The 113,533-nt window shown below is 71.7% G+C and carries 106 protein-coding genes, 3 tRNA genes, 1 pseudogene and 2 riboswitches (1 of these 112 running past the window's edge); of the genes and pseudogenes, 80 read left to right on the forward strand and 30 right to left on the reverse strand.

Features of this window, described 5'->3' with window-relative positions; genetic code table 11:
• Positions 1–253: 253 nt before the first annotated feature.
• Positions 254–1,666 (forward strand): NAD-dependent malic enzyme, encoded by a 1,413-nt coding sequence (locus tag IE124_RS00225; RefSeq protein WP_189503512.1) that lies wholly within the window; start codon positions 254–256, stop codon positions 1,664–1,666.
• A 312-nt stretch (positions 1,667–1,978) separates the two neighbouring features.
• Positions 1,979–2,260 (forward strand): HU family DNA-binding protein, encoded by a 282-nt coding sequence (locus tag IE124_RS00230; protein WP_017237029.1) that lies wholly within the window; start codon positions 1,979–1,981, stop codon positions 2,258–2,260.
• Between the two features lie 134 nt (positions 2,261–2,394).
• On the opposite strand, the gene murA is transcribed toward IE124_RS00230, so the two are convergent.
• Entirely contained in the window at positions 2,395–3,735 is a 1,341-nt protein-coding gene (murA, locus tag IE124_RS00235) for a UDP-N-acetylglucosamine 1-carboxyvinyltransferase (RefSeq protein ID WP_189503514.1), read from the reverse strand.
• Between the two features lie 310 nt (positions 3,736–4,045).
• Between murA and IE124_RS00240 the strand changes: the two genes are divergently transcribed.
• The 15 genes from IE124_RS00240 to IE124_RS00310 all read left to right on the forward strand — a co-directional run bounded on the left by IE124_RS00240 (position 4,046) and on the right by IE124_RS00310 (position 21,867).
• Positions 4,046–4,606 carry a YqgE/AlgH family protein gene (locus IE124_RS00240; RefSeq protein WP_189503516.1) on the forward strand — a complete coding sequence of 187 codons (561 nt, stop codon included), beginning with the start codon at positions 4,046–4,048 and terminating at the stop codon, positions 4,604–4,606.
• Between the two features lie 30 nt (positions 4,607–4,636).
• Entirely contained in the window at positions 4,637–4,924 is a 288-nt protein-coding gene (locus tag IE124_RS00245; RefSeq protein ID WP_024761666.1) for a DUF3039 domain-containing protein, read from the forward strand.
• Positions 4,925–5,188: 264 nt separating this feature from the next.
• On the forward strand, positions 5,189–6,499 hold the full coding sequence (locus IE124_RS00250) for an extracellular solute-binding protein (RefSeq protein WP_189503518.1): 1,311 nt from the start codon (positions 5,189–5,191) through the stop codon (positions 6,497–6,499).
• Positions 6,500–6,508: 9 nt separating this feature from the next.
• Positions 6,509–7,498, forward strand: coding sequence for a carbohydrate ABC transporter permease (locus IE124_RS00255; RefSeq protein WP_189503520.1), 990 nt, complete (start codon positions 6,509–6,511; stop codon positions 7,496–7,498).
• A complete protein-coding gene (locus IE124_RS00260) occupies positions 7,495–8,334 on the forward strand; it encodes a carbohydrate ABC transporter permease (protein ID WP_189503522.1) in 840 nt (279 codons plus the stop codon). The genes IE124_RS00255 and IE124_RS00260 overlap by 4 nt, the downstream gene beginning before the upstream one ends.
• Before the next feature lie 4 nt (positions 8,335–8,338).
• Complete coding sequence (locus tag IE124_RS00265) at positions 8,339–9,979, forward strand: beta-N-acetylhexosaminidase (RefSeq protein ID WP_189503524.1); 1,641 nt, start codon at positions 8,339–8,341, stop codon at positions 9,977–9,979.
• 249 nt (positions 9,980–10,228) lie between these two features.
• Positions 10,229–11,104, forward strand: coding sequence for an FAD binding domain-containing protein (locus tag IE124_RS00270; protein ID WP_189503526.1), 876 nt, complete (start codon positions 10,229–10,231; stop codon positions 11,102–11,104).
• A complete protein-coding gene (locus IE124_RS00275) occupies positions 11,101–12,555 on the forward strand; it encodes a (2Fe-2S)-binding protein (RefSeq protein WP_189503528.1) in 1,455 nt (484 codons plus the stop codon). The genes IE124_RS00270 and IE124_RS00275 overlap by 4 nt, the downstream gene beginning before the upstream one ends.
• Complete coding sequence (locus IE124_RS00280) at positions 12,552–14,879, forward strand: xanthine dehydrogenase family protein molybdopterin-binding subunit (RefSeq protein WP_189503530.1); 2,328 nt, start codon at positions 12,552–12,554, stop codon at positions 14,877–14,879. The genes IE124_RS00275 and IE124_RS00280 overlap by 4 nt, the downstream gene beginning before the upstream one ends.
• Positions 14,880–15,000: 121 nt before the next feature.
• Complete coding sequence (locus tag IE124_RS00285; protein WP_189503532.1) at positions 15,001–15,474, forward strand: DUF2563 family protein; 474 nt, start codon at positions 15,001–15,003, stop codon at positions 15,472–15,474.
• Positions 15,475–15,519: 45 nt separating this feature from the next.
• Entirely contained in the window at positions 15,520–17,076 is a 1,557-nt protein-coding gene (locus tag IE124_RS00290; protein ID WP_189503534.1) for a hypothetical protein, read from the forward strand.
• A gap of 17 nt (positions 17,077–17,093) precedes the next feature.
• The gene (gene mycP / locus IE124_RS00295; RefSeq protein ID WP_189503537.1) at positions 17,094–18,341 is read left to right on the forward strand and encodes a type VII secretion-associated serine protease mycosin; all 1,248 of its coding nucleotides are present in this window, start codon (positions 17,094–17,096) and stop codon (positions 18,339–18,341) included.
• A 71-nt stretch (positions 18,342–18,412) separates the two neighbouring features.
• A complete protein-coding gene (locus IE124_RS00300) occupies positions 18,413–18,829 on the forward strand; it encodes a hypothetical protein (RefSeq protein WP_189503539.1) in 417 nt (138 codons plus the stop codon).
• Positions 18,830–18,880: 51 nt separating this feature from the next.
• The gene (locus tag IE124_RS00305) at positions 18,881–21,199 is read left to right on the forward strand and encodes a DUF6571 family protein (protein ID WP_189503541.1); all 2,319 of its coding nucleotides are present in this window, start codon (positions 18,881–18,883) and stop codon (positions 21,197–21,199) included.
• A 5-nt stretch (positions 21,200–21,204) separates the two neighbouring features.
• Positions 21,205–21,867, forward strand: coding sequence for a hypothetical protein (locus IE124_RS00310; RefSeq protein ID WP_229831993.1), 663 nt, complete (start codon positions 21,205–21,207; stop codon positions 21,865–21,867).
• Positions 21,868–21,921: 54 nt separating this feature from the next.
• Here the strand turns inward: IE124_RS00310 and IE124_RS00315 are convergent, their stop codons facing one another.
• The 3 genes from IE124_RS00315 to IE124_RS00325 all read right to left on the reverse strand — a co-directional run bounded on the left by IE124_RS00315 (position 21,922) and on the right by IE124_RS00325 (position 27,471).
• Positions 21,922–24,027, reverse strand: a complete 2,106-nt coding sequence (locus tag IE124_RS00315) for a serine/threonine-protein kinase (RefSeq protein WP_189503545.1) — start codon at positions 24,025–24,027, stop codon at positions 21,922–21,924.
• 47 nt (positions 24,028–24,074) lie between these two features.
• Positions 24,075–26,267, reverse strand: a complete 2,193-nt coding sequence (locus tag IE124_RS00320; RefSeq protein ID WP_189503547.1) for a serine/threonine-protein kinase — start codon at positions 26,265–26,267, stop codon at positions 24,075–24,077.
• An 85-nt stretch (positions 26,268–26,352) separates the two neighbouring features.
• Positions 26,353–27,471, reverse strand: coding sequence for a protein kinase family protein (locus IE124_RS00325; RefSeq protein ID WP_189503549.1), 1,119 nt, complete (start codon positions 27,469–27,471; stop codon positions 26,353–26,355).
• Positions 27,472–27,900: 429 nt separating this feature from the next.
• Here IE124_RS00325 and IE124_RS00330 point away from each other — a divergent pair, with 429 nt between their 5' ends.
• Genes IE124_RS00330 through IE124_RS00340 form a run of 3 tightly spaced genes read left to right on the forward strand, consistent with a single transcriptional unit; the run spans position 27,901 to position 31,436 of the window.
• Positions 27,901–28,326: a hypothetical protein gene (locus IE124_RS00330; protein WP_189503551.1), complete on the forward strand. Its 426-nt coding sequence runs from the start codon at positions 27,901–27,903 to the stop codon at positions 28,324–28,326.
• A gap of 15 nt (positions 28,327–28,341) precedes the next feature.
• Complete coding sequence (locus IE124_RS00335) at positions 28,342–30,663, forward strand: hypothetical protein (protein ID WP_189503553.1); 2,322 nt, start codon at positions 28,342–28,344, stop codon at positions 30,661–30,663.
• Entirely contained in the window at positions 30,660–31,436 is a 777-nt protein-coding gene (locus IE124_RS00340) for a hypothetical protein (protein WP_189503555.1), read from the forward strand. The genes IE124_RS00335 and IE124_RS00340 overlap by 4 nt, the downstream gene beginning before the upstream one ends.
• Before the next feature lie 193 nt (positions 31,437–31,629).
• Here the strand turns inward: IE124_RS00340 and IE124_RS00345 are convergent.
• A tRNA-Cys gene (locus tag IE124_RS00345) sits at positions 31,630–31,701 on the reverse strand.
• A gap of 116 nt (positions 31,702–31,817) precedes the next feature.
• Positions 31,818–32,567, reverse strand: a complete 750-nt coding sequence (locus IE124_RS00350; protein WP_189503557.1) for a helix-turn-helix domain-containing protein — start codon at positions 32,565–32,567, stop codon at positions 31,818–31,820.
• Positions 32,568–32,845: 278 nt separating this feature from the next.
• Here IE124_RS00350 and IE124_RS00355 point away from each other — a divergent pair, with 278 nt between their 5' ends.
• The 8 genes from IE124_RS00355 to IE124_RS00390 all read left to right on the forward strand — a co-directional run bounded on the left by IE124_RS00355 (position 32,846) and on the right by IE124_RS00390 (position 40,885).
• Positions 32,846–33,514 (forward strand): DUF4097 family beta strand repeat-containing protein, encoded by a 669-nt coding sequence (locus IE124_RS00355; RefSeq protein ID WP_189503559.1) that lies wholly within the window; start codon positions 32,846–32,848, stop codon positions 33,512–33,514.
• A gap of 67 nt (positions 33,515–33,581) precedes the next feature.
• Complete coding sequence (locus tag IE124_RS00360; protein ID WP_189503561.1) at positions 33,582–34,619, forward strand: ATP-binding cassette domain-containing protein; 1,038 nt, start codon at positions 33,582–33,584, stop codon at positions 34,617–34,619.
• Between the two features lie 102 nt (positions 34,620–34,721).
• Positions 34,722–35,507, forward strand: coding sequence for an ABC transporter permease (locus IE124_RS00365; protein ID WP_189503564.1), 786 nt, complete (start codon positions 34,722–34,724; stop codon positions 35,505–35,507).
• Positions 35,508–35,762: 255 nt separating this feature from the next.
• Positions 35,763–37,262 (forward strand): MFS transporter, encoded by a 1,500-nt coding sequence (locus IE124_RS00370; protein WP_189503566.1) that lies wholly within the window; start codon positions 35,763–35,765, stop codon positions 37,260–37,262.
• Between the two features lie 49 nt (positions 37,263–37,311).
• On the forward strand, positions 37,312–37,509 hold the full coding sequence (locus IE124_RS00375; RefSeq protein ID WP_189504676.1) for an Arc family DNA-binding protein: 198 nt from the start codon (positions 37,312–37,314) through the stop codon (positions 37,507–37,509).
• Positions 37,510–37,893, forward strand: a complete 384-nt coding sequence (locus IE124_RS00380) for a type II toxin-antitoxin system death-on-curing family toxin (RefSeq protein WP_189503568.1) — start codon at positions 37,510–37,512, stop codon at positions 37,891–37,893.
• 119 nt (positions 37,894–38,012) lie between these two features.
• On the forward strand, positions 38,013–39,803 hold the full coding sequence (locus IE124_RS00385) for a DEAD/DEAH box helicase (protein WP_189503570.1): 1,791 nt from the start codon (positions 38,013–38,015) through the stop codon (positions 39,801–39,803).
• Between the two features lie 440 nt (positions 39,804–40,243).
• Positions 40,244–40,885 (forward strand): IclR family transcriptional regulator, encoded by a 642-nt coding sequence (locus tag IE124_RS00390; protein WP_017237054.1) that lies wholly within the window; start codon positions 40,244–40,246, stop codon positions 40,883–40,885.
• Between the two features lie 261 nt (positions 40,886–41,146).
• Here IE124_RS00390 and IE124_RS00395 read toward each other — a convergent pair whose 3' ends face one another.
• Positions 41,147–42,127, reverse strand: a complete 981-nt coding sequence (locus tag IE124_RS00395; protein ID WP_189503572.1) for an ArsR/SmtB family transcription factor — start codon at positions 42,125–42,127, stop codon at positions 41,147–41,149.
• 627 nt (positions 42,128–42,754) lie between these two features.
• Between IE124_RS00395 and IE124_RS34580 the strand changes: the two genes are divergently transcribed.
• Entirely contained in the window at positions 42,755–43,354 is a 600-nt protein-coding gene (locus IE124_RS34580) for an alpha/beta hydrolase (RefSeq protein ID WP_229831995.1), read from the forward strand.
• Positions 43,355–43,363: 9 nt separating this feature from the next.
• A complete protein-coding gene (locus IE124_RS00405; RefSeq protein WP_189503574.1) occupies positions 43,364–44,146 on the forward strand; it encodes a YlbL family protein in 783 nt (260 codons plus the stop codon).
• Here the strand turns inward: IE124_RS00405 and IE124_RS00410 are convergent.
• From IE124_RS00410 to IE124_RS00425, 4 genes are all read right to left on the reverse strand, one after another.
• Positions 44,079–45,485 (reverse strand): MFS transporter, encoded by a 1,407-nt coding sequence (locus IE124_RS00410; RefSeq protein ID WP_189503576.1) that lies wholly within the window; start codon positions 45,483–45,485, stop codon positions 44,079–44,081. The two genes, IE124_RS00405 and IE124_RS00410, sit on opposite strands and share 68 nt — an antisense overlap.
• The gene (locus tag IE124_RS00415; RefSeq protein WP_189503578.1) at positions 45,482–45,682 is read right to left on the reverse strand and encodes a hypothetical protein; all 201 of its coding nucleotides are present in this window, start codon (positions 45,680–45,682) and stop codon (positions 45,482–45,484) included. The genes IE124_RS00410 and IE124_RS00415 overlap by 4 nt, the downstream gene beginning before the upstream one ends.
• A gap of 55 nt (positions 45,683–45,737) precedes the next feature.
• Positions 45,738–46,319 carry a winged helix-turn-helix domain-containing protein gene (locus IE124_RS00420; RefSeq protein ID WP_189503581.1) on the reverse strand — a complete coding sequence of 194 codons (582 nt, stop codon included), beginning with the start codon at positions 46,317–46,319 and terminating at the stop codon, positions 45,738–45,740.
• 201 nt (positions 46,320–46,520) lie between these two features.
• Positions 46,521–46,988, reverse strand: coding sequence for an Lrp/AsnC family transcriptional regulator (locus tag IE124_RS00425; RefSeq protein ID WP_189503584.1), 468 nt, complete (start codon positions 46,986–46,988; stop codon positions 46,521–46,523).
• A gap of 121 nt (positions 46,989–47,109) precedes the next feature.
• On the opposite strand from IE124_RS00425, the gene hppD reads away from it, so the two are divergent.
• Positions 47,110–48,255: a 4-hydroxyphenylpyruvate dioxygenase gene (hppD, locus tag IE124_RS00430; RefSeq protein WP_189503587.1), complete on the forward strand. Its 1,146-nt coding sequence runs from the start codon at positions 47,110–47,112 to the stop codon at positions 48,253–48,255.
• A gap of 128 nt (positions 48,256–48,383) precedes the next feature.
• Here hppD and IE124_RS35265 read toward each other — a convergent pair whose 3' ends face one another.
• Positions 48,384–49,967, reverse strand: a complete 1,584-nt coding sequence (locus IE124_RS35265; RefSeq protein WP_189503589.1) for a tetratricopeptide repeat protein — start codon at positions 49,965–49,967, stop codon at positions 48,384–48,386.
• A 98-nt stretch (positions 49,968–50,065) separates the two neighbouring features.
• Between IE124_RS35265 and IE124_RS00440 the strand changes: the two genes are divergently transcribed.
• A complete protein-coding gene (locus IE124_RS00440; protein WP_189503591.1) occupies positions 50,066–51,433 on the forward strand; it encodes an FAD-binding oxidoreductase in 1,368 nt (455 codons plus the stop codon).
• Between the two features lie 38 nt (positions 51,434–51,471).
• Here IE124_RS00440 and IE124_RS00445 read toward each other — a convergent pair whose 3' ends face one another.
• On the reverse strand, positions 51,472–51,963 hold the full coding sequence (locus IE124_RS00445; protein WP_189503593.1) for an SsgA family sporulation/cell division regulator: 492 nt from the start codon (positions 51,961–51,963) through the stop codon (positions 51,472–51,474).
• A 342-nt stretch (positions 51,964–52,305) separates the two neighbouring features.
• Between IE124_RS00445 and IE124_RS00450 the strand changes: the two genes are divergently transcribed.
• The gene (locus IE124_RS00450) at positions 52,306–53,868 is read left to right on the forward strand and encodes an RDD family protein (RefSeq protein WP_189503595.1); all 1,563 of its coding nucleotides are present in this window, start codon (positions 52,306–52,308) and stop codon (positions 53,866–53,868) included.
• A gap of 216 nt (positions 53,869–54,084) precedes the next feature.
• A complete protein-coding gene (locus IE124_RS00455) occupies positions 54,085–54,846 on the forward strand; it encodes an RDD family protein (protein ID WP_189503597.1) in 762 nt (253 codons plus the stop codon).
• Positions 54,847–54,874: 28 nt separating this feature from the next.
• On the opposite strand, the gene IE124_RS00460 is transcribed toward IE124_RS00455, so the two are convergent.
• Positions 54,875–55,174 (reverse strand): hypothetical protein, encoded by a 300-nt coding sequence (locus IE124_RS00460; RefSeq protein WP_189503599.1) that lies wholly within the window; start codon positions 55,172–55,174, stop codon positions 54,875–54,877.
• A gap of 382 nt (positions 55,175–55,556) precedes the next feature.
• Between IE124_RS00460 and IE124_RS00465 the strand changes: the two genes are divergently transcribed.
• Both IE124_RS00465 and IE124_RS00470 read left to right on the forward strand, forming a co-directional pair.
• Entirely contained in the window at positions 55,557–57,965 is a 2,409-nt protein-coding gene (locus IE124_RS00465; RefSeq protein ID WP_189503601.1) for an immune inhibitor A domain-containing protein, read from the forward strand.
• A 123-nt stretch (positions 57,966–58,088) separates the two neighbouring features.
• The gene (locus tag IE124_RS00470) at positions 58,089–58,400 is read left to right on the forward strand and encodes a hypothetical protein (protein ID WP_189503603.1); all 312 of its coding nucleotides are present in this window, start codon (positions 58,089–58,091) and stop codon (positions 58,398–58,400) included.
• 208 nt (positions 58,401–58,608) lie between these two features.
• On the opposite strand, the gene IE124_RS00475 is transcribed toward IE124_RS00470, so the two are convergent.
• Both IE124_RS00475 and IE124_RS00480 read right to left on the reverse strand, forming a co-directional pair.
• Entirely contained in the window at positions 58,609–59,205 is a 597-nt protein-coding gene (locus tag IE124_RS00475) for an isochorismatase family protein (protein ID WP_189503605.1), read from the reverse strand.
• A 192-nt stretch (positions 59,206–59,397) separates the two neighbouring features.
• Positions 59,398–60,726 (reverse strand): nicotinate phosphoribosyltransferase, encoded by a 1,329-nt coding sequence (locus IE124_RS00480; RefSeq protein WP_189503607.1) that lies wholly within the window; start codon positions 60,724–60,726, stop codon positions 59,398–59,400.
• A 101-nt stretch (positions 60,727–60,827) separates the two neighbouring features.
• Between IE124_RS00480 and clpS the strand changes: the two genes are divergently transcribed.
• From clpS to IE124_RS00500, 4 genes are all read left to right on the forward strand, one after another.
• Positions 60,828–61,133 (forward strand): ATP-dependent Clp protease adapter ClpS, encoded by a 306-nt coding sequence (gene clpS / locus IE124_RS00485; RefSeq protein WP_055643244.1) that lies wholly within the window; start codon positions 60,828–60,830, stop codon positions 61,131–61,133.
• On the forward strand, positions 61,133–61,714 hold the full coding sequence (locus IE124_RS00490; RefSeq protein ID WP_189503609.1) for a DUF2017 domain-containing protein: 582 nt from the start codon (positions 61,133–61,135) through the stop codon (positions 61,712–61,714). The genes clpS and IE124_RS00490 overlap by 1 nt, the downstream gene beginning before the upstream one ends.
• 330 nt (positions 61,715–62,044) lie before the next feature.
• The gene (locus IE124_RS00495; RefSeq protein WP_189503611.1) at positions 62,045–63,481 is read left to right on the forward strand and encodes an amino acid permease; all 1,437 of its coding nucleotides are present in this window, start codon (positions 62,045–62,047) and stop codon (positions 63,479–63,481) included.
• 76 nt (positions 63,482–63,557) lie between these two features.
• Entirely contained in the window at positions 63,558–63,983 is a 426-nt protein-coding gene (locus tag IE124_RS00500; protein WP_189503613.1) for a M67 family metallopeptidase, read from the forward strand.
• A 16-nt stretch (positions 63,984–63,999) separates the two neighbouring features.
• Here IE124_RS00500 and IE124_RS00505 read toward each other — a convergent pair whose 3' ends face one another.
• Positions 64,000–64,968 (reverse strand): GlxA family transcriptional regulator, encoded by a 969-nt coding sequence (locus IE124_RS00505; protein WP_189503615.1) that lies wholly within the window; start codon positions 64,966–64,968, stop codon positions 64,000–64,002.
• A 73-nt stretch (positions 64,969–65,041) separates the two neighbouring features.
• Between IE124_RS00505 and IE124_RS00510 the strand changes: the two genes are divergently transcribed.
• The 7 genes from IE124_RS00510 (at position 65,042) to IE124_RS00535 (ending at position 70,199) form a co-directional block, all read left to right on the forward strand.
• Positions 65,042–65,680: an HD domain-containing protein gene (locus IE124_RS00510; protein WP_189503623.1), complete on the forward strand. Its 639-nt coding sequence runs from the start codon at positions 65,042–65,044 to the stop codon at positions 65,678–65,680.
• 8 nt (positions 65,681–65,688) lie between these two features.
• Positions 65,689–65,822, forward strand: a riboswitch (cobalamin riboswitch).
• A gap of 40 nt (positions 65,823–65,862) precedes the next feature.
• Positions 65,863–66,843: an ABC transporter substrate-binding protein gene (locus IE124_RS00515; protein WP_189503625.1), complete on the forward strand. Its 981-nt coding sequence runs from the start codon at positions 65,863–65,865 to the stop codon at positions 66,841–66,843.
• A gap of 113 nt (positions 66,844–66,956) precedes the next feature.
• Entirely contained in the window at positions 66,957–67,931 is a 975-nt protein-coding gene (locus IE124_RS00520; RefSeq protein WP_189504678.1) for a FecCD family ABC transporter permease, read from the forward strand.
• Positions 67,928–68,713: an ABC transporter ATP-binding protein gene (locus IE124_RS00525; RefSeq protein WP_189503626.1), complete on the forward strand. Its 786-nt coding sequence runs from the start codon at positions 67,928–67,930 to the stop codon at positions 68,711–68,713. The genes IE124_RS00520 and IE124_RS00525 overlap by 4 nt, the downstream gene beginning before the upstream one ends.
• A gap of 44 nt (positions 68,714–68,757) precedes the next feature.
• Entirely contained in the window at positions 68,758–68,874 is a 117-nt protein-coding gene (locus IE124_RS35590; RefSeq protein ID WP_317852193.1) for a putative leader peptide, read from the forward strand.
• Between the two features lie 90 nt (positions 68,875–68,964).
• Complete coding sequence (locus IE124_RS00530; RefSeq protein WP_189503628.1) at positions 68,965–69,243, forward strand: MoaD/ThiS family protein; 279 nt, start codon at positions 68,965–68,967, stop codon at positions 69,241–69,243.
• Between the two features lie 5 nt (positions 69,244–69,248).
• Positions 69,249–70,199 carry a PLP-dependent cysteine synthase family protein gene (locus tag IE124_RS00535; protein ID WP_189503630.1) on the forward strand — a complete coding sequence of 317 codons (951 nt, stop codon included), beginning with the start codon at positions 69,249–69,251 and terminating at the stop codon, positions 70,197–70,199.
• 185 nt (positions 70,200–70,384) lie between these two features.
• Here the strand turns inward: IE124_RS00535 and IE124_RS00540 are convergent, their stop codons facing one another.
• A complete protein-coding gene (locus IE124_RS00540; protein WP_189503632.1) occupies positions 70,385–70,870 on the reverse strand; it encodes a type II toxin-antitoxin system PemK/MazF family toxin in 486 nt (161 codons plus the stop codon).
• A gap of 203 nt (positions 70,871–71,073) precedes the next feature.
• Between IE124_RS00540 and IE124_RS00545 the strand changes: the two genes are divergently transcribed.
• Positions 71,074–71,826: an MBL fold metallo-hydrolase gene (locus tag IE124_RS00545; protein WP_189503634.1), complete on the forward strand. Its 753-nt coding sequence runs from the start codon at positions 71,074–71,076 to the stop codon at positions 71,824–71,826.
• 86 nt (positions 71,827–71,912) lie between these two features.
• On the opposite strand, the gene IE124_RS00550 is transcribed toward IE124_RS00545, so the two are convergent.
• Both IE124_RS00550 and IE124_RS00555 read right to left on the reverse strand, forming a co-directional pair.
• Entirely contained in the window at positions 71,913–73,178 is a 1,266-nt protein-coding gene (locus IE124_RS00550) for a PTS transporter subunit EIIC (protein WP_189503636.1), read from the reverse strand.
• A 287-nt stretch (positions 73,179–73,465) separates the two neighbouring features.
• Positions 73,466–74,764, reverse strand: a complete 1,299-nt coding sequence (locus IE124_RS00555; RefSeq protein ID WP_189503638.1) for a PTS transporter subunit EIIC — start codon at positions 74,762–74,764, stop codon at positions 73,466–73,468.
• Positions 74,765–74,960: 196 nt separating this feature from the next.
• Between IE124_RS00555 and IE124_RS00560 the strand changes: the two genes are divergently transcribed.
• The 4 genes from IE124_RS00560 (at position 74,961) to rdgB (ending at position 77,417) form a co-directional block, all read left to right on the forward strand.
• On the forward strand, positions 74,961–75,233 hold the full coding sequence (locus IE124_RS00560; protein ID WP_268246699.1) for a PTS sugar transporter subunit IIB: 273 nt from the start codon (positions 74,961–74,963) through the stop codon (positions 75,231–75,233).
• 364 nt (positions 75,234–75,597) lie between these two features.
• Positions 75,598–76,329: a ribonuclease PH gene (gene rph, locus IE124_RS00565; protein WP_189503640.1), complete on the forward strand. Its 732-nt coding sequence runs from the start codon at positions 75,598–75,600 to the stop codon at positions 76,327–76,329.
• Between the two features lie 63 nt (positions 76,330–76,392).
• Positions 76,393–76,800 carry a hypothetical protein gene (locus IE124_RS00570; protein ID WP_189503642.1) on the forward strand — a complete coding sequence of 136 codons (408 nt, stop codon included), beginning with the start codon at positions 76,393–76,395 and terminating at the stop codon, positions 76,798–76,800.
• Positions 76,801–76,808: 8 nt separating this feature from the next.
• Positions 76,809–77,417 carry an RdgB/HAM1 family non-canonical purine NTP pyrophosphatase gene (gene rdgB, locus IE124_RS00575; RefSeq protein WP_189503644.1) on the forward strand — a complete coding sequence of 203 codons (609 nt, stop codon included), beginning with the start codon at positions 76,809–76,811 and terminating at the stop codon, positions 77,415–77,417.
• A 63-nt stretch (positions 77,418–77,480) separates the two neighbouring features.
• Here the strand turns inward: rdgB and IE124_RS00580 are convergent.
• The 3 genes from IE124_RS00580 to bcp all read right to left on the reverse strand — a co-directional run bounded on the left by IE124_RS00580 (position 77,481) and on the right by bcp (position 79,243).
• Positions 77,481–77,563 (reverse strand) — tRNA-Leu (locus tag IE124_RS00580).
• A gap of 51 nt (positions 77,564–77,614) precedes the next feature.
• Entirely contained in the window at positions 77,615–78,541 is a 927-nt protein-coding gene (locus tag IE124_RS00585; RefSeq protein WP_229831997.1) for an HNH endonuclease signature motif containing protein, read from the reverse strand.
• A gap of 228 nt (positions 78,542–78,769) precedes the next feature.
• Positions 78,770–79,243, reverse strand: coding sequence for a thioredoxin-dependent thiol peroxidase (bcp, locus tag IE124_RS00590; protein ID WP_189503648.1), 474 nt, complete (start codon positions 79,241–79,243; stop codon positions 78,770–78,772).
• A 142-nt stretch (positions 79,244–79,385) separates the two neighbouring features.
• Between bcp and IE124_RS00595 the strand changes: the two genes are divergently transcribed.
• The 3 genes from IE124_RS00595 to IE124_RS00605 all read left to right on the forward strand — a co-directional run bounded on the left by IE124_RS00595 (position 79,386) and on the right by IE124_RS00605 (position 80,561).
• Positions 79,386–79,706, forward strand: coding sequence for a DUF3618 domain-containing protein (locus IE124_RS00595; protein ID WP_189503651.1), 321 nt, complete (start codon positions 79,386–79,388; stop codon positions 79,704–79,706).
• Between the two features lie 46 nt (positions 79,707–79,752).
• The gene (locus IE124_RS00600; RefSeq protein WP_017237090.1) at positions 79,753–80,091 is read left to right on the forward strand and encodes a GroES family chaperonin; all 339 of its coding nucleotides are present in this window, start codon (positions 79,753–79,755) and stop codon (positions 80,089–80,091) included.
• A 45-nt stretch (positions 80,092–80,136) separates the two neighbouring features.
• Positions 80,137–80,207, forward strand: a riboswitch (guanidine-III (ykkC-III) riboswitch).
• Between the two features lie 33 nt (positions 80,208–80,240).
• The gene (locus IE124_RS00605; protein ID WP_028811654.1) at positions 80,241–80,561 is read left to right on the forward strand and encodes a DMT family transporter; all 321 of its coding nucleotides are present in this window, start codon (positions 80,241–80,243) and stop codon (positions 80,559–80,561) included.
• Positions 80,562–80,567: 6 nt separating this feature from the next.
• Here IE124_RS00605 and IE124_RS00610 read toward each other — a convergent pair whose 3' ends face one another.
• Positions 80,568–82,793, reverse strand: a complete 2,226-nt coding sequence (locus tag IE124_RS00610; protein WP_189503652.1) for a transglycosylase domain-containing protein — start codon at positions 82,791–82,793, stop codon at positions 80,568–80,570.
• A gap of 182 nt (positions 82,794–82,975) precedes the next feature.
• On the opposite strand from IE124_RS00610, the gene IE124_RS00615 reads away from it, so the two are divergent.
• The 4 genes from IE124_RS00615 to IE124_RS00630 all read left to right on the forward strand — a co-directional run bounded on the left by IE124_RS00615 (position 82,976) and on the right by IE124_RS00630 (position 87,120).
• Entirely contained in the window at positions 82,976–83,785 is an 810-nt protein-coding gene (locus tag IE124_RS00615) for an ABC transporter permease (RefSeq protein WP_189503655.1), read from the forward strand.
• 253 nt (positions 83,786–84,038) lie between these two features.
• A complete protein-coding gene (locus IE124_RS00620) occupies positions 84,039–84,815 on the forward strand; it encodes an ABC transporter permease (protein WP_189504680.1) in 777 nt (258 codons plus the stop codon).
• A gap of 4 nt (positions 84,816–84,819) precedes the next feature.
• Positions 84,820–85,839, forward strand: a complete 1,020-nt coding sequence (locus IE124_RS00625; protein WP_189503657.1) for an ABC transporter ATP-binding protein — start codon at positions 84,820–84,822, stop codon at positions 85,837–85,839.
• A 12-nt stretch (positions 85,840–85,851) separates the two neighbouring features.
• Positions 85,852–87,120, forward strand: coding sequence for a DUF445 domain-containing protein (locus IE124_RS00630; RefSeq protein ID WP_189503659.1), 1,269 nt, complete (start codon positions 85,852–85,854; stop codon positions 87,118–87,120).
• A 13-nt stretch (positions 87,121–87,133) separates the two neighbouring features.
• Here IE124_RS00630 and IE124_RS00635 read toward each other — a convergent pair whose 3' ends face one another.
• On the reverse strand, positions 87,134–87,433 hold the full coding sequence (locus tag IE124_RS00635) for a hypothetical protein (RefSeq protein WP_189503661.1): 300 nt from the start codon (positions 87,431–87,433) through the stop codon (positions 87,134–87,136).
• Between the two features lie 203 nt (positions 87,434–87,636).
• On the opposite strand from IE124_RS00635, the gene IE124_RS00640 reads away from it, so the two are divergent.
• A complete protein-coding gene (locus tag IE124_RS00640; RefSeq protein ID WP_189503663.1) occupies positions 87,637–88,776 on the forward strand; it encodes an MrcB family domain-containing protein in 1,140 nt (379 codons plus the stop codon).
• Positions 88,777–88,783: 7 nt separating this feature from the next.
• On the opposite strand, the gene IE124_RS00645 is transcribed toward IE124_RS00640, so the two are convergent.
• Positions 88,784–89,794 (reverse strand): hypothetical protein, encoded by a 1,011-nt coding sequence (locus tag IE124_RS00645; RefSeq protein ID WP_189503665.1) that lies wholly within the window; start codon positions 89,792–89,794, stop codon positions 88,784–88,786.
• Between the two features lie 98 nt (positions 89,795–89,892).
• Here IE124_RS00645 and IE124_RS00650 point away from each other — a divergent pair, with 98 nt between their 5' ends.
• Positions 89,893–90,711: a class E sortase gene (locus tag IE124_RS00650; protein ID WP_229831999.1), complete on the forward strand. Its 819-nt coding sequence runs from the start codon at positions 89,893–89,895 to the stop codon at positions 90,709–90,711.
• Here IE124_RS00650 and IE124_RS00655 read toward each other — a convergent pair.
• A complete protein-coding gene (locus IE124_RS00655; protein ID WP_189503667.1) occupies positions 90,653–92,047 on the reverse strand; it encodes an MFS transporter in 1,395 nt (464 codons plus the stop codon). The genes IE124_RS00650 and IE124_RS00655 overlap by 59 nt on opposite strands.
• Before the next feature lie 89 nt (positions 92,048–92,136).
• On the opposite strand from IE124_RS00655, the gene IE124_RS00660 reads away from it, so the two are divergent.
• The 5 genes and pseudogenes from IE124_RS00660 to IE124_RS00680 all read left to right on the forward strand — a co-directional run bounded on the left by IE124_RS00660 (position 92,137) and on the right by IE124_RS00680 (position 96,926).
• Positions 92,137–92,685, forward strand: coding sequence for a winged helix-turn-helix transcriptional regulator (locus tag IE124_RS00660; protein ID WP_189503669.1), 549 nt, complete (start codon positions 92,137–92,139; stop codon positions 92,683–92,685).
• Positions 92,686–92,756: 71 nt separating this feature from the next.
• Complete coding sequence (locus IE124_RS00665; RefSeq protein ID WP_189503671.1) at positions 92,757–93,050, forward strand: DUF6412 domain-containing protein; 294 nt, start codon at positions 92,757–92,759, stop codon at positions 93,048–93,050.
• A 69-nt stretch (positions 93,051–93,119) separates the two neighbouring features.
• Positions 93,120–93,857, forward strand: a pseudogene (locus IE124_RS00670) (YidC/Oxa1 family membrane protein insertase); the annotation flags it as partial.
• A 377-nt stretch (positions 93,858–94,234) separates the two neighbouring features.
• Positions 94,235–95,092 (forward strand): fumarylacetoacetate hydrolase family protein, encoded by an 858-nt coding sequence (locus tag IE124_RS00675; RefSeq protein ID WP_189503673.1) that lies wholly within the window; start codon positions 94,235–94,237, stop codon positions 95,090–95,092.
• A 148-nt stretch (positions 95,093–95,240) separates the two neighbouring features.
• Positions 95,241–96,926, forward strand: coding sequence for a choice-of-anchor A family protein (locus IE124_RS00680; RefSeq protein WP_189503676.1), 1,686 nt, complete (start codon positions 95,241–95,243; stop codon positions 96,924–96,926).
• On the opposite strand, the gene IE124_RS00685 is transcribed toward IE124_RS00680, so the two are convergent.
• Both IE124_RS00685 and IE124_RS00690 read right to left on the reverse strand, forming a co-directional pair.
• Complete coding sequence (locus IE124_RS00685) at positions 96,898–97,383, reverse strand: heme-degrading domain-containing protein (RefSeq protein WP_370468725.1); 486 nt, start codon at positions 97,381–97,383, stop codon at positions 96,898–96,900. The genes IE124_RS00680 and IE124_RS00685 overlap by 29 nt on opposite strands.
• Positions 97,384–97,487: 104 nt before the next feature.
• Entirely contained in the window at positions 97,488–98,591 is a 1,104-nt protein-coding gene (locus IE124_RS00690; protein ID WP_189503678.1) for a Gfo/Idh/MocA family oxidoreductase, read from the reverse strand.
• Positions 98,592–98,662: 71 nt separating this feature from the next.
• On the opposite strand from IE124_RS00690, the gene IE124_RS00695 reads away from it, so the two are divergent.
• From IE124_RS00695 to IE124_RS00755, 13 genes are all read left to right on the forward strand, one after another.
• Positions 98,663–100,078, forward strand: a complete 1,416-nt coding sequence (locus tag IE124_RS00695) for an ROK family transcriptional regulator (RefSeq protein WP_189504686.1) — start codon at positions 98,663–98,665, stop codon at positions 100,076–100,078.
• A 125-nt stretch (positions 100,079–100,203) separates the two neighbouring features.
• Positions 100,204–101,214 (forward strand): hypothetical protein, encoded by a 1,011-nt coding sequence (locus tag IE124_RS00700; protein ID WP_189503680.1) that lies wholly within the window; start codon positions 100,204–100,206, stop codon positions 101,212–101,214.
• Between the two features lie 252 nt (positions 101,215–101,466).
• On the forward strand, positions 101,467–102,234 hold the full coding sequence (locus tag IE124_RS00705) for a GntR family transcriptional regulator (protein ID WP_189503682.1): 768 nt from the start codon (positions 101,467–101,469) through the stop codon (positions 102,232–102,234).
• Positions 102,235–102,371: 137 nt separating this feature from the next.
• A complete protein-coding gene (locus IE124_RS00710) occupies positions 102,372–103,493 on the forward strand; it encodes a TIGR03364 family FAD-dependent oxidoreductase (protein WP_189503684.1) in 1,122 nt (373 codons plus the stop codon).
• 101 nt (positions 103,494–103,594) lie between these two features.
• On the forward strand, positions 103,595–104,263 hold the full coding sequence (locus IE124_RS00715; RefSeq protein WP_229832079.1) for a phosphonatase-like hydrolase: 669 nt from the start codon (positions 103,595–103,597) through the stop codon (positions 104,261–104,263).
• Positions 104,260–105,312 carry an ABC transporter ATP-binding protein gene (locus tag IE124_RS00720; protein ID WP_189503686.1) on the forward strand — a complete coding sequence of 351 codons (1,053 nt, stop codon included), beginning with the start codon at positions 104,260–104,262 and terminating at the stop codon, positions 105,310–105,312. The genes IE124_RS00715 and IE124_RS00720 overlap by 4 nt, the downstream gene beginning before the upstream one ends.
• Positions 105,305–106,159 carry a 2-aminoethylphosphonate ABC transporter permease subunit gene (locus IE124_RS00725; RefSeq protein ID WP_189503688.1) on the forward strand — a complete coding sequence of 285 codons (855 nt, stop codon included), beginning with the start codon at positions 105,305–105,307 and terminating at the stop codon, positions 106,157–106,159. The genes IE124_RS00720 and IE124_RS00725 overlap by 8 nt, the downstream gene beginning before the upstream one ends.
• Positions 106,146–106,943, forward strand: a complete 798-nt coding sequence (locus IE124_RS00730; RefSeq protein ID WP_189503690.1) for an ABC transporter permease — start codon at positions 106,146–106,148, stop codon at positions 106,941–106,943. Before IE124_RS00725 ends, IE124_RS00730 begins: the two co-directional genes overlap by 14 nt.
• Positions 106,944–106,993: 50 nt before the next feature.
• Complete coding sequence (locus IE124_RS00735; protein ID WP_189503693.1) at positions 106,994–108,052, forward strand: 2-aminoethylphosphonate ABC transporter substrate-binding protein; 1,059 nt, start codon at positions 106,994–106,996, stop codon at positions 108,050–108,052.
• 133 nt (positions 108,053–108,185) lie between these two features.
• Positions 108,186–109,739 (forward strand): alkaline phosphatase family protein, encoded by a 1,554-nt coding sequence (locus IE124_RS00740; protein WP_189503695.1) that lies wholly within the window; start codon positions 108,186–108,188, stop codon positions 109,737–109,739.
• Positions 109,740–109,920: 181 nt separating this feature from the next.
• Positions 109,921–110,700, forward strand: a complete 780-nt coding sequence (locus IE124_RS00745; RefSeq protein ID WP_189503697.1) for an HAD-IIA family hydrolase — start codon at positions 109,921–109,923, stop codon at positions 110,698–110,700.
• A gap of 96 nt (positions 110,701–110,796) precedes the next feature.
• Entirely contained in the window at positions 110,797–111,435 is a 639-nt protein-coding gene (locus IE124_RS00750; RefSeq protein ID WP_189503700.1) for a hypothetical protein, read from the forward strand.
• A gap of 2 nt (positions 111,436–111,437) precedes the next feature.
• The gene (locus tag IE124_RS00755) at positions 111,438–112,115 is read left to right on the forward strand and encodes a class F sortase (protein WP_189503703.1); all 678 of its coding nucleotides are present in this window, start codon (positions 111,438–111,440) and stop codon (positions 112,113–112,115) included.
• A 633-nt stretch (positions 112,116–112,748) separates the two neighbouring features.
• Here IE124_RS00755 and IE124_RS00765 read toward each other — a convergent pair.
• A tRNA-Lys gene (locus tag IE124_RS00765) sits at positions 112,749–112,822 on the reverse strand.
• Between the two features lie 184 nt (positions 112,823–113,006).
• On the opposite strand from IE124_RS00765, the gene IE124_RS00770 reads away from it, so the two are divergent.
• On the forward strand, positions 113,007–113,533 hold the beginning of the coding sequence (locus IE124_RS00770) for a peptidoglycan-binding protein (RefSeq protein WP_189503708.1). Its footprint extends 973 nt past the window's final position; the window shows 527 of its 1,500 coding nt (coding positions 1–527); the start codon lies at positions 113,007–113,009; the stop codon falls past the right edge of the window.

Consider the following 113,533-nt stretch of genomic DNA (forward strand, 5'->3'; position numbering starts at 1 on the left):
ACTTGCCGCGAGGCGAGCATGGCGGGTCGGTGCCATTTAGACGTACGTCCAAAGTTGAGGCCCCTGTCACCCCTGGTGACGGGGGCCTCTTCTGTTTCCCCAAGCTCTCTCGTATGGTGGAAACTACTTTCCGAAAACAAAATGACCGCATTACCTGCTACCCGCAGGTAGGTGCGACCATCGGAGGGCGCCGCCGGGCAACCAGCCGGGGCGGCGTAGCAATGAAGCTCAGGGAAAGCAGAGGAACTCGGCCATGGCAACGGCGCCCAGCGTCTCGTACTCGATGACGGTCCGGCTGGAGGTTCCCGCGAGCGGAACCGCGGTCTCCCAGCTCACCACGGCGGTGGAGTCCCACGGCGGATCCGTCACCGGCCTCGACGTGACCGCCTCCGGCCACGAGAAGCTCCGCATCGACGTCACCATCGCCGCGACCTCCACCGCGCACGCCGACGAGATCGTCGCGCAGCTGCGCACCATCGAGGGCGTCGTCCTGGGCAAGGTCTCCGACCGTACGTTCCTGATGCACCTCGGCGGCAAGATCGAGATGGCGTCCAAGCACCCCATCCGCAACCGTGACGACCTCTCCATGATCTACACCCCGGGCGTCGCCCGCGTGTGCATGGCGATCGCCGAGAACCCCGAGGACGCCCGCCGCCTCACCATCAAGCGCAACTCCGTCGCGGTCGTCACCGACGGCTCCGCCGTCCTCGGCCTCGGCAACATCGGCCCGATGGCCTCCCTGCCCGTCATGGAGGGCAAGGCCGCCCTCTTCAAGCGCTTCGCGGGCATCGACGCCTGGCCGATCTGCCTCGACACCCAGGACACCGACGAGATCGTCGCGATCGTCAAGGCGATCGCCCCCGGCTTCGCGGGCATCAACCTGGAGGACATCTCCGCGCCCCGCTGCTTCGAGATCGAGGCCCGGCTGCGCGAGGCCCTCGACATCCCCGTCTTCCACGACGACCAGCACGGCACGGCCATCGTCGTCCTCGCCGCCCTCACCAACGCGCTGCGCGTGGTGGGCAAGAGCGTCGGTGACGTACGGGTCGTCATGTCCGGGGCCGGCGCCGCCGGTACGGCGATCCTCAAGCTGCTCATCGCGGCCGGCGTCAAGCACGCCGTCGTCGCCGACATCCAGGGCGTCGTGCACGCCGACCGCGCGGACCTCGTGGACGCCCCGGTCGACTCACCGCTGCGCTGGATCGCCGACAACACCAACCCCGAGGGCGTCACCGGCACCCTCAAGGAGGCCGTCGTCGGCGCGGACGTCTTCATCGGCGTCTCGGCCCCGAACCTGCTGGGCGCCGAGGACGTCGCCGCCATGGCGGACGGCGCCATCGTCTTCGCGCTCGCGAACCCCGACCCGGAGGTCGACCCGGCCGCCGCGCGCCAGACGGCCGCCGTCGTCGCCACGGGCCGCTCGGACTTCCCGAACCAGATCAACAACGTCCTGGTCTTCCCGGGTGTCTTCCGCGGCCTGCTGGACGCCCAGTCCCGTACCGTCAACACGGAGATGATGCTGGCGGCGGCCTCCGCCCTCGCCGACGTGGTGACCGAGGACGAGCTGAACCCGAACTACATCATCCCGTCGGTCTTCAACGACAAGGTCGCGGGCGCGGTGGCCGGCGCCGTGCGCAACGCGGCCAAGGCCGCGAGCGGTCGCTGACGGCGCGTCGCGATTCGCGATGCCGCAAACCCGCCTTTAGGGTGGCTTTCCGGCTCCGTACGGAAATCACGGAGTCGACGGAACGTCACCACCACGGGGCTCCGGCGCTTTTCGTGTGACCCCAGGGGGTGCCGGATTGGCGTTCCCGCCGCTGGTGGGGGCAGGATGCGTGTTTGGGCGCGAGGGTCTGTCATTAGACCCGGGTCCGGGGACTGTCCGAAGGCCCTGGCAGCATCGGCTTCGCTGTACCCAATCACGCGGCTTCCGCCGCGTGGCACGCCTCACAGGCAAGAAGAACACGGGAGTAACAACATGAACCGCAGTGAGCTGGTGGCCGCCCTGGCCGACCGCGCCGAGGTGACCCGCAAGGACGCCGACGCCGTGCTGGCCGCTCTCGCCGAGACCGTCGGTGAGGTCGTCGCCAAGGGCGACGAGAAGGTCACCATCCCCGGCTTCCTGACCTTCGAGCGCACCCACCGTGCCGCTCGCACCGCTCGTAACCCGCAGACCGGCGACCCGATCAACATCCCGGCCGGCTACAGCGTGAAGGTCTCCGCGGGCTCGAAGCTCAAGGAAGCCGCCAAGGGCAAGTAAGGCCGCCAAGGCCGCGTAAGGCAGCCTGGAGGCGCAGAAAGGGCGGCCACCCTGTCAGGGGGTGGCCGCCCTTTCGTATGCCCTGTGCGGGCCCCACAGGGGCCCGCACAGGCTCACGGCGGTGTGTTGCCGGGTCAGACCAGCGCGCTGCCGGGGAGCTCGACCTTCGCGCCCAGCTCGACGAGCTTCTCCATGAAGTTCTCGTAGCCGCGGTTGATCAGCTCGATGCCGTGCACCCGGGACGTGCCCTGGGCGGCCAGGGCCGCGATCAGGTACGAGAAGCCGCCGCGCAGGTCGGGGATGACCAGGTCGGCGCCCTGGAGCTTCGTCGGTCCCGAGACGACCGCCGAGTGCAGGAAGTTGCGCTGGCCGAAGCGGCAGTCGGAGCCGCCGAGGCACTCGCGGTACAGCTGGATGTGCGCGCCCATCTGGTTCAGCGCGGAGGTGAAGCCGAGGCGCGACTCGTACACCGTCTCGTGGACGATGGAGAGGCCGGAGGCCTGCGTCAGGGCCACGACCAGCGGCTGCTGCCAGTCCGTCTGGAAGCCGGGGTGCACGTCCGTCTCCAGGTGGATCGCGTTGAGCGAGCCGCCCGGGTGCCAGAAGCGGATGCCCTCGTCGTCGATCTCGAAGGCGCCACCCACCTTCCGGTAGGTGTTGAGGAAGGTCATCATCGAGCGCTGCTGGGCGCCGCGCACGTAGATGTTGCCCTCGGTGGCCAGCGCCGCCGAAGCCCAGGAGGCCGCCTCCAGGCGGTCCGGGAGCGCCCGGTGGGTGTAGCCGTCGAGGCGGTCGACACCGGTGATCCGGATGGTCCGGTCGGTGTCCATGGAGATGATCGCGCCCATCTTCTGCAGTACGCAGATGAGGTCCTCGATCTCGGGCTCCACGGCCGCGTTCGACAGCTCGGTGACGCCCTCGGCGAGCACCGCCGTGAGCAGCACCTGCTCGGTCGAGCCGACCGAGGGGTACGGGAGGCGGATCTTGCAACCGCGAAGCCGCTGCGGGGCCTCCAGGTACTGGCCGTCGTCCCGCTTCTCGATCGTCGCGCCGAACTGGCGCAGCACGTCGAAGTGGAAGTCGATCGGCCGGCCGCCGATGTCGCAGCCGCCGAGGCCCGGGATGAAGGCGTGGCCGAGGCGGTGCAGCAGCGGGCCGCAGAAGAGGATCGGGATGCGGGACGAGCCGGCGTGCGCGTCGATGTCGGCGACGTTCGCGGACTCCACGTGCGTCGGGTCGAGGACGAGCTCGCCGGGCTCCTCGCCCGGGCGGACCGTCACACCGTGCAGCTGGAGCAGTCCGCGGACCACGCGGACGTCACGGATGTCGGGAACATTGCGCAGTCGGCTGGGACCGCTGCCGAGCAGGGCGGCGACCATCGCCTTGGGCACGAGGTTCTTCGCGCCGCGGACGCGGATCTCACCCTCCAGCGGGGTTCCGCCGTGGACAAGCAGGACATCGTCGGTGCCGGTCATGAATCTCGCGTTCCGGTCGGGTCGGTCGGGTGGCCAGAGAAAAGGGTAAGGGGCCATGAGACCCCGATCGGGTGTGTCGGGGGGTCTGTCAGATGTAATGAATTCGGCACAACACCCTCTGTTCCCGTGATCTTGCGGAGCGTCACCGTCCGCTTGTGTCGGTTCGTCCGTCGCGCCGCCCGTACGCGAAGACCTCCCGCGCCCTCCTGAACTGCGAAGGCCGTCGACTTCCCGCCCGACTTCCGGCCGCCGCGCCCCGATCGCGCCCGACAGCCCCCGCGAACGCCGAAGATGCGGGATCATGTGTCGCATGACCGAGGTGTCCTCGCTCACAGGACGGCTGCTCGTGGCCACCCCCGCGCTGGCGGACCCGAATTTCGACCGCGCGGTCGTCCTGCTGCTCGACCACGACGACGAGGGCTCGCTCGGCGTGGTCCTCAACCGGCCGACGCCGGTGACCGTCGGCGACATCCTCGCGCCCTGGGCCGGACTCGCCGGCGAGCCGGGAGTCGTCTTCCAGGGCGGCCCCGTCTCGCTCGACGCGGCGCTCGGCGTCGCCGTGATCCCCGGCGACGAGGGCCCCCTCGGCTGGCGGCGGGTCTACGGCGCGATCGGCCTCGTCGACCTGGAGGCCCCGCCCGAGCTGCTCGGACCCGCCCTCGGCTCGCTGCGGATCTTCGCCGGGTACGCGGGCTGGGGCCCCGGCCAGCTGGAGGCGGAGCTCGGCGACGGAGCCTGGTACGTGGTCGAGTCGGAGCCCGGCGACGTCTCCTCGCCGCACCCCGAAACCCTCTGGCGGCAGGTCCTGCGCCGCCAGCGCGGCGAACTCGCCATGATCGCGACGTACCCCGACGACCCGTCCCTCAACTGAGCCCGACGGCTTTCAGTACCCTTGGCGGTTATGAGCACTCTCGAGCCCGAGCGCGGGGCAGGTACGGGAACCCTCGTGGAGCCGACTCCGCAGGTGTCCCACGGTGACGGCGACCACGAGCGCTACGCCCACTACGTCCAGAAGGACAAGATCATGGCGAGCGCCCTCGACGGGACTCCCGTCGTGGCGCTGTGCGGAAAGGTCTGGGTACCGGGGCGCGACCCCAAGAAGTACCCGGTCTGTCCGATGTGCAAGGAGATCTACGAGTCCATGGGCGCCGGCGGTGGCGACAAGGACAAGGGCGGCAAGGACAAGTAACCGGATCTCGCGGATCCGGTAACTCCTGACGTCGGGGACGGCCCCCGTCGTGCGTGCTTCAGCACGTGCGACGGGGGCCGTTCCGCGTTCTGTGCGCCCTCCGCGTCCCTCCGCTCCGTTGCGCAGGGTGCTTTCGCCGGTCACGGAGTGGTTGAGGTGGTCGAGACCTCTTGTCCGCTCACCGGAACCGCGCCTAACCTCACGCGTGTTGTGCAGAGCGAAACGCTCATTGCGTATGTTGCAACGCCCTGGAGGGGATCCGCCATGAAGCTTCCTGCCCGCCTCACCGCCCCGGCCGCCGCACTCCTGCTCGCGGGCCTCACCGCCACCGCCTGCGCGCCCCATCCGCAGACTGCGAACGGCAAGGCCGCGGCGGACGAGAAGAGCGGCACCCTGCGCGTCTGGCTCTTCCAGGAGGTGAGCAACAAGCCCAAGGAACAGGTCGTCGCCCAGGCCGTCACCGCCTTCGAGAAGCGCAACCAGGGCGCGAAGGTCGAGGTCGAGTACATCCCCGTCGAGACCCGCGCCCAGCGCGTCAAGGCCGCCTTCAACGACCCCAGGTCCGCGCCCGACCTCATCGAGTACGGCAACACCGACACCGCCGGATACGTCAAGGACGGCGGACTCGCCGACATCAGCGCCGAGTTCGCGGCCTGGGACGAGGCCAAGGACACCGACCCGACGGCCCGGAAGTCCGTCACCGTCGGCGGCAAGGTCTACGGCTCCCCGCTCTTCGTCGGCCTCCGCGCCCTCTACTACCGCACCGACGTCTTCAAGGAACTCGGCCTCACCGCCCCCAAGAGCCAGGCCGAACTCGTCTCCACCGCCAAGAAGATCCGCAAGGCGAAGCCCGAGCTGTACGGCATCGCCGTCGGCGGCGCCTACACCTACGGCGCCATGCCCTTCGTCTGGGCCGCCGGCGGCGAACTCGCCACCGAGGAGGGCGGCTCCTACAAGGCGGCGGTCAACAGCGAGGCGGCGCGCGAGGGCATCGCCACGTACGCCTCGCTCTTCGGAGACGACAACTGCCCGGCCGCCAAGTGCGCCCAGATGGGCGGCAACGCGACCGTCACCGCCTTCGCCTCCGGCAAGGCGGCCATGGCCATCGGCGGCGACTTCAGCCACGCGGCCGTCGAGGCCGGCACGGTCAAGGGCAAGTACGCGGTCGTCCCGCTGCCCGGCACGGCCCCCGGCTCGATCGCCCCGGCCTTCGCCGGCGGCAACAACATCGGCGTCCTCAAGAGCACCTCGCACCGCACCCTCGCCGTCGACCTCCTGAAGTCCCTCACCGGCAAGGACACCCAGGGCAAGCTCTTCGACGCGATGGGCTTCCTGCCCACCTACACCGACGTACGGGCCGCCGCCGCACAGCGCCAGCCCTTCGTGAAGCCCTTCATCGACACCCTCGACGCCGGCACCAGGTTCGTCCCGGCGTCACCCGGCTGGGACCAGATCGACTCCTCCCTCGTCCTGCCGACGATGTTCCAGGAGGTCGTGAGCGGCCGTAAGGACGTCAAGGCGGCGGCCGACGACGCCGCGAAGAAGATGGACGCGGCCTTCGCGCCGACGAGCTGAGCCGCCCGCATGACGACCCCCGACACCACCCCGGGCACGGCCTCCACCACGCTCCCGGCCCCCCGCGGCCGCACCCGGACCGCCCCCCGCGCCCCCAAGCCCACCCGTACCGCCACCCGGCGCCGCGCCGGCGCCTGGACCCCCTGGCTGTACCTCCTGCCCGCCCTCGCCGTCATCGGCGGACTCCTCGTCTACCCCGTCTACCAGCTCGGCCTCATCTCCTTCCTGGAGTACACCCAGGCCCAGGTCAGCGGCGGCGAACCCACGTACTTCAAGGGCTTCGGCAACTACACGGCCCTCTTCACCGACCCCCAGTTCTGGCAGGTCCTCCTCGCCACCGTCCTCTTCGCCGCCGCCTGCGTCGTCACCACGCTCGCCGTCGGCTGCGCCCTCGCGGTCCTCCTGACCCGCGTCCGGGCCCTGCCGCGGCTCGCCCTCATGGTGGCCGCGCTCGGCGCCTGGGCCACGCCCGCCGTCACCGGCTCCACCGTCTGGGTCTTCCTCTTCGACCCCGACTTCGGCCCGGTGAACAGGCTCCTCGGCCTGGGCGACTTCTCCTGGACGTACGGGCGGTACAGCGCCTTCGCCCTCGTCCTCCTCGAAGTCGTGTGGTGTTCCTTCCCGTTCGTGATGGTCACCGTCTACGCCGGCATCAAGGCCATCCCGTCCGAGGTCCTGGAGGCCGCGGCCCTCGACGGCGCCTCGCAGTGGCGGATCTGGCGCTCGGTCATGGCGCCGATGCTCCGGCCGATCCTGGTCGTCGTCACCATCCAGTCGATCATCTGGGACTTCAAGCTCTTCACCCAGATCTACGTGATGACCAACGGCGGCGGCATCGCCGGCCAGAACCTCGTCCTCAACGTGTACGCGTACCAGAAGGCCTTCGCCTCGTCCCAGTACAGCCTGGGCTCGGCGATCGGCGTGGTCATGCTGCTGATCCTGCTGGCCGTGACCCTGGTCTACCTGCGGCTCCTGCGACGCCAGGGAGAAGAACTTTGACCTCACTCCGGATACGCCGGCCGGGGCGGCTCGTCGCCGAGGCGGTCACGCTGCTCGTCGCGGCGGCCGTCGCCTTCCCGCTGTACTGGATGGTCCTCTCGGCCCTCAAGCCGGCGGGCGAGATCCAGTCGACCGAGCCCCGGCCGTGGACGCTCTCCCCGTCCCTCGACTCCTTCCGGCGCGTCTTCGACCAGCAGGAGTTCGGCCGCTACTTCCTCAACTCGCTGATCGTGGCCGGCACGGTCGTCCTTGCCTCCGCGCTCATCGCCTTTCTGGCGGCGACGGCGGTCACGCGGTTCCGCTTCCGGTTCCGGACGACGCTCCTCGTCATGTTCCTGGTCGCCCAGATGGTGCCGGTCGAGGCGCTCACCATCCCGCTGTTCTTCCTCATGCGGGACTTCGGCCAGCTCAACACCCTCGGCTCGCTGATCCTGCCGCACCTCGCCTTCTCGCTCCCCTTCGCGATCTGGATGCTCCGGGGCTTCGTCAAGGCGGTCCCCGAGGCCCTGGAGGAACAGGCCCAGATCGACGGCGCGAGCCGAACGCGCTTCCTCTGGCAGATCCTCTTCCCGCTGGTCTTCCCCGGCCTCGTGGCGACGAGCGTCTTCTCGTTCATCTCGACCTGGAACGACTTCCTCTTCGCGAAGTCCTTCCTCATCAGCGACACCTCGCAGTCGACCCTGCCGATGGCCCTGCTCGTCTTCTTCAAGCCCGACGAGAACGACTGGGGAGGCATCATGGCCGGCTCGACCGTGATGACCCTCCCGGTGCTCGTCTTCTTCGTACTCGTACAGCGCCGTCTGGTCTCGGGACTGGGCGGGGCGGTGAAGGACTGACGCGATGACCGCAGACCACGCCCTGATCCCCGCACCCCTCCTCGTGCGCCGCCCGTCCACCCCCGGCGCCGTCCCCCTCGACGAGCGGACCACCCTCGACGCGGGACCCGGCACCGAATCCGCCGCCCGCGGGCTCCGCACCGCCCTGGGCGCCGCCACCGGACTGCCCCTGGCCGACGGCGCCGGACCGCACGCGATCCGGCTGCGGATCAGCCCGGAGGTCGAGCGGGAGCACGGCCCCGAGGGCTACCGCCTCACCACGGAGGACCCCGACGCGGCCGTCCTCGTCGAGGGCGGCGGCCCCGCCGGGGTGTTCTGGGGGACCCAGACCCTCCGGCAGCTCCTCGGCCCGGAGGCGTACCGCAAGGCGCCCGTGACGGACGGGAAGTGGGAGCTGCCCCGGATCACCGTCGCGGACCGGCCACGCTTCGGCTGGCGCGGGCTCCTCCTCGACGTCTCCCGGCACTTCCTGCCCAAGGACGACGTCCTGCGCCAGCTCGACCTGCTCGCCGCCCACAAGCTCAACGTCTTCCACTTCCACCTCACCGACGACCAGGGCTGGCGCATCGAGATCAAGCGCCACCCGAAGCTCACCGAGGTCGGCGCCCGGCGGTCCCGCAGCAAGTGGGGCCACCGGGCCTCGCCCCTCTGGGACGACACCCCGCACGGCGGGTTCTACACCCAGGACGACATCCGCGAGATCGTCGCCTACGCCGCCGAGCGGCACATCACCGTCGTCCCCGAGATCGACCTCCCCGGCCACGCGCAGGCCGCCATCGCCGCCTACCCCGAGCTCGGCAACACCGACGTCGTCGACACCGCCGCCCTCACCGTCTGGGACACCTGGGGCGTCAACCCGAACGTCCTGGCCCCCACCGAGGCCGTCCTGCGCTTCTACGAGGGCGTCCTGGAGGAGGTCCTCGCTCTCTTCCCGTCCACCTTCGTCCACATCGGCGGCGACGAGTGCCCCAAGGACCAGTGGAAGGCCTCCCCGGCCGCCCAGGCCCGCATCGAGGAGCTGGGCGTCGGGGACGAGGACGGCCTCCAGGCCTGGTTCGTCCGCCACTTCGACCGCTGGCTCGCCGCGCGCGGACGCCGCCTGATCGGCTGGGACGAGATCCTGGAGGGCGGCCTCGCGGAGGGCGCCGCCGTCTCCTCCTGGCGGGGATACGCGGGCGGGATCACCGCCGCCGAGGCAGGCCACGACGTCGTCATGTGCCCCGAGCAGCAGGTGTACCTGGACCACCGTCAGGCGCCGGGCGAGGACGAGCCGATGCCCATCGGGTACGTCCGCACCCTGGAGGACGTCTACCGCTTCGAGCCCGTCCCGCCGGGCCTCTCGCCGGAGGCAGCCGCCCACATCCTGGGAACCCAGGCCAACGTCTGGACCGAGGTCATGGAGAACCGGGCCCGCGTCGACTACCAGGTCTTCCCCCGCCTCGCCGCCTTCGCCGAGGTCGCCTGGTCCACGCTGCCCGCCCCGGACGAGCGCGACTACCCGGGCTTCGAGCGCCGGATGGAGACCCACTACCGCCGCCTCGACGCCCTCGGCGTCGACTACCGACCGCCCGCCGGCCCCCACCCCTGGCAGCGGCGTCCGGGAGTGCTCGGCAGGCCCCTGGAGGGGGCGCCCCCGATCGTGTGAGGCAGCTCGTGTCCCCGGTTCACCCAAGAGCGGCGAAAGGGGAGTTACCGTCCCGCATGGGGCGTCCCGGACGGAACAGTCCTTCGTGGACCCTCGCGCCGGACGGCTCGGAAGATGTGCCAGAGTTGCCACGTCCGGCCTGTGAGCACGTACGGTACGCCCACACGCAGGCGCGAGCGCAGACGTGACAGCAGGCGCGACGGCCGGGCACAGTCGGGGACCACCGGGACACCGGGAAGGGGCAGCGGGTTGACCACGCACGCACCACAGACGGCGCAGTCCGTGACGCTGCCCGCCTCGCTCGACGAGGCCGTGGCGGCGCTCACGGCCATGCCGGCCGCCGTGCCCGTCGCCGGCGGCACCGACCTGATGGCCGCCGTCAACAGAGGTCAGCTCCGTCCCGCCGGACTCGTCGGCCTGAGCCGCATCAACGAGATCCGCGGCTGGCAGTACCAGGACGGCCACGCCCTCCTCGGCGCGGGCCTCACCCACGCCCGGATGGGCCGCCCCGACTTCGCCGCCCTCATCCCGGCCCTCGCCGCCGCCTCCCGTGCCGCCGGCCCGCCCCAGATCCGCAACGCGGGCACCCTCGGCGGCAACGTGGTCACCGCCGCGCCGACCGGCGACTCGCTGCCCGTGCTCGCCGCCCTGGAGGCCGACCTCGTCGTCCTGGGCCCGCTCGGCAGCCGCGAGATCCCCGTCTCGCACCTCCTCGCCGGCCGCGACCTGCTGGCCCCCGGCGAGCTGGTCGGCTTCGTCCGCGTCCCGCTGCTCCACGCTCCCCAGGTCTTCCTCAAGGCCACCGGCCGCACCGGTCCGGCCCGCGCCACCGCCTCCGTCGCCGTCGTCCTCGACCCGGCCCGGCGCGGCGTGCGCTGCGCGGTCGGCGCCGTCGCCCCGATGCCCCTGCGCCCGCTGGAGGCGGAGCGCTGGATCGCCTCGCTGGTGGACTGGGACAACGACCGCGGACTGGCCCCGGAGGCGCTCACCGCGTTCGGCGAGTACGTCGCCGCCGCCTGCATTCCGGACCCGCAGGGCGACGAACAGCTGCCGCCCGCCGTACTGCACCTGCGGCGCACCGTCGCCGCACTCGCCCGACGGGCACTGGGGAGGGCACTGGCATGAGCAACGAGCAACAGCACGGGAACCCGGGCGGCTGGGAGCCGATCCCGCAGAGCGAGGGGTACGACGGCGACGCGACCGCCTTCGTCCAGCTGCCGCCCGACTTCATGCTGGACGGCGTGCCCCTGGAGGCGCCGGGCCACGGCTACGTACCGCCGATGATCATGCCGCTGCAGCCGCTCACCCCGGCGGCGGCGACCGACCCCTCGGCGACGGGCACGTGGAACGTGCACCTGCCGACGGAGGCGGAGCAGGTCCAGCACTTCGACCAGGTCGAGCAGGTCCATGACTTCGGCCAGGGTCAGGGCCACGGCCACGGGCACGGGCACGGGACGGAGTACTTCGCGCAGGGCGAGTACGTCCAGCACGCCGAGTACGCCGAGTACGTCGAGCACGCCGAGCACCTTCAGCACGTCGAGCACAGCGAGCACGTTCAGCACGCCGAGGCGTTCGGCCAGGGCCAGGACCCGCACGCGACGGCGGAGTGGAACTTCGCGGGCGCGGCGGGCTCCACGGGCCAGTGGGAGATCCCGGTCGCCGCACCGGAGCCGGCCGCACCCGAGGCGGTCGTCCCGGAGACGGCCGTACCGGAGGCGGTCGAGCCCCCGCTTCCCCCCTCGTACGACCAGGCCCCGGCGACCCTGCCGGGCGGCGCCCCCGCGCCCTGGGCGCTGCCGGAGGAGCCGGCCGTCGAGGAGCCGGTCGCGGAGAGCGCCGCCGCGGAGAGCGCGGACGCCGACGCGGACGGCGCGGAGGCCGGCCCGGAGGAGGCTTCGGCGGAGGCCCCGGACGAGGTGCCGGCCGACGCCCCGGACGAGGTCCTGCCCGAGGGCCTCGACGCGACGGCCCCCGTGCCGAGCGTCCACGCCTCCACGGACAGCGACGAGCACCCCCACACCTCGTACACCCTGCGGGTCAACGGCACCGACCGGCCCGTCACCGGATCCTGGATCGGTGAGTCCCTGCTCTACGTCCTGCGCGAGCGCCTCGGCCTCGCCGGGGCCAAGGACGGCTGCTCCCAGGGCGAGTGCGGCGCGTGCAACGTCCAGGTCGACGGCCGGCTCGTCGCCTCCTGCCTGGTGCCGGCGGCGACCGCCGCCGGATCCGAGGTGCGGACCGTCGAGGGCCTCGCCACCGAGGGCGAGCCGTCCGACGTGCAGCGGGCGATGTCGAAGTGCGGCACCGTGCAGTGCGGCTTCTGCATCCCGGGCATGTGCATGACCGTGCATGACCTCCTGGAGGGCAACCACGCCCCCACCGAGCTGGAGACCCGCCAGGCCCTCGCCGGCAACCTCTGCCGCTGCTCGGGCTACCGGGGCGTCCTCGAAGCCGTACGGGACGTCGTCGCCGAGCGCGAGGCGAGCGCCGCGGCCACGGCGCCCACCGGTCCCGAGGCGGCCGAGCCCCGCGTACCGCACCAGATTCCCCACGCGCACGACGGAGGCATGGCGTGAGCAGCGACGCGACCACCGCCATTCCCCTTCCCCTCCTCCTGGACACCCCCGGGACACCGGACCAGGAGCAGCCCGCGCACGGCCTGGGCACCTCGCTCCCGCAGGCCGACTCCCGGGCGAAGACCGAGGGCACCTTCCCGTACGCCGCCGACCTGTGGGCCGAGGGCCTGCTCTGGGCCGCGATCCTGCGCTCCCCGCACCCGCACGCCCGGATCGTCTCCGTCGACACGACGGCCGCGACGGCCATGCCGGGCGTACGGGCCGTGGTGACGGCCGCCGACGTGCCGGGCGCGGCGACGTACGGCCGCCGCGTCGCCGACCGGCCCGTCTTCGCCTCCGACCTGGTCCGGCACCACGGCGAGGCCCTCGCGGCCGTCGCCGCCGACCACCCCGACACGGCCCGCCTCGCCGCGGCCGCGATCAGCGTCGAGTACGAACTCCTCGACCCGGTGACCGACCCCGAGAAGGCCTTCGCCGCCGAGGCCCTGCACCCCGACGGCAACCTGATCCGGCACATCCCGCTGCGCTTCGGCGACCCGGAGGCCACCGGCGAGGTCATCGTCGAGGGCCTGTACCGGATCGGCCGCCAGGACCCGGCACCGATCGGCGCCGAGGCCGGCCTCGCCGTGCCCCGCCCCGACGGCGGAGTCGAGCTGTACACGGCCTCGACCGACCCGCACACCGACCGCGACCTGGCAGCCGCCTGCTTCGGCCTCCAGCCCGAGCAGGTCAAGGTCGTCGTCACCGGCGTCCCCGGCGCCACCGGAGACCGGGAGGACCCGGGCTTCCAGATCCCGCTGGGCCTGCTCGCACTCCGCACCGGCTGCCCCGTCAAGCTCACCGCTACGCGCGAGGAGTCCTTCCTCGGCCACGCCCACCGCCACCCCACCCTGCTGCGCTACCGCCACCACGCGGACGCGGAAGGACACCTGGTGAAGGTGGAGGCGCAGATCCTGCTCGACGCGGGCGCGTACGCCGACTCCTCCTCCGAGTCGCTCGCGGCGGCCGTGGCCTTCGCCTGCGGTCCGTACGTCGTGCCGCACGCCTTCGTCGAGGGCTGGGCGGTCCGCACGAACAACCCCCCCTCCGGGCACGTCCGCGGCGAGGGCGCGATGCAGGTCTGCGCCGCCTACGAGGCGCAGATGGACAAGCTCGCCGCCAAACTGGGTGTGGATCCGGCCGAGTTGCGCATGCGGAACGTCATGGCGACCGGTGACATCCTGCCGACCGGCCAGACCGTGACCTGCCCGGCCCCCGTGGCCGAACTCCTCTCCGCCGTACGGGACTTCCCGCTGCCGCCGCTCCCCAAGGACACCCCGGAGGACGACTGGCTGCTGCCGGGCGGCCCCGAGGGCGCGGGCGAACCCGGCGCGGTGCGGCGGGGCGTGGGCTACGCCCTCGGCATGGTGCACATGCTGGGCGCCGAGGGCATGGACGAGGTCTCGACGGCCACCGTGCGGGTCGTGGACGGGGTCGCCACGGTCATCTGCTCGGCCGTGGACACCGGTTCGGGCTTCTCGACGCTCGCCCGCCAGATCGTGCAGGAGACCCTCGGCATCGACGAGGTGCAGGTCGCGCCCGTCGACACCGACCAGCCGCCGGCCGGCCCGTCGGCCCACGGCCGCCACACCTGGGTCTCGGGCGGGGCGGTGGAGCGCGCGGCCAAGATGGTCCGCACGCAGCTCCTCCAGCCGCTGGCCCACAAGTTCGGCATGTCGACCGAGCTGCTCCAGATCACCGACGGCAAGATCACCTCGTACGACGGCGTCCTGTCGACGACGGTCACGGAGGCGATGGACGGCAAGGAACTCTGGGCCACCGCCCAGTGCCGCCCCCACCCCACCGAGCCGCTCGACGAGGACGGCCAGGGCGACGCCTTCGTCGGACTCGCCTTCTGCGCGATCCGCGCGGTGGTGGACGTGGACATCGAACTCGGCGCGGTACGAGTCGTGGAGATGGCCGTCGCCCAGGACGTCGGCCGCATCCTCAACCCGGCCCAGCTCGCCACCCGTATCGAGGCGGGCGTCACCCAGGGCGTCGGCGCGGCCCTCACGGAGAACCTCCGCACCGCCCGCGGCCTGGTCCGGCACCCCGACTTCACCGGCTACGCACTTCCGACATCCTTGGATGCCCCGGACATTCGCATCGTGAAACTCGTCGAAGAGCGCGATGTCGTGGCCCCGTTCGGAGCGAAGGCGGCGAGCGCCGTCCCGGTCGTCACCTCACCCGCCGCAGTGGCCTCAGCGGTGCGCGCGGCGACCGGACGACCCGTCAACCGCCTCCCGATCCGCCCCCAGGCGGCCGTCGCCGTGCCCAATTCGTAACCATGTGATGTCCGTTGCTTGTGCAACCCGGAGGTGCGCTCTGTCGTCGTTCCTGACTACAGTGGACTTCTAGACTTGGTAGTAGGACGCGCACAGTTGTTCACACGGGGGAGGACGCGGCATGGAAGCCTCGATTGGTGGGATGGCGTCCGGGATGCGGGCGCAGGCCGTCAAGTACAGCGCCGACTCCATGGAGACGTTCAGGAAGCAGGTCGAGGGCCTCATCGAGGACCTCCAGGGCTCGAACGCCGGCCCCGGGAAGTTGAAGGCCGATAATTCGGTGACCCGCACGCAGTTCGGCGGCGGCGGCGCCGCCTGGGGCGAGGCCCAGGGTGCCTACGCGTCGTACGACGGGACCCTCTCGCGCCTGGTGGAGCTCTCCAGCCTCCTCAACGACTGCCTGGAGGGCCTGGGGATCGCGGTCGTCGCCTCGAAGAACGGCTTCGAGGAGATGGACGACGACATCAAGCGCAAGATGATCAACATTCACCAGCGCACCTTCGACGCCAAGGAGAAGGCGGACAAGGAAGCGGGTCGCGGGGCGCCGGAGAGCGAAGGCAGCACGGGCCTTGAGGATGGCGGCATCTACAAGTAAGCGGGTGTCGGACAGAATTTCGGGGACACGGGGAAGAGGCGAGAGATGAGGCCTGCAGAGGGCGGCGGTGGCGGCGGAACGAACTTCCGCGCCATGTCCCATCAGCAGATGCTGGCGTGGCTGGACGAGGCCAGCAGTTTCTACGTCGGCGACGCGGCGGAGCGGCTGAAGGCGGTCGGGGATCAGCTGGAGAGGATCGCCGAGGACCTGAGCGCCAGCATGCGGCGCATGGACTGGGAGGGCGAGGCCGAGAAGGCCTTCGTCGAGTGGGCCACCAACGTGGCCAATTCGACGAAGGGCCTCGCGGACTACAGCAAGGACGGGGCCAAGTGGATGGCGGAGAACTCCTCCGCCATCGCCTCGGCGCAGAGCGCCATGCCCCGGTACACCTCCCACGCGTCCGCCAAGGAGAACCTCGAAGCGGCGCTGAAGTACCGCAACGATCCCGACTCCCGGACGATCGCGAGCAACGCCCGGTCCCAGATGGCCGCGAGCGAGGAGCTCGCCGCCATCGAGGCCAAGGAGGCGGCGAACAAGGAGGCGGCGGCCAAGGAGATGGACCGCCTCTCGTCCGCGTACTCGTGGTCGAGCTCCAACATGAAGAACAGTGTTCCTCCGACGTTCCCGCCGCCGCCGGGGGCGTTCGTGCCGGATGATCGAGAATTTCGGGACGACTCGTCGTACGTCGGCTCAACTCCGCAGGGCGACAGGTCCACCGGTACGGACACGTCTACGGACAGGTCCACGGGGACGCAGAGGACCCGTGAGACCGACGCCAACCGGACCACGCCCGACTCGCCGGTGACCCCGCCGACGGGTGACCGGCCCGGCTCGAACGACGTGGTCAAGCCCGGCGACAGGCCCGACGTCCCGACCGAGGTCAGGCCTGACGTCAAGCCCGACGTGCCCGTGGACCTCGGCATCGACAGCGTGGACACGCTGCCGCCGCAGACGCCCACCACGACCGGCCCGGGACCGACGCAGAACACGCCGCCGCCGATCACCAAGGACGGCGGTACGCCGCCGTACGTGACCACGGGCATGCCGCCGTTCCCCTCGAAGAACGGACCGGGTCCGCTGACCTCCACGCCGCCCATCAGCGGTGGCAACGGAAACCCGCGTGGCCCGGTTCCCGGCAGCCAGCGCACCGGTCTCGGCGTTCCCCGCGAGGGCATCAGCGGCGGACGCCAGGTGCAGAGCACGCAGGGGCGCCCCGCGACCGGCATCCCGCGCAGCACCGTCATCGGCACGGAGCAGGGCGGGCGTAACGGCACGGGCATGGGCCGCGGCCCGATGGGCGGCGGTATGGGCACCTCCATGGGCGGTGGCATGGGCGCCGGCCAGAACGGCATCAGCGGCGGTCGTCGACTCGCCGGTGAGACCGGCGGGGTCGTCGGTGGCAAGGCCCAGCGCCCCGGCGCCGCCGCAGGCGCCGGTGCGCGTCCCTTCACGCCCGGCGGCTCCGGCCTCGTGCGCGGAGCGACGACGCCGGCCGGCCGTGAGCGCGAGGAAACGAACGGAGAGCGTCCCGACTACCTGGTCGAGGACGAGGAGACCTGGCAGCAGGGCAACCGCCGCGTGGCGCCGCCCGTCATCGACTGATCAGCGCGAGGAAGCAGATGTCTACCAGCAGTACGCGTCGGAGCCGTGCCCGAGTGACCGCCTCGGCCGCCTTGGGGATGCTGCTGGTGGGCATCGCTACCGTCCCTGCCCAGGCGGAGGACTTCCGCGCCCAGCAGTGGCACCTGGACGCCATGGGCGCCGAGGAGATCTGGCAGCTCAGCACGGGCAAGGGCGTCACCGTTGCGGTGATCGACTCCGGGGTCGAGAAGAACAACCCGGACCTACGCGGTCGGGTCCTGGAGGGCAAGGACTTCGCGTCGCCCACGGAGTCCGGAAACCAGTTCACCGACTATTCCGGGCACGGCACGGGAATGGCCGGTCTCATTGCGGGCACCGGAGCACGTGACGGGGGTCAGGGGGCCTACGGGCTGGCTCCGGGAGTCAAGATCCTTCCGGTGCGTATCCCCGGTCTGGAGGGCGGCGACGCCAGCATGGATCAGGGCAGTGAGAACTTCAACCGCTTCGTTCCCCAGGCGATCACGTACGCGGCTGACTCCGGCGCCAAGGTCATCAATGTCTCCCTGGGCAATGCGAAGGGTTCGCAGGCCCTCACCGATGCGGTGAAGCACGCCCTCGACAAGGGAGCGCTCGTCTTCGCCTCAGTCGGAAACACCGGCGATAAGGGAAACCGGTTGGAGTATCCGGGAGCGACCCCCGGCGTCGTCGGTGTCGGCGCTTCTGACAACAAGGGGCAGCACGTCCCTACGTCCCAGCACGGCGACCAGGTCGACATCGTCGCCCCCGGCAAGGACACCGTGCACGCCTGCGGCGGCGGCACGGGTGTCTGCAAGTCCACCGGCACCAGTGACTCCACCGCCCTCGCCTCCGCCGCCGCCGCGCTCCTCTGGTCGAAGCACCCCGACTGGACCAACAACCAGGTCCTGAAGGTCATGCTCAACACCGTCGCAAAGCCCGCCGGGGGAGAGGCACGCAGCGACTACCTCGGGTACGGCGCCATCCGCCCGCTCCGTGCGCTGAAGACGCCCGGCGACCCCGGGCCGGCCGATGTCCGGCCCATCGACGACCTCACCGAGGTCGCGACCGCCACGCCTTCCGCTCCCGCGACCACGGCCCCGGCCGACCCCGGTCCTGTGGAGACCACCACCGTCGCCCCCGCGCCCGCGCCGCAGGCCGCGGCCGAGGAAGGCGGGAACACCGGGCTCTGGATCGGGCTCGGGATCGGTGCGGCCGTGCTGCTCGGTGTCGGCGTCGCCGTACCCGTACTCCGCTCGCGACGGAGCTGACTCCGTCCCTGCAGCCCAGCCCAGCCCTGCACAGCTGCTGAACAACGTCCGTGACTCACCAGGGGAAGTAGATGTCGTTCGACGAGGAATGGGGCCAAGTCCGCAGCGAGAGCGCTGCCATGAGGCTCAACGGCGTGCCCGCCGAGTCCGGCGGAGGCGGCGGTGCCAGTGACTACAAGGTGACCTCCGCCGACCTCAAGGCCATCGGCAACGAGGCCCAGGAGCTCTTCCACTGGTTCGAGCGGGACGCCTTCCACGCGGGCGCCCAGACGGACACGGCGGCCAAGAGCCTCGACGGCGACGGCTTCCTGACCGGATCCGCGATGTGGACCATGTGGGACACCTGGCGCGGCCAGTGCGAGACGCTCCTCAGCGCCTGCGCGCACATCCACAACCACCTTGAGGACACGGTCCTCAGCCACGCCAACCATGAAGAAGTGCTGGTCACGAACTTCTCCATGTCCACGATCAACGAGCACTTCAAGTAAGCCGACGACGGCACGGCACACGGCACGGCAACGGCTGACGAGGGACGTTTGATGCTGAAGTTCGACCAGGTTCTCCACGCCCGGCTCGGTAGCCTCAAGGAGGCGGCCACGGTCTGGGGGGAGGCGGTGTCCAAGCTGGAGAAGTCCAAGGAGAAGGCCGACAACGGCCTCAAGGGCAAGGCCGAGAAGGCCGACTGGAAGGGCGAGAACGCCGGGGTCACCCAGGAGTTCGTCCGGAAGACCGCCAAGGAGTTCGGCGACGCCCTCATCGGCGCGACCAGCATCCGCAACATCCTGCGGGACGCCGAAGGCGAGTTCCAGGCCGCGAAGACCGAGCTGGAGAAGCTCGTCGCGGAGGCACCCGGCAAGGGCATCCGCATCGACCAGGACGGTGTCGTCAGCCACCTGATCCACCCTGACCGCCGGTCGAAGGACTACGACGGCCCCAAGCCCGAGCAGGCCGACTTCGAGGCCGTGCGGTCCGCCATCAAGGCCGCGCTCGACCGAGCGAACAACGCCGACGACGTGGCATCGCGCGCGCTCCGCGGCCTCGTCGGCAACGACCAGAACAACTTTGCCGGCACGAGCTACGACTCGCTCGCCGCCGCCTCGAAGGCGCAGGACGCCGAGGACGCGCACGCCGCCTACGAGCTGTACAAGAAGGGCGACGACGCCACCCCGGCGGAGATCGACAAGCTCAACGCCCTCTTCAAGGCCAATCAGAAGGACCCGTACTTCGCCGAGAAGTTCGCCCTGGAGGTCGGGCCTAAGGGCAGCATGGAGTACTGGGCGGACATGGGCGACCCGAGCGACGGCTCGCGCCTCGGTGTCGACCACCGCGACAAGCTGAAGGAGCTCCAGACCAACTGGAGCATGACGCTCGCGACCGCCACCCACTCCACGAGCCCCGAGATGGAGCAGTGGAAGTCCGACGTCATCAAGGCCGGCGGCGAGCCGATCCAGACGCGCGGCACCAGCCCGTACGGCTTCCAGGTCATGAGCAACCTGATGCGCGTCGGCGACTACGACGACAAGTTCCTGAAGGACTACGGCAACGGCCTCGTCACCACCGAGCGGAAGATGACGCACGACGGACGGCTGCCCGCCGACCGTGCCTGGCGGCAGATGAACGGCATGCCGAGCCACCTGAACTGGCAGGGCGGCGACCTCGGCAACGACCCCATGATCGGCTTCATGGAGGCCCTCGGGCACAACCCCAAGGCGTCGACGGACTTCTTCAACAGCAGCATCGACACCACACCCGAGAACACCAAGGACAACAAGAAGCTCGACCCCTTCGACTACTTCACCAAGGACCGCCAGTGGCCCGAGGAGCTGAACGACAAGGGCGACAGGACCAAGGAGCCCGGCTACAACGCGCTCGGCCACGCTCTGGAGTCCGCGACCACCGGCCATCCGTACGATGCCGAGACCGAGGGTCTCAAGGACGTGCGGACCAAGGAGAACGCGGAGGTCATGCAGAAGGTCGTCGAGCGGTACGGCGACGACCCGAAGTACATGCATGAGCAGAAGGGCATCGACGACAGCCTCGGCAAGATGGGCGCCGCCTACATCGACGAGCTGAACCGCTCCCTGGAGACGGACAGCGACACGACGATGGAGGAGAAGACGAACTCCCCCTTCGGCAACAACGACGACAAGGGCAAGTCGCGGTTCGGCGAGGAGTTCGACACCGGGCTGCTCTGGAACCGCGGCGACGCCGTCAACTTCATGGGCATCGTGTCGCAGAGCGAGACCGGGCACTCCACGCTCTCGGCGGCCGAGATGCTGTACACGACGAGCGTCCTGGACGAGGTCGGCCCCAAGCCCGGCTCCACCTTCGAGGACCGCGACCTCACCGACGCGCGGACGACCCTGCGCATCGGCTCCGAGGCGCAGGGAATCATGGACGAGTCCCGCATGGCGCAGATCGACAAGGACTACGAGAAGGACTCCGAGGAGCACAAGAAGGCCGTCGGCAAGACGACCGAATGGGTCAAGTTCGGGGTCGGCGCGGTCGCCGCGGGCGGTGTCGTCGCCCTGACCGGCGGCGCCGGTGGCGTACTCGTACCGCTGGCCGCCGAGACGGTGGGCGGTGCCGTGGTGACCTTCATCGGCATGGAAGCCGACGACATGGCCGAGAAGTACGAGAAGGACGAGCTGCTCAAGAAGAAGTCGGACGACCTGAAGGACGAGGCACTGGCCATGGGCAAGGAGAACTCGCTCAGGCCGGGCATCGCCTACGCGAACGCCCCCGGCTGGAGCGAGCGGGACCGCAACTACCTCGACGAGGAGCTGGTCAAGTACGTCCGGGACTCGCGTATGCACTCCCGCGACAACTCGCTCCCCGACCCGTACGAGAAGAAGTGACCGGCATGAGGGCCGCGGTGGCGGGGATCGGGGCGGCCGTCGCCGTGGCCGTTCTCCTCACGGGCTGCTCCGGCGGCGACGCAGGCGACGGCGCGCAGGAGGCGAAGGGGCTGACGGCGGCCGAGGTGTGCCGTGGCTTCGCGAAGGACGCGCCCACCGCGGCAGCGCTCAAGGCCGCGATGGGCAGCGAGCGTTTTCGCGACGACTTGTCCGAACCGGACAGGGCTCTGGACCTCCTGAAGGACGCGACCAAGGCGCCGCCGGCGGATTCGTACCGGCCGCAGCCGGTGAAGTACTGCCGGCTCCTGCCCGCGGAGAGTGAGAAGGACAGCCTCTCCATCGAGTTCGGTCCGGCTCAGAAGGCCCCGGGGCTGAATTCGGAGCACGCCAAGGTGGTGACCTCCTACGCCTCGGGCCTGCAGGCGTACTCCTCCTCGGGCATCGGAAGGCTGTACTTCTCCTGCGGTCTCAAGGCGCCGGCCCACGACATCGTCGTCGAGGCGGCCGTCCACGGCCCCGGAGGCGTCCCGGACACGGACCTGGAGCAGCGCACCCGCCTGATCACGCTCGCCAACGCGGCCGCCCGGCAGGTCTCCGCGGAGCTCGGCTGCGAGAAGGACGGGCTGGCGGCGGGCGTGCCCTCGCCCACCGCGCACCCGACGTCGTGAGACGCAGGGGCGGGGCGAGAGCCGTCCCGCCCCGCCCCCGTCAGCCGCCTCGTCCTACTGGCCGTAGACCGGCATGGCGTACAGCCGGCCGCCGCGGGCGATGAAGACGCGGTTCGCGTCGCTCGCCAGCTGGTAGGCGCCCTCGTTCTTCATCTTCGCGACGAAGAGGCGCTCGTGGGTCTTCTGGTGGACGACCTGGACGTGGGTGTTGTCGGGTGCGTGGACCCAGACCGTCGTGCCCGCCACGGCCGGGGGGTTGACCGTGCCGACGCCCGTGCCGTCCAGGACCTCGTACCAGTCCGAGGCGGGGAAGTCGATGTCGAGCAGGGTCTTGTAGCGGTAGACGTGGTAGCCGTCGGCCGCGATGACGAAGTCACCGTCGACGGCAGGCGTGCTCCAGCCCGGGCCCCCGTCGTTCTTGGCCTCCTCGTCCCACAGGTAGTCGCCGCGGTCGAGGCGGCGGGCCGTGAGCGTGCGGCCGCCGAGGTAGGCGGTGTTGTCGCCGAGCGCGGGGGCCTGGCCGTCGGTGCCCTGCTCCTTGACCTCCCACTCCGTCTCGCCGGTCTCCGTGGAGAGTGCGGCGACGCAGCCGTCCCGGCCGTGGATCACGAGCCGCTTCCTGCCCACGGCGGCCTTCGCGGGGCCGAGGTAGGAGCGCGGCGAGGTCATCGGGCGCGCCCAGGTGGTGGCCAGGGTCCAGGCGTCGACCGCCCGCAGTTCGTTGTCCTTCGACACCAGGAAGACGTGGGTGTCGTCGGCGGCGAGGAGGTGGTCGACGTCGCTCTGGGTCTGCCAGACGTGCTTGCCGGTGGAGGCGACGAAGGCGTGGGCGACGCCGCTCCCGTCGACGCCCACGACGAGCCGGCCGGCGACGGAGACGTAACCGGCTGCGGTGTCGATCTCCTTGGCCCGCCACCGCTCCTTGCCCTTCGTGACCGAGAGCGCGAGCAGGCCGCCCGTCTTCGCCTGCACGACCACCACGTCCCGTACCGGCAAAGGGAGTTCGGTCTCGTCGGAGGCGATGTCGACCGGCCCCCACAGGGGCATCGGGACCTCGCCGTAGGCCGTGTCGATGATCGAGACGAAGGCCGCCTCCGGGGTCGCCACGGCGGGCGGCACATCGGCGGTCGGTGACTTCTTCACCTCGCCGCGGCTCAGCCACCAGGCCCCCGCCCCGCCGCCGGCGCCCAGGACCGCCACGGTCACGGCCGCGCCCGTGAGGAAGCGGCGCCGGGATGGACTCTTCCCGCCGGGCACGGCGGTCTCCTCGGGGGCCGCCAGGCGCTTCGTGGAGGACTCGCGCCGCTTGATGTCCTCGGCGAGCGGACCCTTGCGCCAGGCGCGGTCGGCGCCCTTCGGCGGGGCGAAGGCCTGGACGACCTGCGGTGGAGCCGGGCGGAACGCCGGGTCCTTCGCGAGGCACGGGCCGATCAGCTCCTGGAGCTCCGGCGGCACGAGGCTCAGGTCCGGGGTGCCGTGGACGACCTCGTACTGCACCGCCGACACATGGGCGGCGTCGAAGGCGCGCCGGCCGCTCGCCGCGTACGCGAGGACCGCGCCGAGCGAGAAGACGTCGGAGGCCGGGCCGACACGCTGCCCGAGGACCTGCTCCGGCGCCCCGTACCCGGGGGTGACGGGGATCTGGCCGGTGGTCGTGAGGGTGAGCCCGTGCTCGGGGCGGGCGATGCCGAAGTCGATGATGCGCGGGCCGGTCGAGGTGAGCACGATGTTCGCGGGCTTCAGGTCGCGGTGCACGAGCCCCGCGGCGTGGATGTCGTGGAGCGTGCGGGCGAGGTGGGCGGCGAGGGCGCGGACCGTCGGCACGTCCATCGGTCCGTACGCGCGGACGGCGACGTCCAGCGTCGGGCCGGCGAGGAACTCGGCGGCGATCCACGGCCGCCCGCCCTCCGTCTGGGCGTCGAGGACCCGGGCCACGCCCTGGCTCGTGACGGCCCGCGCCATGTCGGCCTCGCGGACGAAGCGCTGGGCGAGGTGCTGGTCGTGGGCGAGCTCGGGACGGAGGACCTTGACGGCCGCGGGGGCGCCGGAGGAGTCCCGGCCGACGTACACCTTGCCCATGCCGCCCTCGCCGAGGACGCCGAGGAGGCGGTACGGGCCGAGCCGGAGCGGGTCGCCGGTGGCAAGGGGCTGCGTGGTCACGAGGTGCTTTCCGGTTGGTGGAGGTGAGGGGTGGAGGGCGGGCCGGGTCAGGCGTAGGGGATGGCCACGACGGTCGACGTTCCCGCGCCGATGATGCGGGCCCGCTCCTTGTCGACGACGTACCGCGTGGCGTCCGTCGGGAAGACCCAGTCCGAGACGCGGGTCGACAGGTCGACCGCGCTCAGACCGCCGCGGACCGGCGCGTACGCGTACTTCTTCCCGATGATCGGCCTGTAGTAGAAGCGTGGCGTCACCGGCCGGTCGCCCGGCTTCTCCGCCCAGAACTCGGTGCCTTTCATCGCGCTGACGGCCACGAGTCCCTGGCCGCTCACGCTCGTGTAGACGAGGCCGTCCGCGAGGGCCGGCACACCATAGGCCATGGGGTCCTTGCCGCTGCCGTACTCCCAGGCGACCGCCCCGTCCGTCAGGCGCACGGCGCGGAGACGGTCGCCGCCCGCGTAGACGTGCCGCTCGTCGGCGGAGAGCTGCCCGGGGACGAACCCGGCGGACTTCTCCAGCGGCAGCCGTCGCTTCCACAGCTGCCGCCCCGTGCGCACGTCCCGCGCCTGGACGAGGAACGAGTCGAGGTCGCCGCTGTTCTTGCCCAGGATCAGCCGGTCCCCGACGACCTGGGCGAGCCACGGCCTGACCCCGTCCCATTCGTACGGATGCCGCCACGCCTCCTTGCCCGTGCGCAGGTTGACGGCGAGCAGGTGCCAGCCGATGTTGTCCAGGTCCGAGTCGCGCTCCCGCTTGCCCAGACGTGAGGCGGTGAAGAGGATGCCGCCGACCGCGGTGAGGAGCTCCGTGGTCGACCCGTCGATGCCCTTCAGCTCGATCGTCCGGGCCGCCTCCTTGCCGGTGCGGGCAGCGAGCGTACGGATGTTCAGGGCGCCCGGTCCCTCGAAGGGGCCGTCGGACAGGTAGTAGTTCGCGCCGTCCGTGGTGACCTGGTGGGGGTCCCTGACCGCGGATTCGGCCCAGAGTTCGCCGCCGTCCTTCGTGTCGACGGCGCGGAAGGAGATCGTCTCCGCGAAACCCACGACATCGGGGCCGGCGAGCAGCGGGGCGATCCTCTCCTCGCGGTCGAGGACGTCGTCCTGCCACAGCGCGGCGGGAGCGCCGTCGACGGAGGTCGGGGCGGGGACGGCCGTCGGGCCGGTCGGGGTCGGGGTGCCGCCCTTGGCCGAATCGTCGTCCGTTTCGCGGGAGTTCAGCCACGCCCACACCCCCGCGCCCGCACCCGCGAGGCCCAGGAGCGAGGCGCTGCCCAGGGTGAGGGCGCGGCGGCGGGAGAGCGGGGTGCTCGGGGCGGTCTCGGCGAACGCGGCTCCCGCCGGGCCCGGCAGGCGGTGCGGCGCGTGGAGCCAGACGTCCGTCGCCCGGCGGGCGATGTCGGCGAGCACGAGCGGGGGCAGGTGGTCCGCGAACTCGCCGTGCCCGTCGTGGAGATGGGCGGTCAGGTGGGCCGTGGTGGGCCGGGCTGCCGGGTCCTTGGCGAGGCAGGCCGTCAGCAGTGGCAGCAGCGCCTCCGGTACGCCGGCGAGGTCGGGCTCGGCGTAACGCACGCGGTAGAGAAGGTCGGCCGGGGAGCCCGTACCGAAGGGGCCGTGGCCGGTGGCGGCGAAGACCAGGACGCCCGCGAGTGCGAACACGTCGCCGGCCGGAGGGTGTTCCTGGCCGCTCGCCTGCTCCGGGGACATGAAGGCGGGGGTGCCGGCCGCCGCTCCCGTACGGGTCAGATGGTCGTCGCCGGCCGCGCGGGCGATGCCGAAGTCGATGATCTTCGGGCCGTACGCGGTGACCAGGACGTTCGAGGGCTTCAGGTCCCGGTGGACCACGTCCGAGGAGTGCAGCTGGGCGAGGGCCCCGGCGAGCGCGGCACCGAGCGCGCGGACGGTCGGCTCGGGGAGCGGGCCGCCGAGCGCGACGGCGTCGTCGAGCGGCGGTCCGAGGACGTACTCGGTGGCCAGCCACGGGGTCTCGGCGAGCGGGTCGGCGTCGACGACGGCCGCGCCGTGACGCGCGCCGATGATCCGTGCCGCGTCCGTCTCCAGCCGGAAGCGGGCGCGGAAGGCGGGGTCGGTGGCGAGCCGGGCGTGCACGGTCTTCAGGGCGACCGTGCGGCCGCTGGGGGTGCGCGCCAGGTAGACCGTGCCCATGCCGCCGGAGCCGAGGCGGGCGAGGAGGCGGTACGTGGCGACGGCGGCCGGGTCGTCGTGGGTCAGGGGCGACAGCATGAGGTCAGGTCCGTCGGATCGAGGGTGAGGGCGGGGCGACCGCCGGGTGGGACGGGGGAGGCGTACGGGCCTCGGGTGTCGGGTGTCAGGCGCGGGCGGGTGTCGCGCGTTCCGCGGGGACCGTCTGTTCCGGCAGTTCGGGGAGTTCGGCCGCGAGCAGTTCCGCCGACTGGCGGGCGAGCGCGGCGATCACCCGGCCCGGCAGCCAGCCGGGGGTGAGCAGGGCGCCGGCCGAGCTCAGCATCGTGTGGTGCGCGCTCGGCGGCGCGAGCGAGGCCATCAGGGCCGCGGCGGTGGGGCGGTCGGCCGGGTCGCGGGCAAGGCAGGAGGAGACCACCGGGCGCAGGGCGGGCGGGAGTTCGTCGCGCTCGGGCACGGTGTGGCCGGTGGCGGCGTACGCGAGGACGGCACCGAGGGCGAAGACGTCGCCCGGCGGCCGGGGCCGGCCGCCGGAGGCCTGCTCGGGGGCGAGCGCCCCCGGGTCGAGGCCCGGCAGTCCGGTACGCGGCTCGCCGTCGGCCGCGGCGGCCCGTACCGCGCCGTAGCAGCTCAGCCGGGGGCCGTCGGCGGTGAGCAGGACGGCGGCGGGGGAGACGCCGGCGTGCGTGAGGCCCTGCGCGTGCGCGGCGGCGAGCGCCTCGGCGAGGGCGGCGCCGAGGGCCCGGACCGTGGCCTCGGGCAGCGGTCCGCCGTGGACGGCGAGGGCCACGGGGAGCGGGAGCGCGGGGACGTACGGGGTCGCGTACCAGAGGGGAGCGGTGGGGCTGGTGGGTCCGGTCGGGCTGGTGGGGCTGGTGGGGCTGGTGGGGCTGGTGGGTCCGGTGGGGCCCGCGGATCCGGTCGCTCCGGTGGAGCCCGCTGTTCCGGCCGGTCCCGCTGTTCCGGCCGGTCCCAGGGCTCCCGCCAGTCCCAGGGCTCCCGCCGGTCCCACGGCTCCCGCCGGTCCCGCCGGTTCGGCCACGTCCGTCACCGGGGCGATCCACGGGCCGAGCAGGTGCCGGGCGGCTGCCGCCTCGGCGGCGAAGCGCGCCGGGTCGGCGCCGGGCAGTGGGGTGCTGAGGAGGACCGTACGGCCGCCGTCCGAGGTCCGGGCCACGAAGCGGCGGCAGGGGACGGCCGTACCGGGCGGGTCGAGGCGCGTGATCAGCCGGTACGGACCGATCCGCCGGTCCGGGGCGGCCGGGCGGTCGGAGGCCGTTCGCACCGCCGGGGTCGTCCCGGATTGTCCTTGCGTGCGCGACCGTTCCACCGGTGAGTCCCCCTGTCCGTGCGACGGCCCCGGGGTGGCCCGGGACGGGTCGAGCCTATCGAGGCGGCGGGACGTGGCGGCGGGGCGGGGCCCGGCGGGGTACGGGGCCGGAGGGCGGCGGGCCCGGAACGTCCGAGGCTGTCCGGGTTGCGAAGGTGAAGACTCGGCCCGGGTGTGCGGCGAAGCATCGTGAAGATCTCGCTCCGCGAGGAAATTCCCGGCCGCCACTGCTCGAACACCCGGTCGTGCGACTACGATCGCCGTGATTTCGTGGGCACGGAACTTGCTGAGGCGAAGCCGGAACGATCACGATCACGATCACGAACACGATCACGAACACGATCACCACACGATCTCCGGCTCGAACACCGCACGGGGGAGAGCATGTCGTTCGAAGACGAGTGGGCGTCGGTCCGGTCGGCATCCGCGGAGAGCGTGAACATGCGGCTGAACCAGGTCGCCCCGGAGCCCGGCGGAGGCGGCGGCAACGCCGACCTCAGCGTCGACCAGGACAAGCTCGGGGCCATCGGCAGCGCCGCCTACGCGCTGCACGGCCGGCTGGTCAAGGACGGCAACCACGCGCGTACGAACACCACGGAGGCGGCGACGGGCATGTCGACCAACGGCTTCCTCACGGGTTCCGCGATGTCGACCGTGCAGGAGACCTGGAGCTCGCAGCTGAACACGCTGCTCGACGCCTGCGCCAACATCTCCAACCACCTCGACTACAGCGCGGCCTCCCACGCGAAGGAAGAGGAAGACATCCGGGCGGCCATGGCGGCCTCCAAGATCGACGAGTACTTCAAGTAGGCCGGGGGCCCAGCTGTGTTGACCTACGACAACGTGCACCACGCGCCGCTCGACAAGATGAAGGCGGCGGCCGACGACTGGTCCGCGATGAAGGGCAAGCTGGACAAGCTCGCCGACGACGCCCGGACGACGATGGCCGCGAAGGCCAGGGACGACTACTGGCGCGGTGTGAACGCCGAGGTCACGAAGCCGTTCGTGGACAAGACGGCGAAGGAGTTCGAGGACGCCGCGAAGGCCGCCGACGGCATCCACAAGGTCCTTGAGGACGGCTACAACGCCTTCAAGAAGGCGAAGGACGAGCTCAGGACGATCGCCGACACCGACGCCCCCGCCAAGGGCTTCCGGGTGAAGCCCGACGGCACCGTCGAGGCCAGGGAGCCGCTCTCCGCCATCAAGGACCCGGCCGCCCGGCACGACCCCGACTTCCAGGACCTGGTGCGCAAGGAGCGGGCCGACATCCGGGCGATGGAGGAGCGGATCAAGGCGATCCTGGAAGTCTGCACCGAGGCCGACGTCGCCTGCTCCAACGCGCTCAAGGCCAACATCACCGGGGACAAGCACAACTTCAGCGGGCCGAAGTACACCAGCCTCGACGCCGAGGAGGCGCAGCGCGCCGTCGACCTGGCCAAGAAGGGCCGGGACATCTCGCACGAGGAGCTGATGCGCCTCAACGAGCTGCTGAAGGACAACAGCGGCTCCAAGGAGTTCTCCAGGACCTTCTACGACGGGCTCGGCCCGAAGGGCTCCCTGGAGTTCTTCGGGCAGCTGTCCACGGACACGTACGACTACTCGAAGGTCGACAAGCAGCGCCTCGCGGACGTCCAGGACCTCCAGCGGAACCTGGGCATGAACCTGGCGACGGCCACGCAGGGCGGCGACGCCTGGACCGACAAGTGGTCCACGGACATGCGCAAGCTGGGCACCGAGCGCATCCCGCTCGTCAAGTACGACAACAACCCTGCCTTCGGCTACCAGTTGCTCGGCGGCATCATGCGCTACGGCAACTACGACCAGAGGTTCCTCGTCCCCATCGCGGAGCACGTCACCCAGCTGCACGCCAAGGACCCGTACCTCTTCGCCAACAGCAAGCCGATGGGCGGCGGCTGGCTGAAGAACCAGTACAACCCGTCCGGCGTCAACGGCTCGGGCTTCGACCCGATGATCTCGATGCTGGAGGCGCTCGGCCACAGCCCCGAGGCGGCGAAGGAGTACTTCTCCAAGGAGCCGACCTCGTACAACAAGGACGGCAGCCCCGGCGGGACGGTCGACCTGGACCCGAAGAAGGACGGGAACCAGACCGGTTACCTGAACTACTTCCAGAACAAGGACTACGACTTCTTCCCCGACGTCGAGGGCCACAACCCGGACGACCTCACGAAGACCATGGGGTACATGCCGGACGCCCTCGGCCACGCCCTGGAGGCGGCGACCACGGGCCACGGCTGGGACGACCCGAACCCCCAGCTGCACCGGGACGAGAAGTCCGCCGAGATCATGAAGCAGGTCATCGACACGTACGGGACGAACACCGAGCTGCGCGAGCAGCACAAGACGCTGATGGACAGCCTGGGCAACATGGGCGCGGCCTACATCGACGACCTGAACTACTCGACGTACAACTTCGGCGGCACCGGCGACTCCCTGGGCCGGGACGACCTCTTCCCGGCGAGCAGCGACGGCAGCTCCCGGACCGACTTCGGGGAGGGCGCGAGCCTCCGGTTCATGAACGCCGTGGCGAGCGACGAGGACGGCTACAAGACGATGTCCGCGGCGCAGCAGGTCTTCGAGGCCAGTGGCATCAAGGCGCTGGAGGGGGACAAGGACTCCGCCCTCACCTTCGCGCACAACGCCACCAAGGTCCACGGAATCCTCGACGAGTCGCGCGTCTCGCAGATCGCCATCGACTTCAAGGACCAGGAAGAGGCCAAGAACCTGGAGCTGGAGAAGCAGGCCGAGTGGCGCAAGTCGGCGGTCAGCGGCAGCGTCGCCGTCGTCGTGGGCGTCGGTTCTGCCGTGGTCCTCGGCCCCGCCGCCGGGCTCGTGGCGGCGACCGCGGTCCCGCTCGTCATGGAGACCGTGGGCTCCACGGTCAGCACGGGCTACGCCGCCGACACCCTGCAGTACCTGAAGGACAACGAGTACAAGAACGACGACGAGGCCGACGGCGCCGTCCTGGACGTGAGCAAGGCGGGCGAGGCCGCCGCGGCCGTCCCGATCCTGAACCTCGCCGAGACGCACCACATGACGCAGCAGGAGCGGCGGGACCTGATGGCGGCGGTCGAGCACTCCTACGACGCCGGCCGCCTGGACGTGCAGAACCTGACGAGGAACAAGTGACGTCGATGGTGAGGGCGTTGAAGGTGAACCCGGCGAAGGTGAAGACGTCGATGGTGACGACCTCGATGGTGACGACCTCGATGGTGACGACCTCGAAGGTGTCGGCGACGAGGTCCGCGGTCGTGGCCGGGGTGGCGGCGCTGGCGGCCGTGACGGCGCTGGCGGGGTGCTCCGGCGGCGGCGAAGCCGGGGGGCCCGCGCCGGAGACGGCGAAGGCGCTGGCGGTCTGCGAGGAGGTCCTCGGCGCGTCAGGCGTGTCCGCGGCCCGCGCTGCCCTGGGCGACGCCGACTTCCGGGCCGAGAGCGCGCCACCGGCACAGGTCCGTGAGGCGATGCTGAAGGAGGCGCGGTCGTACGCCCCCGGGAGCGAGGACCTGACGCGCTCCACGTACGAGCCGTGCCGGATGTCCACGGCGGAGGGCGGGAACGTCCGGCGGGTCGACGCCCGCGTCCAGTGGTCCGTCCAGACCATGGACTCCGTGACCGTGGACGACAAGGAGCGGAAGTGGGCCAAGGCGGCCGCCGACGTGTACGTCCGCTGGGAGCGGGAGCCGATGGACGCCCTCGTCGCGGTGGTCCCCTGCCGGGTTCCCGGGGCGGCCGCCGGCCAGGAGCGGGAACTGCCGCTCCAGGTGTCGGTGCGGAGCCAGGGGATCGGTACGGACGGGGAGACGCTCGCCGGGAGTCTGCTGACGCCCTTCGTGCGCGACACCCAGAAGCGGCTGGGCTGCCAGGACCCGGTGACGGTTCCGGAGTCGCTCCTGCCGGAGTGACGGGTCGTGTGGTGACGGGGTGACCCCGTGCCCCGTGACCTGGTGACGCGGTGACGGGGTGACCCCGTGACCTGGTGACGCGGTGACGGGGTGACCCCGTGACCTGGTGACGCGGTGACGGGGTGACCCCGTGACCTGGTGACGCGGTGACGGGGTGACCCGCGTCGGCGGGCCACCCCGGGTGGCGATCGAGAGACCGTGGCGGGAATCGAACCCACGTAACTCGCTTTGCAGGCGAGTCCCTGAACCACTCGGGCACACGGTCGTGTTGTGCACTGGTACGACCGTAGGGCGGCGGCCGGAAGGGGCTCAAGGGTTCCGGGGGCCGTGCCATGCGACTGCAACGCGGCTGCCACACCCCGTTCACAGTCGGGGCCGGATTCAGGCGGACGTGTCGTCCGGGGCGGCTTCCCGGGGTGTCTCCGAGGTCGTGTGGAGGATGGCGCGGGCCTGTTCCGCGGCACGCGCGGTGCTCTCGCTGACGTAGTCGAGGAAGCGGGCGATGTTCTCCAGGCGGGTGCCGGCCGGGGTGCTCGCGCCGAGGACGCCGACGCCCTGCCGCGCGGTCTCGACGATCTGGGCGGTGGCCCGGGCGCTGGCCATCATCGACTGGTACCAGACGTCGGCGTCGACGGTGTAGCGCTCGCGGCGGCCCTCGTCGCGCTCCCGGCGGACGAGGTTCTGGCTCTCCAGGAACGCGATCGCCTTGGAGACGGTCGCGGGGCTGACCTGGAGGCGCTGGACGAGATCGGCCGCGGTGAGACTGCCCGAGTCGCTGATGCAGAGGCACGCCATCACGCCGGACATCATCTTGGGCATGCCGGACTGCATGAAGACGGTGGTGAGGACCTCCTCGTACTCGCGCACGGCCTCCGGGTCGCGCCCGTGGGCCTGCGGGCGCGCCTCCGGGCTCCGGGGCGCGCTCTGCCTGCTCCGGTGCGCGCGGCGTTCGGTGGCGCGGTGGGCCAGGTCGGCGCGGTAGGAGGTGGGGCCGCCGTTCCGCATCACCTCGCGCGTGATGGTCGAGGTCGGACGGTCGAGGCGCCTGGCGATCTCGGCGTAGGCGAGGCCGTCGGCCAGTCCCAGCGCGATCTGCTGACGTTCCTGCTGGGTGAGCCTGCCTCCGGGCATCGCCGTCTCCTCCGTGCTGCTCGTGTTCGTGCCGCTCGTACTCCTCGGATGCCTGCACTATAGCGTTCACCTTCATTTCATTGCAACGGGAGCGTCTCGCTCGTTGCGTTAGAGTCCATGATGGTTGCAATGAAATCCTTACCTTGACCTGCATTGATGGGGATTTGATGCAACGGCGTTGTTGCTCGACCCTTGAATGCAACGTAGCGTTTCTCTTGTCGGAAACGGCGCGGACAAGAGTCCGAGGGCCCGAACCGCAAGAACCCGAGGAGTACGTCATGCAGTTCCCCACCACCGCCCCGATCGCCGTCGTCCTCGATGTCCCGGCCGGTCTGATCCGCTTCATCGCCGCCGACCGGGCCGACGCCACGGTCGAGGTCCTCCCGGCCGACGCCTCGAAGGGCCGCGACGTGAAGGCCGCCGAGCAGATCGCCGTCGGCTACACCGACGGTGTGCTGCGGATCGAGGCCGCGCAGCCGAAGAGCCGGATCCTCGGCAACTCCGGCTCGGTCGAGGTCACGGTCCAGCTCCCGGCCGGCTCCAGCGTCGAGGCGAAGACGGCCGCCGCCGACCTCCGGGGCGTGGGACGCCTCGGTGACGTCACCTTCGAGGGCGCGCAGGGCACGGTCAAGCTCGACGAGACCGCCGCCGCCCGCCTCACCCTCCAGGCCGGTGACATCGCAGTCGGCCGCCTGGGCGGGGCCGCGCAGATCACCACGAGCAAGGGCGGCATCCGGATCGCCGAGGCGATGGGCGGCACGGTCGTGCTGCGCACGGAGGCCGGTGACCTGGAGGTCGGCGCCGCCCGCGGCGTCTCCGCCACCCTCGACGCCGGCACCTCCTACGGCCGCATCCGCAACACCCTCCAGAACAGCGCGGGCGCCAAGGCCGGCCTGAACATCCAGGCCACCACCGCCTACGGCGACATCACCGCCCGCAGCCTCTGACCGCCACTCACCGCCGCCCGCGGCACCGCACGTCACCGCCTCTCGCATCCCTGAAGGAGCACTCCCCATGACCGACCTGGCCATCGCGGCGAACGGACTGCGCAAGTCCTACGGCGACAAGGTCGTACTCGACGGTGTCGACCTGGCCGTCCCCGCAGGGACGATCTTCTCCCTGCTCGGCCCGAACGGCGCCGGCAAGACCACCGCCGTCAAGATCCTCTCCACCCTGGTCCGCGCCGATGCCGGCGAGATCCGCGTCGGCGGCCACGACCTCGCCGCCGCCCCGCAGGCGGTCCGGGCCGCGATCGGCGTCACCGGCCAGTTCTCCGCGGTCGACGGCCTGATCACCGGCGAGGAGAACATGCTCCTCATGGCGGACCTGCACCACCTCTCCAAGAGCGAGGGGCGGCGGGTCGCCGCCGAACTCCTCCGGCGCTTCGACCTGACGGAGGCCGCGAAGAAGCCCGCCTCCACCTACTCCGGCGGCATGAAGCGCCGGCTCGACATCGCCATGACGCTGGTCGGCGACCCGCGGATCATCTTCCTCGACGAACCGACCACCGGCCTCGACCCGCGCAGCCGTCACAACATGTGGCAGATCATCCGCGAACTCGTCTCCGACGGCGTCACCGTCTTCCTCACCACCCAGTACCTGGAGGAGGCCGACGAACTAGCCGACCGCATCGCCGTCCTCAACGACGGCAGGATCGTCGCCGAAGGCACCGCCGACGAGCTGAAGCGCATCGTCCCCGGCGGGCACGTACGCCTCCGCTTCACCGACCCCGCCGCGTACCGGCGCGCCGCCCTCGCCCTCGGCCCGGGCGAGGAGCACGGGGACGACGAGTCGCTGTCGCTGCGGATCCCGAGCGACGGCAGCCAGCGCGAACTGCGTTCCCTCCTCGACCGGCTGGACGCCGCCGGCGTCGAGGCGGACGAACTGACCGTCCACACACCTGACCTCGACGACGTGTTCTTCGCCCTCACCGGCACCAAGGTCCCCGCCCAGTCCGCGCAGTCCGCGCAGTCCGCGCAGTCCGCGCAGTCCGCGCAGTCCGCGCAGTCCGCGCAGTCCGCGCAGTCCGTTCAGTCGGACCAGCCGGCCTAGTCCGGCCCGCTCAGCCCGCTCAGCCCGCTGAACCTGCCGAACTTGCCGAACCCGCTCAGCCCTGCAGCCCTCCCAGCCGAACCAGTCCGAGGAGAACGTCCGATGAGCTCCCTCTCCCTCGCCGTGCGCGACTCGTCCACGATGCTGCGCCGCAACCTCCTGCACGCCCGGCGCTACCCGTCCCTGACGCTGAACCTGCTGCTCACGCCGGTCATGCTCCTGCTGCTCTTCGTCTACATCTTCGGCGACACCATGAGCGCCGGCATCGGCGGCGGCGACCGCTCCGACTACATCGCGTACCTCGTCCCGGGCCTGCTTCTGATGACCATCGGCAGCACGACCATCGGCACCGCGGTGTCCGTCTCCAACGACATGACCGAAGGGATCATCGCCCGCTTCCGCACGATGGCGATCCACCGCCCCTCCGTCCTCGTCGGACACGTCGTCGGCAGCGTCCTGCAGTGCGTGATGAGCGTGGTCCTCGTCGGCGCCGTCGCCCTCGCCATCGGCTTCCGGCCCACCGGCGCGACCGCCCTGGAGTGGCTGGCCGCCTTCGGGCTGCTCGTCCTCTTCGCCACCGCCCTCACCTGGATCGCCGTCGGCATGGGCCTGATCAGCCCGAACGCCGAGGCCGCCGGCAACAACGCGATGCCCCTGATCTTCCTGCCGCTCATCTCCAGCACCTTCGTCCCGATCGCCTCGATGCCCGGCTGGTTCCAGCCGATCGCCGAGTACCAGCCCTTCACCCCGGCCGTCGAGACCCTCCGCGGCCTCCTGCTCGGCACCGAGATCGGCCACAACGGCTGGCTCGCCGTCGCCTGGTGCGCGGGCCTCACCGTCCTCGGCTACTTCTGGTCGACCTCGAAGTTCAACGACGACGCGAAGTAACCGCCGTGACCGCGCGGGCCGGCGCCCGCACCCCCCGTACCCCCTGTACCCCGCACCCCCCCGCACCCCCTGCACCCCGCACCCCCCGTACCCCGCACCACCCCGTACCGCCCGAGGGCGGCGTACCCCGACATCGCGTCGCGGAGTACGCCGCCCCTTCGGCGTTCCGAGGCGGGTACGGGACCAGGGACCGAGGACCAAAGACCGGTGCCCCTGACAGGGGTCATTCAATGATTGACCTCTTACTCTGGGGGGATGAGCGCCCTCGAACCCCGCGAGGCCGGTGCCGATGCCGACGTCGACATCGCCACCGTCCCCGCCCGCAGCCCCGGACCCCGTGCCGCACACGACGACACCAAGGGGTCCGTCCTCGACGGTGACCACCGGGCGCTCAGCATCGGCATCGTCTCCGTCGTCCTCCTCATCGCCTTCGAGGCCACGGCCGTCGGCACCGCGATGCCCGTCGCCGCCCGCGAGCTGAACGGCGTCTCCGTCTACGCCTTCGCCTTCTCCGCGTACTTCACCACCAGCCTCTTCGGGATGGTCCTGGCCGGCCAGTGGTCCGACCGGAGCGGCCCGCTCGGCTCCCTCACCGCCGGCATGAGCGCCTTCGCCGCCGGCCTGCTCCTCTCCGGGACCGCCGGCACGATGTGGCTGTTCATCCTCGGCCGGGCCGTGCAGGGACTGGGCGGCGGCCTCGTCATCGTCGCGCTGTACGTGGTGGTCAGCCGGGCGTACGCGGAGCACCTCAGGCCCGCGATCATGGCCGCGTTCGCCGCGAGCTGGGTCGTCCCCTCCGTCGTCGGACCGCTCGCCGCCGGAACGATCACCGAACACCTCGGCTGGCGCTGGGTCTTCGTCGGCATCCCCGCCCTCGTCGTCTTCCCGCTCGCCCTCGCCCTCCCCGCGATACGCAGGACCGCCTCGGGACCCGCCGACCCACAGGCGCCCGTCGCCCCCTGGGACCGGCGGCGGATCCGCCTCGCGCTCGCGATCTCGGCCGGCGCGGGGCTGCTCCAGTACGCCGGACAGGAGCTGCGCTGGCTCTCCCTGCTCCCGGCCGCCGCGGGCGTCGCGCTCCTTGTCCCCGCCGTGCGCGGGCTCCTGCCGCGCGGCACCGTCCGGGCGGCGCGCGGCCTGCCCTCGGTCATCCTGCTGCGCGGCATCGCCGCCGGCTCCTTCATCGCGGCCGAGTCCTTCGTCCCGCTGATGCTGGTCACCCAGCGCGGCCTGAGCGTCACCCTGGCCGGGCTCTCCCTCGCCGTCGGCGGTCTCACCTGGGCGCTCGGCTCGTGGATCCAGGCCCGGCCGTGGACCGAGCCGTACCGCGAGCGCCTGGTCGTCCTCGGCATGGTCCTCGTCGCGGTCGCGATCGCGGCGGCGCCGAGCGTCCTGATCGCGGCGGTGCCGGTGTGGGTGGTCGCGGCGGCCTGGGCCGTCGGCTGCCTCGGCATGGGCGCGGTGATCTCCTCGACGAGCGTGCTGCTCCTGCAGCTCTCGGCGCCGGAGGAGGCGGGCGCGAACTCGGCGGCCCTGCAGATCTCGGACGGCCTCTCGAACGTCCTGCTCCTCGCGGTCGGCGGCGCGGCCTTCGCGGCCCTCGGCGGCGGCGCGGTCGGCCACGCGGTCAGCGCCCACGCGGCCACGGGCTCCCACCCGACGGCCTTCGCCGCGGTCTTCCTGCCGATGGCGGGGGTGGCGGCGGCGGGGGCGTGGGTGGCTACGCGGCTGCATGCGGAGCCGGTGCGGGCGTGAGAGTGTAGTACCACTATGACCCCACTGGTGGTACCGTCAAGGTATGGCAATGAACCTGCGTCTCCGCGACGACCAGCAAGAGGCTCTCAAGCTCCGCGCTGAGGAGGAGGGTCGCAGCATGCACGCCATAGTGCTTCAGGCGATCGACCGCTACTTGGAGCAGGAGGCCGACCGGGGGACCGTCCGCAAGCTCGGCGCCAAGTACGCCCTGCACCACGCCGACCTGCTGAAGCGCCTGGGGGAGTAGGTGAAGTACCTGACGGTCCAGGAGGTCCTGGAGCTGGCAGACTTCGCCTGCGCGGGCCAGCAGATCGCTGTGCGGGACCTCGGGCTCCTGAGCTCGGCGGTGTACCGCCCGCAGTCCCAGATGTTCGGCGTCGAGGCGTACAGCGATCTCTTCGAGAAGGCCGCCGCCCTCCTGCAGTCGCTCGCGGTGAACCATCCGCTGGTCGACGGGAACAAGCGCATGGCGTGGATGTGCACCGTGGTCTTCCTCGACTTCAACGGAACCGAGATGGTCGGCGTGGACCAAGACGAGGCGTACAAGCTGGTCATCGACGTGGCCACCGGCGACCTCGAGGACATCGTCCTGATCGCGCGACGTCTGCGGGGGCTGCACGAGGCCGCGTGAGCCGACGTGAGCTGAATCGCAACCGCACCACCCCCACCCCGTTTCATACGAGGTTCCGACCGGGCCGCCGGTAAGGTGGCCCGGTTGTCATATCTGGACGAGCGTCGAACCCGGAGATCGTGACTACTACCACCACCTCCTCCCATCACCTCTCTCCCGCCTTCCCCGGCCGGGCCCCTTGGGGTACCGCCGGCAAGCTGCGAGCCTGGCAGCAGGGCGCCATGGACAGGTACCTCCAGGAGCAGCCCCGAGACTTCCTCGCCGTCGCCACCCCCGGCGCCGGCAAGACGACCTTCGCCCTCACCCTCGCGTCCTGGCTGCTGCACCACCACGTGGTCCAGCAGATCACCGTCGTCGCGCCCACCGAGCACCTCAAGAAACAGTGGGCCGCCGCCGCCGCGCGGATAGGGATCAAGCTGGACCCGGACTACAGTGCCGGGCCGCTCAGCAAGGAGTACGACGGGGTCGCCATCACCTACGCCGGTGTCGGAGTCCGGCCCATGCTCCACCGCAACCGCTGCGAGCAGCGCAAGACCCTCGTCATCCTCGACGAGATCCACCACGCCGGAGACTCCAAGTCCTGGGGCGAGGCCTGCCTGGAGGCCTTCGAGCCGGCCACGCGGCGCCTCGCCCTCACCGGCACCCCCTTCCGTTCCGACACCAACCCCATCCCCTTCGTCACGTACGAGGAGGGGAACGACGGAATCCGCAGGTCGTCGGCGGACTACACGTACGGCTACGGCAACGCCCTCGGCGACGGCGTCGTCCGGCCCGTCATCTTCCTCTCCTACAGCGGCAACATGCGCTGGCGCACCAAGGCCGGCGACGAGATCGCCGCACGCCTGGGCGAGCCGATGACCAAGGACGCCGTCTCGCAGGCCTGGCGCACCGCGCTCGACGCCAAGGGCGACTGGATGCCGAACGTGCTCCGCGCCGCCGACCAGCGGCTCACCGAGGTCCGGAAGTCCATTCCGGACGCGGGCGGGCTCGTCATCGCCTCCGACCAGGACTCGGCCCGCTCGTACGCCAAGCTCATCCGCGAGATCACCGGCACCAAGGCCACCGTCGTCCTCTCCGACGACACCGGCGCCTCGAACCGCATCGACGAGTTCAGCGAGAACACCGACCGCTGGATGGTCGCCGTCCGCATGGTGTCCGAGGGCGTCGACGTCCCGCGCCTCTCGGTCGGCGTGTACGCGACGACCATCTCGACCCCGCTGTTCTTCGCGCAGGCCGTCGGCCGTTTCGTGCGTTCGCGCAGGCGCGGCGAGACCGCCTCCGTGTTCCTTCCGACGATCCCCAGCCTCCTCGGTTTCGCCAACGAGATGGAGGTCGAGCGCGACCACGTCCTCGACAAGCCCAAGAAGCAGGGCGAGGAGGACCCGTACGCCGAGTCCGAGAAGGAGCTCGCCGAGGCCGAGCGCCAGCAGGACGAGGACACCGGCGAGCAGGACATGCTGCCCTTCGAGGCACTGGAGTCGGACGCCGTCTTCGACCGCGTCCTCTACAACGCGGCCGAGTTCGGCATGCAGGCCCACCCCGGCAGCGCCGAGGAGCAGGACTACCTCGGCATCCCCGGCCTCCTCGAACCCGACCAGGTCCAGCTGCTGCTGCAGAAGCGCCAGGCCCGGCAGATCGCGCACAGCCGCAAGAAGCCGGACGACGAGGCGGACCTGCTCGAACTTCCCGCCGAGCGGCGTCCTGTCGTTTCCCACAAGGAGCTGCTCGAACTGCGCAAGCAGCTCAACACGATGGTCGGCGCCTACGTCCACCAGACCGGCAAGCCCCACGGCGTGATCCACACCGAGCTGCGGCGGGTCTGCGGCGGACCGCCGAGCGCCGAGGCCACCGCCGGGCAGATCCGCGAGCGGATCAAGAAGGTCCAGGAGTGGGCCACCCGCATGCGGTGAGTCCCCGCGCCGGCGCACCGCCGCCGGATGTCGGTCAGGATGTCATTGAGGCCCGTACGAGTCTGCGCGTACGGGCCTCACGCGTCCCGCGGAGACGGGACCCGGCCCGGAGGCAGGCCCCCACGGTCGGCCTCCGAGCGCCTTCCACGCCAGAGGCACGACAAAGGCGATCTTGTCAGCCAAAGTCCCTCGTCCGGCCGACGAAGGTCCCGAACCGTCTCTATCCGGTCCCCGACGCCCGGATTCTGGACGAGGTCTTCCGCTGAGCGGAGCGGGTCGCTACTGTCCCGGCTCAAAAGCAATCGCCCCGTGGCAGCGCCGCCGCGGAGCGCAGCCGGTGTACCCCTTCCTGCCGGCGGCCTCTGACGTGCGTCGCCGACGGGACCGGCGTCGCGATCCCGTGAGAGCCCGCCGCCACTCACTCCGAAGGAGAGGGCGTCGTGACCGCGGAAACCTCCCAGACGCTCGACAGAGGGCTCAGAGTCCTCAAACTGCTCGCCGACACGGACCACGGCCTGACCGTCACCGAGTTGTCCAACAAACTCGGGGTCAACCGGACGGTCGTCTACCGCCTGCTGGCCACGCTCGAACAGCACGCCCTCGTCCGCCGCGACCTCGGCGGCCGCGCCCGCGTCGGCCTCGGCGTGCTCCGGCTCGGCCGACAGGTGCACCCCCTGGTCCGGGAGGCCGCGCTGCCCGCGCTGCGCTCGCTCGCCGAGGACATCGGGGCCACGGCCCACCTGACGCTCGTCGACGGGGCGGAGGCGCTCGCGGTCGCGGTCGTCGAACCGACCTGGACCGACTACCACGTCGCCTACCGGGCCGGTTTCCGCCACCCGCTCGACCGGGGTGCGGCGGGTCGCGCGATCCTCGCCGCCCGCCAGGGCTCCCTGATCGAACCCGGCTTCACCCTCACCCACGGCGAGCTGGAGGCCGGCGCGAGCGGGGCCGCCGCACCGCTGGTCGGCGTCACGGGCGTCGAGGGCAGTGTCGGCGTCGTGATGCTCGCGGACGCCGTCCCCGAGCGTGTGGGCCCCCGCGTCGTGGACGCGGCCCGCGAGGTCGCCGACGCCCTGCGCTAGGGGGTGTCCGGAAAGTCCCGCCCGGCCCGCGGGCAGACGGCGCTGCTCTCCGGACCCCCTAGGGCCTGTCGTCACATTCCCGTCTGCCCCGCGGCGTTCCCCCAGCTTCCGCTGGGAGGTGCCCCCAGGCACGCACTCTCGCCGCACCGGGCGAAAGCCCACGTACGTCCAGTACGTGGGCTTCCACCCGGCACGCCGAGAGCGCGCACCAGACGCCGCGGGGCCGCCCTTCGGGCAACGACGGGAATGTGACGACACCCCCTAGGGGCCGGTCAGCAGCACGCCCAGCGGGGTCCGGGCGTGGTGGACGGACCTTCCCGTGCGGGTCGTCGTGATCAGGCCCGCCGCGCGCAGGGCCTGGGCGTGGGCCGAGGCCGTCGCGTTGCTGACGCCCAGCCCACGGGCCAGGCCCGTCGTGGTCCTGGCCTCGTCCAGGGCATGGAGCAGATCGGCCCGGGTCCTGCCCAGGACCCCCGCGAGGGCCTCCTCCCTCGTGCCGTCGCCGTCCGGGGCGAGCGGCAGGCCCCGGCCCGCCGGGTAGGCGAGCACCACAGGGCGCCCCGGCAGGTCCTGGACGAGCGGCCCGCCGCGCCAGTGGAAGGTGGGCAGCAGGACGAGCCCCCGCCCGTCGAGCCGCACGTCCCGGTCACCCGGGCCACCGGGGAGAACGGGCCCCTCGCCCGGCCACTCCCACACCCCGTCCCGGAGCCCAGAGCCCGGGGCCGCGGCGGTCAGGGCGGCGCCGAGGCCCTGCTCCGCGACCGTCAGCGCGTGCCGGGTGAACTCCGCCCGGTGCAGGTCCTGCACCAGCGGCCACACCGGGGCCAGGACCGTCTCGTAGGCCGCCGCCTGCGCACGGTCCAGCGTGCGCCACGCCCCGGCGTCCCCGCCGTGCAGCGCCCGCACCCACGACGGCACCCGGTCCCCGCCCGCGTACACCCGCTCCAGCTCCGACCGGACGAAATCCGGGCCGCTCGCGCGGATCAGCGCGAAGCCCTCCTCCCGCGTCCCGCCGAGGACGTCGAGGAAGTACGGGGCCACCCCGCCCGGCACCAGGTCCGCGAGCGGCCAGGACGCCGCCGGCAGGGCCCGCGACAGCCTGCCCCGCCAGCGCCCGAAGAGCAGCTCCTCGTGTGGCGCGCCCAGCATGGTGAGGGCCGCGTGCAGCTCCGGCACGGGCGACGGCCGGGGCGCGAACCGCACCCGCGTGAAGTCGTCCACGGTGAAGTGGATACGCAGCACCTGTCCGAACTCCTCGACGTCCGCCAGCCTTTCGGGCCGGGCCTGAACCTTCGCGCGCCGCCCCGTCCCGCCCAAGGATGCCGTGCATGACCCAGCACACCGCACCCGCCCGCCGCACCGTCGCCAAGGGCGCCCTCCTTGCCGCGGCCGCCACCCTGCTCGGCCCCACCGCCGGCGCTGCGGCACCGGCACCCGGCGCCCTCCGCCTGCCCGCGCCGACCGGCCCCCACCCCGTCGGCCTGCGCACCTTCGTCCTGGGCGACACCTCCCGGGACGACCCCTGGGTGCCCGGCACCGGCGTACGCGAAGTGAAGATCACCGTCCTCTATCCGGCCCGCACCGTCCGCGGCTGCCCGCGCACCCCCCCAGCTCACCCCGGTCGAGGCCGGGTACTTCACCGAGCTCGCCCCCCGGGTCCGCTCCGGGCTGCCCGCCTCGGGCGTCGACTGGGCCGCGATCCTCACCCACGGACACCTGAACGCGCCGGCCCTCCCGGGCCGCCGCCCGGTCCTCCTGTACAGCCCCGGCGGCGGCGACTCCCGCACCCTCGGTACGACCCTCGCCGAGGACCTCGCGAGCCACGGCCGGATCGTCGTCCTCATCGACCACCCCGGCGACGCGAGCCAGGTGGAGCTCCCGAGCGGCGTGCGCGTCACCGTCCTGCGCGGGGACCCGGACCCGGCGACCTTCCGCACCATGATCGACACCCGCGTCGCGGACATCCGCTTCGTCCTCGACCGCCTCGGCAGCCTGCCCCCCGCCCCCGCCATGCCCGTCATGGACCTCCTCAGGATCGGTGTGTACGGGCACTCGGCGGGCGGCACCGCAGCCGTGCACGCGCTGGCCGCCGACGACCGGATCGCCGCCGGCGTGAACCTGGAGGGGTATCTCGACCTGGACCCGCTGCCCGGCTTCGACCGGCCGCTCCTCATGTTCCGCACCGAAGGCTTCGACGGCGCGGACCGCATCGAACGCTCCTGGGAGCGGTTCCGTGCCCGCCGCGTCCTCCTGGCCGACAGCGACCACTGGGTGTTCTCCGACTACGCCTTCCTCGTCCCCCGGCTCCAGGCCGCCGGGCTCGTCACCGCGGCGGCGAGGGATGCGCTCATCGGTCCGGCCGCCCCGGCGGCGGCGGTCCGCGCCGTCCGGTGCGGGACGCGGTCCTTCTTCGCCCGCCACCTGCCGGCGCCCGCGCCCCCGGCCCAGGGAAAGCACGCGTCCCAGTAGATTGGATGCGTGCTCTCCAGCCTTCCTCGTCACCGTGCCCTCGCGCTCTGCGCCCTGCCCGTCGCCGCGCTCTTCGCCGTCGTCGGGCTCGCGCCGCTGCCGTACGCGATCGCGCAGCCCGGCACGACCGCCGACGTGCTCGGCAAGGACAAGGGGCGCGAGGTCATCACGATCACCGGCGCCCCGGTCCGGCCGACCGAGGGGCAGCTGCGGATGACGACCATCCTCGCGACCGGGCCGTCCACCGAGGTCGACCTCGGGGACGTGGCCGACGCCTGGTTCCGCGCCGACCGGGCTGTCCTGCCGCGCGAGTCCGTCTACCCGTCGGGGAAGTCCGACGCCGAGATCGAGAAGCGCAACCTCGGCCAGATGAAGCAGTCCCAGGACGCGGCGACCCTCGCCGCCCTCGACTACCTCAAGCTGGACCCCGAGGAGGTGAAGGTGAACCTGCACCTCGCCGACATCGGCGGACCCAGCGCCGGTCTCCTTTTCTCCCTCGGCATCGTCGACAAGCTCGACGCCGGCAACCTCACCGGGGGCAAGGTCATCGCCGGTACGGGAACGATCGACGCGGACGGCACGGTCGGCGCCGTCGGCGGCGTCTCCCTCAAGACCCAGGCCGCCGCGCGGGACGGGGCAACCGTCTTCCTCGTGCCGAAGGCGGAATGCTCGGACGCTCAGGCCGAGCAGCCGAAGGGCCTGCGGCTCGTCCCCGTCACCGCGCTCAGTGACGCGGTCGCGTCCCTCCGGGCCCTGGAACAGGGGCAGGAGTCGAAGGTCCCGAGCTGCTGACGGATTTGGCGCCGGGCGGGTCGTGCGCGGCCGGTCCGCCGTCGGGTATGCCCTCCGGGGGAGTGGTGGGCGTGGCGTCCATGCCCCGCCAGGCGGGGAACACCAACGGGGCGAGGGTCGTGAGGAGGTAGAGCGCGCCGATCCCGAGCAGCGTCGGCGTCAGACCCGCCCGCTCGACCAGGAAGCCGGCCGCCAGGCCCCCGAGCGGGGTCGTGAGCAGCACCCCGGCCGTACTCGCGCCCATGACCCGGCTGCGCAGGTCCTCCGGCACCTGCTCGTACATGACCGTCGTCAGGATCGGGTTGAGGACCCCGACGCCGAATCCGGCGGCCGCCAGCGTCACGAGCAGTGGCGCCGTGGTGTCGGTCAGCGCGGCCACCACGTACGGCGGGGCGCCGCCGACGAGGAACCCCGCCGCGAACACGGCCCGGCGGGGTAGCCGTACCCCGACCGCCCCGTACAGCAGTGCCCCGGCGAGCGCGCAGCCGGCGAAGACCGACACCAGCAGGCCCTGCGCGGCCGGACCGCCCAACTCCTCCCGGGCATGGACCGGCAGCAGCACCGAACTCCAGCTCTGGTTGAGGCCGTTGGTGACCATCACCATGACCATGATGCCGAGCATGAGCCGGGCCCGGAACAGATAGGCGTACCCCTCGCGCAGGTCGGCCCGGTAGCGGGCGGGGGAGAGCCGGGGCCCGTCGCGCATCGGCTCCGCCGCGGGCACCCCGCGCAGGCCGGCCGTGACGAGCAGCGCGGAGAGCCCGAAGGTGGCCGCGTCGAGGAGGAGCACCGTGTCGGCGCCCAGGAACGCGACGAGCAGTCCGGCGAGGGCGGCCCCCGCCATCCGCGCACCGCGCGCCACGGCGTCGTACAGGCTCGCCACCCGGGGGAGCGCCGTCCCGGCCCGCTGTGCGAGGTCGGGTACCAGGACGTGCCGGGCCATCTCGCCCGGCGCGTGGCACAGGCCGGTGACCGCCATCAGCGCGCACAGCATCCAGAACTCCAGGACGCCCATGCCGTGCAGCAGCGGGATCGTCGCGAGCGCGAGCCCGCAGACCAGGTCGGAGGAGATGCTGACCCGGCGGCGGCCCAGACGGTCGATGAGCGGTCCGCCGGCGAGCGTGGACAGCAGCACGGGGAGCGCCGCGCAGAAGGCGACGATTCCCGCTTTGCCGGGGCTTCCCGTGGTGTCGAGCGCGAACCACGGAACGCCGATGAGTGTGAGTGAATTGCCGGTGATCGAGACGGCGTTGGCCGTGAGGACGGTGGCCAGCGGGCCTCGGGCGTTCTTCGCCGCGGCGGTGTCGGCGGCGGTCTCCGCTCCCCCCGGGGCGGTCATGCGGTCAAGGTGAGGGGTAGGCGTCGGTTCGCCGGTGTGACCATCCGGAGGCCCAACTCGACAAGCTTCCAGCCCAGTTGGACGCGGAGGGGCGAGGAGGGGGCCTGGTCGGCGGCCCGTCGGCGGAAGGCGGCCGCCTCGTGCCGCAGCTCGGTCGCGGCCAGGGCGTGTAACTGCAGGTGGATGTCGGCGTGCATGGCGAGGGTTCCTTCCGTGCGTGTGGATGGGCGTGTGCCGGTGGCGGCGCGGCGGTCAGTCCTCCTGCTGCGGGAACGCGTGCAGATGGATCCGCACGCGCTCGGCGCCCGGGGCGTCCGTGTCTGCGGTGTCGCGGTAGCTGTCGATCAGCTCGTGGACCTTCCCGGTCAGCTCCCGCAGCTTCTCGGTGGGCAGTCTCAGCGTGAAGTCGCTCATGTCCGAGGCGCTCCCCCAGTCCTCGTGCCAGTCGTGCCGGGTGCCGAGGTAGGTGTTCAGCTCCTGCGTGTGGATGGTCGCCACCTCGTACAGGAAGACCTCCAGGGCGCCCTGGACCTCGGGGTCACGGTTCTTGTGGAGTGTCTCGTCGAGGGACGTCCCCTGCTGGGCCGCCTTCCACCACCGCTCCCGGCCCTTGCCGCGCGTCGGGTCGTCCTCGACGAAGCCCACGGCCGCCAGCTGGCGCAGGTGGTAGCTGGTCGCCCCGCTGGACTCGCCGAGCCGCTCCGCCAGCTGGGAGGCGGTGGCGGGTCCGTAACGACGGAGGGCGCGCAGCAGCTGGATGCGCAGCGGATGGGCGAGCCCGCGCAGGGAGCGCGGGTCCAGGATGCGGCTCAGGTGCTTCTCGGGCTCGGACATGGCTCAAGCCTAGAGTTGCAAAGAAGATGTTGCAAGGGGTTCTTTGCAGCCCCTTCTTTGCAGAGACCTTTTTGCAGCGACTTCTTTGCGAGCGCGCCCCGTTCACGCCCCCGTCTCCCCCTCTGCGCCCCCGTCTCCCCCTCTGCGCCCCGGCTCTCCCCCTCTCCGTGCTCCCGCTCTCCCTCTCTCCGCGCTCCCGCCCTACTCCTGCGCCGCCTGCTCCACCAGCGGGATGATCCGCAGCGGGACCGGGTTCTCCATCACGATCGCCGTCGACGCCCGCACGATCCCCTCGAAGCCCACCACCTTGTCGATCACCCGCTGGAGATCGGCGTTGGACCGCGCGACCAGCCGGCAGAGCATGTCGCCGTGACCCGTCGTCGTGTGCAGTTCGAGCACCTCCGGCACCGTCGCCAGATGCCCCCGCACGTCCGCCCCTTGGCCCTGCTTGATCTCCAGCGTCGCGAAGGCCGTCACCGGATAGCCCAGCGCCGCCGGGTCCACCTGTGGCCCGAAACCGCAGATCACCCCGCTCGCCTGGAGCCGGTCGAGGCGCGCCTGCACCGTCCCGCGCGCCACCCCGAGGCGTCGGGAGGCCTCCAGGACCCCTATCCGCGGCTCGCGCGCGAGAAGCGTGATCAGCCGGCCGTCCAAATGATCGATCGCCACAACGGTCTCCCCATAGTCAGGATGTACAAGTCGCACGGCAATACTCGCCCGTCGCTATGCAGATTGACCAGCAGAACAACAAACTCTTGCGCACCTTGCCGAACGGCGGGACATTGCTGCCATGACTGAGACCATCGATCACACCCCCTCCACCGCGCGTAAGGCCGATCCCTTCCCGGTCAAGGGAATGGACGCGGTCGTCTTCGCCGTCGGCAATGCCAAGCAGGCCGCGCACTACTACTCCACGGCCTTCGGCATGAAGCTGGTCGCCTACTCCGGACCGGAGAACGGCAGCCGCGAGACCGCCAGCTACGTCCTCACCAACGGCGCCGCCCGTTTCGTGTTCACCTCCGTCATCAAGGCCTCGACCGACCGGGGCCGCTTCCTCGCCGACCACGTCGCCGAGCACGGTGACGGCGTCGTCGACCTGGCGATCGAGGTGCCGGACGCCCGTGCCGCGTACGCCTACGCCGTCGAGCACGGCGCCACCGGCATCACCGAGCCGTACGAGCTGAAGGACGAGAACGGCACCGTCGTCCTCGCCGCCATCGCCACCTACGGCAAGACCCGCCACACCCTCGTCGAGCGCTCCGGCTACGACGGCCCGTACCTGCCGGGCTTCGTCTCCGCGAACCCGATCGTCGAGCCGCCGGCGAAGCGCACCTTCCAGGCCATCGACCACTGCGTCGGCAACGTCGAGCTCGGCAAGATGAACGACTGGGTCGGCTTCTACAACAAGGTCATGGGCTTCACGAACATGAAGGAGTTCGTGGGCGACGACATCGCCACCGAGTACTCCGCCCTCATGTCGAAGGTCGTCGCGGACGGCACCCTCAAGGTGAAGTTCCCGATCAACGAGCCGGCGATCGCGAAGAAGAAGTCGCAGATCGACGAGTACCTGGAGTTCTACGGCGGCGCCGGCGTCCAGCACATCGCCCTCGCCACCAACGACATCGTCGCCACCGTGCGTGCGATGCGGGCCGCGGGCGTCTCCTTCCTCGACACCCCCGACTCGTACTACGACACCCTCGGCGAGTGGGCGGGCGAGACCCGCGTGCCCGTCGAGACCCTGCGCGAGCTGAAGATCCTCGTCGACCGCGACGAGGACGGATACCTGCTGCAGATCTTCACCAAGCCGGTTCAGGACCGCCCGACCGTCTTCTTCGAGATGATCGAGCGCCACGGCTCGATGGGCTTCGGCAAGGGCAACTTCAAGGCCCTGTTCGAGGCGATCGAGCGCGAGCAGGAGAAGCGCGGCAACCTCTAGTCGCCGCCGCCATCACCGTGCGGGAGGGTTCCGGGGCTCCGGCTCCGGGACCCTCCCGCATGTGCTCCCGGCCCATACGGGGGGTGGGCCGGGAGCACCTCCGACGGCGCGCGCACGCGCTACTCGCGCTACTCGCGCACCGCGCCCGAGGCCGCCGTGTCCGCCGTCGTACCCGAGCCCGCCGTGACGCCCGAGCCCGCCGTCGTACCCGAGCCGGCCACGACGCCCGAGCCCGCCGTCGTACCCGAGCCCGCCGTGACGCCCGAGCCCGCCGTGACGCCCGAGCCCGCCGTGACGCCCGAGGCCGCTGTGCCCGTCCCCGCCGCCGTCGAGGCCTCCGCCGGCGCCTCCGGACGGAGTTCCTTCGGGAGCTCGTCGGGCAGCTCGCCCAGGGCCGTCAGGGCCTGCTCCGCCCGCCGGGCGTGCAGCGGGGAGAACTCCGGGTTGATCCGCAGCGCCTCCGCCAGATGGCGGCGGGCCGGACCGGTCTGCTCCAGCGCCCGCTCGATCTCGCCCAGGTGGTACGTGAAGAGCGCGCTCCGCAGCCCCTCGTCCGTGGCCCGCTTCGCGTACCCGAGCGCCTCCCTCGGGTCCCCGGCCCGGTACAGCGCCCATCCGAGCGCGTCCGCCACCGCCACCGAGCGGTGCCCGCGCGCCCACTCCGCCCGGAGCCGCTCGACCGCCGCCGCCGGCGTGCCGTGGTCCGCCTCCAGCAGCCCCAGGGTCACCTCGCCCCGCACCCACGTGCCGCTCCGCAACCGCTCGTACAGCGCCCGAGCCTCCCCCTCCAGGCCCACCGCCTCGTACAGCTCGCCCGCCTCCAGGAGGTACTCCGGCAGCGGCAGCCGGGCCAGCGCCGCCCGCCAGTCGCGCAGCGCCTCGTCGGTACGTCCCAGGCCCGCGAGCGCCCGCGCACGCCCCGCCAGCGAAGGCCCGTGGTCCCGTACGAGCCGCAGTGCCGCGCCGTACCGGGCGAGCGCCTCGGCCGCCTCGCCCCGCTCCCACGCCAGGTCCCCGAGCCGCCCCAGCGACGCCGCCTTCTCCGCGTCCGTCTCCGCCAGCGCCGCCGCGTCCAGGGCCGCCGCGTCGGCGTCCTCGCGCCAGCCCCGGTTCCGGTACGCCTGCGCCGCACGCGCGCGCACGACCGCGCCCGCGTGCAGCTCCTCCAGCTTCTCCGCCGCCTTCCGGGCGGACTCGTAGTCGCCGAGGCCGTTGTACGCGTCGATCAGGACCGGGTACGCGGGCCAGCGCCCCGGCTCCGCCTTCCGCACCCGCTCGCCCCACTCCTTGGCGGACTTCCAGTCGCCGCGAGCCCCCGCGAGCGCCCCGAGCCCCAGCTGCGCGTCCACGTTGCCCCGGGCGGCGGGCCGTTCGGCCAGGGACCGCTTCAGCGCCCGCTCGGCCCTCGGGTAGTCGCGTACGTCCCCGATCCGCGCCCCGCGCTCCGTGTAGGCCGCGCCGAGCGCCGCCCAGGACGCGTCGTCCTCGGGGTGGGACCTCAGCCACTTCTCCCGGTCGGCGATCAGCGCGGCCAGGTCCGGCAGCGCGGCCTGCGCGCCGGCGTGCGCCGCGATCGTCGCCCGCTGCGCCGGACCGGGCGGGGGCGGCGGCCCCTGGCCGACGAGCTCGGGGACGTACAGCAGGGCCGTCGCGGCGAGGACCGCGCCCACGCCCGCCGCCAGGACCGTCCTCGACACGTTCTGGGTCTTCATGGCGCTCACTGTGCGCCCGTACGCGCCTGTACGAAGAGCACACGAAGCGCCCGCTCCGGCGGGTTCACACCGATGGCCCCGGGTGCCACGCTGGATGCATGGACGATCTTCTGACGCGGCTGCGCGCCGGGCTACCCGCCGAGGCGCTCCTCACCGACCCGGACGTCACGGCCTCCTACTCCCGCGACATGGCGAGCTTCTGCGCGGCCGGCACCCCCGCGGTCGTCGTGCTCCCGCGCACCGTCGAACAGGTCCAGCACGTCATGCGGACCGCCACCGAACTCCGTGTCCCCGTCGTCCCCCAAGGAGCCCGCACGGGCCTCTCCGGCGGCGCCAACGCCTCCGAGGGCTGCATCGTGCTCTCCCTGGTCAAGATGGACCGCATCCTGGAGATCAACCCGGTCGACCGGATCGCCGTGGTCGAACCGGGTGTCGTCAACGCCGTGCTGTCACGGGCCGTCGCCGAACACGGCCTGTATTACCCGCCGGACCCCTCCAGCTGGGAGACGTGCACCATCGGCGGGAACATCGGCACCGCCTCCGGAGGTCTGTGCTGCGTCAAGTACGGAGTCACCGCCGAGTACGTCCTCGGCCTCGACGTCGTCCTCGCCGACGGCCGGCTCCTCACCACCGGCCGCCGCACCGCCAAGGGCGTCGCCGGATATGACCTGACCAGGCTCTTCGTCGGGTCCGAGGGCAGCCTGGGCATCGTCGTCGGGGCCGTGCTCGCGCTCAGGCCGCAGCCCCCGGCGCAGCTCGCGCTCGCCGCCGAGTTCCCCTCCGCGGCCGCCGCCTGCGAGGCCGTCTGCGCGATCATGGAGCGCGGCCACACCCCGTCGCTGCTCGAACTGATGGACCGCACCACCGTCCAGGCCGTCAACCGGCTGGCGCACATGGGGCTGCCCGACACCACCGAAGCGCTCCTCCTGTGTGCCTTCGACACCCTGGACCCGGCCGCCGACCTGGCCGCCGTCGGTGAGCTGTGCACGGCCGCGGGCGCCACCGAGGTCGTGCCGGCCGCGGACACCGCCGAGTCCGAACTCCTCCTCCAGGCGCGCCGGCTCTCCCTCACGGCCCTGGAGACGATCAAGACCGCGACGATGATCGACGACGTGTGCGTGCCGCGGACGAAGCTGGCCGCGATGCTCGACGGCACGTCGGCGATCGCGGAGAAATATGACCTGACCATCGGTGTCTGCGTGCACGCGGGGGACGGCAACACCCATCCCGTCGTCTGCTTCGACCACGCCGACGAGGACGAGTCGCGGCGCGCTCGGGAGTCCTTCGACGAGATCATGGCGCTCGGGCTCGCCCTCGGCGGCACGATCACCGGCGAGCACGGCGTGGGCGTCCTCAAGAAGGAGTGGCTGGCCAGGGAGTTGGGCCCGGTCGGCCTCGAACTCCAGCGAGGGATCAAGCACACCTTCGATCCGCTGGGGCTGCTCAACCCCGGAAAGCTGTTCTGAGACGAGGGTCAGGTGGCCGTCGCGGCGGGACACGCGGTTCACAGCTCGCCGTCCTGCGACTCGTCCGACGGCCACGGGTCGCGCAGCCACAGCTCGTCGGGGATCACGGTGGTCGCCAGGAGCTCGGCGAGCCCGTCCTCCATACCGAGCCGCTCGGACTCGGTGCCCGGCGGCACCGCGCGCAGGGTCCGCTCCAGCCAGGCGGACACCTGCGCTGACGGGGCTTCGAGCAGGGCGTCCCCGTCGGGGGAGGAGAGCGCCATCAGGACGACGCTGCGGCCGTCGACCTTCGTCGGCCAGATGCGGACGTCGCCGTGGCCGCACGCCCGGAAGACGCCCTCGACGAGCAGCTCGCGCGCGAACGTCCAGTTGACCGGGTGGTCCGAGCCGACGTGGAAGGTGATGTGGACGGCGTACGGGTCGTCGGTGCGGTAGGCGAGCCGGGCGGGGACGGGAACGGCGCGCTCGGGGGAGAGCACCAGCTTGAGCTCCAGCTCGCGCTCGACGGTGGTGTTGTCGGTGTTCTGCATGGTCGTACGTCCTCTCACGGAGGGCCCCGGACGGGCCTTCACCGGGAGAGAGCGGGGTCCACGCCGTTCATTACGCGACTTCGGGAGGTTTTCTCGGAAAGTTTTCTCGGAAGGTCTTCGAGAGACCCGGAAGGCGGTCGCAGCGCACCGGCCGACTCCGGAGGCATCGGCCCGAACATCACCATGAGTGATCGATTCCGGTCTCTGTCGCCCGAAGGCGGTCTTTCTCGTGGGCTCTTTCTTCCCTCGGGGACGTTCTTCGTTACTGTCCTCCTTGGGCGCGGCATGCCCGGGGGAGCGGCCGTGGGATCAAAGGCGTTGTGACTGAACGGAGTCGGGGCAGTGGCTACTCCTCCTGGAGGCGGCGGAGAGGTACCGCAGGCGGGGTACTACCCGGACCCGTCCATTCCCGGATACATCCGGTACTGGAACGGGGGCGCCTGGGTGCCCGGTACGAGCCGGCCGGCGCCCAAGGACGGCGAGGGCACGCCGAACCCGCCCGCCGGGGCGATCCCCGCGGGCCCGATCCTGGCCCCCGGTCCCGCGCCCGCGCCGGTGGTCGCGCAGTACCCGGCCGTGGAGAACCCGGCGGCGGCCCAGAACCTCGCGCCGGCCCAGAACCTCGCGCCGGCCCAGAACCAGGCTCCGGCACCGAGCCCGGCGCGGACCCCGGCGCAGAACCCGGCCCAGGGCCCGGCGCAGATCGCCGCCCAGAACCCGGCGCAGATCGCGGCACAGAACCACGGGCCCAGCCCGGCTCTGGCCCCGGCGCCCGTCCCGGCGGCCCTGCCCGCGGCCCCCGTGCCGGTGGTCGAGGAGACGGGACCCGTCTTCTTCGACGACTTCGAGGAGGCGCCGGTGACGCCGGAGCCCTCCTCGGCCTGGCAGGCGGACACCGCCCGCCAGACGGGCTTCGGCGGCGAACGCGACCAGAAGGTCGCCTGGGGCGCGCCCCAGGAACAGCAGCCCGAACCCCCGGCCCGACCCGAACCCCCGGTCCAGCCGCAGCCGCAGCCGCAGCGGCGGGCCCCCGTCGTCCCCGACCCGCGGAGCCCGGCCGAGTGGCCCGTCGCGGGCACGAGCGAGCCGGCGGAGCCCCGCGCTGCCGCCCCGGCCCCGGCCCCCGCCCCGGCGGCGGACCCCCGGTCGGCCGGGGGAGCCGCGCGCCTCGGCGGAATGCCCGTCACCCCCGCGCCCGCCCCGCAGCCTGCCCCCGAACCCGCGGCCCCCGCCCCCGCCCCCGTACCTTCCACGCCCTCCTGGGCCCAGCAGCCGCAGCCGCCGCAGCAGGCCCAGCCGCGCCCCCAGCCTCAAGCCCCATCCCAGCCCCAGCCCCAAGAGCAGCAGGAGCAGCAGCCGCCGGTCCTGCCGTGGAAGCCACCGGTCGAGGACGTGTTCCAGCAGGCGGCCCGCGCCCAGGCCGCCGCACGCCCCGCGGGTCTCGGCAGGCGCCTGCTGGCCCGGCTGATCGACACCGTCGTCCTGGGCGCCCTCGTCGGCGCCGCGGGCTTCCCCTTCGTGACCGCCGCCCTCGACCACATCGACGGCAAGATCGAGGCGGCCAAGCAGTCCGGCACGACCGTCCAGGTGTGGCTTCTGGACGCGACCACTTCCGTGCAGTTCGGCATCGCGCTCGCCTCGCTCTTCGTCATCGGCGTCCTGTACGAGGCGCTGCCCACCGCCAAGTGGGGGCGGACCCTGGGCAAGAAGCTGTGCGGGATCGAGGTGCGGGACATCGAGGCGCACCAGCCGCCGCGGTTCGGTGCGGCCCTGCGGCGCTGGCTCGTCTACAGCGTCCTCGGGCTCCTGGTCATCGGCGTCCTCAACGTCCTGTGGTGCCTCTTCGACCGCCCCTGGCGTCAGTGCTGGCACGACAAGGCAGCCCGCACCTTCGTCGCCCGCTAGGGGGTGTCGTCACATTCCCGCCTGCCCCGCAACGCCTGGCACGCACTCTCGGGGGTGTCTTGCCGATCAGGCCTGGCTCGCGGGGTCTGGCACCGCGCCTCGCCGACCCTAGGGCCTGTCGCCGGACTCGGTCGGGGGTCGGTCGGGCGGGGGCGCCGTCCCCCGAACGGGCGTTGATTTCGTGCGGGGTGGCCGCCCCTGGGATGCACTGCCCCCATGAGCACCGATCAGCCGCCGCCCGGCCAGCCGCCCGAGGAGGACCCGTTCCTCAAGAGGCCGCAGGAGCCCGCACCACCCTCCTCCGGCCAGCCGCCGCCTGACGGAACACCCCCGCCCGGGGAGCCCCCCGGCGGGCAGCCCCCGGGAGGGCAGCCCCCGGGCGGGCCTCCGCCGGGGAACCCCTACGGTCCCTCGTCCGGCTCTCCGTACGACAACATGCCTCCGCCTCCGCCCCCGTACGGGAGCGGTTACGGCGGTGGTTACGGCGGCACCGATCCTCTCTCCGGGATGCCGCCGCTCGCCGAGACCGGCCGGCGCATCCTGGCCCGGCTGATCGACTGGGTGATCGTCACGGTGCCGCTGGCGATCATCGGTATCCCGTTCGACATCTACGAGCGGGCGACCCGGGACGGCAACGACTTCGGCGACACGGTCAACAGCCTCAACGGTGGCAGCCAGCTGGTCTTCCAGCTCATCACGATCGTCGCGTACGTCGCCTACGACACGGTGCTGACGGCCAAGAACGGCCAGACGATCGGCAAGAGGCTGATGAAGCTCCGCGTCGCGATGCTCAACGACGGCTCGACGCCCCCGATGAGCCAGTCGCTGCTGCGGGCCATCGTGCTGTGGTTGCCCGCGCTGGTCTGCTGCGCCTGCCTGTGGCCGCTGCTCATCCTCATCCTCATCCTGGTCGACAAGCCCTACAAGCAGGGCCTGCACGACAAGGCGGCGAAGACGGTGGTCGTCACGGCACAGTAGTCAGTCCCGTGTGCCGCTTGTCAGGGCGTCACGAACCGATCCGGGTATCGGCCCCCGCGCCCACGCGCGCGGCCGGTATCCGGATCTCTTCGTTCCCGAGGGGCGAAGAAGCGGGGGGAGCGGCGGGAACCGGCGCCGCGGAGGTCTTGACGGTCCTCGCCCGTACCGGCATCGTCACCGCCACGAGAAGGCCGAGCAGCAGGCCCGCGGCACAGATCACCGCGATCCCGAGAGTCGTCGTCGTGCGCGAGAGCAACAGCAGGGCGACGGTCGCGAGGACGACGGTGGCCGAACCGTAGGCGAGTTGTGCGGCGTTCGGTCGCTGCATGACAGGTACCGCCCCCTCAGGACATCGGTTCGACTCTATGACGGTGGATGCCCGGAGGGAACCAGCGGTAAGCGTGACCTAACCCACCGTGCCGGTGCACAGGGGGCGCACGGAGTCACACGACCTGCTCCCTACCCGCCGTGATGCGCCTGCAGGACGGAGGGGCGGGCGGCAGGACGGGCAGGTCGGGTGTGAGGTATGCCCGCGGGGCGTCCGATTATCGGAATTCTGCTCCCGCATAGTGCAGTTGGTATGTGCAAGTCAAGATCTGTCTTTTCTGGCGCCACTCCGGTCAAATGTCGTCACTTGTGACGCGCGACCCCGCAGGACGGACACCCCACCTTCGGTCCGGGTGCGTGGGCGCCGGGGAGGACTACATCAAGTGACCAACAGACGACGGGCGATCAGAGCGTCCGCAGTCGTCGTGGCGCTCGCGGCCACCGCCGCCACCGCCTCGACCTTCTCCACCGCTTGGGCCGACAGCGACGGCAAGGTGTCGCCGGCCGGCATCCAGACCGTCGACAAGACGACGGTCGACCACGACCTTGACGGTCCGTTCAGCAAGAAGCAGGAGCAGCAGCGCAAGGCTGCCCTGGAGCAGGTGCTGAACGGCGAGGCCAAGGTCGAGAAGCGCGGGGGCTCGCAGGTCGTCAAGCTCGACAGCAAGAAGTACGTCGAGCTCGGCCGCGAGAAGACCGACAAGATCTTCACCATCCTCGTCGAGTTCGGCGACAAGGTGGACACCACCACCCTCGTCGACCGCGAGGACGACGACACGGACGAGCTCAAGCCGATGTACGGCGGCCAGCCCGGTCCCCTGCACAACCAGATAGCCAAGCCGGACCGTGCGAACGACAACTCCACGGCCTGGCAGGCGGATTACAACCGCAAGCACTTCCAGGACCTGTACTTCGGTACGGGCAAGGACGCCAAGGGCAAGCCGAAGCAGTCCGTCAAGACCTACTTCGAGAAGACCTCGTCCGGCCGTTACTCGGTCGACGGCGCGGTCTCCGACTGGGTCAAGGTCGACTACAACGAGGCCCGTTACGGCTCGAACTACTGCGGCGACACCAACTGCGCCAACGTCTGGGACACCGTCCGCGACGGCGTCACCGCGTGGGCGGCCGGCCAGAAGGCCCAGGGCAAGACCGACGCCCAGATCAAGGCCGAACTCGCCCAGTACGACCTGTGGGACCGCTACGACTTCGACGCCGACGGCAACTTCAACGAGCCCGACGGCTACATCGACCACTTCCAGATCGTCCACGCGGGCGAGGACGAGTCGGCCGGTGGCGGCGCCCAGGGCACCGACGCGCTGTGGGCCCACCGCTGGTACGCGTACGGCACCAACGCCGGCAAGACCGGCCCGGCGAACAACAAGGCCGGCGGTACGCAGATCGGCGAGACCGGCATCTGGGTCGGCGACTACACGATGCAGCCGGAGAACGGCGGCCTCGGCGTCTACGCGCACGAGTACGGCCACGACCTCGGCCTGCCGGACCACTACGACACCGCGGGCGGCGAGAACTCCACCGGGTTCTGGACCCTCATGTCGTCCGGCTCCTGGCTGGGCGAGGGCAAGGACGCCATCGGCGACCTGCCCGGCGACATGACCTCCTGGGACAAGCTCCAGCTGGGCTGGCTGAACTACGCCAAGGTCAACGACTGGCAGCGTGGCACCAAGACCACCCACAAGCTGGGCGTCTCGGAGTACAACACCAAGAACCCGCAGGCGCTCGTCGTCGAGCTGCCGAAGAAGTCGGTTCCCACCGAGGTCGTGGCCCCCGCCGAGGGTGCCACCCAGTGGTGGAGCAACATGGGTGACGACCTCAAGAACACCCTGACCCGCCCGGTCGACCTGACCGGCAAGTCCTCGGCCTCCCTGGAGCTCCAGGGCTGGTGGGACATCGAGAAGGGTTACGACTTCCTCTACGCCGAGGCCTCGACCGACGGCGGCGCCAACTGGACCGTTCTCGACGGCACCGCCAACGGTGTGGCGCTCCCGCGCGACGCCGCCGGCTCCCCGTCGCTGACGGACGTCTCCGGTGCGCACAAGAAGCTCGTCTACGGCCTCGACGCCTTCGCGGGCAAGAAGTTCGACCTCCGCTTCCGCTACCAGACGGACGGCGGCGCGGGCGGCAAGGGCTTCACCGCCGACGCCATCACCCTCACCGCCGACGGCGCCAACGTCTTCTCGGACGGCGCCGAGAACGGTGACAACGGCTGGGTCTCGAAGGGCTTCTCGCGGATCGCGAAGGGCTTCTCGAAGGACTACGAGCAGTACTACATCGCGGAGAACCGCCAGTACGTCTCGTACGACGCGACCCTCAAGGTCGGCCCGTACAACTTCGGTTTCACGGGCGACAAGGCCGGCTGGGTCGAGCACTACCCGTACCAGAACGGTCTGCTCATCTGGAAGTGGGACCTGTCCCAGAAGGACAACAACACCTCCCAGCACCCGGGCGTGGGTCGAGTCCTCCCGATCGACGCGCACCCGAGCCCGCTGAAGTGGTCCGACGGCACGCTGATGCGCAACCGCGTCCAGTCGTACGACGCCCCCTTCAGCCTCTCCCGCACGGACGGCTTCCAGCTGCACAAGGCGGGCGTGGGCACCTGGGTCCCGTCGCAGGCCGGTAACCCGGTCTTCGACGACCGCAAGGGCACCTACTGGTTCCCCGAGACCGCGCGTGCCGGTGTCCAGGTAACTGACACCAACACCAAGATCCAGGTCGTCAAGGAGCCGAAGGATGGCCAGACGATCACGGTCCAGGTTGGCCCGTCGACCAAGTAGTCGGTAAAGCTGCAGGTCAAGCCATGATCGGCCGTCGCCCCCTAGCGGGCGGCGGCCGATCGTGTTTAGGTGCGTCTGACCGCAGTTCTTATTGACATCTGATCCACGGGGGAGTGGTTCCGCATGCCCAACGGAGGGTTCTGCAAGCTGCCGGGCGGCAGCGTGGTGGTCGCGATAGGGCTGCCCAGCCCGGCCCGCGACGGGGCCTCGGTCCGCTTTCTGGTCCACGCCGCCAACCGTGCCCGCGCCCTGACGCGGCTGCGGAACCTCGGCCTGCGCGCGGTCTACCTCCGCGGCAACAGCGAGCCGCCCACCCCGGACGAGATCACGGCCGTCCTGCACCACCCCGACGGCCTGCTCTGGAGATCCGCGCCCGGCGCCGCCCAGGAGCTCTGGCACCCGGCCCGCACGCTCCCGAAGGCGCCCGCGGCCTAGGCACCCGCGCCCGGCACGCCGAGAGCACGCACCTGACGCCGCAGGGCCCGCCCTTCGGGCGGACGACGGGAGTTTGACGACAGGACCTAGGGAGGTCAGGGGCGACAGCGCTGGGAATCCACCGAAGGGCTCCCAGGACCTTTTCCGGCTCTAGGGCCTGTCCGGCGGATCATGGCCGGGGCCGCGGCGTTGATCCGCCGGACAGGCCCTAGACGAGCGGCTCGCCGGTCAGCTCCACGCCCGCCGTCGTGAGCTCCTCCAGGGCCTTCGCCGTCGTCGCCTTCGCGACCCCGGCCGTCAGGTCGAGCAGCACATGGGTCCGGAAGCCCTCCCGCGCCGCGTCCAGGGCCGTGGCCCGGACGCAGTGGTCGGTGGCGATGCCCACCACGTCGACCTCGGTGACGTCCCGCTCCCGCAGCCACTCCGCGAGCGTCCGCCCGTTCTCGTCGAGGCCCTCGAAGCCGCTGTACGCCGCGTCGTAGGCGCCCTTGTCGAAGACGGAGTCGATCGCCCCGCTGGCGACGGCGGGCGCGAAGTTCGGGTGGAAGCCGACGCCCTCCGTGCCGGCCACGCAGTGCACCGGCCAGGAGGTGACGTAGTCCGGATCCTCGCCCTCCGGGGCGAAGTGCGCGCCCGGGTCGACGTGGTGGTCGCGGGTGGCCACCACGTACCGGTAGGACGTGCCCGCCGTCTGGCCGACCAGGTCCGTGATGGCGGCGGCGACGTCCGCGCCGCCCGCCACCGCGAGGCTGCCGCCCTCGCAGAAGTCGTTCTGAACGTCCACAACGATCAATGCGCGGTGCATGGCGGGTGTCCTTAGCGCGTCGGATGGGGGTGGGTTCGAGCCTAGAGACTTCCCCCTCCCGAGGGGAGGGGGCGTCCCCGCGTTGTGCCCACGCGTTCGCGAAGGCGTCGGCCTATTCGCGAAGGCGTCGGCCTACACGAAGGCGTCGGCCTACACGAAGGCGTCGGCCTGCGCGTTCGCGAAGGCGCAGGCCTACGCGTACTCCGTCGGCAGCACCGGCTCGCCGCGCGAGAGCTGGATCGCCGACATCGGCAGCCCCGCGAGGGCCGCGATGTGCCGGTCCCTGGCGGCCTCCAGCGGCTCCCGGGCCACCACCTCGCCGCCCTTGACCAGCTTGACCAGAAGCTGGTGGTCCACGAGCTCCGGCGGGACCGGGCCCGTGCCCACGACCTCGGTCTCGGCGACCCCGTACGCGTCGGGCCGCCGCGCCGCCCACTTGCGGCCGCCGACCGAGGCCTTGCCGCCCACGGACTTCTTCGCGACCGGCACGAGGGGCGCCTTGGGGTCGGCCGTGCGGGCCCGGGCGACCAGCTTGTAGACCATGGAGCAGGTCGGGTGGCCGCTGCCGGTGACCAGCTGCGTGCCCACCCCGTACGCGTCGACCGGCGCCGCCGCGAGCGAGGCGATGGCGTACTCGTCGAGGTCCGAGGTGACGACGATCTTCGTGTCCCGGGCGCCCAGCTCGTCCAGCTGCGCCCGTACGCGGTGGGCGACGAGCAGCAGGTCGCCCGAGTCGATGCGGACGGCTCCGAGCTCGGGCCCGGCCACCTCCACGGCGGTGCGGACGGCCTCGGCCACGTCGTACGTGTCGACGAGCAGGGTCGTACCCCGGCCCAGGCTGTCGACCTGCGCCCGGAAGGCGTCCCGCTCGCTGTCGTGGAGCAGGGTGAAGGCGTGGGCGGAGGTGCCGACGGTCGGGATGCCGTAGCGGAAGCCGGCCGCGAGGTCCGAGGTGGCCTCGAAGCCGCCGACGTACGCGGCGCGGGAGGCCGCGACGGCCGCCAGCTCGTGGGTCCGCCGGGCGCCCATCTCGATGAGGCGGCGCCCGCCGGCCGCGGCCGACATGCGGGAGGCGGCGGCGGCGATGGCCGAGTCGTGGTTGAGGATCGAGAGGATCACGGTCTCCAGGAGCACACACTCCGCGAAGGAGCCCTCGACGCGCAGGACGGGCGAGCCGGGGAAGTACACCTCGCCCTCGGGGTAGCCCCAGATGTCGCCGGAGAAGCGGTATCCGGCCAGCCATTCGAGGGTCGGTTCGTCGACGATGCCGCGCTCGCGCAGGAAGCCCAGGACGGCGGGGTCGAAGCGGAAGTTCTCGACGGCGTCCAGGACCCGGCCGACGCCCGCGAGGACGCCGTAGCGGCGCCCCTCGGGCAGCCGCCGGGTGAAGACCTCGAAGACCGAGTGGCGGTCGGCGGTGCCGGCCCGGAGGGCCGCCTGGAGCATGGTCAGCTCGTACTGATCGGTGAAGAGCGCGGTCGACGGCACGTCCACCGGCAGCCCAAGGTCCGCAGCGTTCATGTCAGCGATGCTAGCGCAGAAATCGTCAAAGTGACGAATAGGGGGTCGGTATGGGTGACCTGTTTGTGCGATGGGCCCCCCGGGGTGGCAGCATGGGGTGAGTGAGCGTCGCGCCTATTGAGATCGAACGTACGGAATCGGCCGAGGAGGTCTCCGCGGTCGTCGAACCCGACGTGCCCTGGGTGACCCTCGTGCACAACGATCCGGTCAACCTGATGAGCTATGTGACCTACGTCTTCCAGTCGTACTTCGGTTACTCCAAGGACAAGGCGCACAAGCTGATGCTCGACGTGCACGAGAAGGGGAAGGCCGTCGTCTCCGCCGGCACCCGCGAGGAGATGGAACGGGACGTGCAGGCGATGCACGGCTACGGCCTCTGGGCGACCCTCTCCCAGGACCGCTTCTGATGGCCGGCCGATTCGACACCCTGCCCGGCGGCGGCGCGGCCATCGCGCTCGACGAGGTCGAGATCTCCATCCTCCGCTCCCTCGCGGTCCAGCTGATGGAGCTCATCGGCCCCGGCGACGAGCCCGCGGCCGATGCCGACCCGCTGGCCGCCCTCTTCGCCGAGGGCCCGAGCGAGCCCCCCTCCGACCCCGCCCTCCGGCGGCTCTTCCCCGACGCGTACGGGGACGAGAGCGAGGAGCTGCGGGCCTCCGCCGCCGACTTCCGCCGCTACACCGAGAACGACCTGCGCGCCCGCAAGCGCGAGGACGCCCTCGTGGTCGTCCGCGGCCTGGACTCGCTCTCCGGCGAGTCGGCCGGTGAGGGCGGCGTCGTCCTGAAGCTGACCCCGGACGAGTCCCGGGCCTGGCTCGGGGCGCTCAACGACCTCCGGCTGACGATCGGGACCCGTCTGGAGGTCAAGGACGAGGAGAGCGAGCAGCTGTACCGGCTGCCGGACTCCGACCCGCGCAAGCCGATGGTGATGGCGTACCTCTGGCTGGGGGCGCTCCAGGAGTCCCTCGTCGAGACGCTGATGGCGTAGGGCCTTTCGAGGTCACCCTCAGGCGCGGATGTTCGCTCAGCGGACGCTCAAATCCGGATAACGAATGCGTTATCAGAGTGTCCGCCTTTGCCCTCCCAGGGCCCTTTTGTCCACCTTTTCGTGTGGTGTGCGCCACACGCGCCCCCGCCGATCGGCCCCTGCCGCGTGATAAATCTTCACGACCGCTCGGGGACGCCACCCCTGTTCCCGAGGGCGCTTTGACCGGCTGACCGCCGGTGGCACTCCATCCACATCCGGGGGGATCAGGATCTGATCCGCGGCAGACGCACTCGCAGTCGCGCGGATCAGCATGGAGAAAGGCGCACCACCATGACCTCTGTGCAGGTCGACAAGCAGCACGACGGCGACGAGGCCGCGGACACCGTCTCGGGCGAGGGTTATCACCGGGCACTCGGTGCACGCCAGATCCAGATGATCGCGATCGGCGGAGCCATCGGCACCGGCCTCTTCCTCGGCGCGGGCAAGGGCATCTCCATCGCGGGGCCGAGTCTGATCCTCGCGTACGCCGCCGCGGGACTCGTCATCTTCTTCATCATGCGGGCGCTCGGCGAGCTCCTCATGTACCGCCCGGTCTCGGGCTCCTTCTCGGAGTACGCCCGCGAGTTCATGGGCCCCTTCGCGGGCTTCGTGACCGGCTGGACGTACTGGCTCTTCTGGGTCGTCACCGGCATCACCGAGGTCACCGCCGCGGCCACCTACATGACGTACTGGTGGGACATCCCGCAGTGGCTCTCGGCCCTCGTCTTCACGGTCATCCTCTACGGCGCCAACCTGATCTCGGTGAAGCTCTTCGGTGAGCTCGAGTTCTGGTTCTCCATGGTCAAGGTCACCGCGATCGTCGGCATGATCCTCATCTGCGCCGGCATCCTCACCATCGGCTTCTCCGACGCGGGCGACACCGCCTCCGTCACCCACCTGTGGGACCTCGGCGGCTTCTTCGCCGGCAAGGACGGCATCTACTCCACCCTCATGACCCTCCAGATGGTCATGTTCGCCTTCCTCGCCGTCGAGCTCGTCGGCGTCACCGCCGGCGAGTCGAAGGACCCGAAGACCGTCCTGCCCAAGGCCATCAACACCGTGCCGTGGCGCATCGCCGTCTTCTACGTCGGCGCGCTCATCATGATCCTGTCGGTCGTCCCCTGGACCGAGTTCAAGCCGGGCGTCTCGCCGTTCGTCGCCGCCTTCGAGAAGATGGGCCTCGGCGTCGGCGCCGCCATCGTCAACTTCGTCGTCCTGACGGCCGCGCTCTCCTCCTGCAACTCGGGCATGTACTCCACCGGCCGCATGCTGCGCGACCTCGCGCTCAACGGCCAGGGCCCGAAGGTCTTCACGAAGCTGACCCGCTCCGGCACCCCGCTGATCGGCACCACGTTCTCGGCCGCGCTCATGATGGTCGGCGTCTGGATCAACTACCAGTGGCCCGGCGAGGCGTTCAACTACGTCGTCTCCTTCGCGACCATCTCCGGCATGTGGGCCTGGATCGCCATCCTGATCTGCCACATCCGCTACCGCGCCAAGGCCGACCGCGGCGAGCTGCCCGAGTCCTCCTTCAAGGCGCCCGGCGGCGTCTGGCTCAGCGCCTTCGCCCTGGCCTTCCTCGCGCTGGTCATCGTGACCATGGGCATGGACGAGGGCAACCGGGTCGCGCTGTACGGCGCGCCGGTCTGGGGCCTGGTCCTGGCCGTCTCCTACCTGGTCCTCAAGGCCCGCAACCCCCAGGGCGCCGCCTTCGTCAAGCGTTCCTGACCTGCCAGGTCTCAGCATCCGGGCCGTTCCGTACCACTCCTCGGTACGGAGCGGCCCGTCTGCTTATCCTGTCGGCATGCTGACCATCACCCGGGCCCTGTACGACCAGATCGTGGAGCACTCCCGCGCGGACCACCCCGACGAGGCCTGCGGCGTGGTCGCGGGCCCGGCCGGCAGCGGCCGCCCCGAGCGCTTCATCCCCATGCTGAACGCCGCCCGCTCGCCCACGTTCTACGAGTTCGACTCCGCGGACCTGCTCAAGCTCTACCGCGACATGGACGACCGGGACGAGGAGCCCGTCATCGTCTACCACTCGCACACCGCGACCGAGGCCTACCCGTCCCGCACGGACATCTCGTACGCGAACGAGCCCCACGCCCACTACGTCCTCGTCTCCACCGCCGACACCGACGACGCGGGCCCCTTCCAGTTCCGCTCCTTCACCATCGTCGAGGGAGTCGTGACCGAGGAGGACGTCGAGATCGTCGAGGCCTACGCGTAGTACGGTCCGCGCGCGGCTACAGGGAGGCCGCGCCCGTCGTCGTACGGAAACGGGCCAGGTACGCGGAGGGCGTCACCCCGAAGTGCCGGGCGAACGCCCTCCGCAGGCTCTCGTCGCTGCCCAGCCCGCTCCGCGCCGCCGCCCCCGTGACACTCGCCCCGCCCTCCAGCAGCATCCGCGCCGCCTCCACCCGCACCCGCTCCACGTAAGCCGCCGGGGTCGCCCCGACCTGCTCCCGGAAGAGTCGGGCCAGATGACGTGCGCTGACCCCCGCCCGCCGTGCCAGCGCCGACGCGCTGTGGTCCGCCGCCGGATCCGCCGCCACCGCGTCCAGCAGCGGGCGGACCACCGGATGGCCGGTCGGGGGAGTGCGAGAGGCCGCCGAGAACTGCGACTGCCCGCCGGGCCGCTGGAGGAAGACCACCAGGTCCCGCGCCACCGCGCGGGCCGCCTCCGGCCCCCGGTCCTCCTCCACCAGGGCCAGACACAGGTCGATCCCGGCCGTCACCCCCGCCGAGCTCCACACCTCGCCGTCCCGCACGTGGATCGCGTCCGCGGTCACCTCCGTGTCCGGGTGACGCCGGGCCAGCTCCGCCGCGTGCTCCCAGTGCGTCGTCGCCCGCCGTCCGGCGAGCAGCCCCGCCGCCCCCAGCGCGAAGGCGCCCGTACAGACGGACGCCACCCGCCGCGAGCCGGCCGCCAGGGCCGCCACCGTCGGCGCCAGCGCAGTGCAGAGCTCCACGTCCACGGCTCCCGGCACGATCAGCGTGTCCGCGCCGGACACCTCCTCGGCCGCCACATCGGCGCCGATCCGCAGCCCGCACGCGGTGCGGACGTCCCGCCCGCCGGGCGAGCACACCCGTACCTCGTAGCCTGCGCCCGCCGTGGCGAACACCTCCAGGGGCGCGGACACGTCGAGCAGCCGGACCCCGTCGAAGGCCGCCACCAGCACCGTGCGCGAGACCGCCTCCACCGTCCTCGTCATGTGTCCGATTCTGTGGGATACCTGTCCACGAGGACATGGCGGGGGCGCGGGCCCCACGGCGAGGCTTGTCACCATGAACGCACTCGCGCTGATCCCCGACAGCAAGCTCGCCACCGCCGCCACCGAACTCGTCCGCGACACGGCGAGCGAGCTCGTCTACCACCACTCCCGCCGCGTCTACCTCTTCGGCGCCCTCCGGGGCCGCGCCCGCGGCCTCGTCTTCGACCCCGAACTGCTCTACGTCGGCGCGATGTTCCACGACCTCGGCCTGGGGGAGGCCCACCGGACGAGCGGCCGCCGCTTCGAGGTCGACGGAGCCGAGGAGGCCGCGGCCTTCCTCCGCGCCCAGGGCGCCGACGAGGACGCCGTCCGCCGCGTCTGGACCGCGATCGCCCTCCACACCACCCCCGGGATCCCGGAGTTCATGGAGCCCGAGGTCGCGCTCGTCACCGCCGGCGTCGAGTACGACGTCCTCGGCATCGGCTACGACGACCCCACCGCCGTGACCTCCGAGGACCGGGCCGCGATCGTCGCCGCCCACCCCCGCCCCGACTTCAAGCGCCGCATCCTGGAGGCCTTCGCCGAGGGCATCGCCCCCAGGCCGGACACCACCTTCGGCAACGTCAAGGCCGACGTCCTGCGCCACTACGTTCCCGGCTTCACGCCCGGCGACTTCGTGACGGTCATCCGCGAATCGTCCTGGCCCGAGTGACCTCCCGGCCCGAATGAGAGACTGACCGGGACCAACGGGCGGCAGGAACCAGGAAACCGGTGCGAATCCGGTGCGGTCCCGCCACTGTGACCGCCTCCTCGGGAGGCGGGAGCCAGGAACTGACCTGCCGCCTCTCACCACCGATCGGGGACGTGGAAATCCCCGGAGGAGGCTCGACCGTCATGTCCTGGCGCCGCCCGCTGCTGCCCGCGCTCGCTCTCGTCCCGCTGCTCGCCGCCTGCTCGTCACCGGCGGCCCCGCCCGCCTCCGCCGCGAAGCCCGGAGGGGCCGCGCCGGGATTCCCGTACACGGTCGACAACTGCGGCGTGAAGACCACCTACCAGGCTCCGCCGAAGCGCGTGGTCACCATGAACCAGCACGTCACCGAGGTGATGCTGGCCCTCGGCCTGGAGAAGTCGCTCGTCGGCACCGCCTACCTCGACGACGCGATCCTCCCCGCCTACAAGAAGGCCTACGACGCCGTCCCCGTCCTCGCGAAGGAGTACCCCTCCAAGGAGGCCCTGCTCGCCGCGAACCCCGACTTCGTGTACGGCGGTTACGCCTCCGCCTTCGACGCCAAGGACGGCCGCGGCCGCGACGACCTCAAGCGCTCCGGCATCGCCACCCGCCTCAACACCGAGTACTGCCCGTCCGGTTCGGCCTCGATCGACGACCTCTACCGCGAAGTCCGCGAACTGGGACGGACCTTCGGCGTCCCCGACCGGGCCGAGACCTGGACCCGCGAGGCGCGGGCGACCGTCGCCGGCACCGAGAAGCGGCTCAAGGCCGTGAAGCCGGTCTCCGTCTTCGTCTACGACAGCGGCGACAAGACCGCGTTCACGGCGGGCGGCAAGGGCATCGGCAACGAGCTCATCACCCGGTCCGGCGGCCGGAACGTCTTCGCCGACCTCGACAAGACCTTCGGCGACGCCACCTGGGAGCAGGTCGTCGACCGGAAGCCCGAGGTCGTCGTCATCTACGACTACGGCTCCACCACCGTCGAGCAGAAGAAGAAGCGGCTCCTCGACGACCCCGCCCTCAAGGACGTCCCCGCGATCAAGAACCGCCGCTTCGCCGTCATGCCGCTCTCCGACACCGTCCTCGGCGTCCGGGTCCCGGCCGCCGTCGACAAGCTCGCCGCCCAGCTCCACCCGGCCCGGTGAGCGCGGTCCTCGACGGGGCGGCGGCGGCCGGGACACCGGCCGGACCCCCGGCCGCCCCGGCCGCCCCGGCCTCCGGGGCGGCGCGGTACGTCCTCGTCGTCGCCGGCCTCGTCCTGGCCCTGGCCCTCGCCGGCATCGCCTCGCTCGCCCTCGGCTCCGTCCGCATCCCGCCCGGTCAGGTCCTCGACGCCCTGACCGGGCGGGCGGCCCCCTCCCCGTACCGCACGATCGTGCTCGACGTCCGGCTGCCCCGGGTCCTGCTCGGGGTGGTCGTCGGCGCCGGGCTCGCCGTCGTCGGCGCCGTCCTCCAGGCCCTCGTCAACAACCGCCTCGCCGACCCCTTCCTCCTCGGCATCTCCTCCGGCGCCTCGGCCGGAGCCGTCCTCGTGCTGGTCCTGGGCATCGGGGGAGGGGTCACCACCACCATCGCCCTGCCCGGCGGGGCCTTCGCCGGCGCACTCCTCGCCCTCGTCCTCGTCTACGGGCTCGCGCGGCACGGCGGGACCATGACCGGCGCCCGGCTCGTCCTCGCCGGGGTCGCCGTCGCGTACATCCTCTCCGCCCTCGCGACCCTGCTCCTCGTCGTCGCCGGCCGCCCCGAGCAGTTCCAGGAGGCGCTGTACTGGTCCCTCGGCGGCCTCGGCAGCGCCCGCTGGGACACCCTCGTGCTGCCCGTCGCCATCCTCGTCCTCGGCGTCGGTGCCCTCCTCGCCCTCGCCCGCCCGCTCGACCTGCTCCTCGTCGGCGAGGAGAGCGCCACCGTCCTCGGCCTGGACACCCCCCGCTTCCGCGCCGCCGTCTTCGTCCTCGCCTCCCTCGTCACCGCCGTCATGGTCGCCGCCAGCGGATCCGTCGGCTTCATCGGACTCATGGCCCCGCACGCCGCCCGGCTCGCCGTCGGCGCCCCGCACCGCCGCGCCCTCCCGGTCGCCGCGCTCGGCGGCGCGGTCGGCCTCGTCCTCGCCGACCTCGCCGCCCGGACCGTCGCGGCACCCCAGGACATCCCCGTCGGCGTCCTCACCGCGCTCATCGGCGGCCCGTTCTTCCTCTGGCTGATGCGCCGCCGCCCCGAAGGAGCGCTCCTGTGACCGAACTGCGGCTCCACGGACTCTCGTACGGGCGACGCCTCCGCTCCGCCGACCTCACCGTCCGCACCGGCGAGACCGTCGGCCTCATCGGCCCCAACGGCAGCGGCAAGACCACCCTCCTGCGCTGCGTCTACGGCACCCTCACCGCCACCGCCGGACGCGCCACGCTCGACGGCGACGACCTCCACGCCCTCGGCCCCAAGGCCCGCGCCCGCCGAGTCGCCACCGTCCCGCAGGACAGCGGCACCGAGTTCGAGCTCACCGTCCGCGAACTGGTCGCCCTCGGCCGCTCCCCGCACAAACGCTTCTGGGAGGGCGACACCGGCGCCGACCGGGAGCGCGCCGACGCCGCCCTCGCCCGCGTCGGCCTCACGGAGCTCGCCGACCGCTCCTTCCCCACCCTCTCCGGCGGCGAGCGCCAGCGGGCCCTCGTCGCCCGCGCCCTCGTCCAGGACCCGGCGCTCCTCGTCCTCGACGAGCCCACCAACCACCTGGACATCCGCCACCAGCTCGACGTCCTCGGCCTCGTCCGCACCCTGGGCACCACCAACCTGCTCGCCCTCCACGACCTCAACCTCGCGGGGGCCTACTGCGACCGCCTCTACGTCCTGGTGGAGGGCCGGATCGTCACCGGAGGCACCCCCGCGGAGGTCCTCACCCCCGAGCTCCTCGCCGCCGTCTACGGCGTGGATGCCGAGGTCATCCCGCACCCGAGGACCGGCAGCCCGACCGTCGTCTACCTGCACAGTCCGGTGGGCGGTCAGAAACTATCCATCATGTGAGATCACATTCCGAAACCCGGACCGGGAATCGATACGATGAGCCCATGGTTTCCCACGACGTGAGCGAAGAGACTCCGGGCACACCCCTGCTCGTGGCACGCCTGCACGTCGACCTGTGCCGCCTCGCCAGCGCGATGTGTACGTCCCGCGCTGCGCTCTGAGCGACCGGCCGAGCGCCTTTCGTACGACCCCCCTCCGCGCGGGGCCCCAGCAGCGCGCCCACCACGCCACTTCCGACAGGAGCCCACGCCATGGCCATCGAGGTCCGCATCCCGACCATCCTCCGCACCTACACCGACGGCGAGAAGGCCGTCGAGGGCAGCGGTGACACCCTCGCCGCGCTCTTCGCCGACCTGGAGACCCGCCACACCGGCATCGAGGCCCGCATCGTCGACGGCGGCAAGCTCCGCCGCTTCGTCAACGTCTACCTGAACGACGAGGACGTCCGCTTCCTCGACGGCATCGACACCAAGCTCACCGACGGTGACAGCGTCACGATCCTGCCGGCCGTCGCCGGCGGCATGGTCTGATCCACATGCGCTACGACTCCGCGCTGGCGGCGGTCGGCAACACGCCGCTCGTCCGCCTCCCCCGGCTCTCGCCCTCGGACAACGTCCGGATCTGGGCGAAGCTGGAGGACCGCAACCCGACCGGCTCGGTCAAGGACCGCCCCGCGCTCCACATGATCGAGCAGGCGGAGAAGGACGGCCGGCTCACGCCCGGCTGCACCATCCTGGAGCCGACCAGCGGCAACACCGGCATCTCGCTCGCCATGGCCGCCAAGCTCAAGGGCTACCGCATCGTCTGCGTCATGCCCGAGAACACCAGCGAGGAGCGTCGCCAGCTGCTCGCCATGTGGGGCGCGGAGATCGTCTCGTCCCCCGCGGCGGGCGGATCGAACACGGCGGTACGCGTCGCCAAGGAGATCGCCGCCGAGAACCCGTCCTGGGTGATGCTCTACCAGTACGGCAACCCGGACAACGCGGGCGCCCACTACGCCACCACGGGCCCCGAGATCCTGGCGGACCTCCCCTCGATCACCCACTTCGTGGCCGGCCTCGGCACCACCGGCACCCTCATGGGCGTCGGCCGCTACCTCCGCGAGCACAAGCCCGACGTCAAGATCGTCGCCGCCGAGCCGCGCTACGACGACCTCGTCTACGGCCTGCGCAACCTCGACGAGGGCTTCGTACCCGAGCTGTACGACGCCTCAGTCCTCACCACCCGCTTCTCCGTCGGCTCCGCCGACGCCGTCACCCGCACCCGCGAACTCCTCCAGCAGGAGGGCATCTTCGCGGGCGTCTCCACGGGCGCCGCGCTCCACGCGGCCATCGGCGTCGGAAACAAGGCCGTCAAGGCCGGCGAGAGCGCCGACATCGCCTTCGTCGTGGCCGACGGCGGCTGGAAGTACCTGTCGACGGGCCTCTACACGGCCAAGACGACGGAAGAAGCGATCGAAACGGTCCAGGGCCAGCTCTGGGCCTGACGCACTTCGGCTAGGGGGTGTCGTCACATTCCCGTCGTCGCCCGAAGGGCGGCCCCGCGGCGTCTGGTGCGTGCTCTCGGCGTGCCGGGTGGAAGCCCACGTACTGGACGTACGCGGGCTTTCGCCCGGTGCGGCGAGAGCACGCATCAGGCGTTGCGGGGCAGACGGGAATTTGACGACACCCCCTAACGCGCCAGATGGCGGACCTGGTCCCACACGACCGGGTCCGCCGTCCCCGCTCTCCGGCGGAAGTCCCGCACCGGCACGTCCCGCAGCTCGTCCGTCTCCAGGAAGCTCGGCCGCCCCTGAGCGTCGCCCACCGCCCCAGGCGGCAGCGCGATCACCCCCGGCCGCTCGTCGTGGTACTTGCTGGTGATCTTGGCGACGAGGGCGTTGTCCCCCCGGACCGTGAGCACGAGACAGGGCCGGTCCTTCGACCCGGGCCCGTCCTCGAAGGGCACGTCCGCCCACCAGATCTCACCCGCCCGCGGCAGCCGCGACGGAGCCTTCCGCGGCCCGGCGGGACGCCCCGGCGGCCGGGTCCGCTCCGGCGCCCGACCCCGACTCCGCCCCGCGGGCTTCCGGTTCGAACGCTTCCGCCCATCGGCGACCACCGCGACCAGCGCGATCACCACGACCGCGACCAGCGCGGGCCACCATGACGTGTCCATACCTCAAGACGGTACCGGCGCGCGCCTCACTCCGCCGTGACGCCCCACCATCCATCCGAACCGGTGACAGAGCCCGTGAGTTCGCCCACAACGGGCCGCCACGAAGGAGCGACAGGCCCAGGTGCGCCTTACGCTCGACAGACCGCACAGCCTCCCCCTCCCTCAGCGCGCTTTCCGCACCCGTCCACGGAGGTTCACGCTCCATGAAGCTCACCGTCGTCGGTTGCTCCGGGTCGTTTCCGTCCGCGGATTCGGCCTGTTCGAGCTACCTCGTCGAGGCCGACGGCTTCCGGTTGCTCCTCGACATGGGCAACGGCGCCCTCGGCGAGCTGCAACGACACATCGGTCTGTACGACCTCGACGCGATCTTCCTCAGCCATCTGCACGCGGACCACTGCATCGACATGTGCGGGTACTTCGTCGCCCGCTACTACCGGCACGAGGGCGGGCGCTGCGACGCGATCCCCGTCTACGCGCCGGAGGGTGCCGAGCAGCGGCTGACCACGGCGTATGCGGACACCCCCTCGCCGACCTCGATGAGCGAGGTCTTCGACTTCCACACGCTGAAGTCGACCACCTTCGAACTGGGTCCGTTCACGGTCCGCACCGAGAAGGTGTGCCACCCGGTCGAGGCGTACGGCATCCGCGTCGAGCACGGGGGCCGCTCGCTCACGTACTCCGGTGACACCGGCGTCTGCGAGGCGCTCCACGAGCTCGCCGACGGCACCGACCTCTTCCTCTGCGAGGCCTCCTTCACCCACGGCAAGGAGGACATCCCGGCCCTCCATCTCAACGGCCGTGAGGCCGGCGCCCAGGCGGCCCGAGCCGACGTGGGCCGCCTGGTCCTCACCCACATCCCCCCGTGGACGGACGGCGAACAGAACCTGGCGGACGCCCGCGAGGTCTACCGGGGCCCGTCGGAACTGGCGAGGCCGGGCGCGGTCTACGAGGTCTGAGTCCTCGCACGATCGTTCTTGTACGGACATGGGGAAGGCCCCGGAACCTGTCGGTTCCGGGGCCTTCCCTCTCGTACGGCCGAGGCTCACGCCTTGGTGAGGTCCTCGATCTCCTCCTCGGGCTCGCGGCCCGGGGTGGGGAGGTTGAACTTGGTGATCGCGAAGCGGAAGACCACGTAGTAGATCGCCGCGAAGACGAGACCGATCGGGATGATCAGCCACGGCTTGGTCGCGAGGTTCCAGTTGAGCAGGTAGTCGATACCGCCCGCGGAGAAGGTGAAGCCCGCGTGGACACCGAACGCCCAGGTGACGGCCATCGAGACGGCGGTCAGGACCGCGTGGATCGCGTAGAGGACCGGCGCGATGAACATGAACGTGAACTCGATCGGCTCGGTGATACCGGTGACGAAGGAGGTCAGCGCGAGGGAGACCATCATGCCCATGACGGCCTTGCGGCGCTCCGGGCGGGCGGCGTGGGCGATGGCGATCGCGGCGGCCGGCAGACCGAACATCATGATCGGGAAGAAGCCGGACATGAAGATTCCGGCGCTCGGGTCACCGGCGAAGAAGCGGTTCAGGTCACCGTGGACGACCTCGCCGGCCGCGTTGGTGAAGTCACCGATCTGGAACCAGGAGACGGTGTTCACGAACTGGTGCATGCCGACCGGGATCAGCGCGCGGTTGATGAGGCCGAAGAGGCCGGCGCCACCGGCACCGAGGCCGGTCATCCACTCGCCGAAGCTGGAGATGCCGTCGCCGATGGGCTCCCAGACCAGGCCGAACACGACACCGACGAGGGTGCCGACGAAGGCCATGATGATCGGGACGAGACGGCGGCCGTTGAAGAAGCCGAGCCAGTCGACGAGCTTGGTCCGGTGGAACTTCTGCCACAGGACGGCCGCTATGAGACCCATCAGGATGCCGCCGAGGACACCCGGGTTGTTGTACTTCGCGGCGACGTCGACGCCCTTGTTGGCGGTCGTGTTGATGACGGCGTCGGCGACGGGGAAGGCCTTCAGCACGTTGCTGTAGACCAGGAAGCCGACGAGCGCGGCCAGAGCCGTGGAGCCGTCCGCCTTCTTGGCGAAGCCGATGGCGACGCCGATGCAGAACAGCAGGGGCAGGTTGTCGAAGACCGCGCCGCCTGCGGTGGCGAAGACGGATGCGACCTTGTCCCAGCCGAGGCCGTCTTTACCGAAGACGTCGGGCTGGCCGAGACGGAGCAAGATACCCGCGGCCGGCAGAACGGCGATCGGCAGCTGCAGGCTGCGACCGACCTTCTGCAGGCCCTGGAACAGGCCGGATCCGCGCTTCTTCGCGGGAGCGGCGGCCTGGGCGGTGGCCGTACTCATCAACTTCCTCCAGTAAGGCAAGGCGCCGCCAGGGACTGTGAACACGGGGGGAGGCGACGTCTCGTGGAACGCGGTGGTCTGGACCGCGTGGTCTACACCAGTGAATGGTGTAGACCAGTTTTAGCACGTGAGACTTAGATAAGGAACCTGCGAATTTTGTGTGCTCAGCCATAGGGCGAAATGCACGACATAAGGCCCCCGAACCGTCAGGTCCAGGGGCCTTGCGCGGGGCTTACGAGGGGGACGAAAGCCCTGAAAAGGTCACCTTCCGCAGGGTGTCCAGGGGGTCACTTGACGTTCTCCCGCTCCATCTCGTCCCCCACCTCGTCCGGCTCGCGGCCGGGCGTCTGGAGGTCGAACCGGGTGATCGCGAACCGGAAGATCGCGTAGTACACGACCGCGAACGCGAGGCCGATCGGGATGATCAGCCACGGCTTCGTCGCGAGGCCCCAGTTGATCACGTAGTCGATCAGGCCGGCCGAGAAGCTGAAGCCGTCCTTCACTCCGAGTGCCCAGGTCACGGCCATCGACACACCCGTGAGCACGGCGTGGATCGCGTAGAGCAGCGGGGCGATGAAGAGGAACGAGTACTCGATCGGCTCGGTGATGCCGGTGACGAACGAGGTCAGAGCGACCGACAGCATCAGGCCGCCGACCTCCTTGCGCCGGTGCGGCTTGGCGCAGTGGGTGATCGCCAGCGCGGCCGCAGGAAGCGCGAACATCATGATCGGGAAGAACCCCGTCAGGAACTGGCCGGCGTTCGGGTCGCCCGCGAGGAACATCGGGATGTCGCCGTGGACCGTCGTGCCGTCCGGCTTCTCGTACGTGCCGAACTGGAACCAGATGGGCACGTTCAGGAACTGGTGCAGGCCGATGACGAGCAGCGCCCGGTTCGCCAGACCGAAGATGCCCGACCCCCACGCGCCGAGTCCGACCAGCCAGTCGCTGAAGTTCTCCAGGCCTTGACCGATCGGCGGCCAGACCCACAGGCACAGCGAGGCGAACGCGATCGCCACGAACGTCATGATGATCGGGACCAGACGGCGGCCGTTGAAGAAGCCCAGCCAGTCGACCAGCTTCGTCCGGTGGTACCGCTGCCACAGGTACGCGGTGAGCAGGCCCATGACGATGCCGCCGAAGACCCCCGGGTTCTGGTACGTGTAGGCGGCGTAGACGTCCCCGGGCGCCAGGCAGGCGCCACCGATGTCCTTCGTACCCGTGGGGCAGTCCTTCGGGAACTGACGCAGGACCGTGTAGTAGACGAGGAAGCCGACGACGGCCGCGAGCGCGGTCGAGCCGTCGGCCTTCTTCGCCATGCCGATGGCGACGCCGACGCAGAAGAGCAGCGGAAGGCCCAGGTTGCCGTCGAGGAGCGCACCACCGGCGCCCGCCATCACCGCGGCGACGTTGTCCCAGCCGAGACCGTCCGCGCCGAAGACGTCCGGCTGGCCGAGCCGGTTGATGATGCCCGCGGCCGGCAGGACGGCGATGGGGAGCTGGAGGCTGCGCCCCATCTTCTGCAGGCCCTGGAAGAGTCCGCCCCACACGGACCTCTTCGGCGCTGCCGCGGCGCTGTCGGTACTCATCGGCGACCTCCCTGCCCGGAACAAGCCGGGTCCGCGTCTCGTTGCACACTGGTGTAGACCACTTGCGGTAGGCTCCGGGAGCCCGCTGAGGACAGGCCGCCGGTGATCGTCATCATTCGGCAGAACGGCGGCACACGCTCGCGAAGTTGGGCCAACCGTGGGTTACCGTGACAAAGCGGACCACAGGTGCGCCGAGATTCGCGCTCGCGCGAACGGAACGGACAGGGAGAAACGCATGGCCACCAAGGCTGAGAAGATCGTCGCCGGGCTCGGCGGCATCGACAACATCGAAGAGGTCGAGGGCTGCATCACCCGCCTCCGCACCGAGGTTGTCGACCCCGCGCTCGTCGACGAGGCCGCACTCAAGGCCGCCGGTGCCCACGGCGTCGTGAAGATGGGCACCGCCATCCAGGTCGTCATCGGCACCGACGCGGACCCGATCGCCGCGGAGATCGAAGACCTGATGTGAGACCTGACGTGAGCGAACCGCTCACGTCGACAAGGGCCCGTTCCGGCAGGGGAACGGGCCCTTCGTCATGAGCGCCCGGACCTGCGCCGCTGGACGGCCGCGCACGTCCGCCTCTGTGCGACCGGCCCCTCCGCCGTTGTGCGACCGAGCTCTGCCCCACCCACGACCGGCCCCTCCGCCGCTGTGCGACCGAGCTCTGCCCCACCCACGACCGGCCCCTCCGCGCTGTACGACCGGGCCCTGCCCCACCCTCGACCGGGCCCTCCGCCGCTGTGCGACCGAGCTCTCCCCCACCCTCGACCGGGCTTTCCGCCGTTGTGCGACCGGGCCCTGCCCCACCCCCGGCTACGGCTAGGCTCGTCCCATGTCTCGCATCGACGGCCGTACCCCCGAACAGCTCCGCCCCGTCACCATCGAACGCGGCTGGAGCAAGCACGCAGAGGGCTCCGTCCTCATCTCCTTCGGCGACACCAAGGTCTTCTGCACCGCCTCCGTCACCGAAGGCGTCCCGCGCTGGCGCAAGGGCAGCGGCGAAGGCTGGGTCACCGGCGAGTACTCCATGCTGCCCCGGGCCACCAACACCCGCGGCGACCGCGAATCGGTCCGCGGCAAGATCGGCGGCCGTACGCACGAGATCTCCCGCCTCATCGGCCGCTCGCTGCGCGCCGTCATCGACTACAAGGCGCTCGGCGAGAACACCATCGTCCTCGACTGCGACGTCCTCCAGGCCGACGGCGGCACCCGCACCGCCGCCATCACCGGCGCGTACGTCGCCCTCGCCGACGCCGTCGCCTGGGCCCAGGGCAAGAAGCTCGTCAAGGCCGGCCGCAAGCCCCTCACCGGCACCGTCGGCGCCGTCTCCGTCGGCATCGTCGACGGCGTCCCCCTCCTCGACCTCTGCTACGAGGAGGACGTCCGCGCCGACACCGACATGAACGTCGTCTGCACCGGCGACGGCCGCTTCGTCGAGGTTCAGGGCACCGCCGAGGCCGAGCCCTTCGACCGCAAGGAGCTCAACGCCCTCCTCGACCTGGCCTCCGGCGGCTGCGCCGAACTGGCCGAGATCCAGCGCAAGGCCCTCGAAGGAACCCTCTGACACCTGGCTGCGTCATGACGGGCGAGCGTACGGATAAGCTCCGTGCGCCCGCCCGTCTGTCATATGTACGCACCTGGGGGAGGACCCGCCTTGAAGCGCCGTCTCGCACTCGCCGTGGCCACGGCCGCCGCACTCACCACCGTCCTGAGCGGCTGCGGAGCCCTCGACACCGCCATGGACTGCGTCAAGACCGCCGACGCGATAGCCACCTCGGTGGACAAGCTCCAGCAGGCCGTCTCCAACGCCTCCAACGACCCGACGCAGATCGAGGAGTCCCTCAACTCGATCAGCACCGAGCTCGGCAACCTCAAGGACACCACCGACAACGCCGACCTCGCCAAGGCGGTCGACGGCCTCACCAAGGGCGTCGACTCCGTCCGCACGGCGGTCAAGAACGGCGACACGACCCCGGACATCCAGCCGATCACGGACGGGGCGAGCGAGATCGCCAAGGTCTGCACCCCGGGATAATCGGGGGCATGACCCGACAGCGCCTGATCCTCGCCACCCGCAACGCGGGCAAGATCACCGAACTCCACGCGATCCTCGCCGACGCCGGCCTCGACCTCGAACTCGTCGGCGCGGACGCGTACCCCGACGTGCCCGACGTCAAGGAAACCGGTGTCACCTTCGCCGAGAACGCGCTCCTCAAGGCCCACGCCCTCGCCCAGGCCACCGGCCTCCCCGCCGTCGCCGACGACTCCGGCCTCTGCGTCGACGTCCTGAACGGCGCCCCCGGCATCTTCTCGGCCCGCTGGGCCGGCACCCACGGCGACGACCGCGCCAACCTGGACCTGCTCCTGGCCCAGCTCGGCGACATCGCCGACGAGCACCGCGCCGCCCACTTCGCCTGCGCGGCGGCCCTGGCCCTCCCGGACGGCACCGAACGAGTCGTCGAGGGCCAGATGCGCGGCACCCTCCGCCACGCCCCGACCGGCACGAACGGCTTCGGCTACGACCCGATCCTCCAGCCGGAGGGCCACGAGGTCACCTGCGCGGAGCTCTCCCCGGCGGAGAAGAACGCGATCAGCCACCGCGGCAAGGCGTTCCGCGCGCTGGTACCGGTGGTGAAGGAGCTGCTGGGCTGAGGGGCGTACGGTGAAGGCCCCACCTGGACGAATCTCCGGTAGGGCCTTCGATTTAACGGTTTGTGCGGCCTGAGGGATTCGAACCCTCACGGGATTACTCCCATCGCGACCTAAACGCGAGGCGTCTGCCGTTCCGCCAAGGCCGCTGGTCGCCTGCCATGCTAGCGGGCAGGCGGCCGGCGTGGGCAGCGGCGTTGCTAGGTCGTCTGGCGGCGGTTGCCGCCGCGGCACCATGTTGCGGTCATCGAGTGGCAGTTGGGGCACAGGTAGCGAAGGTTCTCCCGACGGTTGTCGAGCCAGTTCCCATTGATGTGGTCGATCTGCAGGGTGATGGTCCGTCCGCGCCACGCACCCTCGTTCCCGCACTCGACACAGTGATACGGAACGCCCACCTCGGTGAGGGCGCGATGGAGCCGGTCGCGGCTCTCGCGCGACGAGCCCTCTGGTCGTACGCGGAAGACCGTGCCCGCGATGGGCTTCGGCGCTGCGATCCGCACTGTGCCCCATGTGCGTCGCTTGAAGTGCGACGTGTCGAGGCTCAGCTCTGCCACTCGCCGCCGTACCCGGCGGTGATTCTGGTCGGTCACGGGGAGGCCGAGCGTGCGCATCACGTCGGCGAAGCTCGTGGCATCGGTTACCGCTGCCCGTAGACACTCCTCTGGCACACCGACGCGCCGGTGGGTGAAGTGGGCGATGTCGATACCCCGCTCGCGGAGCATGTGTCTGAGTGCGGCGCGGGATCTGCCGTCATCGCCCACGCCCAGCAGGCGAGCCATCGCCCGGACGCTGTGCGTGGCCCCCGCGGCTGCCTGGAGCTCCGCCGTGGTGAACGGAAGGTCCGTGGTCGAGCGGTTGAGGCCGGGGAACCGGCTCACGTCGATTCCGGCTGCTGCGATCCGTCGACTGATGTGCGAGAGCGTCCCGGTCGTCGGGGGGACGCCGAGCCTCTGTGCGACCTCGCGGAGCGTCGTAGAGGCGGCGACCGCCTCGGCGATGGCACTGTCGGTGTGTTTACGCCAGGGGCTCTGCTGCTTGAAGTGGGTGGTGTCGATGCCGTACTCGGCAACCTTCGACTGCAAGGAGCGGCGTTGCCCTCCACTCGCGTTGAGGCCGAGGCTGCGCATGAGATCTGCCCACCCCTTCGACTCCGCTACGGCTACGCTGAGCCGTTCCTTCGTGTGCGCGCCCGTCCCCATCGGACCCCCTCCGATCCGGCCACCAGTTCGTGCCCTCGTACGGAGTAACGACACGAATATCGGACGGTCACGTCATCACGCGTACGAATATCGCGTCCGGCATACGGAACGGCCCGCACCGCCGTTTCGGGGGTGCGGGCCGTTCCAGGGGAGACGTCAGGCCTCGACGCCCAGGTCCCTGATGATCTTGGCGACATGGCCCGTGGCCTTCACGTTGTAGAAGGCGTGCTCGACCTTGCCGTTCTCGTCGACCACGACCGTGGAGCGGATCACGCCCGTCACGACCTTGCCGTAGAGCTTCTTCTCGCCGAAGGCGCCGTACGCCTCCAGGGTCGACTTCTCCGGGTCGCCGACCAGCGTGACCTTCAGGTTCTCCTTCTCGCGGAACTTCGCCAGCTTCTCCGGCTTGTCAGGGGAGACGCCGATGACGTCGTAGCCCGCGCCCGCCAGCAGGTCCAGGTTGTCGGTGAAGTCGCAGGCCTGCTTCGTGCAGCCGGGGGTGAGGGCCGCCGGGTAGAAGTAGACGATGACCTTGCGGCCCTTGTGGTCCGCGAGGGAGACCTCGTTGCCGTCCGCGTCGGGCAGGGTGAAGGCGGGGGCGGTGTCGCCGGGCTGCAGTCGCTCGCTCATGGCTCGCTCTTCCTCGGGAGTGTTCGCGTACGCGTCCAGAGCCTAATGGCGGACGCCCAATGGGGGGCGGACGCGGCTCACCGGCGGTGGAGCTGACACACTGTCCGTCAACGACCGGATACACGACTACGGAGGCAGCGCGGTGTCGGAGGCCAGGACCCCTGCGCAGATCGAGGCGGACATCGTCCGCCGGCGCGAGCAGCTCGCCGTCACTCTCGACGAGATCGGCATTCGGGTGCACCCGAAGACGATCATCGGGGACGCCAAGGCCAAGATCGCCTCGACGGTCGACCAGACCGCCGGGCGCGCCTTCGTCGCCGTCAACCGCGTCGTCTCGGACGTGAAGGCCCGCTTCACCCACGAGGACGGCGCGCCCCGCCTGGAGCGGGTCGTGCCGGTGGCGGTCGTCGCCGTCGCGGTGGTCGGGCTGATCGTTTCCTCGTCCCGTAAGCACAAGGGATGACCCCTCCCTGCCACGGGCGACACGCCCGGGCAGGTAGGTTCGGACCGTGAGCGAGAACACGCACGACAAGCTGCCCATCCGGATGCTCCACGACCGGGTCCTGGTCCGCACCGACTCCCCCGAGGGGGAGCGGCGCTCCGGCGGCGGCATCCTGATCCCGGCGACCGCCGCCGTCGGCCGTCGCCTGTCCTGGGCCGAGGTGGTCGCGGTCGGCCAGAACGTCCGTACCGTCGAGATCGGCGACCGGGTGCTGTACGACCCGGAGGACCGTGCCGAGGTCGAGGTGCGGGGTGTCGCGTACGTACTGATGCGGGAGCGGGACCTGCACGCGGTGGCCGCGGACCGGTTCCAGGGCGCGACGGACTCGACCGGGCTGTACCTGTAGGCGTGGCCCCATGGCCCTGGTGACCGTCGTCACCAGGGCCTTTGCGCGTTCTTTGCTAGCCTGGGGAAGACCCGACGAGACGCGCCGTACCGGGACACACGACAAGACGACGCACTCCTGTTGTTCCGTCTCGCGGAGGTGTCGTCGTCATGGCCTGGGTTCTTCTCGTCGTCGCGGGTCTGCTCGAAGTCGGCTGGTCGATCGGTATGAAGTACACCGACGGCTTCACGCGGCTCTGGCCCAGCGTGTTCACCGGCGCGGGGATCGTCGCCTCCATGCTCTTGCTCTCGCATGCCGCCAAGACGCTGCCGATCGGTACGGCCTACGGCGTGTGGGTCGGTATCGGTGCGGCCGGTGCGGCGGTGCTCGGCATGGTCGTGCTCGGTGAGCCGGCGACCGCCGCCCGGATCTTCTTCGTCTGTCTGCTGCTGGTCGCCGTGGTGGGTCTGAAGGCGACTTCCGGTCACTGAGCCGGGTCATTGCCCTCGTACGGGTGGGCGTGAGGGCAGGGGGCTGCGGGACATCTCGGACCCCGGCCCCGCCTCGCCCGTGAGGTACGGGTCCCCGTCCGGGGCGGCGTCCGGGCCGCCCTCGACCTGACCCTCCTGACCCTCCTGCCCTTCCCGGCTCTCCGGTCCGTCCGGCATCGGCGGCACCTCCGGCATCGGCTCCGCCCCCGGCATCAGCCGGAGGTCGAACTCGCGCGGGGCCGTGCCCGCCAGCGCGTCCCGGGTGAACTGGGCCCAGATCTCGGCCGGCGTCCCGCCGCCGTTGATCCGGGGCAGGCCGAGTGCCCCGTACAGCGGTTCCTGCCGTCCCGATTCGGGGTCCTGGCCCATCAGCGCGACGACCGTCGCGAGCTCCGGCGTGAAGCCCGCGAACCAGGCGGCCTTGTCGTCCTCCGCCGTGCCCGTCTTGCCCGCCGCGGGCCGCCCGGCGGCCTGCGCCGCCGTGCCCGTACCGGCCTCGACGACGCTCCGCAGGATCGACGCGGTCGTGTCGGCGGCCTCTCGGCTGACCGCCTGCCGGGCCGGCCGGGACGGCAGGTCGATCGACCTGCCGCCCTTCGTGACGGCCTCGACGAGGGTGTGGGTGCCGTGCCGGCCGTGTGCGGCGAGCGTCGCGTAGGCCGAGGCCATGTCGAGGACGCTGGCGGTGGCCGTGCCGAGGGCGATGGAGGGGGAGGCGGTGAGGTCGGGGGTGGAGCCGGGCAAGCCGAGGGCGACGGCGGTGCGTCGGACGTGCGCGGGGCCGACGTCCACGGCCATCTGGGCGTACACGGCGTTCACCGACAGTCCGGTGGCCTCCCCGACGGCGATCTCGCCGTAACTGGCGTCGTCCTCGTTGGCGGGGTCGTACGGGCTGCCGCTCCAGCCCTCGACCGGGCGCCGGTTGGTCCCGTCGTAGAGGGTGTACGGGGTGATCGGCAGGCCGTGCTGGGTCTGCGCCCCGCTCTGCACGGCGGCGGTGAAGACGAAGGGCTTGAAGGTGGAGCCGACCTGGTAGTCGCGGCGGGTGGCGTTGTTGACGTACTGCTGGGTGTAGTCGATGCCGCCGTACATGGCGAGGACCTTGCCGGTTCCCGGGTCGACGGCCGCGGCCCCGACGCGTACGTAGCGGTCGGCGGGGTTGCGGTCCGGGTCGAGGCGGGAGATGACGCGGTCCTCGACGGCCTTGGCGAGCGTCTCCTGCTTGGTGCGGTCCAGGGTGGTGGTGATCCGGAAGCCGCCGCCGGCGAGGGTCTTCTCGTCGATGACGTCGTGGCCGGTGAGGTACTCCTCGACGGCCTGGACGAGATAACCGCGCTGCCCGGAGAGGCCGGTGGCGGGGCGGGCGGTCTGGGGGAGGGGGAAGCGGGCGGCGGCGCGTTCGGCGCGGCCGAGCCAGCCCTCGGTGACCATCCCGTCGAGGACGTAGTTCCAGCGGGCGACGGCCTTGGTCCGGTTCTCGGGGTGGGTGGTGACGTCGTAGGCGCTGGGGGCCTTGAGGAGGGAGGCGAGGTACGCGCCTTCGGCGGTGTCGAGGCGTTCGACGTCCTTGCCGTAGTAGGCGCGGGCGGCGGCCTGGATGCCGTAGGCGTTCCGGCCGAAGTAGCTGGTGTTCAGGTAGCCCTGGAGGATCTCCTCCTCGGTCTTCTCGCGGCCCAGTTTGATCGCGATGAAGAACTCCTTGGCCTTGCGGCTGAGGGTCTGCTCCTGGCCGAGGTAGTAGTTCTTGACGTACTGCTGGGTGATGGTGGAGCCGGACTGGCGGCCCTTGCCGGTGACGGTGTTCCAGGCGGCGCGGACCATGGCCTTGGGGTCGACGGCGCGCGAGGTGTGGAAGTCGCGGTCCTCGGCGGCGAGGACGGCCTGGCGGACGCCGAGGGGGACCTGTTCGAGCCGGACGTTCTCGCGGTTGACCTCGCCGTCGCGGGCGATGGGGCTGCCGTCGCGGTAGAGGTAGACGTTGGACTGGGCGAGGGCGGCGGCGTTGGCCGGCGGGATCTCCACCAGGAGGTAGCCGGCGACGAAGGCCCCGCCGAGGAGCAGCGCGCCCAGGAGGGCGAGGCCGAACAGGGTCCGCAGGACGCGTCGGAGACGCCGGGCGCGCGGGGGACGCTTCCGTGCGGGAGGTGGCGGAGCGGAGAGGGTTGGGTCCCTCGGCTCCCAGCCCGGGCCGGATGGCCGGGGGGTGTCACTCGTACCGGAGGAAGGGGGCATGGCACCTCATATTGCCCGGAAAGCGGTGAAACTCCGGAATACGACCCGAATCGGTGGTGACGAATCACGTGAAGTGACGGGAAAACCGCTCGCGGTGTGCGGGGGCTCGCCGCTAGGGTCGTGCGCTTCGCCGTTTTTTCGGCGCTTTGCCGGAGGTGTTCGAGAGAGGGGAAGGGGGAGCGATGCGCACGCGGCTGTACGCGACGGTGGCCGCGGGTGGCTTCCGGCGCCATGCCACCTACCGGGTGGCGACGGCGGCGGGGGTGTTCACCAACACCGTCTTCGGCCTGATCCTGTCGTACACGTACATCGCGCTCTGGGACGAACGCCCGCAGCTCGGCGGCTACTCCATGGACGACGCCCTCGCCTACGTGTGGATCGGCCAGGCGCTGATCACGGTGTGCGGCCTGATGGGCGGCGGCTTCGAGGAAGAGCTGATCGAGCGGATCAGGACCGGGGACATCGCGGTCGACCTCTACCGCCCGGCCGACCTCCAGGCCTGGTGGTTCTCGGCCAACCTCGGCCGGTCGGCCTACCAGTTGCTCGGCCGCGGGGTCGTCCCGATGGCGGTGGGCGCGCTCGTCTTCGACTTCACGCTGCCCGCGGGTCCCGGGACGTGGCTCGCGTTCCTGGTGGCGGTGGCGCTCGGCTCGACCGTCAGTTTCGCCATCTGGTACCTCGTGGCGATGAGCGCCTTCTGGCTGCTCGACGGCCAGGGCGTGGTGCAGGTGGCCTGGCTGGGGGGCCTGTTCTTCTCGGGGATGCTGCTCCCGCTGAACGTCTTCCCGGGCGCGCTGGGCGAGCTGGCGCGGGTGCTGCCGTGGGCGTCGATGCTCCAGGTGCCGGCCGATGTGTACCTGGGGAAGTACGCGGGCGGGTGGCAGCTGGCGGGGGCGTACGCCTTCCAGGGGTGCTGGGCGCTGGTGCTGCTCGGGGCGGGCCGGGCGGCGCAGGCGGCGGCGACGCGGAAGGTGGTGGTGCAGGGTGGCTGACACACGCGGCGTCGGCCGGCAGAGCAGGGTGGCTGACATCGACGGCGCCGACCGGCAGAGCAGGGTGGCTGACATCGACGGCGTCGACCGGCAGAGCAGGGTGGCTGACATCGACGGCGTCGACCGGCAGAGCAAGGTGGCTGACATCGACGGCGCAGGCGGCCCCGGGCTCGTGGGGGACTCCTCGCGTGCCCTGGCGTCGGATTCCTCGCGTACCTACCCCCTGGCGTCGGATTCCTGGCGCACGTACCGGATGGTCGCGGGGATGTGGATCCGGTCGACGATGACGTACCGCTCCTCCTTCGCGCTGACCCTGTTCAGCAGTTTCTGCGTCACCTTCTTCGACTTCGTCGTCATCCTGCTGATGTTCGGTCAGGTGGAGGGGCTGGGCGGCTTCTCCTTCGCGGAGGTCGCGTTCCTGTACGGGACGACCGGCACGTCGTTCGGTCTGGCGGACCTGACGATGGGCTCGCTCCAGCGGATGGGCAGGCGGGTCAGGGACGGCTCTCTCGACACGTTCCTGATGCGCCCGGCGCCGCTGCTCGCGCAGGTCGCGGCGGACAAGTTCGCGCTGCGCCGGTTCGGGCGGGTGGCGCAGGGCCTGCTGGTCCTGGTGTGGGCGCTGGTCCTGCTGGACGTGGCGTGGACGCCGGTGAAGGTGCTGCTCCTGCCGATGATGCTGGTCTGCGGGGCGGTGATCTTCGCGGCGGTGATGGTGCTGGGGGCGTCGGCCCTGTTCTGGATGCAGGACGCGGCCGAGGTCACGAGCTCGTTCACGTACGGCGGGAACACGCTGCTCCAGTACCCGCCGACGATCTTCGCGCAGGAGCTGGTGCGGGGGGTCGTGTACGTCGTACCGCTGGCGTTCGTGAACTGGCTGCCCGCGCTGTACGTCCTCGGCCGGCCGGCCCCGGCGGGCGTACCGGGCTGGGTGGCCTTCGCGTCGCCGCTGGTGGCGTTGGTCTGCTGCGGGGTGGCGGGGATCGCGTGGCGGGCCGGAATCCGTTCGTACCGATCGACAGGAAGCTGAGGCCGTGTCCTTCATCGAACTCGAATCGCTGGAGAAGACCTTCACGATCCGCCGCAAGGAGGGTTTGCTGAAGCGGTCGAAGCGCGAGGTCCGGGCGGTCGACGGCATCAGCTTCGGCGTCGAGCGCGGGGAGATGGTCGGCTACATCGGTCCGAACGGGGCCGGGAAGTCGACCACGATCAAGATGCTGACCGGCATCCTCACCCCGAGCGGCGGCCGGCTGCGGGTCGCGGGCATCGACCCTTCCCCAAGCTCTCGGCTTCGCTCGGGCAGGGGAGGCCCCAATCGGGAGCGCACCCGTCTGGCCCAACGCATCGGCGTGGTCTTCGGCCAGCGCACGACGCTCTGGTGGGACCTGCCGCTGAAGGACTCGTACGGCCTGATGCACCGCATGTACCGGATCCCCGACGCCCGCTACCGCGAGAACCTCGACCGGTGCGTGGAGCTCCTGGACCTCGGCGAGCTGCTCGACGTCCCGGTCCGCCAGCTCTCCCTCGGTCAGCGGATGCGCGGCGACATCGCGGCGGCGCTGCTCCACGACCCGGAGGTGCTGTATCTGGACGAGCCGACGATCGGCCTGGACGTCGTGTCGAAGGCGCGGGTGCGGGAGTTCCTGCGCGAGCTGAACGCCTCGCAGGGCACCACGGTCCTGCTGACCACCCACGATCTGACGGACATCGAGCAGCTGTGCTCGCGGGTGATGGTCATCGACCACGGCAAGCTGATGTACGACGGCAAGCTCGCCGGGCTGCACGCCGTGGGCGAGAGCGAGCGGCTCCTGGTGGTGGACCTGGAGCGGGAGCTGCCGCCGATCGAGGACGTGCCGGGCGCCCGCTTCGTACGGGCGGAGGGCCCCCGCCAGTACCTGGCCTTCCCGGCCTCGTCCTCGGCGGCTCCCCTGGTCGCCGCGGTCGCCGCCGCGTACCCGCTCGTCGACCTCTCGGTGCGGGAGCCCGACATCGAGGCGGTTATCGCGAAGATGTACGGGGGAACTCGCGAGGAGCGCCGGGAGTCCCTGATGTAGGAGGTCAGGCCCATGGTGAGTTTTTCGTACACGGCGGCGGACGAGGAGAAGAGCAGAGGCGTCCGCCGGATGAAGTCGCTGGCGACGGCGCTGCTGCTCGCCGTGGCCGTGATCTACGGCCTGGCGACCTGGGCGGAGAACGCGGGCTGGGGTGCCTGGACGGGTTATGTCGCCGCCGCCGCGGAGGCGGGCATGGTCGGCGCGCTCGCGGACTGGTTCGCGGTGACGGCCCTCTTCAAGCACCCCCTGGGGCTGCCGATCCCGCACACGGCGATCATCCCGACGAAGAAGGACCAGCTGGGAGCCTCGCTGGGCTCGTTCGTCGGCGAGAACTTCCTCTCGGCGGATGTCGTACGGGGCCGGCTGGCGGCGTTCGGCATCGGGCGCCGCCTCGGATCGTGGCTGGCGGACCCGGCCCACGCGGACCGGGTGACGGCGGAGGCGTCGACGGCGCTGCGCGGCGCGCTGACGGTCCTGCGGGACTCGGACGTGCAGGCGGTCGTGGGCGAGGCGATCACCCGCCGGGCGGAGGCGGCGGAGATCGCCCCGGGCCTGGGCAAGACCCTGGAGAAGATCGTCGAGGACGGGGCGCACCGCCGGGCGGTGGACCTGGTGTGCACCCGCGCGCACGACTGGCTGGTGACCCACGGCGAGTCGGTGATGGATGCGGTGCAGGGCGGCGCGCCGGGCTGGACGCCGCGCTTCGTGGACAAGCGCATCGGCGAGCGCGTCTACAAGGAGCTGCTGCGCTTCGTGACGGAGATGCGGGACATGCCGTCGCATCCGGCGCGCGGCGCGATCGACCGCTTCCTGACGGACTTCGCGGCCGACCTCCAGGCGGACACGGACACGAGGGCCCGTGTCGAGCGCCTGAAGTCGGACCTGCTGGCGCGCCCGGAGATCCAGGACATCATCGCCTCGGCCTGGTCCTCGATCCGCAACCTCATCATCGCGGCCGCCGAGGACGACCGCAGCCAGCTCCGCCTGCGCGCCCGCGCCTCGCTGATGTCCCTGGGCAACCGCCTGGCGACGGACACCCGCCTCCAGGCGAAGGTCGAGGGCTGGGCGGAGGACGCGGCGGCCTACGTGGTCACGACGTACCGCCACGAGATCACGTCCCTGATCACGGACACGGTCGCCGGCTGGGACGCCACCCAGACCTCGAAGAAGATCGAGGCCAACATCGGCCGCGACCTCCAGTTCATCCGCATCAACGGCACGGTGGTGGGCGCCCTGGCGGGCCTGCTGATCTACACGGTGAGCCACGCGGCGGGCGGCTGAGGCGCGCGGGGACCTACTTCCCGCGTGTGACGGCCCAGGAGGCGGCGGCCATGCCGCCGGCCACGGAGAACACGGCGGGCCAGGCCCCGATCTTCTTGGCGAGCGGATGGGACCCGGCGAAGGCGGCGACGTAGGCGGCGCCGAGCCCGGCAGCGACCTTGGCCCCACCGACCTGCTGCCACTCCCGAGCGGCGACCCCACCGGCCACAGCCAGCACGGCCCCACCGAGCGGCCGCTTCTTGCTCCACCGCGCGACGGCATAACCGCCCACAAGGCCGGCGGCGGCTATGGCGGGGGAGGGGATGCGGGGCATGAGGGGTCCTTTCGCCGTGGAATCGCTTTCTAGCGAGCCTAACTGGCAGCTCTTCTCGTGGTCCGCGAGGTGTGGATCGCGCAGATCGGAACGGGCCAATCACGTGCACATCACGTGCGCTTGCCCTATAGACATGACGTTGTTCAGCTCGATTGTGAGCGCAATCACAGGTGGTTTTGATCGTAGAGGGGTAGCGTCCGCGGATGGCGCTCCATGATCTGCTTCAAGAAGTGGCGAGGATCTACGACCCCACGGGGGTGGCCTCAGCTGAACGTCCCGACTGTGCCCTGCTTTGGGGGGTGGAGGGGCTCAATGGTCTGCCGCTGCCGGAGGGTTGTTCTGCCGTCGGGTATGCCGGTAAGGGAAACATGGCGCGGGTTCCCTGGATCGGTGTGTTCCGTGAGGACGTCAACACGGACCCCAAGAAGGGGCTCTACCTCGCTTATCTCTTCGACGCGGACCGCAAGACCGTAACGCTGTCGCTCCAGCAAGGTGTCTCCGACGCAGCCAAGCCTCAGCACTATGGCACCGGGCGGAAGCTCCACGACTATCTGGTGAAGCGGGGGACGCCCTACCGCCTTGCGCTGCCGCCGCGATTGGCGAGTGACTGGCAGGACGGGGTCAGCTTGGACTCCGCTTCCCTCGGCTGGCGCCCCCGAGCCTACGAGCATGCCGACATCGCAGCGCGACGGTACGTCTTGGCAAGCCTCCCCTCTGAGGAGGAGCTGGCACAGCACCTCGCGGAAGCCGTGGTCCTTCTTTCTCACGCGGCTGCCGTCGATCGCTGCTTCGCAGATGTCGAGTTCCCGACCGCGGAGGAGCCGACCTCTTTCTATGCGGGAGGGCACACATCCCCCGACGAGGGTGAGCCGGGCACGTTCCTGCCGGGAAGCAGCGACGGCTATTGGGTCGACGTGCAGGGCGGTAGGCAGCGCCGTACGCGTGATCACGAGCGGCTCGTGTCAGAGTTCGCCGCACATGCCGCTGCTTGTTCGTACGAGCCGATCAACCGGTCGATCGGGCACCGAGACCTGATCCTCCGTGCGGAGGGTTCTTCTATCGAGTGGCTCGTGGAAGCCAAGCAGATATCGCTCGGTGGGCATCGTGCTTCGGTCCGTGAGGCCGTGGCTCAGCTCTTTGAGTACCGGCACCAGTACTACCGACTGGCAGCCGGGGCGAGGGAGGACCCTCACCTCCTGGCTGTCTTTAGTGCACCCATCGGCGCCTTCGGCCCCTACCTGGAGACTTTGGGCATCGCCGCCGTCTGGCCCACAGGAGACGACCCGGTCTCCTGGGGTGGGACTCACACGGCCATCGCTTGGGGGCTAGTGCCGGACGCCTGACCGAGCTTCAGTCTTGGTCGGCGCTCCCGTGGCACTCCTCGTACGTAGCCTCCCGGCCGCACCAGCAAGCCGCGTCCTGGGCCGGTGGCCAAGCCGCCGCTCGGCCTCGGGCTGCCAGGGTCGTTGCGTACTGGGGGAGCAGGTCCGCGTTGGACGGGTGGGTGGATTCCGAGGCTGCGAAGGCTTCGTAGGAGGGGACCGTCGCGCGGACGATGCCCAGGTTGGGGGTGCCCGCCTGGGCCAGTTCGCGGAGGGACGCCTCGATGTCCGTGAGGTGGGCGCGGTACGTGGGGTACTCCGCCTCCAGTTCCGGGTACGCCGTCAGCAGCTCGTCCAGTTCCGGTTCCGGCCAGTGAAGGACCGCCACCGGGAACGGGCGGGAGAGGGCCGTGCGGTACGTGCCCAGTTCCGAGCGGAGCCTCGTGATTTCCGCTTGGAGTTCCGCCGGGTCCGAGGAGCCGAGCGACCAGAGGCGCTTCGGGTCGTGGAGTTCGTCCAGGGGGACGGCCGCCGGGTGCAGGCGGTCGGCCAGGGTGTCCCAGTCGTCGTGCTCCAGGGCCAGCATCCTGCGGATCCTGTGCCTCGTCGTGATCAGGGACCTGGTGGGGTGGGGGAGGTCGGTCGCCGGTGCCTTGGCCAGGAGCCCGGCGGCTTCCGTGAGGGTCGACTCCGCCTCTTCCAGTTCGTCGTGCGCCTCCAGCGTCTCCGCCGTGAACTCCCACGGCGTCGCGTCCGTCGGCTTTTCGCGGCGGATCCCGTCGATGATCGCCCGCGCCTCGGCCTCGTGGCCGTACTCCCAGAGGTTCGCCGCCTTCAGCGCCCTGATCAGGAGCGGGTTCGCCGGCTCACCCGAGAGGAGGGCGTCGTAGAGGGCCGTCGCCCCCGGGCGGTCGCCCGCCAGTTCCCGGTGGGCCGCGGCCTGGAGGTAGAGGGGTTCCCGGTCTCCCGGGTACTGCGCGGCCGTGCGCAGCAGGCGCTCGGCTTCGGTGGTGTGGGCGGCAGGAGTGTCGGGGCGCATACCTTCACCGTACTGCTGTACGGGCCTGGAGAGTTGGCGCCTCAGCGCTTATCGTGCCCCGCGTGCGGGTCAGGGGGCAGGGCAGGGTGCGGGAGCGAGTGCCCGTCGTCGTTCAGACGCGGGGGCGGCGTCGTGCCGGTGCCCGTGTGCTGTGGGTGTGCGCCGAGACCGTCGTCACCTGCGGGGTTGTCGTGCTCCTTCTCGTCGTCCATCAGCTCTGGTGGACCAACCAGCAGGCCCGCGCCGAGGCCCGTGAGCAGGTCGGGGTTCTTGAGCGGGAGTGGGAGATCTCTCCCTCCGGGAATGAGGGGAGCCCTCCGGTAGAGACACCGGTGACCGGGGAGACCGTGGTGCCGGGGGAGAGCGCGGTGCCGGGAGAGACCTCCGTGCCCGAGGAGACGGAGGCGGCGGGAGGTGCGGTGCAGGAGCGGCCCTCCGGCGGTCCCCGGGCCCGGCCGTCCGCCCCTTCCGACGCCTTCGCCATCCTCCGTATCCCCCAGCTCGGCCTCACCGCCCCCGTCGCCCGCGGCATCTCCAAGCGGTCCGTCCTCGACAAGGGGTACGTCGGGCAGTACCCCGGCACCGCCGGGCCCGGGCTTCCCGGGAACTTCGCCCTCGCCGGGCACCGGAACACCCATGGTGAGCCCTTCCGGTACATCAACCGCTTGCGGCCGGGTGACGAGATCAGCGTGCGGACCCGGGCGCGGACGTACACCTACCGCGTCGACCAGGTCCTCCCGCAGACCGCGCCGCGTGACGTCGGGGTCGTCCGGCCCGTGCCCCGGTCCCTCGTCAAGCCGTCGTACGGGTACTCCACCGCCGGGTCCTACCTCACCCTCACCACCTGTACGCCCGAGTTCAGCAGCGCCCATCGGCTCGTGGTGTGGGCGAAGCTCGTCGGCCCAGGGCGAGGGTGATCGCCGCGCCCGTCAGCGCCAGTCCCGCCGAGACCAGGAGCGCCGTGTCCGGGCCCGCCGGTGTCAGTGCCAGGGTCAGGGCCACGCCCGCCGCCGAACCGATGTAGCGGGCGGTGTTGTTGGCACCTGAGCCCATCGCCGCCCGCTCCGGCGGTACGGAGTCGACCGCGAGCCGGGGCAGTGCGGCGTTCAGGAGACCGCTGCCCGCGCCCGCCACGAGGAGGCCCGGGAGGAGGCGCGGCCAGGGGCCCTCCAGTGCGCCCAGCAGGCCCAGGACTCCCGCCGCCGACAGGGCGAAGCCCAAGGTCAGTTGGTACGCGGCGGACAGCCGGCCCGCGAGGCGGCGCGCCTGGAGCGCCACCGCGAACGCCGTGCCCGACCAGAGCACGAACAGCCAGGCCGCCCCCAGCGGTGACATCCCCGCCCCGCTCTGGAGCAGCGCGGGCACCACGCTGAACAGGCCGATCACCGCCAGGCCCGTGAACAGCGCCCCCAGCGTCGACGCCAGGAACGCCGGCCGGCGCAGGAGCGTCAGGTCGACCATGGGCGTACGGCTCCGGTGCTCGACCGTCACGAAGACCGCCGTCAGGGCGGCGGAGGCGATGAGGAGGAGGCCCACCGGCAGGCGCAGCCAGCCGTCCCTGCCGAGTGTGAGTGCCGTGAGCAGGGACGCCAGGGCAAGGCCGAGCGTGAGGGCGCCAGGGAGGTCGGGGCGAGCCTGCCGTACCGGCGCCGCCGTCTCCGGGGCGAGCGTGCGGGTGCCCGCTGCCGCGATCAGCAGGGCTCCGAGGCCCAGCACCCCGTATGCCAGGCGCCAGTCCAGCAGGCTCAGTGCGCCCGCGAGCAGCGGGCCGAGCGCGATGCCGCCGCTGACCGACGCGCCCCAGATGCCGGTCGCCCTGATCCGGTCGCGGCCCGAGGGGTACGCGTCCGCCAGCAGGCCCAGGCTGCCCGCGAGGACCGCCGCGCTCGCCGCGCCCTGCGCGATCCGGGCCAGGGTGAAGGTGAGCGTGGAGCCCGCGAACGCGCCGAGGCCGGTGGCGGCGCCCAGGGCGAGGGTGCCGAGGAGGAAGACCCGGCGCCGCCCGTGTCCGTCGGCGAGGCTGCCGGCGACGAGGAGGAGGACGGCGAGGCCGAGCGGGGTGCCGTTGAGCAGCCAGGCCCGGGCCGATTCCGGCGTTCCGAAGGCGGCGGCCGTGTCGGGGAGCGTGAGCATCGGGGCCGTGTAGTTCATCAGCGCCACGGCCGTGGCCGCGCCGGTGACGGCGAGTGTGGCGGAGGGGCGGGTCGTGCGCGTACGGGAGGGGGCGCGCGGGGCGGTGGCGAGTCGGGGCATGGCAGGGACCCTCACCCTTCAGTTCGGTGAATGAACCTACGCTACCAGTTAGGTTCATTCAATGAACCTAGAGTGGGTACGATGGGGTCATGGCTCTCGGCAAGGACTACGTCCACCAGCAGTGCTCCATCGCCCGCGCCCTGGAGGTCGTCGGCGAGCGCTGGACCCTCCTCGTCGTCCGCGACGCCTTCTACGGAGTCCGCCGCTACAACGACTTCCTCGTGCACCTCGGCGTCCCGCGCGCGGTCCTCGCCGCCCGCCTCCAGGCCCTCGTCGAGGCCGGCGTCCTCGATCGGCGGCGCTACCAGGAGTCGCCCCCGCGGGACGAGTACGTGCTCACCGAGCGCGGCCTCGCCCTCTGGCCCGTCCTGCGCTCGCTCGGCGCCTGGGGGCGGGCCGAGGTCCCCGGAGCCGTACCGGTGCGCCACTTCCACCACGCCGACTGCGGCACCGAACTCGGCTCGTACGGCGAATGCCCCGCCTGCCGCATCCCCGTGCCGCCCGCCGACGTCGAGATGCGGCCCGGCGCCGGGCTCGACCCGGACCCCGGCGACCCCGTCGGCCGCGCCCTGCTCCGGCCCCGTCGGCTCCTCGTCCCGGTCGGGCGCGAAGATGTGTCCGAAGCCGGGAACTCCTGATCCGGCCGGGACGTCTTCAGGGTGGGAAAGGCTCAATGGTCACAGAAACCGTGACGGTAAGGGGTGGTGAGATGACGGTCAGGGGGTACCTCCTGCGCGTGCTCGCGCCCGTCTTCCTGCTTCTCGCCCTCGCCGGCCTCCTCCTCTCCGACGGCGAGGGCCTCGCCGCCGTCGTCCTCACCGCGACCAGCGTCGTCTGCGCCCTCATGGGCGCCCCTGTGGCCCCCGCCGTCCCCGCCACCCGCGTCCGCACGGCGATACGCGACCGTGAGCGGCGGACCGCCTTCCTGCCCCAGCGCGATCCCGACGCCGCAGGCCGCCGCAGACCCCGAGCTCCCGGCCGTCCCCTCCCGACGGCCGCGTAGGGAGCCCACGCCGGAGCCCCCGGAGACGGGGAGCGCCCGCACATCCAGAGGTCCTCACGCGGATCCGTCATGCCGAGACCCGAATCTCTCCCGGCACGACGAGACCCCACGGAGGGCTCCCCCTTGTCCGTCTTCGCTTCCCTGGTCGAGCGGCTCGCCGACCTGCTCCAGCCGCTCTTCGCCACCACCGCCACGGCCGCCGCGATCGTCCTCTTCACGATGCTCGTACGCCTCGCGGTCCACCCGCTCTCCCGGGCCTCGGCCCGCGGCCAGAAGGCCCGCACCCGTATCGCCCCGCAGCTCGCCGCCCTCCGCAAGAAGCACGCCAAGAACCCCGAGCGCCTCAAGAAGGCGATGCTGGAGCTCCATGCCAAGGAGAAGGTCTCGCCCTTCGCCGGGATCCTGCCCAGCCTCCTCCAGGCGCCCGCGTTCTTCCTGATGTACCACCTGTTCTCCGGCGACCGGATGGCCGGGCACACGCTGTTCGCCGCCCCGCTCGGCGACCACTGGGCAGACGCGCTGGCCCACGGCGGCGTGTTCGGCCCGGCGGGACGGGTCTATCTCGTCCTGTTCGCGCTCGTCACCGCCGTGGCCGTCTTCACCTACCGCCGCACAAGGCGGCAGCTCGCCGCCCAGCCCCTCGACCTGGGGCAGCCCACGCCCGGCGCGGGCGCGATCACCAAGGTGATGCCGCTGCTCTCCTTCGCCACCCTGATCACGGTCGCCGTCGTCCCCCTCGCCGCCGCCCTCTACGTCGTCACCAGCACCGCCTGGACCGCCGTCGAGCGGGCCTACCTCTTCCGGGAGGAGAAGGAATCGACGGGCGGGAAGGAGGAGCCGCCGGTGGGTGGGAAGGAGGAGCCGCCGGTGGGTGGGAAGGAGGAGCCGCCGGCCGGTGAGGGGGAGCCGCCGGTGAGTGGGAAGCGGAAGCCCCCGGTGGCCGGGAAGCGGAAGCCGCCGGCGGGCGGGAAGGGGAAGCCGGCGGGCGGGAAGAAGGGGGCGGCGGGCAGGAAGCGGGCTTCCGGCGCCGTTGCTACTCGCGCGTAAGGGTCCAGTGCGTGAACGGGGTCTTGCAGAGTGACCCGATGTCTTGGAGGATCGACCAATCCTCCGATGGCCGCACTCCATCGGCCGGGGCACCTCAGGGCCCTTCCCGGGCCCACCTCGACCACAGGGAGAAGACCATGAAGCTGCTGCGTGTAGGCCCGCCGGGAGCCGAGCGTCCTGCCCTGCTCGACCAGGACGGCACCCTCCGCGACCTGTCCGCGCTGGTCGACGACATCGACGGCGCTCTCCTCTCCGACGCCGCCACGCTCGACCGCGTCCGGGGTGCGGCCGCCGCCGGCGTGCTGCCCGCGCTCGACGCGACCGGGCTGCGCATCGGCCCTCCGGTCGCCCGCGTCGGCAAGGTCGTGTGCATCGGGTTGAACTACCACGGTCACGCCGCCGAGACCGGCCAGGCCACCCCGGCCGAGCCCGTCGTCTTCCTCAAAGCCGCCGACACCGTCGTCGGCCCGGACGACACCGTGCTCGTACCGCGCGGCTCGGTCAAGACGGACTGGGAGGTGGAGCTCGCCATCGTCATCGGCCGCACCGCCCGCTACCTGGAGACCGACGAGCAGGCCCTCGCGCACGTCGCCGGCTACGCGGTCGCCCACGACGTCTCCGAGCGCGAGTTCCAGATCGAGCGCGGCGGCACCTGGGACAAGGGCAAGAACTGCGAGACCTTCAACCCCCTCGGCCCCTGGCTCGTCACCGCCGACGAGGTGCCCGACCCGCAGGCCCTCGGCCTCCGCCTCTGGGTCAACGGCGAGCTCAAGCAGGACGGTCACACCTCCGACCAGATCTTCCCGGTCGCGGAGGTCGTCCGGTACGTCAGCCGGTTCATGACCCTCTACCCGGGCGACATCATCAACACCGGCACCCCCGCCGGAGTCGCCATGGGGCAGCCGGAGCCCAAGCCGTACCTGCGCCCCGGTGACGTCGTCGAGCTGGAGGTCGACGGGCTCGGCCGGCAGCGCCAGGAGCTCAAGGGCGCCTGACGGCGGCAGCGTCACGCCGGCTCCTGACGGTGGCAGCACCGCGCTCGCGTGAACTGTGAAGCGTGAACATGCAGCGTGAAGCGTGAAATTGGCGGCGTCCCGCGTGGGGCGTCGCTATTTTCATAGGCTTTTTTGCATATTGCCCCTTATGGAACGAAACACGAACGAGCGAGGGCCTTCCCGGAGGCGCCTCGCCGCCATCGCCGCGGCCACGGTCGGCGCCACCGCCCTGGTCGGCGCGCTGGCCGTCAACGGCTTCGCCGATCCCCTGCCGGGCGGCCTCGGCCCCTGCAAGCCGGGCAAGTGCCCGCCCAGCGGCTACCCCGAGATCAACAGCGGCGCCGTCATCTACCGCGACAACAACATCAACATCTTCGTCGGCGGCGACTTCCTCGTCCGCGAGGCCGCCGCCGAGGCCGAGGGCAAGATCGTCGTACTCGGCGGCTTCGACCAGAACAAGCGGGCCGGAGTCTCGAGCGTCTACAACGTCGGCATCGTGGGCGCGGGCTCGCGCATCCCGCCCGACAACGGCACCGAGTTCCTCACGGTCGGCAAGGACCTCACGGTGGCTGCCGGGCAGAGCCTGCTCGCCGAGGAGGGCACGGTCAAGGGAGTCGTCGAGTACGGGGGCGTGCTCTCCGGGACGGTGGTCCCCACCGCGGTCCACGACGCCGCGGCAGCGGCCCAGTACACGGCCCTGCGGGGGCAGCTCACCGACGCCAGCCAGTGCTACGCGTACGTCGGCGGCGCCCCCCGGACTCCGACCGGAACCGCCGAGAACAAGGGCTACGAGACCGTCTTCACGGGTGACGGCAACTCGCCCCTCCAGGTCTTCAACGTCGACTTCGACCTGGAGTCGGCGAGCGAAGGGGCGCAGGACATCCGCTTCGTGAACATCCCGGCCGGTGCGACGGTCCTGGTCAACGTCCTCGGAGCCGACCGCACCGTCGACACCAACATCAACCAGCTGCCCGGGGGGCTGCGGGAGCGCGTCCTCTGGAACTTCCCGGACGCGGCGACGGTCAAGTTCGAGGGCGGGGCGCAGTTCGCGGGCAGTGTGCTCATCGGCAACCAGGCCAGCACGACGACGGTCACGATGCCGGGCACGAACGGCCGCTTCTTCACCACCGGGAACCTGACGCACGCCTCGGAGCCGACGGGCGGCGGCGGCCAGGAGATGCATGCCTATCCGTTCAACGGCGACCTGCCGGCCTGCGGGGAGCCCACGCCCAGTCCCACGCCGACCCCGACGGATCCGACGCCCACGCCGACGGATCCGACGCCGACCCCGACGGATCCGACGCCCACGCCGACCGACCCGACGCCCACGCCGACGGATCCGACGCCGACCCCGACGGATCCGACGCCCACGCCGACCGACCCGACGCCCACGCCGACGGATCCGACGCCGACCCCGACGGATCCGACGCCCACGCCGACGGATCCGACGCCGACCCCGACGGATCCGACGCCCACGCCGACGGATCCGACGCCGACCCCGACGGATCCGACGCCCACGCCGACGGATCCCACTCCCACGCCGACCGACCCGACGCCGACTCCCACCGACCCCACGACCACCGGCGGGAACTCGGGCGGTCACACGACGGGCGGGAACTCGGGCGGTCACACGACGGGCGGCGGTGACACCGGGGGCTACGGCGACGACACCGGTGGCTACGGCGACACCGGCGGCAACCACGGCCCGCACGGCGAAATGCCCGAGACCGGTGCCGGGACCGGGCAGATCGTCATGGGCGCCGCCGCGGTGGGACTCGCCCTGGGCGGCGGGATCCTCGTGACGGTCAGCCGTCGCCGGAGGCGTACGAACTGAGCAGCCGTTCCAGTGCCTCGACGACCAGCGCGTGGTCCTCGGCCTGCGGAAGGCCGGAGACCGTGACCGAGCCGATCACCCCCGCGCCCTCGACCGCGACCGGGAACGAACCGCCGTGGGCGGCGTACCGGTCGGGGTCGAGGCGCGAGGACGCCTCGAAGGTCGTCCCCTTGGCGCGGAACCGCGCGCCGATCAGGAACGAGCTCGCGCCGTACCGCTCGACGACCCGCCGCTTCCGGTCGATCCACGCGTCGTTGTCCGCGCTGGACCCCGGCAGCGCGCTGTGGAACAGCTGCTGCGCGCCGCGCCGGATGTCGATCGCGACGGGGGCGCGGCGCTCCCTCGCCATGCCGACGAGGAGCGTCCCGAGCGTCCAGGCGTCGTCGTACGTGAAGCGGGGGAGGACCAGGCGGGCCTCCTGCGCCTCCAGCGCGCCGACCTCATCCACCTCATCCACCTCATCCACCTCATCCACCTCATCGACCTCGGCGTCCCCGCCGACCTGGCCGAACTCGTCGACGTCATCGGCCTCGTCGGGGGCGGCGGAACCTGCGGGCGTGCTCACAGCTTCACCGTGACGCCCTCGCGGGCCGACCGCTTCGCCGCCTCCAGCACGTCGAGCGCGGCGGCCGCCTCGTGCGCGGTGACCGGGTTCTCGCCGGTGCCGCGGAGGGCGGCGGCGACGGCCGCGTAGTACGCCGGATAGGCGCCGGGCAGCGACGGGACCGGGGTGCCGCCGCCGGTCGCCGGGGACTCCCCGGAGCCGAGCCGGCCCCACAGCTCCTCCGGCTCGACGCCCCAGACCGTGCCCGGCACGGGCCGCAGGCCCTCGCGCAGGGCGGCCTCCTGGGGGTCGAGCCCGTACTTCACGAAGCCCGCGCGCTGCCCGAGCACCCGGAAGCGGGGGCCGAGCTGGGCGGTGGTGGCGCTGACGTACAGGTGGGAGCGGACTCCGCCGGCGTGCGTGATCGCGAGGAAGGTGTCGTCGTCGGCGGCGGCGCCGGGGCGGCGAACGTCCGACTCGGCGTACACCGAGACCGCCGGGCCGAAGAGCACGAGCGCCTGGTCGACGACGTGGCTGCCCAGGTCGAAGAGCAGGCCGCCGATCTCCTCGGGGGCGCCGGACTCCCGCCAGCCGCCCTTGAGCTGTGGCCGCCAGCGCTCGAAGCGGGACTCGAAGCGCTGGACCTCGCCGAGCGCGTCCTCGTCGAGGAGGCTGCGGAGGGTCAGGAAGTCGTTGTCCCAGCGGCGGTTCTGGAAGACCGAGAGCAGCAGGCCCCGCTCCTCGGCGAGGGCGGCGAGGCCGCGCGCCTCGGCGGCGGTCCCGGCGAGCGGCTTGTCGACGACGACCGGGAGGCCGGCCTCCAGGGCGGCCGTGGCGACCGCGACGTGCGTCTTGTTCGGGGAGGCGACGACGATCAGGTCGAGCTCGTCCGCCCCCTGCGTCCACAGCTCCTCGGGGGAGGCCACGACCCGCACGCCGGGGTGCGCGGCGCGGGCCTCGGCGGCGCGCTCCGGGTTGCCGGTGGTGACGGCGGCGAGGACGAGGTCCTCGGAGGCGGCGATCAGCGGGGCGTGGAAGACGGAGCCCGCGAGGCCGTAGCCGACGAGTCCGACGCGGAGGGGGGCGCTCGGGGTGCGGGGGTCGGTGTCGGTGCCAGTCATGCACCTCACTTAAGCAACGCTGTTGCCAAAGTGCAAGCGGCCGCGACAATGGGGGCGTGAAGACGGAGCAGATGTATGCGAAGGGCCTTGGCGGCGTGAACGTACCGGCGCTGCGCAGCCACAACTCGGCGCTCGTGCTCGACCTCCTGCGCACCGCGGGGGAGACCGGGATCAGCCGCCTGGAGCTGGCCGAGAGGACCGGCCTCACCCCGCAGGCGGTCAGCAAGATCACTGCCCGGCTCCGGGCCGAGGGCCTCGCGGCGGAGGCGGGCCGCCGCGCCTCGACGGGCGGCAAGCCCCGCACGGTCCTGCGTCTGGTGCCATCCGCCGGGTACGCGGTCGGCGTCCACCTCGACCGCGACGAGCTGACGACCCTCCTGACGGACCTCGCGGGCACGGTCGTGGCCCTGCGCCGCCGCCCGGCCGACCTGGGGGCGGGGGCGGGTCCGGTCATGGACGCGGTGACGGAGGAGGTACGGGCGCTGCTCGCGGAAGGGGAGGTGGGGGGCGCCGGGCCGATCGGCGCGGGGGAGTCCACCGGCCCCCGCGCCGGTCTCGTCCTGGGCGCCGACCGCGAGTCCGCGCCCGGCCCCGGCTCCGGTCCCGTCCCGGGCGCCGACCGCGAGTCCGCGCCCGGCCCCGCGCCCGGCCCCGGCTCCGGTCCCGTCCCGGGCGCCGACCGCGAGTCCGCGCCCGGCCCCGCGCCCGGCCCCGGCTCCGGTCCCGTCCCGGGCGCCGACCGCGAGTCCGCGCCCGGCCCCGCACCCGGCCCCGCGCCCGGCCCCGCACCCGGCCCCGCGCCCGGCCCCGCGCCCGGCCCGGCACCCGGCTCGGCACCCGGCCACCGCTCCGGTCCCGTCCTGGGCGTCGGTCTCGCCATGCCCGGGCCCCTGGACCACCGCGCCGGCATGCCCGGCCGTGTGACCGGCTTCCCCTCCTGGGAGGGGTATCCGGTACGGGACGACCTGGCCCGGCGTCTCGGGCTGCCCGTCGTCCTCGACAAGGACACGAACGCGGCCGCCCTCGGTCTCGCCCTGCGCCCCGAGGCCCCCGGCTCCTTCGCCTACGTCCATCTCGGTACGGGGCTGGGCGCCGGCCTCGTCCTCGGGGGCGCGCCGCTGCGCGGCGACAGGACCGGGGCGGGCGAGCTCGGCCACCAGACCGTCCAGCTCGACGGCCCCCCGTGCGACTGCGGAGGGCGCGGCTGCCTGGAGGTCCTCTGCCTGGCGGCGGTCGCGCGCGGCGAACTCCCCGAAGCCGCGCGGATCCTCGGCGCGGGCGCGGCCAACCTCGTACGGCTCCTCGACATCGACCAGGTCCTGCTGGGCGGGCGAGTGGTGCTCGGTGCGCCGGAGGTGTTCGCCGACGGGGCAAGGGAGGTCCTCGCCGAGCTCGGGCTCCCGACGCCGGTCGACGTGGCCACGGCCCCGCAGGCGGTGGCGGTGGGAGCGGCATGGCTCGCTCTCGCTCCTATCTTCGGACAATAGGCTGATCGGGCGGATTGCTCGGGCCGTACGAGGGCGCGAACGGTGTCGCTGACCGGACCGCCCGCCCGGGCGTGGCAGCGTCGCGGCCGACCCGTACGCCCGCGAGCAGCAAAGGCAGCCGCCCCATGGCATCCGCCCCCCTGCGCCAGCGCAGCGCCCTCGTCGTCACCGCGACGGTCACCGCGACCGCCGCCGTGACCGCGACCGTGACCGCGACGGTGGCCCTCGCCCTCTCGGCCCCCGCACTCGCGGCCCCGGCGCCGGCGGCCCACGCTCCGAAGGCGTCCGCTCCGGGGGCCTCCGTCCCTCGGGCCCCTGCCTCCGTGCCGCTCGCCCCCGCGCCCCCGGCCCCCGACGCCCCGGCGTTCAACGCCCCCGAAATCCCCGCCCCCGACCCGCCCGTCCCCTCCTGCGGCAACGCCCCCGACGGCGGATTCCCGCTCGCGACCCGGATCAACGGCGGCCCCGACGACTACCCCGCAGGCGGCCCCCTCCAGGCCTGGAGGCTCGACCTCACGAACGACACCGACGCGTCCTGCACCGGCGTCCACCCCGTCCTCGTCCTCACCGACCGGGACCGCGCGCTCCAACCGGCCCAGATCCGCTTCGAGTTCTACGACGAGGGGTCGGCCCGCTGGCGCCCCGTGGCCTTCGAGACGACCGAAGCAGCCGAGAACGTGGGGGTGTTCACCGACTTCGGCGGCTTCGCGATCCCCGCGGGCCGGACCCTCACCGTCCCCGTGCGGCTCGCGTTCCGCGCGGACACCGCCCCCGACGAGGTCGCCGTGAGCGCGGCCGTCGTCCAGCGCCGGGGCGCCGACGGCGACTGGGTCGGCGCGTCCGACGAGTACCGCCTGACCGTCGGCCCCGCCGTGCCCGACGCGTCCGGCACGCCCGAGCCGCGGGGCGACGCGGCCGACCCGCCGGCCAAGCCTCCCGCGAAGCCCGAGCCCCCCAGGCCCCCGGAGGGCGCGGAGGGCGCCGATCCGAGTCGCGAACTGGCTCACACGGGAGGGGAGTCCGGCCGGGAAGGCGCCATCCTCCTCGGCTCCTTCGCCGCCGCGCTGGCCCTGCTCGGTGCCACCCTCGTCCGCACCGCCCGCCGCCTGACCCCACGCACTGCCCGCCGGGAGTGACCCCACGCCCAGCCCTCCGACCGGCCCAGCCCTCCGACCGGCCCAGCCCTCCGACCGGCCCCGGCGTCCGACCGGCCCCGCCGTCCGACCGGCCCCGCCGTCCGACCGGTGCCGCCCTCCGACCGGTGCCGCCCTCCGATCGGCCCCGCGCGCCGCCCGGCGGAGACCCGGCGGCGGCTCCCGCCGCCCCCGGCACCTCCGAGCCACGTTCCGTACACCTCCCCGTTCATCACCGTCTGCGACGATCCCTCCGTGAACTACCAGACCGCCCCCGCCGACCCCGGCGCCCCCGTCCGCTCCGGAGTGCCCGAGCACGGCAGGGTCCCCAAGTACTACGCCGTGAAGGCGAAACTCACCCTGCTCGTCGAAGAGTTGGGTGAAGGCGGGCTGCTGCCCACCGAGCGCGACCTCGCCGTCCGGTACGAGGTGTCCCGCGAGACCCTTCGCCAGGCGCTGCGCGAACTGCTCCTGGAGGGCCGGGTGCGCCGCCAGGGCCGGGGCACGGTCGTCGCGGGTCCCAAGCTCGAACAGCCCCTCTCGCTCGCCAGCTACACGGAGGGCGTCCGCCGGCAGGGCCGCCGCCCCGGCCGGAGCCTGATCTCCCTCGACCGCTTCCCCTGCCCGGAGGCGCTCGCGCCGGAGGTCGGCGCCGAACGGGGCGAGCCTGTCTGGCACATGGAGCGGGTGCTGCTCGCCGACGACGAGCGGGTCGGCCTGGAGAGCACGTACGTCTCCGAGGCCCGCGCCCCGCGCCTGGACGCCGACTTCGACCCGGACTCCTCCTTCTACGCCTACCTCCACGACCACCTCGGCGTGACCTTCGGCGACGCCGACGAACGCATCGAGACCGTGCTCGCGACCCCGCGCGAGGCCCTGCTCATCGGCACGCCCCCGGCGCTGCCGATGCTGCTGCTCCACCGCGTCTCGCGCGACACCTCTGGCCGCCCCCTGGAGCGGGTCCGCACGCTCTACCGCGGCGACCGGTTCAGCTTCACCGCGCACCTGGGCCGCCAGGGCTGACCCGGAGGTGCAGCCGGACGGCCGGCGCCGCTTCATAACAGAGAGATAACGGGTCTGGTCCAAGCTTGTCGGGCCGTTCACCGTCCCGTCGCCCACCGGATCCGTCCGGGCCACCCGCTCCCACGACCGTTTCGGCCATGAAGGTGATCGTCGTAGGAGCCGGCGTGGTGGGAACCATGCACGCCTGGCACGCAGTGGAACGCGGCCATGAGGTCGTACACATCGAGCGCGAGGCCGAGGCGCGCGGAGCGTCCCTCCGTAACTTCGGCCAGATCTGGGTGAGCGGCCGCGCCGGCGGGGAGGAGCTCGACACCGCCCTGCGCGCCCGCGACCTGTGGGAGGGCATCGGCGCCCGGGTTCCCGGGCTCGGCTTCCGGGCCATCGGCTCCCTCACGCCCGTACGCAACGACCTGGAACTGGCCGTCGCCGAGGCCGCCCTCGCGCGGCCCGACGCAGCCGCCCGCGGCTACAAGCTGCTGACGGCGGACGAGGCCCGCGCGGTCAACCCCGCCCTGCGCGGGGAGTTCGAGGCGGCCCTCTGGTGCGAGCGGGACGCCGCCGTCGAGCCGCGCCTCGCCCAGCTCGCCCTCCGCGAGGCCCTGGTCGCCACCGGGAAGTACACCTTCCTGCCCGACCGCGAGGTCCGGGACGTCGTCGGCAGGGGTGCCGTCCGCGACGACCGGGGCGAGACGCACACGGGCGACGCCGTCGTCCTGTGCACCGGCGCCTGGCTCTCCGGACTCGTCCGCGAGGTCGCCGGCGAGATACCCGTCCGCCGGGTCCGGCTCCAGATGATGCAGACCGAGCCCCTCGGCGAGCCGCTCACCACCTCCGTCGCCGACGCCGACTCCTTCCGCTACTACCCGGCGTACGCGTCCCCCGCCCTTGACGCCCTCAACGCCGGTCAGGCACAGGACCCGACCGGCGCCGCGCACAAGATGCAGCTCCTGATGGTGCAGCGGCTCGACGGCGGACTGACCATCGGCGACACCCACGAGTACGAGCACCCCTTCGCCTTCGACACCCTCGAAGACCCCTACGAGCACCTCACCCGTGTCGTCGAGTCCTTCCTCGGCCGCCCGCTGCCGAAGATCAGGCGCCGCTGGGCCGGGGTGTACGCACAGTGCGTCGACACCAGCCGGGTCGTGCACCGCCAGCGGGTCGCCGACGACGTGTGGCTGGTGACGGGACCCGGCGGGCGCGGCATGACCTGCTCGCCCGCCATCGCCGAGACGACCGCGAACGAACTGGGCTGGTGAACGGGATGACCAAGACCTCGAAGACCTCGAAGACCTCGATGGCCCCGAAGGACTCGAAGCCTGCGAAGGCCCGAAAGACCTCGAAGACCCTCCGGGCCCCCATGGACCTCGTCGTCCTCGACATGGCGGGCACGACCGTAGCCGACGACGGCCTCGTCGAGCGGGCCTTCACGGCCGCCGCCGAACGCCTCGGCGAGGACCCCGGCACCATGATCGACTACGTTCGCGCCACCATGGGCGAGTCCAAGATCTCCGTCTTCCGCCACCTCTTCGGCGGCGACGAGAACCGCGCCCGGCAGGCCAACCTCGCCTTCGAGGAGGCGTACGGAGAGCTCGTCTCCGGCGGCCTGATCGCACCGGTGCCCGGCGCGGCCGAGGCCGTCGCCACGCTGAAGGACCAGGGCAGGACCGTCGTCCTCACCACCGGCTTCGCCCGCGTCACCCAGGACGCCATCCTCGACGCCCTCGGCTGGCGCGACCTCGTCGGCCTGACCCTCTGCCCGGCCGACGCCGGTGGCCGGGGCCGCCCCTACCCGGACATGGTCCTCGCGGCCCTCCTCCGTACGGGCGCGGTCGACGACGTCCGCCACATCGCGGTCGCGGGCGACACCTCGTACGACATGCTCAGCGGCTCCCGCGCGGGCGCCGGGATCGTGGCGGGAGTCCTCACGGGCGCCCACGGGGAGGCGGCGCTCACGGAACACGGCGCCACCCACGTCCTCGCCTCGATCGCCGAACTCCCGGCGCTCATCACGGAGTACGAGGCATGAACAGCGGCATCCGCTTCGACGGCGTCTCCGTCGCGTACGGCGGGACCACCGTCCTGGACCACCTCGACCTGACCGTTGAACCCGGCGAGGTCATGGCCCTCCTCGGGCCCTCCGGATCCGGCAAGACGACCGCGCTGCGAGCCGTCGCCGGCTTCGTGCGCCCGGCCTCCGGGCGGGTCCTCATCGGCGGCCAGGACGTCACCGCCCTCCCGCCGTACAAGCGGGGCATCGGCATGGTCGTCCAGCAGTACGCCCTCTTCCCGCACCTGCGCGTCGACGCCAACGTCGCCTTCGGCCTCAAGGCGCAGAAGGCGCCCAAGGCCGAGATTCCCGCCCGGGTCGCCGAGGCCCTGGAGATGACGGGCATGGCCGCGTACGCGCGCCGGTACCCCCGCGAGCTCTCCGGGGGCCAGCAGCAGCGCGTCGCCATCGCCCGCGCCCTCGCGATCCGGCCGCGCGTCCTCCTCCTCGACGAACCGCTCTCCGCCCTCGACGCTCAGCTCCGCTCCGGGATGCTCGCCGAACTGGCCAGATTGCACCGCGAGTTGCCGGACGTCTCGATCCTGTACGTCACCCACGACCAGGTCGAGGCGCTCACGCTGGCCGACCGGATCGCCGTCATGGACAAGGCCCGGCTCCAGGACTGCGGCACCCCGCAGGACCTGTACCGCCGTCCGCGTACGGAGTTCACGGCGTCGTTCGTCGGGAACGCCAACCTGCTGCCCGTGACGGTCGGCGCGCGCGGTGTCGCCTTCGCGGGTACCGACCTGGAGGTGGCCACCGAGGACGTGGCCCCCGGCTCGGGCGCCACCCTCTGCGTACGGCCCCACCTGGTCGGACTCGGCGAGGGCCCGAACGCGCTCCGGGGGCGCGTCGCCGAGGTCCAGTGGCGCGGCTCCACCCACCGGCTGTACGTCGAGGTCGGCGGCCACCGCGTGAAGGCGGACGTGCGCGAGCTCCGGGAGACGCCGGCGCTCGGGGCCGAGGTCACGCTGCACTTCGCGCCCGAGGACGCGGTGCTGCTGGGGTCGGGGGTGTCGGATGGCTAGCGCGGTCAGCGCCGCGGCCCCGGCCGGACGCCCGCCCGCGACGAGGCGCGCCACCCCCACCTGGGTCTGGGCCCTGCCGCCCGTCGCCGTCCTCGCGCTGGTCTTCCTCTACCCCCTCGCCCTCGTCGTCCAGGAGTCCCTGGCCCCCGGGGCCTACGCCGGCGTCCTCGCCTCCGAGTCGTTCCGCGACGCGCTCGTCACCACCGTGTGGCTGGCCGTCGCCTCCACGGCCGGCTGTCTGGTCCTCGGCTTCGCGCTCGCGCTCGTGATCGCCTTCGTGCCCTTCCCCGGCGGTCGGGCGGTGGCGAAGTTCATCGACGTCTTCCTCTCCTTCCCGTCCTTCCTGATCACGCTCGCCCTGCTGTTCCTCTACGGCACCGTCGGCATGGCCAACGGGGTCTGGACGGACGTCACCGGCGACGCGGCGGGCCCCTTCCGGTTCCTGACGACCCCCTGGGGCGTCCTCCTCGCCGAGATCACGTACTTCACGCCCTTCGTGATGCGCCCGCTCCTCGCCGCGTTCTCCCAGCTGGAGACCGCCCAGCTGGAGGTGGCGTCCTCCCTCGGCGCCCGGCCCCTGCGGATCGTCCGGCAGGTGATCCTGCCCGAAGCGCTGCCCGCGCTCGCCTCCGGCGGCAGCCTCGTCCTCGTCATGTGTCTCAACGAGTTCGGGATCGTCCTCTTCACCGGCGCCAAGGGCGTCACGACCCTCCCGATGCTCGTCTACGGCAAGGCGATCCTCGAATCCGACTACGCCGCCGCCTGCGTCGTCGCCGTCGTGAACGTCGCACTCTCCGTGGGCCTCTACGTCCTCTACCGGGGGGTGAGCCGCCGTGCTGGTGCATAGCCGTACGGGCAGGTGGACGGCGTGGGCGCTGTTCGCGGTCCTCTTCGTCCCGCTCTTCGCCCTGCCCCTGCTCGTCATCGTCGCCGCCTCGTTCTCCACGCACTGGTCCGGCGCCTTCCCCTCCGGCCCCACCACCGCCCACTACGCGGCGGCCGTGCGCGGGGAGTCCCTCCGGGCGCTCACGACGAGCCTGGTCACCGCCGTCACCGCGAGCCTGGTCGCGCTGACCCTCGGGACCTGGGCGGCGCTCGCCTCCGCCGCGCTGGGCAGGCGGGGCCGCCGGATCCTCGACGCCCTCTTCATGCTGCCGGTCGCCGTGCCGTCGGTCGTCGTCGGACTGGCCGTCCTCGTGGCCTTCTCGCAGCCGCCGGTGCTCCTCAACGGCACGCGCTGGATCGTGATCCTCGCGCACACCGTGCTCGTCACGGCCTTCGCCCACCAGTCGGTGTCGGCGGCGATCCGCCGCCTCGACCCGATGTACGAGCAGGCGGCGGCCAGTCTCGGCGCCCGCCCCGCGTACGTCCTGCTCCGGGTGCGGCTCCCGCTCCTGCTGCCGTCCCTGAACGCGGCGGCCGGGCTCTGCTTCGCCCTCTCCATGGGCGAGCTGAGCGCCACGATGATGCTCTACCCGCCGGACTGGCTGCCGCTCCCGGTGCTCATCTTCACGGCCACCGACCGGGGTTCGCTCTTCACCGGCTCGGCGCTCGCCGTGATCCTCATGGCCGCGACCCTGCTGGCCCTGCTCGCCGTCTCCCACATCCGCACCAGAGCCTCCTTCCGCTAACCGGCCATCCGTACCGGTGGCCGCATCCGTCATCAGGAGAGAACGACGCCATGCTTACGCACGCCAAGCCGATCGCCGCCGTCACCGGCGCCCTCGCCCTCGCCGCCACCCTCACCGCCTGCGGCGGATCCTCCTCCGCCTCCGACGCGAAGACCGTCACCGTGTACAGCGCCGACGGCCTCAAGGGCGAGGCGGGCGACGGCTGGTACGACAAGGTCTTCAAGGACTTCGAGAAGCAGACCGGCATCAAGGTCGAGTACGTCGAGGGCGGCTCCGGCGAGATGGTGCAGCGCGCCCTCCGCGAGAAGAGCAACACCCAGGCCGACGTCATCGTGACCCTGCCGCCCTTCATCCAGCAGGCCGACTCCAAGGGCCTCCTCCAGGCGTACGCGCCCAAGGGCTCCGACCAGGTCGGCGGCGGCGACAAGTCCGGCGACGGCAAGTGGACCTCGGTCGTCAACAACTACTTCGGCTTCATCCACAACAAGAAGGAGCTGCCGGCCGCCCCCGAGAGCTGGGAGGAGCTCCTCGACGCGAAGTTCAAGAACAGGCTCCAGTACTCGACCCCCGGCGTCGCGGGCGACGGCACCGCCGTCCTCATCAAGGCCATGCACGACTTCGGCGGCCAGGAGCCGGCCATGGAGTACCTCAAGAAGCTCCAGGCCAACAACGTCGGCCCCTCGTCCTCCACCTCCAAGCTCGCCCCGAAGGTCGACAAGGGCGAGCTGCTCGTCGCCAACGGCGACGTCCAGATGAACTACGCCCAGGCCCGCTCGATGCCCAACCTCGGCATCTGGTTCCCCGCCAAGGAAGGCGGCAGGCCCACGACCTTCGCCCTGCCGTACGCCGCCGGTCTGGTCGACAAGGCCCCGCACGCCGACAACGGCAGGAAGCTCCTCGACTTCATGCTGAGCGAGCAGGCCCAGCGCGAGGTCAGCGCGATCGGCGGCGGCTTCCCGGCCCGCAAGGACGTCAAGCCCACCGACGCCAACGCCATCGAACTGTCCAAGCTCCTCGAAGGCGTCGAGATCTTCGAGCCCGACTGGTCCGACATCGACAAGAACCTCAAGACGTACGTCGACGGGTGGAAGTCCGCGACCGGCAGCTAAGAGTTCACCGTACGACTCTGGAAAGCCCCCGAAGATCGCGGAAAGATAACGGGTACGAACCAACGCCCCTGGGAAATCAGGGGCGTTGGCGTGCGTCAGCGCCCGCACAGCCCCTTCGACGGAGGACTTCCTCATGCCGATCGACGGCATCTCCCGCATCTCCCGCCGCACCGTGCTCGCCGCCGCCGGCGCCACCGCGGCCGTCACCGCCACCGGTGCGCTCACCGCCCCCGCCGCCCACGCGGCCGGCACCGCCGCCCCCACGCTCCCCGACGGCACCAGCAAGGACAAGGTGCTCGTCGTCGGCATGGACGGCCTGCGGTACGACCGGATCGACGCGGCCAAGGCCCCGCACCTCAAGTCCCTGATGGCCAACGGCACGTTCGGCCGCTCCCTGCTCTACGCCAACCCGATGGCCGCGACCTCCTCCGGCCCCGGCTGGTCCACCATCTCCACCGGCGTCTGGCCCGACAAGCACGGCGTGAAGGACAACACCTTCACCGGCAAGAACTACGGCACCTACCCCGGCTTCCTGGCCCGGATGCACCAGATCCGCCCGCAGCTCTCGCTCTTCGCCGCCGTCGACTGGCCCGAGCTCGACACCCACGGCACCGTCACCCCCGGCGCCGACGCCAAGCTCGTCTACGACAACAACTACGTCGTCAACGACCTGGTGATCACCGAGGCGACGGAGGACGTCCTCCGCAACCAGAACCCCGACGTCCTCTTCGTCTACTTCGGCGAGACCGACGAGATCGGCCACAACCACGGCGCCGCGCACAGCAAGTACCTCGACGCCATCGACGTCCAGGACGCCTACCTGGGTCGCCTCCTCGCCGCGATCAAGGCCCGCCCGTCGTACGCCACCGAGCGCTGGACGGTCATCGTCACCACCGACCACGGCCACACCGACGGCGGCGGCCACGGCGGCTCCTCCATCGAGGAGCGCCGCACCTTCGTCCTCGCCCAGGGCCCGGGCATCGCCGCCGGCGCCCGCCCGATCGACACCCGCCTCGTCGACGTCGCCGCCACCGTCTTCCACCAGCTCGGCATCGTCCCCGACCCGTCCTGGGGCCTCGACGGCAAGCCGGTCCAGCAGCGCTCCACCGACCCCTTCGACGCGCTCTACGGATCGCTCTCCGGCCGCGTCGACGAGACCGGCATCCCCGCCGGGGTCCTCGGATTCACCCGTACCGCACCGAGCGGCTGGTCCGTCATCAACAACGCCATGGGCACGGGCGGCATGACCGAGTGGCGCGGCTGGTCCTTCGCCACCGACGAGTTCTGGTCCCGCGCCCAGCGCGACCAGTCCCGCGAGCTCAACGTCCGCGCCAGGGGCGTCTTCGCCGTCGCCGACTCCGACGAGTGGTCCGACAAGTCCTTCTCCGGTACGTACGACTCGACCCTGGTGACCCCCGCGTACGACGTCTCCGGCGCGACCCGGGCGACCCTCGACTTCACGACCTTCTACCGCCAGGAGGGCGGCCAGACCGCCCAGGTCCTGGCGAGCTTCAACGGCGGCACCCCGACGGTCGTCAGGAGCTACACCTCCGACGTCGTCTCCCGGCCCCAGTCGCTCACCGTGAACGTCCCCGCCGGGGCGTCCAGCGTGAGCTTCCGCTTCCGCTACACCGGCGCCAACAACTGGTACTGGACGATCGACGGCGTCGAGGTCACGGCGTCCTGAGCGGCGTCCTGAACGTCGCTCCGCGCCGCGTCCTGAGCGGCCTCCCGAGCGTCCTCACACTCGACGGGGTCAAGATCAGCACATCCTGACTACCCTGGAGGCGTCGCCACAGCGCTGTCGCGGCGCCCCCAGCACACCGCACGTCACGTGCGTGCATCTGTACGGCAGGAGTCCCGCACCCATGGCAGAGCGCAAGCCGATCGAATCCTGGCTGACCGACATGGACGGCGTCCTCATCCACGAGGGCGTCCCGATCCCCGGCGCCGACGCGTTCATCAAGAAGCTGCGGGAGACCGGTAAGCCCTTCCTGGTCCTCACGAACAACTCGATCTACACGGCCCGCGACCTGCACGCCCGCCTCGCCCGCATGGGCCTCGAAGTCCCCGTCGAGAACATCTGGACCTCGGCCCTCGCCACCGCCAAGTTCCTCGACGACCAGCGCCCGGGCGGCACCGCGTACGTCATCGGCGAGGCCGGCCTCACCACCGCGCTGCACGACATCGGCTACGTCCTCACCGACCACGACCCGGACTACGTGGTCCTCGGTGAGACCCGGACGTACTCCTTCGAGGCGATGACCAAGGCCGTCCGGCTCATCAACGCCGGCGCCCGCTTCATCTGCACCAACCCCGACGAGACCGGCCCCTCCCTGGAGGGCCCGCTCCCGGCCACCGGGTCCGTCGCCGCGCTCATCACGAAGGCCACCGGCAAGGAGCCGTACTTCGCCGGCAAGCCGAACCCGCTCATGATGCGCACCGGCCTGAACGCGATCGGCGCGCACTCCGAGTCCAGCGCGATGATCGGCGACCGGATGGACACCGACATCCTGGCCGGCCTGGAAGCGGGCATGCAGACCTTCCTCGTCCTGACGGGTCTGACCACCCAGGCCGAGATCGACCGCTTCCCGTTCCGCCCGTCCAAGATCGTCGACTCGATCGCGGACATCGTCGACCGCGTGTAGGGACGCCCTGCACGCCCCCTCCGCCGCCCCGCCGCCGCCTCCTGCGGATGCGAAGAGCGCCGATCCGGGTGACCCTGCCAGTACCAGGAGGTCACGATGCGTTCAGTTCCCATTGCTCTCCGTGCCGCAGGGGCGGCCGTGGTGCTCGTGCTGGCACCCATGGCCGGCGGCGCGTACGCCGACGGCGGGGTGAAGGCCACCGTCACCCCGTCCACGGCCTCGCCCGGCGCCGACATCGACGTCCGCGTCCAGGGCTGCAAGGGCACGACCGGTACCGCGAAGTCCCCGGCGTTCGTCGCCGACGTCGAGCTCACCGGCCGGGACGGCGGGGGCAACCCCCTGTTCGGGGACACCACGATCAAGTCCGGACTCGGGGACGGCACGTACAAGGTCACCGTGGTCTGCGACGGCCGCGACCACCGGGACGTCGGGACGGTGCACGTCACGCACCGGAAGCCGACCCACGAGCCCACGCACCGGCCGACCCACCACGCGACCCCGGTCGCCCCGGTCCGCGCGGGCGGCGGCGGGACCGCCGCCTTCGCCGCCCCGGCCGCCCCCGGAGTCGCCCAGACCACGACCGAGAGCGGCCTCGGCACCCCGTACACCCTGCTCGGCCTCGGCCTGGCGGCCGTCGCGGCCGTGGCGGTCGCCTTCCGCAGCTCCCGCCGCCAGGCCGCCGCCTCCGGTACGGGCACGGGGACCGGTACGGGCTCGGGTACGGGCTCGGACTGAGCATGTCGTCCGGAACCCGCCCGGCGGGCACCGGGCGACTCGTCACCGGCGTGGCCTGGGCGCTGCTGCTCCTCGGGCTCTGGCTCTGGGGCCGCGAGGTCACGGAGGGCCCCGGGGGCAGCTCGGCGCCCACCCACGGCGACATCGCCGCCGTGGGCCGGCCGCTCGGCATGGCGCTGCCCCCGGCCCACGAGCCGATCGCCCCCGCCGCACCCCGGCGCGTGGAGGTCCCCTCGCTCGGCATCGCCGCGCCCGTCGTCGCGCGCGGCCTGGACGCCACGGGCGCGATCGACCCGCCGCCCTTCGAGCAGCCGCACGCGGTGGGCTGGTTCGGCGCGGGCACCCGGCCGGGGGCGGCCGGGGCGGCCCTCCTCGTCGGCCACGTCGACACCGACACCCGCCCGGCGGTCTTCTACGGCCTGAGCGCGGCCCGCCCCGGCGCGAAGGTCCGGGTCACCCGGACGGACGGCACGGTCGCCGAGTTCACGGTCGACGACGTCCAGGTCTTCCCGCGCGGGGACTTCGACGCGAGCCGGGTCTACGGCCGCCGCGAACCCGGCCGCGCCGAGCTCCGCCTGATCACCTGCGGCGGCAGCTTCGACCGCGCGGCCGGCACGTACTCGGCGAACGTGGTCGTCTCGGCGTACCTCACGGGTGCGGTCACCCGAGTCCCCGGGTGACCCGCGCCGACCGGCGCCCGGCCGGTGGCTCGCGTCCCGCGGCGCCACCGGCCGGTCCGGTCCTCGACCGCGGGGCTCACGGGCGGCGGGAGGAGCCCGGTGCCGACCGCGGGAGGTCGGAGTTCCGGAAACTGTAGAGGCCCTGCCTCGCCCCGGCCCAGAGGGCTGTCGTGCCGGGATGACGCGGACAGGTCCGTACGTGTCGAGCGGCCCCGAATGTCCGCACGTCACCACCCGCCCCACACGTCGAACTTCCAGTGCCCGGAACCGGTGCAACCCGCCGGGCCGCGCGCTCGGCGTGCCGCCGACCCGCAGGACCGGGGACCCGCAGGACCGGGGACCCGCAGGTCCGGGGACCCGCCGGGCCGGGGACCCGCTGGACCGGGGACCCGCCGGGCCGGGGACCCGCTGGACCGGGGACCCGCAGCACCGGGGACCCGCTGGTCGCGGCGCACCTCTGGATCGAGCGGCCGGGCGAGTCGGACGGGGAGTGCCGGGGCGGCCCGCGGGCGGGGCGGTGCTCGACGCGTACGCGCGGGAACTGGCCGGGAGCGCCCGCTAGTTCGGACCGTTCCGAGGCCCCGGGAATGACCAAGGCCCCCTCACCGATGGTGAGGGGGCCTTGACTCTGCGTGCGCCGCCAGGGACTCGAACCCCGGACCCGCTGATTAAGAGTCAGCTGCTCTAACCAACTGAGCTAGCGGCGCCTGCTGACAGAGAGAACTCTACCCGACCTGGAGAGGTGCTCCTGACCAATATCGATCGCCTCCGGCCTGTCGGATGGTCGTACTGGCCCTTCAACCCGTCAAAATGCGATTTGTCCAGACAGTTGAGACACTGACGCCCGAAACGAGGGTCAAAAAGATCTTGACGAGTGTGGAGGGGAATCGCATGAGCGTGCCGGTCTTCGAGGAGTTCGAACCCGCGGCCGACTGCGGCTGCCCGGGCTGCGCCCAGCAGCGCCGCGGCCTCGCGCTTGGCCTGCCCGTGCGGGCGGGCGGCCACCCGGCCGCCCATGGCGCGCGCCGCGCGCTGGTGCTGGTGACGGCGGCGGGCGTGGTCCTCGGCGGGGGAGGGGCGGGAGCGGCGACGGCCCTCGCGCAGTCGGCGGAGCCGGTCGGTCCGACGGGCCCGTTCGCTCCGGCGGACGTGGTCCCGGGCCCGGAGGCGGGCGGGGGTGCGGAAATGGGCACGGCGGTCCTGCGGGAGGGGTCGGCCGTGACTCCCTGGCCGGGACCGGAGACTCCGCAGGGCGGGCGCGGTCCGCTCCACGGAGCGCCGGGCCCCGGCTCGCAGCCGACCACGACGCCGACCCCGCCCGCGGGAACGGGTGCCGGTACCGGCACCGGTACGACCCCGGCCTCGACGGCCGGTCAGATCGTGACGGGCACGCTGCGGCAGACGACCCGGGCCGAGAT

Origin of the sequence: Streptomyces narbonensis (genome assembly GCF_014649015.1) — a bacterium.
GTDB classification, from domain to species: Bacteria; Actinomycetota; Actinomycetes; order Streptomycetales; family Streptomycetaceae; genus Streptomyces; species Streptomyces narbonensis.

Bases quoted from the DNA above. Each gene is read 5' to 3' on its own strand.
- IE124_RS00515 (WP_189503625.1), top strand. From the start codon at position 65,863: ATGTCCTGGCGCCGCCCGCTGCTGCCCGCGCTCGCTCTCGTCCCGCTG.
- IE124_RS00445 (WP_189503593.1), bottom strand. From the start codon at position 51,963: ATGCAGAACACCGACAACACCACCGTCGAGCGCGAGCTGGAGCTCAAG.
- murA (WP_189503514.1), bottom strand. From the start codon at position 3,735: ATGACCGGCACCGACGATGTCCTGCTTGTCCACGGCGGAACCCCGCTG.
- mycP (WP_189503537.1), top strand. From the start codon at position 17,094: ATGTCTACCAGCAGTACGCGTCGGAGCCGTGCCCGAGTGACCGCCTCG.
- IE124_RS00370 (WP_189503566.1), top strand. From the start codon at position 35,763: ATGAGCGCCCTCGAACCCCGCGAGGCCGGTGCCGATGCCGACGTCGAC.
- IE124_RS00480 (WP_189503607.1), bottom strand. From the start codon at position 60,726: ATGAACGCTGCGGACCTTGGGCTGCCGGTGGACGTGCCGTCGACCGCG.
- IE124_RS00550 (WP_189503636.1), bottom strand. From the start codon at position 73,178: ATGAGTACGGCCACCGCCCAGGCCGCCGCTCCCGCGAAGAAGCGCGGA.
- IE124_RS00255 (WP_189503520.1), top strand. From the start codon at position 6,509: ATGACGACCCCCGACACCACCCCGGGCACGGCCTCCACCACGCTCCCG.
- IE124_RS00250 (WP_189503518.1), top strand. From the start codon at position 5,189: ATGAAGCTTCCTGCCCGCCTCACCGCCCCGGCCGCCGCACTCCTGCTC.
- IE124_RS00275 (WP_189503528.1), top strand. From the start codon at position 11,101: ATGAGCAACGAGCAACAGCACGGGAACCCGGGCGGCTGGGAGCCGATC.
- IE124_RS00305 (WP_189503541.1), top strand. From the start codon at position 18,881: ATGCTGAAGTTCGACCAGGTTCTCCACGCCCGGCTCGGTAGCCTCAAG.
- IE124_RS00495 (WP_189503611.1), top strand. From the start codon at position 62,045: ATGACCTCTGTGCAGGTCGACAAGCAGCACGACGGCGACGAGGCCGCG.
- IE124_RS00555 (WP_189503638.1), bottom strand. From the start codon at position 74,764: ATGAGTACCGACAGCGCCGCGGCAGCGCCGAAGAGGTCCGTGTGGGGC.
- IE124_RS00510 (WP_189503623.1), top strand. From the start codon at position 65,042: ATGAACGCACTCGCGCTGATCCCCGACAGCAAGCTCGCCACCGCCGCC.
- IE124_RS00655 (WP_189503667.1), bottom strand. From the start codon at position 92,047: ATGCCCCGACTCGCCACCGCCCCGCGCGCCCCCTCCCGTACGCGCACG.
- IE124_RS00640 (WP_189503663.1), top strand. From the start codon at position 87,637: ATGGCGCTCCATGATCTGCTTCAAGAAGTGGCGAGGATCTACGACCCC.
- IE124_RS00660 (WP_189503669.1), top strand. From the start codon at position 92,137: ATGGCTCTCGGCAAGGACTACGTCCACCAGCAGTGCTCCATCGCCCGC.
- IE124_RS00410 (WP_189503576.1), bottom strand. From the start codon at position 45,485: ATGACCGCCCCGGGGGGAGCGGAGACCGCCGCCGACACCGCCGCGGCG.
- IE124_RS00585 (WP_229831997.1), bottom strand. From the start codon at position 78,541: ATGCGCAGCCTCGGCCTCAACGCGAGTGGAGGGCAACGCCGCTCCTTG.
- IE124_RS00545 (WP_189503634.1), top strand. From the start codon at position 71,074: ATGAAGCTCACCGTCGTCGGTTGCTCCGGGTCGTTTCCGTCCGCGGAT.
- IE124_RS00715 (WP_229832079.1), top strand. From the start codon at position 103,595: ATGGACCTCGTCGTCCTCGACATGGCGGGCACGACCGTAGCCGACGAC.
- IE124_RS00240 (WP_189503516.1), top strand. From the start codon at position 4,046: ATGACCGAGGTGTCCTCGCTCACAGGACGGCTGCTCGTGGCCACCCCC.
- IE124_RS00620 (WP_189504680.1), top strand. From the start codon at position 84,039: ATGGTCGCGGGGATGTGGATCCGGTCGACGATGACGTACCGCTCCTCC.
- IE124_RS00285 (WP_189503532.1), top strand. From the start codon at position 15,001: ATGGAAGCCTCGATTGGTGGGATGGCGTCCGGGATGCGGGCGCAGGCC.
- IE124_RS00710 (WP_189503684.1), top strand. From the start codon at position 102,372: ATGAAGGTGATCGTCGTAGGAGCCGGCGTGGTGGGAACCATGCACGCC.
- IE124_RS00490 (WP_189503609.1), top strand. From the start codon at position 61,133: ATGGCCGGCCGATTCGACACCCTGCCCGGCGGCGGCGCGGCCATCGCG.
- IE124_RS35265 (WP_189503589.1), bottom strand. From the start codon at position 49,967: ATGAAGACCCAGAACGTGTCGAGGACGGTCCTGGCGGCGGGCGTGGGC.
- IE124_RS00475 (WP_189503605.1), bottom strand. From the start codon at position 59,205: ATGCACCGCGCATTGATCGTTGTGGACGTTCAGAACGACTTCTGCGAG.
- IE124_RS00375 (WP_189504676.1), top strand. From the start codon at position 37,312: ATGAACCTGCGTCTCCGCGACGACCAGCAAGAGGCTCTCAAGCTCCGC.
- IE124_RS00300 (WP_189503539.1), top strand. From the start codon at position 18,413: ATGTCGTTCGACGAGGAATGGGGCCAAGTCCGCAGCGAGAGCGCTGCC.
- IE124_RS00230 (WP_017237029.1), top strand. From the start codon at position 1,979: ATGAACCGCAGTGAGCTGGTGGCCGCCCTGGCCGACCGCGCCGAGGTG.
- IE124_RS00745 (WP_189503697.1), top strand. From the start codon at position 109,921: ATGGCAGAGCGCAAGCCGATCGAATCCTGGCTGACCGACATGGACGGC.
- IE124_RS00635 (WP_189503661.1), bottom strand. From the start codon at position 87,433: ATGCCCCGCATCCCCTCCCCCGCCATAGCCGCCGCCGGCCTTGTGGGC.
- IE124_RS00700 (WP_189503680.1), top strand. From the start codon at position 100,204: ATGGCATCCGCCCCCCTGCGCCAGCGCAGCGCCCTCGTCGTCACCGCG.
- IE124_RS00690 (WP_189503678.1), bottom strand. From the start codon at position 98,591: ATGACTGGCACCGACACCGACCCCCGCACCCCGAGCGCCCCCCTCCGC.
- IE124_RS00540 (WP_189503632.1), bottom strand. From the start codon at position 70,870: ATGGACACGTCATGGTGGCCCGCGCTGGTCGCGGTCGTGGTGATCGCG.
- rdgB (WP_189503644.1), top strand. From the start codon at position 76,809: ATGACCCGACAGCGCCTGATCCTCGCCACCCGCAACGCGGGCAAGATC.
- IE124_RS00470 (WP_189503603.1), top strand. From the start codon at position 58,089: ATGCCCAACGGAGGGTTCTGCAAGCTGCCGGGCGGCAGCGTGGTGGTC.
- hppD (WP_189503587.1), top strand. From the start codon at position 47,110: ATGACTGAGACCATCGATCACACCCCCTCCACCGCGCGTAAGGCCGAT.
- IE124_RS00755 (WP_189503703.1), top strand. From the start codon at position 111,438: ATGTCGTCCGGAACCCGCCCGGCGGGCACCGGGCGACTCGTCACCGGC.
- IE124_RS00630 (WP_189503659.1), top strand. From the start codon at position 85,852: ATGGTGAGTTTTTCGTACACGGCGGCGGACGAGGAGAAGAGCAGAGGC.
- rph (WP_189503640.1), top strand. From the start codon at position 75,598: ATGTCTCGCATCGACGGCCGTACCCCCGAACAGCTCCGCCCCGTCACC.
- IE124_RS00290 (WP_189503534.1), top strand. From the start codon at position 15,520: ATGAGGCCTGCAGAGGGCGGCGGTGGCGGCGGAACGAACTTCCGCGCC.
- IE124_RS00505 (WP_189503615.1), bottom strand. From the start codon at position 64,968: ATGACGAGGACGGTGGAGGCGGTCTCGCGCACGGTGCTGGTGGCGGCC.
- IE124_RS00320 (WP_189503547.1), bottom strand. From the start codon at position 26,267: ATGCTGTCGCCCCTGACCCACGACGACCCGGCCGCCGTCGCCACGTAC.
- IE124_RS00535 (WP_189503630.1), top strand. From the start codon at position 69,249: ATGCGCTACGACTCCGCGCTGGCGGCGGTCGGCAACACGCCGCTCGTC.
- IE124_RS35590 (WP_317852193.1), top strand. From the start codon at position 68,758: ATGGTTTCCCACGACGTGAGCGAAGAGACTCCGGGCACACCCCTGCTC.
- IE124_RS00350 (WP_189503557.1), bottom strand. From the start codon at position 32,567: ATGCCCGGAGGCAGGCTCACCCAGCAGGAACGTCAGCAGATCGCGCTG.
- IE124_RS00310 (WP_229831993.1), top strand. From the start codon at position 21,205: ATGAGGGCCGCGGTGGCGGGGATCGGGGCGGCCGTCGCCGTGGCCGTT.
- IE124_RS00530 (WP_189503628.1), top strand. From the start codon at position 68,965: ATGGCCATCGAGGTCCGCATCCCGACCATCCTCCGCACCTACACCGAC.
- IE124_RS00455 (WP_189503597.1), top strand. From the start codon at position 54,085: ATGAGCACCGATCAGCCGCCGCCCGGCCAGCCGCCCGAGGAGGACCCG.
- IE124_RS00360 (WP_189503561.1), top strand. From the start codon at position 33,582: ATGACCGACCTGGCCATCGCGGCGAACGGACTGCGCAAGTCCTACGGC.
- IE124_RS00225 (WP_189503512.1), top strand. From the start codon at position 254: ATGGCAACGGCGCCCAGCGTCTCGTACTCGATGACGGTCCGGCTGGAG.
- IE124_RS00740 (WP_189503695.1), top strand. From the start codon at position 108,186: ATGCCGATCGACGGCATCTCCCGCATCTCCCGCCGCACCGTGCTCGCC.
- IE124_RS00615 (WP_189503655.1), top strand. From the start codon at position 82,976: ATGCGCACGCGGCTGTACGCGACGGTGGCCGCGGGTGGCTTCCGGCGC.
- IE124_RS00460 (WP_189503599.1), bottom strand. From the start codon at position 55,174: ATGCAGCGACCGAACGCCGCACAACTCGCCTACGGTTCGGCCACCGTC.
- IE124_RS00720 (WP_189503686.1), top strand. From the start codon at position 104,260: ATGAACAGCGGCATCCGCTTCGACGGCGTCTCCGTCGCGTACGGCGGG.
- IE124_RS00605 (WP_028811654.1), top strand. From the start codon at position 80,241: ATGGCCTGGGTTCTTCTCGTCGTCGCGGGTCTGCTCGAAGTCGGCTGG.
- IE124_RS00725 (WP_189503688.1), top strand. From the start codon at position 105,305: ATGGCTAGCGCGGTCAGCGCCGCGGCCCCGGCCGGACGCCCGCCCGCG.
- IE124_RS00665 (WP_189503671.1), top strand. From the start codon at position 92,757: ATGACGGTCAGGGGGTACCTCCTGCGCGTGCTCGCGCCCGTCTTCCTG.
- IE124_RS00440 (WP_189503591.1), top strand. From the start codon at position 50,066: ATGGACGATCTTCTGACGCGGCTGCGCGCCGGGCTACCCGCCGAGGCG.
- IE124_RS00680 (WP_189503676.1), top strand. From the start codon at position 95,241: ATGGAACGAAACACGAACGAGCGAGGGCCTTCCCGGAGGCGCCTCGCC.
- IE124_RS00415 (WP_189503578.1), bottom strand. From the start codon at position 45,682: ATGCACGCCGACATCCACCTGCAGTTACACGCCCTGGCCGCGACCGAG.
- IE124_RS00735 (WP_189503693.1), top strand. From the start codon at position 106,994: ATGCTTACGCACGCCAAGCCGATCGCCGCCGTCACCGGCGCCCTCGCC.
- IE124_RS00330 (WP_189503551.1), top strand. From the start codon at position 27,901: ATGTCGTTCGAAGACGAGTGGGCGTCGGTCCGGTCGGCATCCGCGGAG.
- IE124_RS00245 (WP_024761666.1), top strand. From the start codon at position 4,637: ATGAGCACTCTCGAGCCCGAGCGCGGGGCAGGTACGGGAACCCTCGTG.
- IE124_RS00570 (WP_189503642.1), top strand. From the start codon at position 76,393: ATGTACGCACCTGGGGGAGGACCCGCCTTGAAGCGCCGTCTCGCACTC.
- IE124_RS00610 (WP_189503652.1), bottom strand. From the start codon at position 82,793: ATGCCCCCTTCCTCCGGTACGAGTGACACCCCCCGGCCATCCGGCCCG.
- IE124_RS00420 (WP_189503581.1), bottom strand. From the start codon at position 46,319: ATGTCCGAGCCCGAGAAGCACCTGAGCCGCATCCTGGACCCGCGCTCC.
- IE124_RS00695 (WP_189504686.1), top strand. From the start codon at position 98,663: ATGTATGCGAAGGGCCTTGGCGGCGTGAACGTACCGGCGCTGCGCAGC.
- IE124_RS00750 (WP_189503700.1), top strand. From the start codon at position 110,797: ATGCGTTCAGTTCCCATTGCTCTCCGTGCCGCAGGGGCGGCCGTGGTG.
- IE124_RS00645 (WP_189503665.1), bottom strand. From the start codon at position 89,794: ATGCGCCCCGACACTCCTGCCGCCCACACCACCGAAGCCGAGCGCCTG.
- IE124_RS00265 (WP_189503524.1), top strand. From the start codon at position 8,339: ATGACCGCAGACCACGCCCTGATCCCCGCACCCCTCCTCGTGCGCCGC.
- IE124_RS00675 (WP_189503673.1), top strand. From the start codon at position 94,235: ATGAAGCTGCTGCGTGTAGGCCCGCCGGGAGCCGAGCGTCCTGCCCTG.
- IE124_RS00355 (WP_189503559.1), top strand. From the start codon at position 32,846: ATGCAGTTCCCCACCACCGCCCCGATCGCCGTCGTCCTCGATGTCCCG.
- IE124_RS00500 (WP_189503613.1), top strand. From the start codon at position 63,558: ATGCTGACCATCACCCGGGCCCTGTACGACCAGATCGTGGAGCACTCC.
- bcp (WP_189503648.1), bottom strand. From the start codon at position 79,243: ATGAGCGAGCGACTGCAGCCCGGCGACACCGCCCCCGCCTTCACCCTG.
- IE124_RS00365 (WP_189503564.1), top strand. From the start codon at position 34,722: ATGAGCTCCCTCTCCCTCGCCGTGCGCGACTCGTCCACGATGCTGCGC.